Here is a 115041-nt window from a genome sequence, read left to right as displayed (position 1 = left end):
TTTATTCCCTGCCAGATCTGCCGGTGTCGTCAATGCGGATCGATCGACCAAATGATATATTGGACATAAAGGTGGTTGTCACTTATCATCCGGCCTATATTCTACGTCTTGCCGGTGACAGGCAAAAGTCTGTAAAGCTCGATGTCTGGAAAGATCTTCAGATGCTTCAACATGAATACAAACAGGGCTAGGCCCTGGCTTTACCGTATCTGGCCCTTGTATATTCAATTACCCCAGGCATGATGGAAAAAATGATGATAAAAAAGATAAAAGAGGTCAGGTTTTTTTTGACGAATGATATATTGCCGAAAAAGAAACCGCCCAACAGAAAGAGCGTCACCCACAAGGAGCCACCTATTATATTGTAGGCAACAAAGCGCCTATAAGTCATTCTGCCGATCCCTGCAACAAACGGCGCAAAAGTACGGATTATAGGAATGAAACGTGCGATTATTATAGTCTTACCGCCATATTTTTCATAGAATAAATGCGTTCTTTCCAGGTGTTTTTTATTTAGAAGACGTGAGCTTTCCATGCGAAACACCATAGGTCCGACGCAATAACCAGCCCAGTAATTTACCGTATCCCCAAGGACCGCTGAAATTATCAGCAAAACCATCAGAAGCCTAATGTCCATTGCGCCTGAAGCGGCCAATGTACCTGTTACAAAAAGGAGTGAATCGCCCGGGAGAAATGGGGCTATGACCAATCCCGTTTCTGCGAATACTATCAAAAACAATATCAGATAGATAAACGGACCGTAACCCCGGACAAACAAATCCAAGTAATTGTCAAGATGAAGCAAGAGTTGAATGGCTGAATCTAAAATTTCCATGCCCCCTTTTATTGCCATTAAAGCAACATTTCGAATGCCTTGTCTACGGCCTCTTTAGGGGAATCGACATAATAAACGCCTTTGAGATTTTCCCATGTCTTCAGGCCGATGACCGGTTTCCACATCTTTAAGGCGATGGATGCCTCTGCGAGCGTGCCGTACGAGCCAGCAATGGCTATAAGCACCTCACATGACCTGACAAGTATTACATTTCTTGCGTATCCCATGTCCGTCATTACAGGTATTTTTATGTAAGGATTAGCATCTGCCGCTTTCGGCCCAGGAAGTATGCCAACCGTAATGCCTCCTGCATTAAACGCCCCTTTTGCCGCGGCCTCCATCACTCCTCCTAGACCGCCGCAATATAAAATGGCGCCCCGTTCCGCTATCATGCGCCCTGCCTGTTCAGCCATTGCGGCAATCTCAGGATCGCACAGACCCGCGCCTATCACCCCAATCCTTCGCATCATATCTTTAATCAGACCCCTTAATTAAACCTACTCCTTCCATCCATGCTCACCGATCAACCTTACAAAACGCACCCCTGTTATGTTCTTCTGTTCCAACCTACCGTCGCTTTTTGTTATCTTCACCAATACTTGGGAATATTCATCACCGACAGGGATGATCAATACGCCAGGATCTCCAAGCTGGTCAACAAGCGGTTTGGGTACCATCGGGGATCCTGCGGTAACAATTATGGCGTCAAACGGTGCCTCGTCTCGCCATCCCCATGTCCCGTCATCAAGTTTCAGATAAACATTGGAATAACCTAGACTATCCAGGGTCTTTCTTGCCCTTATGAGCAGGGCTGGCACCCTCTCAACACTGAAGACCGACCTTGCAAGCTCACCAAGTATGGCGGCTTGATAACCTGAACCAGTGCCTACCTCAAGCACCTTCTCAATACCCTTCAGCCCGAGTTCCTGCGTCATCAAGGCCACGATATAGGGCTGAGAAATAGTCTGGGCATAGCCTATAGGCAAAGGAAAATCGCCATATGCCTGGTCCCACAAGGCCTCATCGACAAAAAGATGTCTTGGCACCTTGCGCATAGCCGCCAGCACCCTTTCGTCCGTTATCCCGTTGGACGCAAGTTGCAGCCCAACCATCCTCTCTCTAGCTATTTTGAATCGGTCGCTGCCGGATCTATCAGCTGCCGGGGACGACATAATACCGCACTTTTATGACCTTCCTCGACTCGAAAATGATCTGCAGGGCCTCAATCTTTTCTCCCCCCAGATATTTCCCAAGCAGAGGTATGCGCTGCCAAAAATGTTTGTTGACTTCATAATAATACCACTCTTCCTGGCCCTTGGCGTTAGTCTGGCTGGCATAGGGCGGTCCGAACAGTTTGAGCACATCTGTCTGGCTCTGACCCACCTTCAAGATAGATGCATCTGATACCAAATGGGTCTTCGGGGGGCCAGTGCAGGATGAAAGAAATACAGTTAAAAGACCCAACATAATAATAAGAGATGATTTTTGACTGCAAAAGGATGCCATAATATTTTCTTACCCTATTTTTTTTGAAAAATCTAATGGCTATATGATATATTTTAAATGAATTGTAAATGGTCGACGCCAAATTATCGTAATAAGGAGGCAAATAAAATGAGATGTCCAGGCTGTGGGACAATTAGTTTTGATCATCATGAGGTCTGCAAAAGATGCGGGACCGATCTCAGAGGTCTGAAGGGGTTGCTTTGGGAGGGGGTCTCGGCTGATGAATCTATAAATTGGTTTGAGTTGACCTACAGCGCCAAGCGTGCCATAATTGAAAATGGCGGTGCTAACCAGATAAAAGGACAGACCAGACTTGTGGATATCGATGTCTCTGACCTCGTAAGCGACGAATTTAAACCTAAAAAAGATGAAGCTGTAGGACTGGATCCTGATCTCCTTAAAAGGGCGGCTGCCAATGAGGAATTTCAGAGGAGATTGAATGATATTATAGAAGAAAATTAACGATGGAGGCATCAAAATGGACACAAGACGTGCTGTCGGATTTTTAGATTGTATATTGAAGGAAAGTCCACCTTTTGCGTGTAAGGTTCGTCTTTGGGATGGAACCGAACTCTCGTTTGGCGAGGGATCACATCAGTTTGTCCTACATATCAAACAGCCCGATATCATTGATTCCATTTTTACGGGTGATCCATCTCTGGCATTTGGTAATGCATATGTCAATGGCGATATAGATATAGAAGGGGATCTGGGCGCGCTGTTGAGCCTGGTATACAGGACCGGCATTCAATCTAAATTATCCTTCAGCCAAAAGGCGCGTATCTGTTGGGCAGGCATCAAAAACAAGGCAAGAGGCGGCATCAGGCAATCAAAAATAGACGTTCAGGCCCATTATGACAAGGGAAATGACTTCTACAAATTATGGCTTGACGACGGACTCAACTATTCATGCGCTATTTTCTCTTCCCCAGGCGATACCCTTGAAGAGGCTCAGCGCAGAAAGATCGCCTATACCCTGCACAAGTTGAGACTCAGCACTGGCCAACGTCTTCTTGATATCGGCTGCGGCTGGGGAAGTCTTGCGATCTATGCGGCGAAGATATACGGTTGTTCGGTAGTTGGCATCACCTTATCTGAACAGCAATATGCCCTTGCAAAAAAAAAGGTTGAGGAGCAAGGGCTTTCCGGGCAGGTGAATATCAGGCTTGAGGATTACAGGGAACTGGAGACGTCTCCTTTTGACCGTATCGTATCGGTTGGTATGTTCGAACATGTAGGAAAGGAAAATATCCATCTGTTTTTCAAAAAGGCCTCGAACCTCCTACGTCCTGGCGGCCTGATGTTGCTCCACACTATCTCAAGAACAAGCCCAAAGGAAATGGATTCATGGATAACCACATATATATTCCCAGGCGGTTATATACCGGCTGCCGGAGAGATATTGGAGGCGGCCGAGGCACATGGTTTTGACTTTATAGACATGGAGGACCTGCGCCCACACTACGATATGACCCTCGGACACTGGCTCAGACGTTTTGAGGCAAATGTTCAGACCGTAAAAGATATGATGGGCGAACAATTCGTAAGGATGTGGCGGCTGTACCTGACCGGCTCACAAACAGCATTTCGTTACGGGCCGATGCACGTCTTTCAGTTTCTTTATTCTCTGGGAAGGAGGGACGACCTACCGCTTACCAGGAGATGGTTTTATGAAATTGAGGTATAGCTAGGACCTAGCCTAGATAGATAGCGACCTTTCTCAAGACCTAACCCACATGTTCTTTACTGCTGGCAAAGGCCTGACCGGTCATGACGCCAAGACATGCGTCTTTTACAATCATGATCCTGTCTTGATAGCGACTGATTATCTCGTCGTTTTCTGTGCCTGGCTGGAGCCAAATAATTTTTGCTCCAGTCTTGATCGCATCTTCAAATATCGGCGCAGTGGCGTCAGGTCTTCTGAAGACGTCCACAATATCAATGGGTTCAGGGACATCTTTGAGAAAAGCGAGCACCTTCCTCCCTAATATTTCTGCCCCGGCATGGACTGGATTCACCAGATAGACCTTGAAGATGCCCTGTCCGATGACCCGCTGTGTTACCAGATAACTCGCCCTTTGGGTGTCAGGCGATATACCCACTACAGCAATAGTTCTTGCTGTTTTTATGAGTTGCAATATCTTGTCTCGGTCTTGGATTATTGTCATTTTATATCCTTTTTACAAAATTGTCTGCAGACGTCCCTATGGTTTGATCATGGACAACCACAAGATGTCCGGATATTTTGATTATGAATCAAATATCACAGTTGGTCAATCCGCACCCAGGACCGGCAGAAAAAAAGGATCGAAAAATGAACAAGCTCCAAAAAGAGAGCGAAGTCGTCGTACCTTTCTGTCATCACTTCTGTGATGAAGTTCAATTACAGGGGCTTTGAGATCAACCTCCTAGACACCCCGGGGCATCAGGATTTTCTGAAGACACATACCGTGTGCTGACTGCTGTTGATAGCACCCTCATAGTGATTGACAATGCCAAAGGCATAGGGTCTCAAACCGAAAAGCTTATGGAGGTCTGCCGGATGAGAAATATCCCGGTCATGACCTTTATCAATAAGCTGGACAGGGAAGGGATCGATCCGTTAAATATATAGCCGATATCGAGGATAAACTCCAGATCGAATGCGTGCCGCTTTCTTGGCCATAGATATGGGCAAGGGCTTCAAAGGCGTCTATAACCTATATCGAAGGGAGCTGCATCTATTAACCCCTGGTCTTGACACCAGATCTCGGGAAGGCATCGTGATAAACAGCCTTAAAGATCCGATGCTGGATCGTTTGCTTGGAAGTCAAGCGGAACAACTACGTAAGGACGTTGCCCTGTTGGACGGAGCGGTAGCGCCTTTAATTATATGGAATATCTAAAGGCAAACCAGATCCCTGTGTTTTTCGGCAGCGCAATCAACAATTTTGGGGTCAAGGAGTTACTTGATGCCTTTGTTGAGCTTGCACCTGCATCCGGCCCAAGGGCCACTGTCAGCCGAATGGTTTTGCCTGAGGAAGAGAACTTTTCAGGTTTTGTCTTTAAGATCCAGGCCAACATGAACCAGGTGCATCGCGACAGGATCGCATTTTTCCGTATCTGCTCAGGGAAATTCATCAAAGGCATGAAGTCATCCATCACAGACTCGGCAAGGAAATAACTTGGCCAATGCTATTGTCTTCATGGCCCAGGACAGAAAAAACTTGGCATCAATAATCATGGCACTATCAAGATAGGCGACACCTTTACAAACAAAGAAAAGCTCAAATTCACCGGCATCCCAAGTTTTGCACCCGAACATTTTCGCAAGGTACTGCTCAAAAATCCAGTCAAGATCAAACAACTTCACAAGGGATTGCTACAGTTGAGTGAGAAGGGCGCGGTACAGCTGTTTCAGCCCATCCTTGGCAGTAGTTACATCCTGGGCGCAGTAGGATTATTGCAGTTTGAAGTGACTATGGCGCAGCTCAAGGCGGAATACGGAGTGGATGCGATCTGCGAAGGGGTTGATTATACTGCTGCCAGATGGGTGAGTCGTAGCGACAGAAAAAACTTGATGAGTTCAAGAGAAAAAATCAGGTCAATCTGGCCGTGGATGCCGAGGGCCATCTCGTATTTTTGGCTGCCGGCGAGTGGAGGTTCTCGCATACAAAAGAGCTTTTCCCAGATATCTTGTTTCATAACACCAGGGAATTCGGCTTATTATTTTAAACCATTTGGATGCATTAAATTAAAAAGAAAAGACTTTTTTTCAAATACGTAAATGACCGGGTTTGATTCCCGCCAACTAAAAAAGCCTGCCTCTACGCAGGCTTATGAACTTTACAAGGATTTTTTGGATGTTAATGGATATTCATTTGGTGCCGAGGGACGGAATCGAACCGCCGACACGTGGATTTTCAGTCCACTGCTCTACCGACTGAGCTACCTCGGCAAAAAGTGCAATCATTATTATTGGCCATCCCTGATTTGTCAAGCGATTGTTGTCAGTATATAAAAACATATGAAAATAGAGATCAAATTGGGCATCTAAGGCTTATCCCACCAGAAGCAAGGGTGATCGAGCCCATGTCGGTATCTATGATAAGGTGTCCCGAACTGTCCAGCCCTGTCACAATCCCTGACATCTCTTCCTCCTGATACTCAAACAAAACGGCCTTGCCGATCATGCCTGACGATGTCTCCCATTCACGAAATATCGATTCAAGGCCATCCCGGGCCTCAATCAGTATCTTGTCTATCTCGTCAAGCAAGACATTAAGCATATGATCTCTTTTTACCTTGATGCCTACGCTAGCTTCAAGTGTGGTCGCCTTGTCACGCAATGACGGCCCGAATTGCTCAGGACCACCCTCAAGATTTATCCCTATTCCGGCCACCATGACCTTCATATCCCCTACAGATCTCACTTCACAAAGTATACCACAAAGTTTCCTGCCTGCGATAAGGATATCGTTGGGCCATTTGATCATGTGTCCTTTAACCCCGAGAAGGCTTAGGGCTCTAAATGTGGCAAGCCCTATTAAGATAGTAATAGATGGATGGATATAGCATAAAAATCCTCTGATATGTACGACAACAGAGCAAAAAAGATGCCTTTTATCAGCTGCACCGCCTGACCAACTCCGCTCCATCCTGCCGCGGCCACCAGTTTGTCTGTCGGCATAGACCGTCAATCCATCTTCACTCAACAAGGCCTCATTTTTTAGGAGAAAGGTATTTGTTGAATCTATCTCATCGAGATGCAGCAATATCCGGCCTATAATCTGCCTTGACGTCTTTGGTATGATGAATTTAGGCATAGCTGTCGATTTCGATAATTTTATATTATAATAATCAAAAAATATCTCATCCCTTTAAAATGATCCATGTTTTAATCACTGGCGCCAATGGTTTCATAGGCCAAAACCTCTGCAAGAGCCTGTCCGGCTTGAATATATTTGCGCGTGGAGCTGTAAGAAGGATCGGGCCGCATATAGAAGGAATAAATGAATTATTGGTCGTGGGCGAGATAGGTCCCGACACAGAGTGGTCTTGCGCCTTGGATGGAATAGATATAGTTATACACCTTGCTGGCAAGACGCATGTCATACAAGGCGGCAAGGATCAAAAAAAGGAATTTTATACAATCAATACATATGGAACTGAAAGGCTGTGCAAAATGGCTGCGCACGCCGGGGTCAAACAGTTTATATATCTCAGCACAGCCAAGGTGCACGGAGAGATCAGCCTGGATAGACCATTCAGCGAAAAAGATATTCCGGCCCCTTCAGATGACTATGCGATGTCCAAATGGCAGGCCGAACAGGTAGTGAATGCAACGGCTGCGGGCTCAAATATGAAGGCCGTCATCCTGAGACCTCCAATGGTCTATGGCCCTAAAATGAAAGGAAACCTGTTGCGCCTATTGCGGCTCATTGATGCAGGCATTCCATTGCCCTTTTCATCCATAAATAACAAGCGCAGTCTTTTGAACGTCGCAAACCTAATTGATATCTTGTTGTCTTTAATAAGATATCCCATTCAGGAATCCGCCACATTTTTGGTGAGCGACGGGATTGACCTCTCAGTAGGAGAAATAATTAGGCTCCTCGCTAAAGCGCTCGGCAAAAAACCTCGGCTGATCCCGTGCCCTGTAAACATAATCAAGGTCGTAGCCTGCCTCCTTGGGAAAAGAGATGATGCTGAACGTATCGTAAATCCCTTGATGATCGACAGCTCTTTGATACAAAAGCACTTGAAATGGATGCCGCCCCATTCAATTTGGTCAGGATTTAAAGATGTAGCGAATTGGTATAAAACTCAAAAAAATTTATGAAGGCCAACTTGTTGCTGTCAATCCCTGCGTCATTTTTAACTACATATTTGTTTATAAAATGGATGCTCCGGAGCGGGGCCGCGATGCTGGCCATAGATGCACCTAACGCCCGCTCGCTCCACAAAAGGCCCATACCCAGGACTGGCGGACTTGGAATTATAGCTGGGACGGTAGCAGGCCTTGCTATATTGGATGAAGGCTGGATATTTCCGCTCCTGATACTGTCATGCGCCATTGCAGCCGTCTCGTTTTTGGATGATGTAAAAGACATTCATGCAGGTTATCGTTTGTCCATTCACTTAGTTGCGGCATATGTGCTTGTAGGCGTCTTTCTCCGACTGCAAACAGGAATTATCGTTGCCGCGGTCTTGGCCCTCGCCTGGATGACAAATCTCTTTAATTTTATGGACGGCTCTGACGGACTCGCTGGGGGTATGGCTGCATTGGGTTTTGGATTCTATGGCCTAGCGAGTCTCTTAGCAGGAGATATCACCTTCTCCCTTGCCAACCTCGCGATTTCAGCGGCCGCATCGGCATTTTTAATATATAACTTTCACCCTGCACGCATATTTATGGGTGATGCAGGCTCCACATTTCTGGGGTTCTTGTCCGGGGCCATCGGACTGATCGGATGGCAAAAGGGATTGTGGTCGCTGTGGTCCCCCATGCTCATATTTTCACCATTCATAATAGATTCAACGCTGACTTTGTTAAAAAGATTGACAAGGAGGGAAAAGATCTGGCGCGCCCATTGTGAGCACTATTATCAACGCCTTATTAAAATGGGATACGGCCACAAGAATACCGCCCTTATAGAATATTGCTTTATGATCTCTTCCGGGGCGGCGGGTTGCTTTTTGCCTAACGGTGCGGCAAAATGGGCCGTAATTTTATTTGTAGCCTGCAGTTATCTGGCCTTTATTTTAATAATTGATATATCTTGGAAAAAATTTATAACTAAAAAATGTCCTGGTCAATAAAAAGAGGTCTTATTCATTCATGAGATATCTCCTTAAACGCCTCAATCTGTATCTGCTCAATCACCGTTGGGTATGGGTCCGCACCATTATATTTTTTTATGACATGTCCTCCGTCGCCATATCATGGCTGTTGTCTTTCGTGATCATCTCGAATTTCAACCCATCTTATGTGGTCATATTTAAGTCTTTGCCTGCCGCATTTATCATTCAGGTTATATCGATCATGTATTTTCGCTTAGATCGGATAGTGGCAAGGTTCATTTCACTCCCCGATCTTATACGTATATTAAAATCCGTATTCTTTGCATGTTTCATCACCGCAATATTTGAATTTCAAAACATCCAACAAAAAGCCGTATTTGTACTGGACCCATTAATACTTACCATCCTCTTGGCAGGAGGAAGGACTTTATATCGACTTTATATAGAAGGCACAATCTATGGCAAGACGGGTCTCAGGACATTGATCATTGGAGCTGGCAGGGCAGGGGAGGCGCTGGCAAGAGAACTGCTTCGGAAAGATCAAAAGATTTATCTTCCTGTAGGTTTTTTGGATGACGACCGCCTGAAGGCTGGGAAAGAAATACTCGGGGTCCGGGTCGTCGGGCGCACCAGAGATCTGGCCCAAATAGTCCGTAGGTTGGATATAGAAATGGCGCTGCTCGCCATACCATCTGCCGCCCCCAAGACAGTAAGACGCATTACAAAACTATGCCATGAAGCCAACATTCCATGCCGCACCCTACCATCCATACAAAAACTTTTAACAAGTAAAGCTGATATTAGTACATTACATGATATCACTACTGAAAATCTCCTAGGTAGAGCACCAGTCAGTCTGGACTGGGATGGCATAAGAAGCCAAATAGAAGATAAAACCATATTGGTAAGCGGCGCTGGTGGATCTATAGGGAGTGAACTATGTTGTCAAATAGCATCTCTTGACCCCAAAAAAATAATCCTTCTCGAAATCAGCGAATTCGGGCTCTATCAGATAGAGATGACACTCAAAGAGCAATATCCAAACAGGGAAATAAAGGCGATTTTGGCCGACATAAGAGACAGAGACAGTCTATTAAAGATCTTTAAAGAAGAAAGGCCGTCCCTGGTGTTTCATACGGCAGCGTACAAGCATGTCCCGATGGTCGAAAAAAATCCATTGGCTGGCATCAAGACAAATATATTCGGTACAAAGAATATAGCCGATGTCTCATCTGAGTCAGGCGTAGAGAAATTTATTTTAATCTCCACTGATAAGGCAGTAAATCCGACGAGTGTTATGGGTGCAACCAAGCGCATTGCTGAACTTTACTGTCAAAACATGACCTATGATTCCAATACGGCCTTTATAATAACTAGATTTGGAAATGTACTTGAATCCTCCGGTTCGGTAGTCCCGCTCTTTAAAAGGCAGATGGCAAATGGAGGGCCCCTTACCGTCACCCATCCGGAGATAAGGCGTTATTTCATGACCACTTCTGAGGCATGTCAACTTGTATTGCAGGCATCAGCACTGGGTTGCGGCGGCGAAATTTTTGTGCTCGATATGGGAGAACCTGTCAAGATCCTGGACATGGCTGAACAAATCATCCGCCTAGCAGGCTTTACCCCTTATACCGACATACCAATTGTCTTTACAGGTCTCAGACCGGGTGAAAAATTATATGAAGAGCTCTTTTATAGAGAAGAAAGGCTTACTCCCACTGCTCATCCCAAACTTTTGTTGGCAAAAGGCGCCGAAGTAGATTGGCAATGGTTGAAAGCAAAACTTAATGGTCTTAAGGTCATAAAAGACCCACTTGAAATAAAAATTTATCTAAAATCCATTATCAATGAATATCAATTCGCAGAGAATATCATTCCACCAAAATTAAATTATCTAACCGATAAAATCAAAGATCTAGCCAAATATAAAGAAAAGGCCAAACCAAGAAAAATTAATTGATTTTTACATCAAAAAGGGCCTTGGAAGGCCCTTTTTGATGTAAAATAAATTAGATGCTATTAATTACTTTGTCTCAGGCTGTGTCTCAGGCTGCGCGGCCGGGCTTTCTTCTGTCGCTTTTGCCTTCTTTGCCGCCTTAGCTTTTGCCTTCTTTGCCTTCTTTGCCTTCTTTACTTTCCTTGCCTTCTTTACAACCTCCTTTTTTGCAGGCGCTTTTTCAACTTGCTCTTGCGCGGCAGGCTGCTGATCTTGCGTCTGCATATCTTCTGCAAGGGCAGCAAAAGATAGGCCCATCACTGACAATGCAACGGCTAGTGTTAAAAACTTTTTCATTTAGAAAATACCTCCTCTACGAATTTAAATTAAATTAATTATAATTCTGAAAAATTACAAATTTATTACAAGAAAATTACATAAGTTAATAATACTCACTTTTCTTGATGCTGAATCCAGTACCTATATCTTTATTTATTTTTTATGTCGGCGGCTTCTGCCAAGGCCATATTAAAAATTATATCGTTATATTAACTCTATGTATAAATATTTTTATAATATCCAGAAGAAACTGGCATTCAATAGATAATAAGACTATAATAACTTTTTTTGAGGTTGAAACAATGCGCTTAAGGTGATAAAAATTAAAAAAATTATTTATTCAACGGCCTATTGTATGACGATTTTTTCAAAGCTGGGTAGCTCGATTATAGGCTTTCTTGATTATGCAGGCAGGATGGGAATTTTTCTCTTTTACTGCCTTATAAGCGTAATTGTGCCTCCATATAAAATACGCCCCATAATACAACAAATATATTTTATCGGAGCAAGCTCAGTATTCGTCATACTGTTCACAGGGGCGTTCACAGGCATGGTGCTTGGACTTCAAGGTTATTATAGCCTGCGTCAGTTTGGTTCAGAAGGCGCCCTCGGATCAGCCGTCGGATTGAGCTTGGTCAGGGAGCTTGGTCCTGTATTGACGGCCCTGATGGTTACAGGCAGGGCTGGTTCGGCGATTTGCGCCGAGATCGGAATCATGCGTAATTCCGAACAGATCGACGCCCTTGAATGCATGGCGATCGATCCGTATAAATTCATCATTGCCCCTAAGCTTGTTGCTGCAATTATCTGTATACCCCTTCTTACAAGTCTTTTTGATTGCATAGGCATAATAGGTGGTTTTGCGGTAGGGGTGGATCTCTTGGGGGTAAACGAGGGTGCTTATTTTTATGGTTTATACAAAAGCGTTGTATGGCAGGATGTACATATGGGCATTATAAAGTCCTTGGCCTTTGCCGTAATCATCATCTGGATATGCGCCGCAAAGGGTTTTTATCTCCATCTTGATCGCCTGGGCTTTGGCGCAGAAGGCGTAAGCCGAGCCACCACACAAGCCGTAGTACTTTCATCCGTAGCCATCCTTGTCTTTGACTATCTAATTACGGCTATTCTGCTTTAAACGATATGGCGAAAGAATCAAGACGGATTGTAATAGAACTTAGGGATGTCAGAAAGACATTCGGCAATCAGACGGTACTGAATGGAGTAAATCTTTCGATAGTTGAAGGAAAGACAACCGTTATCGTCGGTGCAAGTGGCCAAGGCAAGTCCGTGATAATTAAACATATGCTAGGGCTTTTGCGCGCCGATGTCGGTGAAGTTCTCATATATGGGAAAGATATTGGCAAAATGAAACAAAAAGAGCTAAAGGAGACGCGCGCAAATTTTGGTGTACTATTTCAAGGTGCCGCGCTCTTCGACTCCATGACCGTTTATGACAACGTCGCATTGCCGCTTCGCGAACGGACCAAGCTCTCTGAAAGACATATCAAAGACAAAGTGCATGAAAAATTGGCACTTATGGATCTCGAGGGGATGGACATGAAATTCCCGGCCCAGTTAAGCGGCGGGATGAAAAAGAGAGTAGGACTGGCGCGCGCCCTGATTCTCGATCCAAAAATTATGTTTCTTGATGAACCTACAACCGGTCTTGATGTCAAAAGGAGCAAAGAGATATACCGACTCATACAGAGCACGCAGGCAAGGCTTGGCTTCACCGCCATCATTGTAAGCCATGATGCACCCAAGATATTCAAGCTGGCAGACTATATCGCCTTGATTGCAGAGGGAAAGATACAGGGATGCTTGCCGCCTGAGGGCTTTCAGCTGTCTCGGAACAGTTATATAAAGGGTTTTGTAGAGGAGACGATGGGCAATATTTATTCTTCAGGGGATTCCTTTTATGAATCGGATCAAAATTGATACAATAGTCGGTTTGTTTTTGATCGGAGGTTTTATCTGTTTTGCATATCTTGCAATAAAACTTGGAGATGTCCCGCTTCTGGGCGAAAACTCCTATAATGTAACCGCCTACTTTACCTCTATTTCAGGCCTCAAAGAAGGAGCCGACGTGGATATAGGAGGAGTCAAGGTTGGTAAAGTAAAAAAAATAACACTTGATCAAAATACATATGAAGCAAAAGTAATCCTTGCTATTAAAAATGGCGTCAAGATACCAAGCGACACAATTGCAAGTATAAAAACTTCTGGCATAATAGGTGACAAATACATAAGTCTCAAGCCAGGAGCATCAGAAAAATATCTAAAAGATGGAAGTAAGATAACAGATACTGAAGCTGCTATAGATATAGAAGGACTTATTAGTAAATATATATTTGAAAAACAATAGGAAGGAAGAATAGATATGAAAACTATTTCACAATTAAAATTTATAGCTACTTTACTGTTAATAGCAATCTTTATCGCTTCTTCTTTCAGACCAGCTATAGCAAATAATAAACAAGATCCTATGGCCTTAATAAGTACTACTGTTAATTCAATAATCGATCTACTTAAAAATAAAAATTTAAACAAAGATGAGAAAACACAAAAAATCAGAGCATTAGTTTTTGAACGCTTTGATTTTAATGAAATGTCTAAAAGAGTCTTAGGCACTAATTGGAGAGGACTTACGCCTGAACAGCGGGAGACCTTTGCAGATTTGTTTTCAAAACTCCTTGAGGCGTCTTATATAGGAAAAATTGAAAGCTACTCAGATGAAAAAGTTATTTTCCAGAATGAAATTCTACAAGGTGATACTGCAAGAGTAAATACACTTGTCCGAACAAAAACAAATGATATACCACTTATTTATTATATGTTTTTTAATGGTAAAAGCTGGTATATATATGATGTTATAATTGAAAATGTAAGTCTTGTAAGTACATATAGAGGAACATATAATCAAATTATAAGACAAAAAGGTTTTGCTGATTTGATTCAAGAAATGAATAAAAAAATAGATGAATTAAATGCATCAAGAAATAATCACAATAAAGGCATATGATATTAAATGGATAAAAGAGATCCATGCTTAGATATAAAAATATCTCTTGCTGGGCTCAGCTGCCTGAAAGGTATAGCCATTGACAACCTTTCCTCTTTTTTTGCACTAAAAAAATCGCTGGCTGGCGAGATTCTTTTTAAAGAAGGAGACAGGGCTGATTGGATGGCCTTTATTGTCTCTGGAAAGCTTGAAATTAAAAAGCAGACTGAGTTCCATGACAAATATTTTGTATTGTCTATCTTGGGAAGTGGTTCATTTATCGGAGAAAGGGCCATACTAAATAAAGGCGAACTTCCACGATCAGCCACTGCAACGGCCCTTGAAGAGACATGTCTTGCCGTTATGAAATGGGATTCCTTTGAGGAACTCCTTGAGAAATTCCCTGATATTGCGGCGAAATTGCTAAGGGTATTATTAAATGAAGTATCTTTAAGATTGATTGGTGCCAACAATCGCATGGCATCGGTTTTTTAATTTACCGGAGGGACTATGAAACTGTCGCACGCTGCCGTTTTGCCAATAGTCGTATCTTTGCTGTGCATAAACCAGGCTCTGTTCGTTGTAAACGATGTATCCGCAAATGACGCACAAGGTGCAACTTCCATCGCCAAACCATTCGATTCTGAATCGAACAACCAAGATGAAGAATATGAGAAGGCCATCGCATCGATGCCAGACCCTATAGAGCCATTCAATCGCATCATGTTTCAGCTAAATGATAAACTTTATTTTTATTTTTTTAAACCTATAGCAAAGGGATATTCTTTTGTAATACCTGAGACGGCCAGGATATCGGTCTCTAACTTCTTTTCAAATCTTGCTACGCCTATAAGGCTTAGCAACTGTCTCCTCCAGGGAAGGATAAGCGATGCCTCCAATGAGTTTACCCGCTTCTGCATAAACAGTATCTATGGAGTAGGGGGTTTGTTTGATCCGGCAAGAAATTTTTGGGACATCCCAAAAAAACAGGAAGATTTCGGCCAAACGCTCGGACGCTATGGTGCAGGTCCAGGTTTTTATCTGGTGCTGCCGTTTTTTGGGCCGTCAAGCCTAAGGGATGGGATCGGGATTGTGGTGGATTTTTTGCCCGATCCGATGACATATCTCCTCACTACGGCTGAATATTGGGGGACGGAAGGGGTTGTCAGGGTTAATTACATATCTCTTCATATGGGAGAATATGAAAAGATCAAAAGAGAGGCCATTGATCCATATCTTTTTACAAGAGATGCATATGCACAATATAGGGCAGGTCTGATAAGGCAGTAATAAATAAAGAGGCCAGGCGATGAACATGCCCGACCTCTTGTGTCATGCGTCATGCAGGCACACGGCCTGAGCTCTTTTGTTAAGCTCAACCAAAACGCCTGCCGAAATGTCCGGCGCCTCCGCTGCAAGATGAACTTAAGCCGCTTTTTCCGCTGGACAGGCTGGTCGAGCTGTAGTTGAAACCCGACGGCATCTTTTTCGTTTCTCTTGCGCCGCAATAAGGGCAGTGGACATCGTTTGCATCTTTAAAGGAAGAGACAAAACGTTCAAATGTCTTTTTGCAGTTGTTGCAAAAGAAATCAAAAATCGGCATAATCTCTCCTTTTCCTGTATGATTTTGATAAGATTGTAAAATTTTATTACAATTATATAAATTAATCTTTTTAAATATATTGTCAATCGGAATAGGAGGAAACTTTGAAGACGGAAGATGAATTAAAAGAAGTGCTTTCACCTTCAACAATAGCAAAGCGGGTCTTTGAGCTCGGTGAAAAGATTACAAAAGATTATCAGAATAACCCATTGATATTGATCGGTATATTAAAAGGCGCTTTTATTTTTATGGCCGACTTGGTCCGCGCCATAAAATTGCCAATCAAATTGGATTTCGTAAGGCTTTCAAGCTATGCAGGGACTGAATCATCCGGCGGCATATCCTTCAGCAAGGATATAGAGTTGGATATCACAGGTCTTGACGTGCTTGTCGTAGAAGATATCATAGATACCGGCTATACCATCAAGTACCTCAAAGAGGTGCTAAAGCTACATGAACCCGCTTCTGTGCGTATCTGCTGCCTGATCGACAAAAAGGAAAGACGCAAGGTAGAGATAGAAGCCGATTATGTAGGTTTCGAAATCAGACATGGCTTTTTGGTTGGATATGGTCTTGACTATAACGAACAATACAGGTATCTGCCAGGTATATATAAATTGAACCCTGGTTATAAACCGATAGGTTTTGTGCCATCCGACAGATAGATAACGCATCCTTAGGGCTTTAAACCTGTATAAAGGGTCACAATACCAAAAGTGAGCGGCCTATAGTTAATATTTACAAAACCTGCCCCTCGCATCATGGATGCAAGGACATGGGGCTCATAAAATGCCTGAATTGAGTCTGCCAGATATCTGTAGGCCTCGCGGTCTTTTGAAATAAGACTTCCCAGTGCTGGAAGAAACCTATGGAGATAAACGTTATATATCTTAGAGAAGGCATGGTTCTTTGGACGCGAGAATTCAAGAATCACAAGCTTTCCGCCCGGTTTCAACACCCGCAACATCTCTCTGAGACCCTTTTCAAGACGGCTCAAATTCCTAACACCAAAGGCCACCGTTGCCCCAGAAAATCTTGAATTCGATATAGGCAATTCCTCGCCATCCCCGCATACAGGCACAATAAAACCCATCTTTTTATCGCCATTGAGCTTAAAAACACCACATTTGAGCATTTCATAGCAAAAATCCATCGCGACTATTGTGTTGTTTCTTCTCTTTGCAAGTTCGCGAGAGAGCGGCAAGGTTCCTGCGCACAGATCGAGAATCGGACCCTCTTCACATCCGTCCAGCTCACGGGCCGTTACTAAACGCCAATACGAATCTATTTTCAAGCTGAGGATCGAGTTCAAAAGGTCATAGCTGCCGGCGACAGATGCAAATTTCTTCCTTACGAAATGTTTTTTTTCATTTTCTGAGTACATCATGTCGCAAAGGCCTCAAAAAAAGATAATGAAGAGATCTTTGGGAAATCACCACGTCTGTTAAGTAGATCAAAAAAGTGCAAAAGCCCTTTTTGTTTTTCCTCTGTCAAATCAAGCTCAATACCCCTTAAATAATCAAGGCACTTGGTCTTGTCCATAGGTATTACGATTGCGGCAATGTCACTTATCCTTTCAAGCTCCTGTTGGCCTTGAAGTCGACAGTGATTCAGCTTTCTATAAAGTATCGTCAATGCGTCAGATGTATCTTTAATACACTCCTTCCTTATCGCCCACACTGCAAAGACAAAAGGGAGTCCTGTATTGTTGAGCCATATCTCGGCGAGATCAACGGAAAGGTCGATCTGATCAAAATCGATCCTCTCCCTCAGCCGTAATGCCTCGTCGCCTATGGCAAGGTAGGCAGATGCCCCCACGTCTTTTTTGTTCAAAAGGCTGAAGTCTCCGGTCATATAGATAGGTTTTACACCCAAAAAGTCTTCAAGCACAATCTTCACAAGATTTGCCGATGTAGCAGAATATTGGGTTACAATCACAATCCTGCCCTGAAGCCTTTTAAGGGGCACCTTGCTGAAGAGCGTTACGCTTCCGACCGTGCCGGTTGCGCTGATCGACAACCCAGGAAAGATGAGGTATTTTTTAAAATTAAGTCCGTAAAAATACGACGATACTATACCCACCTCAATTTTACCTGCATCAAGAAGCCTGTTCAATAAGACAGGTGGGCCTTCCACTATCTCCCAGCCCGGCGCCCCGCCAGATTCCTTCCATGGTATATATATTTGTGAGGTATTTATAAAATTTACAAACCCTACCCTTGGTTTGGGGCTCGATTTAGATAAGACGTCAGCCATTGATCAGATGACACCTCACTTCAGGACCTTCACAACCCATTGTCAGAAAATCATATATATCACTTTCTATTATATTTGGGGCATTGACGGCAAGAAATGCTGCAATCTTTCCCTCTGAAAGTGCACCCAGGTCCTCACCAATGCCAAGCGCCCTTGCGCCGCCATGGGTTGCGGCCTTAAAAATTATCTCGGTCGAAAGTCCTGGCGCAATGCGCGCAAGGCTTGCCATTTCTGAAAATATGGACAGCCTGTCATTACTTGCAAGGCTATCCGTTCCAAGGACGATCGGTACGCCGGCCTTTACCAGTTTTTCGGCAGGCGGAATGCCTACACCTAAAAAAAAATTGCTTCTAGGACACAGACAGGCAGTAGCACCACCCCTTGCCAATATGTCTATATCGTCATCACTCAAATGTACGCAGTGAACACATATCGTATCCTTGTCAAGCACATTTAGAGATGAAAGATATGATACAGGGCTAGCCTTGGGAATGTCATAAAAAGGCAGCCAGCACCCCCTTTCTTCAAGTAGCTCTCTCAATGGACCATTGCCGCCAGCCAAAAACTCTATCTCATCTGACGATTCTGCGACATGTATAGAAAAAGGCCTTTTTCTCAATCGACTTATCGACTTTATGACCTTTATCGCCTGCGGAGACACTGTATAAGGTGCATGCGCCGCAACTGTAAAATGAAAGCAGCCGGACGTCATAGCCGTAAAACTGATCCAGTCATTTACCAATGGTCTTGGATCGTTTTGCTGACATATTATCTCTTTAAAAAAGATACCCCTTATGCCTGGCCCCATGTTCTGCAGGACGATTTCAGGGATAAGCTCTGTATTGCCGATATCTCCAACCGCCACTATCCCGCCTGAGGTCATCTCATTTATGGCTGCCTCGACCGCTGGCCTAAACTCATCGGCATTGATATTGCTGCGCGCCTTGATAACAGCCCGTATCCAACCAGTGAAAGAACCACTGGGCTCAAGGCGATATTTCAAAGGAGCAAGCTCCATGTGCGAGTGCACATTTATGAGCCTAGGACAGAGTATCACATCCCCATGATCCAAGATCGTACCGTGAAAGCGAAGGGCTATTTTATTTATCTCGCCTACCTCGATTATCTTCCCGCCAAAGGTCACAACCGCGCCGTTTGAAATAGGCGGACACGATACCGGTACCACCCATCTGGCTCTATGGATGCGTAAGGTCTCTCTATTATCCAATCTCTTCATTCGGCTCATATCTTCATTTAAAGGATATCTATCTGGATTTTTCCGCAAATCTATAATCCATAAGACGCTGTTTGGGCAAAAACCCAGCTTCTACGATGAGTCTCCTTATCTCATCTTCAGACAGCTTATGAGTTACCCCTGTTGCGGCCACTACGTTTTCTTCTATCATCGTGCTACCAAAATCATTGGCACCGAAGGATAGGGCTATCTGTGCTACCTTTGGCCCCTGAGTCACCCAAGAGGCCTGAAGGTTTGCAAAATTGTCCAGGACTATCCGTGAGATGGCAAGGAGCTTTAAATATTCATGGGCTGTTGCGGCCTTAACACTGAGGGCGGTGTTTTTTGGCTGAAATGGCCATGGAATAAAGGCAGTAAATCCACCGGTGCGGTCCTGAAGTTCACGAAGACGCATAAGGTGGACAATCCGCTCCTCTATAGTCTCGATGTGACCGAACATCATAGTTGCGGTGGTTCTAATCCCGAGCCTATGAGCCGTCTCCATTACACCCAGCCACTCGTCTGTGCCAGCCTTTTTTGGAGATACAATATTCCTTACCCTGTCAGAAAGTATCTCTGCGCCTCCACCAGGTATGGAATCAAGACCTGCTGCTTTGAGTCTAAGAAGTACCTCGGCTACAGAAAGACCCGAAAGCCTGGCAAGATGGATGATCTCTGGCGGCGAAAATGCATGGCAGTGTATATCGAAACCTTTTATGAAAGAGAGCATGTCTTCATAGAAAGACAACGGCAAATCAGGGTGAAGTCCACCCTGAAGAAGTATCTGGGTGCCACCCAGGGCCTTAGTCTCTTCTATCTTTTGGCCCAGTTCTCTTTTTGAGAGCACATAGCCGGCACTATCCCCTGGCGCCCGAAAGTAAGCACAGAACTTGCAGCCCGATATGCAGACATTCGTATAGTTAATGTTTCTATCTATCACATATGTTACGACAGGTTCGGGGTGCAGAAAGTGCCTTATTTCGTCCGCAAACATACCTAGGGTCAGGAGATCGGCATTTTCATAAAGAAAAACGGCTTCGTCACCAGTTATCCTCTGCCGATCCCTAACTTTTCGAAAGATGTCTTGTATGGTCGCCTTCATACAGGTCGGTAGAGTGTATCCCTTTCGATAGGTATACGGCCTGCTTGTTTTATCAAGTCTTCAATCTCTTTTCTTGTCATGGCTTGAGAGGTCTCACCACCTGCCATATGGGCGATCTTCTCCTCCATCACCGTACCATCTAAGTCATCAGCCCCAAAGGAAAGGGCTATCTGCGCTATCTTCGGCCCTAACATCACCCAATAGGCCTTTATATGAGGAAAATTGTCAAGCATGAGCCTTGAAAGGGCTATCATCTTCAAATCCTCGACCCCGCCAGTTATGGAAACACCGTTGAGCTCAGTATTTTTTGGATGAAAGGCAAGGGGTATAAAGCACATGAATCCGCCTGTCTCGTCTTGGGCGTCTCTCAGCGCCATCAGGTGGTCTATACGCTCATCCAGGGTCTCAATGTGCCCGTAAAGCATGGTTGCATTAGTCTTCAGCCCGAGCCTATGCGCTGTCTTTGCAACCTCAAGCCAGCTCTCGCCGGAGAGCTTGTTTGGACAGAGACGCTCACGTATCCTGGGGCTAAATATCTCAGCCCCTCCGCCGGGCATAGAGCCAAGTCCTGCCGCAATAAGATCAGAGATGGCGTCTTCTATAGACTTTCCGCCCATCCTTGCAATATGGGCAATCTCTACGCAGGTGAATGCCTGTATATGTATATCTGGACGAACGGCCTTTATGGCCTTTAGCATATCAATATAATATTCATAAGGGAGATCAGGATGAACTCCGCCGACGATATGGACCTCTCTGACAGGTTCGCTCAACCGTTCCTCAATCTTGGATACTATCTCGCCAATGGTCATCTCATAGGCTGCGTGTGCCCCCTTTTTCTTGCCAAAGGCGCAGAATTTACACAGATTTATACAAATATTTGAGTAATTTATATGCTGATTATAGATATAATAGGTTTTATCGCCGTTCAGTCTCTCTCGGACGATATTTGCCAAATAACCAAGAAGCGGCAGATTATTGATCTCGTAAAGCCTTTTGGCATCATAGGCATCAAGACGTTGATTTGAAATAATTTTTTCATATATCGCACTAAGCCCTGCCTTCTTCAATGCCGTTTCCATTGGCGAATACCCCTTTATTGTTATTTTGCGGGTCAGGATAAAAGACATCCTTTACTTTAACCTCAAAATAGAGGGTTTTCCCAGCAAGTGGATGATTAAAATCCACAAGCACAGCCCCTTGCAAGACAGACCGCACCAATGCAGCCCTTCTAATACCGAACTCGTCAGGGACCTTTATAACCTTGCCTGTCTCAATCTCTTCAAAAATACGTTCGGTTGCGACTAGATATACCTTTTTTGGGTCATAATAACCATAGCCGAACAAAGGCGCCACAGCTATTACTTTATCCTCACCAGGTGCAAGGCCGATCAATCCTTCTTCCACAGGCCTTGGAAAATCACTCTGTCCACATAAAAACTTTACAGGTCCGCCTGATTTTTCAGAAGAATCGACTATCTGACCAGTGGCAAGCCTTACACGGTATTCAATTACGACTATGCTTCCATATTCTACTCGAGCCATCACAAAAACCTCGATACCACCTTGTTCGGCCGCATTTCTGACAATCACCCTTTGCGATATTATTACAATGTCTTACTAAAAAGAATAGGGGGAAGGTCGGTATCGCGACCCACTTTCCAATCCTGAAAAGATATTTTAGTTAAGGCCAATTATATAAATAACACCTTATATATACCCATGCAATCCAAAGAGACCGCCACGGCAAACAAGATAGACGCATTAATGGAACATATCGTTCTCATGATTAATTTATCTACCTTACAACTGGTATTTCTAAATATTTTTTATGCTATAGGATTGCCAAATGGGACGCCGCATTGATTTATTGGCCGTTAGGGTATAATTATATAAATGAAAGATCAATTATTATTTAAGGAATTTTATAAAAATGTCAAATAAGTTTTATTTATTTTGCTACATTTTATTTATTTTTTATGCAATATTTTTTAATTCCACTTTATCTTTTGCACAGGACCAAGCGAGACATGTCACCGAGCTGGCAAATATGCTCCAAAGACGTTATGAAAAAACAAATGACATCAAGGCTGATTTTGTGCAGGAAACCAAACCAGCCAGCGTAAATGAAAGTATAACAGCTACAGGCACGGTCTATTTCAAAAGACCGTACCTAATGCGCTGGGAATACAAACAACCTGAGCCTCAATTGATCGTAACCTCTGGCAGCGAGGTTTATGTATATGAACCGGAGGCAAAACAGGTAACAGTGTTGGCAAGGGAGCAGTTTTTATCTTCTGAGGTAAGCAGAGCCTTTTTCTTTGGCAAAGGAGATATCAATAAATATTTTCTGGTAGGTCCAGGGGGACAAAACGGCCTTGATCCAAACTGGTCTTTAAAGCTCATACCGCTTGATGACGCCGGGCAGGTCCAGACGATTTGGGTAGGCCTTGATCCTAAGACCCATCTAATAAAGGAGATGTGGCTTGAAGATCAAACTGGTGGAAAGATCCACTTGATGTTTAAAAACATTGAGGTGAATACGGCCATTAAAGACTCTCTCTTTAAATTCGTTCCACCAAAAGGAATTGATATATATAGAACGGACGATAACTAGCACAGCGATTAATTTAATAAGGATCAAGATATGACGCGCCAGGATGAATTGGCTCTAAAAATCAAAAGGCTTGCAACGGATAAAAATGCAATAATCCTTGCTCACAACTATCAGCCTCCTGAGATACAAGACCTAGCAGACATAACTGGAGATTCTCTGGCACTTAGTATCGAGGCCTCAAAGACGAATGCAGATATCATCTTGTTTTGTGGCGTACATTTTATGGCCGAGACAGCTGCCATCGTATGTCCTGACAAAAAGGTGCTGTTGCCTGTAATAGATGCAGGTTGTGCCATGGCTGACATGCTCACTGCCGCAGAGCTAAGGGACTTTAAAAAACAATATCCGGATGTACCGGTTGTGACATATGTAAATTCCACCGCAGAGGTCAAGGCCGAGAGTTACATCTGCTGCACCTCTGCAAATGCGGTCCAGGTAGTAAGGTCTTTAGGGACGCCGGAAGTTATTATGACGCCCGACATGAACCTGGCCCGATGGGTGCAAAGACATACCGATCAAAAAATTCATTACTGGCCTGGATATTGCCCTATTCACAACAACCTTAGTGTTTCAGCGGTCAAAAAGGCACGTTCCGAGCATCCTGACGCCGTACTTATAGCGCATCCTGAATGTCCACCAGAAGTCATTGACATGGCCGATGTGGTAAGAAGCACGACAGGCATGATCGACTATGCCAGAGAATCGAAGGAAAGGGAGTTTATTATAGCTACCGAGATAGGGCTCCTCTATACACTAAAGAAACAAAATCCACAAAAGGAATTTTATCCTGCATCACCTGATCTGATTTGCCAAGACATGAAAAAGATAAATCTGAAGGATATAATCAAGGCGCTTGAAGACGAAATACACCAGATAACAGTACCCGAAGAGATCAGGATCAAGGCGCTTCAAGCCGTCCACCGTATGATGGATGTCCCAAGGGATTAATGCCCTCAAGAACATCCTTACTTAAAAAACAAAGGGTCTTAAAAGCAATGGCACCTTGCCGACCCTTGTCAAAGGAAGCCCCTTATGTTAAAAAACAACCTGCTTTTGGGCGGCGTAGCCAAGTGGCTAAGGCGACGGTCTGCAAAACCGTTATTCCCCGGTTCAAGTCCGGGCGCCGCCTCCAACAATATTAAAATATAATATTTGGATTGCAGCGGCCGACTGCGATCCTTTTTTATTTGTTCATTATTTGGGGGTGGCATATGGCTATAATGGAGATAAGTGTAGTCCCTCTCGGGACAGGTTCCACAAGCTTTCACCGCTTTGTAGTCAAGATGCAGGAAGTCCTTGCAGGTCTCGGGCTTCCATATAAACTTACCGACATGGGGACACTTGTGGAAGGCGACATCGACACCCTTATGTCAACTGCAAAGATACTGCACAATGTACCGTTTTCCATGGGGGAAAAGCGGGTATATACCGCAATTAAAATAGACGACCGGCGCGATAAGGAAGTCCATCTTGGTCAAAAGACCAGCACCGTCAGGCAGTATCTTGCCGAAGAGGACAAGGGGGGACTAAAATATGATATTTAGATATACACCGTTAATCGCGCTTATAAGTTCGCTTGGCCTGATCGCCCTAGGTTTATGGTCCGGCGAGGCCCAGATTCTCTGGCAAAAGGCTGTGACCGTCTGTCTTAGCTGCATAGGCATTGGATAATGGAACGGCGAAGAAAGGTCTCGCAAATAATATCTACGTTAATAATCAATTCCAACTGGACCTTTTTGTGGAAAGGGCCCCCTATATTTCAAGGGTGGTCAAAAAGGATATGTTCACCAGGCCTTAACTGCTATTCATGCCCTGCAGCAATCACAGCTTGTCCGATCGGGGGGCTTCAGAATTTTCTTGCCAGCATACGTATAAACATAACCCCTGTAGGAATGCGTTTCGGCGCCTATGTATTAGGGACCCTTGCCCTAATAGGCAGCATAATGGGTAGATTACCATGTAGCTGGCTTTGCCCTTTCGGCCTTATTCAAGAACTCTTATATCGTATGCCTGTTCCAAAAATCTCTATGAAGAAATGGTTCAGGGCCGGACCATATATATTTTTAGGTCTCTTTGTAATCGTCCTTCCAATCCTTGTGGTCGATGCAACGGGTTATGGTTCAACATGGTTTTGTAAATATGTCTGTCCAGCAGGCACCCTTGAGGCCGGAATCCCGCTCCTGACCCTCAATTCAAATCTCAGGCGTGCCGCTGGCTGGCTTTTTGTAAACAAACTCGTTGTCCTTATTGCAATATCGGTTTGGTGTATGGTTACCATGCGGGCATTTTGTAGGGCGATATGCCCGCTCGGCGCTATCTATGGGCTTTTTAACAGGATCAGCTGGCTGCAACTCAATTTTGATCCTAGCCGATGCGTGGGCTGCAGGGCATGTAAAACTGCATGTCCTAGCGATATTTCGTTTTATAATGGCGAAGACAGTATAAATTCCACCGCATGTATAAGGTGTATGAGATGCCATTCTATCTGTCCTGTAAATGCAGTGTCGCTAAGTTTTGGCCCATGCCTCAAAACTCCGGACAAGGAGCAGGCTGGTATTGATATAAAGGCTCCATGAAAAAGCTTGTCATTGCATCTAGAAATAAAGGCAAGATCCGGGAAATCACGGCTATATTCTCTAGACCCGACATCAAGTTTCTTTGTCTTGATGATTTTCCCGACATCCCCGATATTGTGGAAAACGGATCAACCTTCGAAGAGAATGCCTTCATTAAGGCGCAAACCGTTGCGTTAGCCACCTGCCTCCCGGCGCTTGCCGACGACTCGGGCCTTGAAGTGGATTCGCTGGGAGGTGCTCCAGGGATATATTCCGCAAGGTTTGCAGGAGAAGGGGCTGGCGATGAAGAGAATAACAGAAGGCTCCTTGAGGAACTGAAGGCCATAGGAGACCACAAACGCACGGCGCGCTTCAGGTGTGTCGTGGTGTTGTACCATCCATCAGGCGCCTGGATGACAGGCGAAGGTGTATGTGAAGGCGTCATAGCTGAAACCCTAAGAGGGGCCAACGGATTCGGCTATGATCCGCTCTTTATCCCCTATGGCGGCGGCAACCGCACCATGGCGGAGATCGCAGACAAAGAAAAGAATGCCCTGAGTCACAGGGCAAAGGCCTTGCGGGACCTCATAAAGAAACTAAATGATGTTCCGCAATTTATCGGCACCACACCCCCATCATAGATGTGGGATGTCATCTTGCCGACGGCAAAGGACAATAAAGATGGGAAAGGATGGGAAGATAAAACTGAATACATATGACAAAGAAGAATGTCTCCGTCAGGCTGTTGAGATTACAAAGAATTATGCCCAATCGGGGGAAAATAAACATGGCCCGGTGGCCGAATTCTTGGAAAATGTATATAAAAAACTCTTGGAGCTTAAGGCAGACGTATTAAAAGATGAAATTCAATAAAAAAGAGGGGAGACCTGAATGATAGATACATCTAAATACATCCTATACAGCGGAGGGCTCAAAGGTGCTGAGACTGAATTTGGGATAAACGCCGAAAAATGGGGGCTCAGGGAGATCAATTTTTCATACAAAGGCCACCACATGGACAGGGTCAAAGACGTATGTATCCTTACGGACGAGGAGCTTAAACAGGGCGATATAAGCATGGCAATCGTATCCAGACATATGAACCGCACATATGCAGAGGCGGAAAAGATCCGTAAGGTCATCCAGTCGATCTTTCATATAGTAAATAAAGGACAACAGATATTCGCTGTAGGTTGGATACAACCAGACAATACAGTCAAGGGTGGGACAGGATGGGCAGTCGAGCTTGCAAAATTCTTCAATAAGCCAGTAAGTGTATTTGATCAGGACAAAAACAGCTGGTTTACCTGGAACGGCTCTGAATGGGTGCCTGACTTACCGATAATATCTTATAAAGAATTGGCTGGGACTGGCACAAGGTTTTTGACCGACAAAGGACGCGAGGCCATCCGGCAGCTCTTTGAACGCTCATTTGCCGGAAACCAAAAATAAGAAACAGTTTAGGTTTAATAAGGGTTTAAATTGACAAATGCTTTACGGACATGGAGGTGATATCTACGGGCTTGCAAGGTCACTTGGTGTATCACCAAAAGATATCAAGGACTTCAGCAGCAATGTGAGCCCATTACCCATACCGGCCGGCCTGAAGCAACGGCTGATTACAGGTCTTGAAGAGATAAGGGCGCTGCCGGAGGTTGATAGTTTTACTTTACGCGAGGCCCTTGCCAGACGCTATGGCCTCCCATCCCAAAATTTCCTCATCGGTAGCGGCACCACTGAGTGGATATACAGTCTTCCAAGGGTATCGGGGGCACGGCGGGCGCTAATCCCGCTCCCTACGTATTCAGACTACGCTGATGCGGCAAGAGCGGCGGGTTGTGAAGTAGAAACCCTTGGGCCATGGCCAGATGGCGACCAAAACGCAAACGTCGCTATACTGAACTCCATCACCAATAAGGCCAAATATGGCGACATCGTCTTTATCTGCAATCCCAACAACCCAACTGGACGTTTCATTCCTACAAATATTCTAATGGATGCAATAAAAATCGCCCAGGATACTTTATGGGTCATTGACGAATCATATGCACCATTTATAGGAAGGGATCAAGAAACATCACTTATTTCATTAAATCTACCATCTAACTTACTTATTCTCCGTTCTTTTTCAAAACTATATGGAATCCCTGGTTTGAGACTTGGATATGTGCTTGGGGCCTCAAATCTTATAAAAAAATTAGATTCCATGTCAAAACCATGGGCGGTAAACAGACTTGCTCAAATAGCAGGAGAATATCTGGTAAAGATGTCTTTTCATTATGAAGAGGATGTACGCGAATACTGTAAGGTTGAAAAACGCCGGTTTCTATCCAGAATAAAGGCGGAGATCCCGTTTTTAAAACCGCTGGAAGGTAGTACCCATTTTATTCTCTTTAAGATTACACCACCATGGATGGCCGCAACTATTACGGCGACATTAAAAAACAAACAAATTCTCGTAAGGGATTGCAGTAATTTTATGGGTCTCTCCGATGAATATCTAAGGATAAGCCTTAGATCAATGGAAGACAATGACTACCTGATAAACCAACTGAAAGAGCTCAACCCTTGATGCACGCCATCGGTTTCACCCGTGCAACTTTCCTTGCAAGCCCAGCCCTGTCTATGGCGTCTACAACCGCCGAAACGTCTTTATAGGCGTCAGGGGCCTCTTCCGCTGCACCTCTATAGCTTGCTGTACGGACTATTATGCCTTTGTCCGCAAGACGTTGAATCACATCTTTGCCTTTCCACCTTTTTAAGGCGGCATTTCTACTCATAGCACGGCCAGCGCCATGGCATGCCGAACCCCAAACAAGGGCCTCGCCTTTTTCTTGGCCAACCAATATATATGAATGTGTCCCCATCGTCCCGCCAATAAACACAGGCTGTCCGATCCCCCTAAATTTCTCGGGCAACTCCGTTCTCCCCGGTCCAAATGCCCTTGTCGCACCCTTTCTATGCACATATAGCCGCTTTATTTCCCCGTCCACATAATGATTTTCGATCTTGCAGGTGTTGTGGCTGACATCATAGAGAATCTTTACCTCAGGCCCTGAAAAGATATCATTAAAGACCTGGCGTACCAGATGGCCGATGACCTGGCGATTGGCAAGGGCGCAATTCACCCCGCAAGCCATTGCTTTGTAATATGCCTCGCCCTCAGAAGATCTTATGGGCGCGCATACAAGCTCCCTTTCTTTTATCGGTATATTATATTTTCTAGACGCCTGGCCGAGTATTTGGATGTAGTCAGTCCCGATTTGATGACCGAGCGCCCTGGAACCGCAGTGGATAGCCACCACAACATCGTTCTTTTTAAGACCCATAGCATCCGCTGAAGGTTGATGAAATATCTCCTCTATATATTGAATCTCAAGATAATGATTGCCGGAACCCAAGGTTCCAACCTGCCTGTATTGTCGTTTTTTTGCGGTTTCAGACACGCACGATGGATCGGCCCCTGTAATGCACCCATGCTCCTCGATATAATCGAGATCTTCGGGCACGCCATATCCCAGCTCTATCGCCCACCTTGCACCGCCGATAAGTACGTCATCCAATTTAGCAGGAGAAAGTCGTATCTTTCCCTCCGAACCAACCCCGGAAGGCACTGTTTCAAAGAGTTTATCTACCAAGGTCTTGATCTTAGGGGCAATCTCTTGCCGTGTAAGACCAGTGATCATAGTTCGCACACCGCAGGATATATCATAACCAACGCCACCTACCGAGATGATCCCATCTTGATCAGGATCAAATGCAGCCACACCGCCTATCGGGAAACCGTAACCCCAATGGGCATCAGGCATCGCTATCGCAGCCTTAACAATGCCAGGGAGACTGGCGACATTGGCGATTTGGTCATACACCTTCTCATCCATTTCTTCGATTAGGGCACGGTCAGCATAGATTATGGCCGGTACATGCATATCATCAAAGATAGGTATCTCCCACTGGCATTCATCCAACCGCTTCAGTCTATTGATATTCACGATAGGCCTCCAACAACTTTATACATCCACCACACACTGGGCTATCCAAAACCCGTCACGCTTATAAACTTTAAGTTCAGTAAAGGTTGCCCCCTTGACATCCACACCCCTTTCAAACCTATTAGTATCAAAAAATTCTCCAAAGGCGAGGGCAGACAGTCTGAAATTATCTAGGTCGAGATGGTTGATCTTAAAGTCCGAAAAGATACACCGATTTATGTCGGCCTCAGCTAAAAGTTGATTAATCCACGAGGTGAAAAGCGGCTCAAGATCAAAAGAAAAACATGAAATTTGATATATATTTACTGGTTTAATCGAACTAAAATTAATTACTATGATTGAAAAAAGGGCCTTTGCCCCATTTTCAAAAGCCTGTTCTAGCGTAGGCCCAATACCTCTTATTCCAATGTCGGCACCGTGCTCAAATGTCTCGAAGAGGGAGGTCCTTTCCATCAATTTCCCACTATATTCTATGCCACTTTTTATTTCCCCATTCTATCCAACCCCATGTTGAAAGAGCGGTAAATACAAGAAAGAGTACTGCCTGTGCATATATCCCATAATATAGATCAACAAATACCCATCCTATATTTGCGGCGGTATATACGGCGAAACCGGATCGCCTTTTTTTTATATTTAAAACTGCACCCAATATACTTAAACTAGCCAATCCCCAAGTGATAAAATTTTTCATTTTATTGAAATATTATTTTTAATAATTAATTGAATATATTATTTAATATTACCTAATCAGATCAACCATGTCCAGTAAGACACTCATAAGCTTTAGCTTTATAACAAATGAATAATATACTATGCTGATTTTATTATAAATTTTATTTAACATAATATATCTTATACGACATTAAATATATTAAGACTTTTTTCTACTATCCTGACAAGGGATCTATTGAGATCATACCCTACCAAATCAAAAAGATGTGATGGAGTTTTAAATCGCCCGCTGCGCCCTCTTGCCTTGCTTGATATCTCTTAGGTAGGTGAACTACGAGAAAGTCCGCCAATTAATAAACGAACAGACGTCGTCGCTAGTATTTTTTGTTTATATCGTTTGTATTGTTTATGGCATCATCCCAAGATCTTTTTCCTTTTTGGCGACCATGAGCCTGGTTTTTAAGGCAGTATCAGGAGTGAGGCTCATGGAATCTATGCCGCACTCCACAAGAAATTCTGCAAAATCAGGAAAGTCGCTTGGCGCCTGGCCGCAGATTCCAATCTTCCTCTTCGCCTTTTTAGCTGTTTGAATGACCTGTCTTACCAATCTCTTTACCGCCTCATTTCTTTCATCATATATATGCGAAACCAACTCTGAATCGCGGTCCAGTCCAAGGGTAAGCTGAGTCAAATCGTTTGAACCAATCGAGAATCCATCAAATACCTCGGCAAACTGGTCTGCAAGTATGACATTGCTGGGGATTTCGCACATAACATATACCTCAAGTCCATTTTCTCCCTGGCAAAGTCCATATTTTTTCATTACTTCTATGACCCTTTTACCTTCTTCGACAGTCCGACAGAATGGTATCATGACCTTTACGTTTGTAAGCCCCATTTCATCGCGGACCATCGCAAGGGCCTTGCATTCAAGGGCAAAGGCGGGCTCAAATGCCGGTGAATAGTAGCGCGATGCCCCTCTCCATCCTATCATCGGATTATGTTCGGTAGGCTCAAACAGAGAACCGCCAATCAGGTTTGCATATTCGTTGCTTTTGAAATCGGACAAGCGGACTATGACGTCGTTTGGCCAGAAACCAGCCGCAATCTTTGCGGTCCCCTGGGCAAGGGTATCTATAAAAAACCTGGTTTTATCTTCATATCCGATTGTCTTTGCATCAATAGACTTGATTATTTCCTTTATTTTTTCGTCTTTCCTGCTTTTCTTCTTTAATTCGTTATAGTTTAAAAGAGCGAGCGGATGTATCCCGATATGGGAATTGATAATGAATTCAAGCCGTGCGAGCCCTACACCGTCATTCGGCATCTGTCCCTGATCAAATGCCTGCTCAGGGATGCCGACATTCATCATGATCTTTGTCTTGGTCTTCGGGAGTTCCGTCAAATCAAACCGCTGGATCTCAAAATCAAGGATGCCTTCATATACCTTGCCTTGTTCGCCTTCTGCACATGAAACCGTCGCAAGTTTTACATCTTTCAATATCTCAGTCCCATTTTCTGTGCCAACTACACAGGGTATGCCGAGTTCACGTGAAATAATGGCGGCATGACATGTGCGCCCCCCTCTATTTGTGACAATTGCAGACGCTATCTTCATGATCGGCTCCCAGTCAGGGTCGGTCATATCCGTAACCAGTATCTGCCCGGCCTTGAATTTTGTAATATCATTTACGCTTTTAATGACGGTTATCTCACCCTTGCCTATCTTTGAACCTATAGCGTTTCCAGTCACAAGCAATTTCCCTTTTTCTTTAAGCACATAAGTCTCTATAAATTCGGTTTTTCTCTGAGAATGCACGGTCTCCGGTCTTGCCTGAACTATAAAGAGCTTTCCTGTGCCTACGGATGAACCGTCGCCGTCTTTTGCCCATTCTATATCCATAGCCTTACCATAGTGTTCTTCTATGGTGCATGCCCACCTGGCAAGCGTTAGGAGCTCGTCATCCGACAACACAAAACTATTCCTCTCACTTTTGGTTGTCGGTAGGTTACGAACAGGTGCTTTTGGATCATCCGTATAGACCATCTTTTTATGTTTGAGCCCAAGCTTTTTATGGATTATAGGCCGATAGCCTGCTTTAAGCGTAGGTTTGAAGACGTAAAATTCGTCAGGATTCACCGCCCCCTGAACGACATTTTCGCCAAGCCCAAAGGCGCCAGTTATATAAACAACCTTATCAAAACCACTTTCTGTATCCATAGTAAACATAACGCCTGAACTTGCGCTATCGCTTCTAATCATCTTTTGGACAGCTATAGAGAGATATACATCAAAATGTCCAAAACCTTTGTCGTGCCGATATGAAATAGCCCTATCAGTAAAAAGACTTGCAAAACATTTATGGCAGGCCTCGATCAAACGTTCAGGCCCTCTTATATTGAGATATGTCTCCTGCTGACCGGCAAAAGAGGCATCGGGAAGATCTTCGGCTGTAGCTGAAGACCGCACAGCGACATCCACGTTCGGTTGATTGTATGCCTTTTCAAGGGCACGATAGGCCTTTACGATCTCCGTCTCCAAGGCGGCAGGGAATTTAGCGCCCAGCACAATTTCTCTAACCGCCCTGCCTTTCTTTCTGAGATCAGCTATATTATGCGTATCCAGCCCATCCAAGGCATTGCGTATGGTCTGTTCGATGCCAGCGTCTTTAAGAAGATACTTATAGGCATCAGCGGTGATGGCAAAACCATTGGGGACATTTACACCTTTTGAACTAAGTCTCTGGTACATCTCGCCAAGAGATGCGTTCTTGCCGCCAACCAGGGGAACATCTTTTATCCCTATTTGATCAAACCACAATATCAAAGGCCCGTTACCCATAAAATGTACTCTCCTTTAAGCAAGTCTCTTTTATATCTAAAGTTGTCTTTATGATTATCCTGAATTTTAATTCATAAAAATTGTAGTCAATTAAAGATATTCTTGTCAACCATAAAACATGAATTCACTTTATAGAAAATAACATCATCTTATGCCTTGTTTTCTTTAAAAATGCAAGTCAAATTACAGAGTCTGGCATATGTGATGATCTCGGCCTTGAACTCCTTAACGTACGGGCAATCCCATATCGCAAGGAGCGCATCGCGCCTTAAATATCTCTCTGCAGCATCCTGGTGACGGCCCGAGAGCCTCTCTATTACGAACGGAAATATCTGCGGCTTTCTGCAGGCAACCGGTCTGCTAGAATATATATTGCAACTGCCTGAAGCATTGAGATGTGGACATGCCGCACCTCTTACCAATATTAAACTATACCCTGTGGCCCAATGATAGATGGCCGAAGGTCTTTTATAAAATGGGGCGCCATCTATTTCAAGTTCAGGCTCTGAATAAGCCGTTTTTGCACGCGACTTCATGGAATCAACAATCGGAAACCTGCTGAAGAGCGAAATCTCCTCGTCAAGAAGTGGTATCTCAAAAAATTCCTGTCTTGCCGATAAATCAGGCCCAGTACAGCACAAAACACAGCTACAGGGACCGCACAAGGCGGAATTTATGGCCTCGAGTTCATACTCAAGCACCCTCTGTTTTGTCAAAGAAATCATCGCATCGAACAAAGGAAGCTCTTTACCATCTTCATCTCTTATGTCAGGTAGGGTTATGTCTCGCCCCTTCTTGATCAAGGCCAGATTGTCAAAGACGCTGGCAATCGGTCTAATGAGCATAGATGGCTGTTTGTATATTATATCCAACAGTTTGAGATCGTCAGGAAGTTCTTGAATTAGATCTTCCAGCCCGCCATGAGGGCTAATCAGATATAATTGTGTTACAAACTCAAAAAGGGGCCAGAGGGGTTTTTTAAGGTCCATCAGCACCCCTGATGAGGGCCAAGGCCTCACCGGCTATTGTCTCCACATCGAGTCCAAGCACCTCTCTAAGTATCGCCTGTGTTCCATGCTCAATGAATCTATCAGGCAGGCCGAGCCTCACCACTTTTTTAGGCAAACAGCCAAGGTCGCTCAATCCTTCGAGAACGGCAGAACCGAACCCCCCCATAAGTGCATTCTCCTCAACCGTGATAAGTCTGCCATTTGTAAAGGATGAAACCCTGGCCAACAGTTCTTTGTCTAGAGGTTTTATGAAACGGGCGTTTACTATAGTTGCATTAAATCCATTCAATGCAAGCTTCTCCGCGGCAAGAAGGGCGGTTTTGACATGCTGTCCTACGGCAAGAATAGCGACGTCAGGGCCTTCTGAAAGCATTTCCCAACTGCCGATGGGTATTTCTTTTAACTCCCAATCCATGCTTACCCCAACGCCTTCCCCCCTCGGGTACCGAATAGCAGCAGGCCCATTGTGTTTGAATGCGGTAAACAACATGTGCTGAAGTTCGTTTTCATCCTTCGGTGACATGATGATGAGATTCGGAACCACCCTCAAAAAACTTATATCAAATGCACCATGGTGTGTTGGACCGTCGTCTCCTACGAGCCCACCTCTGTCTATTGCAAATACAACTGGCTGGGCGGTGAGGCACACATCATGAATGACCTGATCGTAGGCCCTTTGTAAAAAGGTCGAATAGATAGCGACAATCGGCCTTAATCCCTCAATAGCAAGGCCTGCTGCAAAGGTCACGGCATGTTGCTCTGCAATGCCAACGTCAAAAAAGCGCTCCGGGAACTCCCTTGCAAAGGCGCTGAGTCCGGTGCCTGACGGCATAGCTGCAGTTATGGCGACTATACGTTTATCATCTTTGGCCAACTTGATCAGTGTCTGGCCAAAGACAGAGGTATAGGTAGGAGGTACTGATTTTTTGGTCGTCTTTGGTTCACCCGTTGATATCTCAAACGGACCGACGCCATGAAAGTCCTCTGGGCGCCTTTCGGCCGGTGGATAACCCTTACCTTTCTTGGTAAGCACGTGCAGAAGGATTGGGCCGGGGATCTTACTTACATTCTGGAGCGTCTCTATCAATATTTCAAGGTTATGGCCGGGCAAAGGGCCGACATATTCAAACTGAAGGGCCTCAAAAAGCATACCTGGGGTAAAAAGACTCTTGAGGGAATCCTCGCTTTTTTTCAATAACGTCCATATCTGTTCACCAGTGCCGGAGCGTTTCAAAAAGGACTCTATCTCCATCTTGAGCCTAGATATCAGCTTGCCTGTGAGTTTTCTACTCAAAAAAGAGGAAAGCGCACCCACGTTCGGAGATATGGACATCTCATTGTCATTTAATATGACGATTATGTCCCTCCTCAGGTGACCTGCATTGTTCAAGGCCTCGAACGCAAGGCCGGCGGTCATTGAGCCATCTCCGATGACGGCTATCACCTTACCGGGCTCACCTTTGAGCCTTAGGGCGGTGGTCATTCCAAGTCCTGCCGAGATGGATGTGCTGCTGTGTCCTGTATCAAGGGAGTCATAAGGGCTCTCACTGCGTTTTGGAAAACCACTTATGCCTTTGAACTGTCGAAGTGTATGAAATTTACAAACCCTCCCGGTCAGAAGCTTGTGGGCATAGGCCTGATGTCCGACATCCCATATAACTCTGTCTTCGGGTGCGTTAAAAACATAGTGTATAGCTATAGCGAGCTCTACAACGCCAAGGCTTGGCGCCAAGTGCCCGCCTGTATTAGAGACAGTCTCTACGATCTTCTTGCGGATCTCGAGGGCAAGTTCATTCAATTCTTTTGGTTTGAGCCCTTTTATATCTTTTGGTGAATGGATGGTGTCAAGAAACCCGGGCATATCATCTATCCCTCTCGACCACATAGCGGGCTAAGGCCCGAAGCGGTTCGGCCTTTTCATCAAAATGGGCGATGGCTGACAACGCCTCGTCGAGCAGGATGGCAGCCTTTCTCTTTGCCTCGGCCATTCCAAATACGGCAGGATATGTGATCTTTTTCTTTTTTGCATCGGAACCTACAGGCTTTCCTATAATAGCCCTCTCGCCTTCAATATCAAGGATATCGTCTACAATTTGAAAGGCAAGGCCCAAGGCCGCCCCATATCTACTTAGCCACTCCACCTCCTCCCGGGTCCCTTCACCCAAGATCCCGCCAGCCTCAACAGACGCCTGGATCATGGCCCCTGTCTTATGGCTATGAATAAAGGACAACATACCTGGATCAGCGTCCCTGCCCTCAAGGAGTATATCGGCCGTCTGCCCGCCTACCATGCCGAATGGCCCAGCAGCCTTGGCAATGATAAAGATGGCCCTATTTGCACGCTCTGGCGGTATATGACCTATCAAATCTTTATTGCTCATGAGTTCAAAGGCAAAGGTCAATAAACCGTCTCCGGCAAGTATAGCCACCGCCTCTCCGAATACCTTATGACAGGTAGGTCGGCCCCTTCTGAGATCGTCATCATCCATAGAGGGAAGATCATCATGAATGAGCGAATATGTATGAATGCATTCAATTGCGCAGGCAAAAGGGATGAAATCCGCTGCATTGCCTCCGACCGCTTCAGCACCTGCGAGGAGCAGAATCGGGCGCAGCCTCTTTCCACCTGCCATCAAACTATAGCGCATAGCCTCGAAGACCGGTCCGGACAGGCCAGTCTCTATGGGCAGCAATCTCTCCAAAGCGGAATCTATCTTTGAGATTTGTTTCTTTAAATAAGTTTCAAGGCTGGCGTTCAAGACTTGTCCACCTCTTTATCTATATCTGAGGGCCTTATAACAATCCCGTCATCCCCTTTTGCAAGTTCATCTATCCTTCTTTCTATCGAATCGAGATATGTCGCACAGTACCTAGCAAGTTTTATCCCTTCTTCGTAGAGCTTCAAGGCGTCTTCAAGAGAAAGCCTTTCTGATTCAAGCTCACCGACAATCCCTTCGAGCCTTGACATGGCTGCCTCAAAACGCATTTTTTTACTAGACATAGCAGACCTCAGACTTGAAGCATTTGGTACTTTATGTTACCTCATGCCCTATGGAAGTGCGAGAGGTTTCAGATGAATTTCACAAAACAGCTGGAACGAGACCGACCACCTGGATTGAAAGACCCCTTCTTACTGTAGCCGAGATATGGCTTTCGTCGTGCAGGGTTATTACAGCCGGAAACGCGGAGGCAAGATCTATCCTCGGATCGGAGATACCTGTTATAATCGCACTGTGGCATTTCAGCCTTATATACATCTTGTTTCATTTCAGACACCGCAAAGCGGTCATCATGGTTAGCGGCAGCTCAGATGGCGATTGGGTGGCACGCTGCATCAAAAGATGGGGACAGATACCTGTAAGGGGTTCAAGGCTCAAGGGAGGTATAAAGGCCTTAAGAGATATGGCCGGGGCCATGAGGCGTTACAATATTGGAGCCGGTATAGTGGCGGATGGCTCCCGGGGCCCTGCTCGCATTGCGCAAAAGGGTGCCCTGATTCTTTCCAGGGATACCGGAGCACCGGTCATACCTATTGGATTTACAGCAAAACCAGCAATCATGTTCAACAGTTGGGACAAAACGATCCTTCCTTGGCCATTCTCAAAAATTGTACTGACATATGGAAAACCTTTTTACGTACCCAATGATGCAAGGGGACCGGCCCTTGAATCGTATCGAAAACTCCTAGAAGATGAATTAAATCAGGCTACAACGATGGCCGAAAACGTATTGACAGCAGGGCAAAACAACCGATGAATATCTAGAAAATCCCCCTCTTCCCAAGGAAGAGGATGGATTGGGAGGAGATATGTGGTTTAATACAGCCAACATACATTTTAATATACTTGACTTTATAATAACAATCATCATCGCCATTACCGTGCTGAGAGGATTTTTTGTGGGCTTCAGCCGCTCGGCAGCCTCACTCCTTGGAATATTGCTGGGTTTTTGGGTAGGCATGACCCATTTCTCAATCCTTTCTGACAGGCTTACACCTTTTATCAAAGAAGAAATATTCAGATCTTTGATCGCATTCTTTCTATTGTTTATCTTGGTCTACATGGCCTTTATAATAATTGGGATCATTATAAAGGGTTTGTTAAAGACCCTCCATCTCACTTTGGTGGACAGGATAATGGGGGGGCTTATAGGCCTTGCAAAGGGTTTGATACTGACAGGCGTGATAATATTTCTGCTTACGGTCTTTTTGCCTGCAAGGAGCCCTCTTCTTGCTGATTCTCTGCTTTATCCAAGGTTAAGTCAGATATCGCAGGCGCTCTGCGCCCTTGTTCCTGATCACATAAAAGGCCGCTTTATGTGGAAATGGAAACAAATCCATCACGATGCTACGGAAGCAGGTATAGAGGTATAGGGACAAAAGATGGATAAAAAAGAAATTGTTATAGCATTGGCCGGAAATCCAAATGCCGGCAAGACTACGCTGTTTAATCAGCTCACTGGGGCCCATCAAAAGGTTGGAAACTGGGCAGGCGTCACGGTTGAAAAAAAAGAAGGGGTGCTTTTACACAGAGGCTCAAAAATACGCATAGTTGATCTGCCTGGTATCTATTCACTCACCGCCTATTCTGTAGAGGAAGTCGTTTCAAGGAATTTCATCCTGGATGAACAGCCCGACGTGGTCGTTGATGTGCTTGACGCATCCAATCTTGAAAGAAACCTGTACCTCGCAACTCAACTCATAGAACTCAATATCCGCCTCGTCTTTGCCATGAATATGGTGGATGTGGCCCATGCGAGAGGGATAATCACCGACTATGACAATTTAGCAAGACTTTTAGGGGTACCTATCGTAAAGACCATTGGAACAAGGGGTGAAGGGATAAAAGAACTCCTTGATACCGTCCTTGAGGTTTCAGCTGACAGAGATCCTATCTCTAGGCATGTCCATATCCATTACGGCCAGGAGATAGAAGAGGAAATTGAAAAGATCAGACAAAGGCTGAAGGGGGTCCCTGATATAGCCAACCGCTATTACCCGCGTTGGACCGCGGTCAAACTCATCGAGAATGACCCGCTTGTAAAAAAGGCTGTTGCCGCCTCCCCAGAGGGAGAAGCTGTTATTAAACAGACTGACATCAGCAGAGACCATCTGCAAGGCATATTTGAAGACGACCCCGAGACCCTCATTGCCGAAGCAAGATATGGTTTTATCTCAGGGGCGCTCAAAGAAACCATGCGCCTGTCCGCTGTAGCAAAAAAGACCATGAGCGATCATATAGACCAAGTACTTACCAACAGGGTATTCGGCTTTCCTGTCTTCATTCTGTTCATGTATCTCCTTTTCCAGGGCACATTCACCATCGGATCATATCCAGTTTCATGGATACAATCAGCTGTTGACATTGCAGCGCATGTATCTGAAAGACTCCTCCCCGACGGCATGATCAAGGAATTGATAGTAAATGGCATCATTGGAGGCGTAGGTGGCGTCCTTGTATTCCTACCCAATATAGTCTTATTGTTTCTGGGGATAAGCCTCTTTGAAGATACAGGATATATGGCAAGAGCAGCCTTCATAATGGACAGGGTGATGCACACCCTAGGGCTACACGGTAAGTCGTTCATTCCCCTCCTTATGGGTTTCGGATGCAATGTCCCGGCCATCATGGCCACCCGCACACTTGAAACCAGGCGTGACCGCATCCTCACTATCCTCATAAACCCGCTTATGAGTTGCTCTGCCAGGCTTCCTGTGTATGTGCTGCTTGCCAGCGTCTTCTTCCCCGGCAGGGAAGGCAATATAATCTTCTTCGTTTATATCCTCGGGATAGTCCTTGCTATCCTAATGGGACAGTTATTTAAACGCCTCCTTTTCAAAGGCGAAGCCGCACCTTTTGTACTGGAGCTCCCTCCATACAGGCTCCCGACCATCAAGAGCCTCATTATACACATGTGGGATAAGGCAAAAGTATATCTTCAAAAGATGGGTGGGGTAGTCCTAGCCTTTTCCATAGTGATCTGGTTTCTCGGGGCATTCCCAAGAAATGTGCCATATAGTCAAGACTATCCGACCCAGAAATCATCTATCGAAAAGGATATAGCGGCTGCTTCACAGAGCAACGATCCATCTAAACAAATGCAGCTAACGGGTCAACTAAAAGAAAGACTACGCACTATAGAAAGGAAAATGGCCAAGGAACGCATGGCGCACAGCTACATAGGTCGCATAGGAAAGGCTATCGAACCGGTGCTCAGGCCGCTTGGTTTTGACTGGCGCCTAGGGGTGAGCCTTCTTACAGGATTTGTGGCGAAAGAGGTGGTGGTGAGCACCATGGGCGTGCTGTTTCAGGCCGATGACCAGGGGGAAGATACCCATGACCTTAAAGATGTCCTTCGAAAAAGCGGTCTTACTCCAGCCACCGCCCTTGCCTTTATGGTCTTCGTGCTCATTTATACGCCTTGCATAGTGACGATTATAACCATCTGGAGGGAGACGGGCTCTGTTGGCTGGACTGTATTTACTGTAAGTTATCTACTTATACTTGCATGGATTGCGGCTTTTTTGATAAAATGGAGCTGCCTTGCTATGAGATGTCTCGCATCAGGAAATTTCTAAAAACCAACGGAAGAAAGACTACCCTTTCTTTAATGGAGGGAGGAGGGCCTGCGGCAAAAAGAAAGGGTAGTCGAAATGAATTTTTACAAATCTAAAATATGTTCAAAAGATTCAGCGCCAGGAGCAAAAGCCCTACAACCGCAATCCTTTTTACCATTAAAGGGCTCACCCTTTTGGCTATCTGTGGACCTATATAACCCCCAAGTAATGCCGCAGGGAACATCGATAAAAAGAGTATGAGATCAAAATTTCCGAACTGATAGTGCCTTATAGTACCCATAAGTGTGTTAAAAAAGATGGCAAGGAGCGAACTCCCGACAACAATGTACATCGGAAGTCCCATGCCGACAGTCATAAGTGGCACTATGAAAGGCCCGCCGCCGAAACCAAACATGGAAGACATAATGGCAATCAAAAAGCCGCCGATACAACCGATAAAGAGATTGGCCTCAAATTCCTGTCCCCAAAATTCTACTTTCATATCTGATTCTCCTTTTTAAGTTACTTTCCGGCCTTTGCAGCTGCCTCTGCCGCTTTTTTCTTAAATTCCTGGAGGATGGCCTTTTCCTTCTTGTTCTTTTCTATGTAACCAGGTGTAGTTTGCCAGAACATGAGAGCAGCAAGAACTATGAGTATCCACCCAAAGAAGAACTTAAACTGAGAGAGTGTAATGAGTTCAGTAAGTTTCGGACCGATAAATCCACCAGCCATCATGGCTATCCCGATGGAAATACCAAGCTTCCAGTTTATGAATTTAATCTTTGAATAGTTATATATGCCGCTTCCCTGCGAGAAAAGGACGGTAGGCATGACTGTACCTGCTACGATTGTATGAGGCAGCGGAAAGAGAGAGACAAGGATAGGATTCAGAATGAATCCGCCACCGGCCCCCATAAGGACGCCAAAGATCGAGATGATCAGACAGAGTAGAAATGGCCATAAAAGATTGAGACTTGTACCGGCATTTGCAAGATAAACCATTGGGAAACTGATATGATTTTCAAACGTGGCCGGTTCGCTTTTAACTTTATCGGCCACCGCTACTATATTGTATTTACCTGGGGGAGAACCAGACGGGATATTGACCTCTGCCTTGAATTTACCGTCAGGCGCCGTATCAACTGTTGCATCAAATAGTTTTCCGGGGGACTTGAATCGGCTTTTTACTAGCTGCATAGAGTGCCTTCTATTTTCCTTTGCATCCATAGGCGGGAGCAACTGACCCCTTGAACCGATAATGCTTGCAAGAATGCTCGCCTGATAACGTTCTATATTTATAGTGGCAGGGGCGATATAAGCATCTTCTGCGCCAAGTTTCTTTAATGCATCGGAATATTTCCATTTAGCCCCTTCCTTTTTTATCTCTGTAAGTATATCAGACTTGTCTTTCGGCAGGATTATCTTGTAATAAGCGGGCATTTCATATGTCATATAAAAAATGTAAGGGATCTTGCCGGTCTCTTTATTAGGCTTGTTGTCAAAAAAGTTTGCACGCGCCCGTTTTTCATCAGAATATACCTCAAGATATACAGGTTTTCCTGGCGGCGCGGTGCCAGTTACTGTAATGACACCGCCATTATCAAGCGCAGTCTTATCTATGTTGATTGTGACAGATGATATATTGGCGCCTACTTGACCACCAGCTGTATTGGCTTGGCCAGCTGAAGCGGGACCCATGCCTTGTTGAGGAGACTGGATCCCACCTGTTTGAGAATGGGCCGTAGAGATTATGGAGAACATAACCATCATAAATGCAGACAATACAAATAAAGCTGTTTCCTTTCTCATAGCTCCTTCCTTTCAATGGATTTTATTTTCCTTGGATAATACCTGCCGCTGCCCTCCCCTTTCACCTCCTTTATTTATATTTTTAGATCAAGGCTCAACAAAAAGTCAAAGAAAATTTGAAGATAAAATCAAAATAAAGATAAAATTTGCATTAAATGAGCCAAGATGGGGTCATATGTTCAGTAAATATATCAAATCCCTTTTTATGTTCATCAAATGTAGCTCTCGACATCTTATCGTTTACCGTTTCATGGCGACGCGATATTGCATAAGTCATAGTATCGAGCAATAAAGTAAAATCTATATTTCTTACATATACATTTTTAGGTACTTCAAGATGGGCAGAAGAGAAATTCAATATGCCTTTTATTCCTGAATTGACAAAAAGATCTGCAATTTCTTGCGCCCTTTCATTAGGTACAGCTATAACACCAAAATCGATATCTTCTTTTTTTACAATCTCCTCTAGGGTAGTTATAGATTTTATAGCCAAATTGCCGATCATTTTTCCAATATTGGCCTCATCCAAATCAAAGGCTGCCACAAAAAAATAACCTCTCTTTTCAAATTGACCATACTGTAATAAGGCTTTACCTATATGTCCGATGCCGACCAACGCCATGCGCCATCTTTTTTCCAGACCTAGGATGCTTTGTATCTTCAAAACTAGCTGCTCTACCTGATAACCGACGCCGCGGACGCCAAATTTGCCGAAATACGAAAGATCTTTGCGCAATTGAGCAGGATTTACATTGGTGAAATGGGCCAGATCGGCCGATGAAATCACATGTTTGCCATCCCTGAGCAGGCCTTGCAGATAACGGTGATACATCGACAGTCTCAATACAGTTGCCTTGGGGATCTTTTTGTTATTCAATGGCGCCTCCTTTCATTAAGGACAGATGCCATATGAATATGCAAATTAGATACCAAGTTGTGAAAAATTAAATCTTATATAAATTCAATTAGTTATAATTATAAAAATATTTTTGGATGATGAATGTTTTGATTTATAGCAACAGTTTAGTTGCTTTAATTCTTAAAATTATATTAAAAAAGCCAAGTTCTTTTAATCACTAATTAAAATTTTAAAAAATTTGCAACAACTTTGTTGCATTTGAAATTTTTTTCATTTTTGCATCATTGTCATTTCTTTCCATATAAGTGCTGTCAATCTGGCATCGTCCAATGCTCGATGAAGCCTTATCCCTTCCGGTAGATCTCCTAATAAATGCCTTGCGACTGTCTCCAACCGATGATTGGATAAATGGGGCAAGAGCCGTCGGCTCAACTCCAAGGTACAAATACCCTCATTGAAGAGATCGAAACCGATATATCTAAGCTCATGCCGCAAAAAGCTAAAATCAAAATGTGCATTGTGGGCTATTAATGGTATCTTGCCTATAAAGTTCATGAAGGCAGGAAAGACATCCTCGGGCATAGGTTGACCATCAAGCATATCATTTGTAATGCCGTGGATACGTGTAACCTGCAGTGGAATCTTCTGAGAGGTATAAATAAGACTTGAGAATTCGGCTGTGATGACGCCATATTTTATTATTACCGCACCTATTTCAATTATTCTTGCACCAGATCTAGGGGAAAGACCTGTTGTCTCAAGGTCAAAGGCAGCAATTGGAGACGACATGTCTTTTTCAGCGCTCGAGCCAATAGTTGGGTGACTCCTTTGTAATGATGACGTCATGCACATGACTTTCTTTCAGACCAGCCTGAGTGATCCGTACGAAACGGGCCTTTTGCCTCAATTCCTCTATGGTACTGCAACCAAGGTAACCCATACCTGAACGGAGACCGCCTGTAAGCTGAAAGATTGTAGCTGCTATAGGCCCTCTATAGGGCACCCTACCCTCTATGCCTTCAGGGACAAGCTTTGCCGGAGACTCGACCTCATTTTGAAAATATCGATCCTTACTGCCCTCCTTCATCGCCCCTATTGACCCCATCCCTCTATATACCTTATAGCTCCTGCCCTGCAGCAGCTCCAATTCACCTGGGCTCTCATCGGTACCAGCAAGGAGACTGCCTATCATTACACAGTGTGCCCCCGCGCCTATAGCCTTGGTGAGGTCACCTGAAAACTTGATACCTCCATCTGCAATTATGTATTTTCCATATTTGTTTGCTACTACGGCGCAATCATGGATTGCGGTCATCTGTGGGACACCTACACCCGCTATGATACGCGTTGTACAGATGGAACCCGGCCCCACCCCGACCTTTATGGCATCCGCTCCTGCCTTGATAAGGGCTTCAGCGCCCTCAGCAGTTGCTACATTCCCAGCTATCACCTGCGCAGTGGGGAAGGTCTTCTTTATATCCATTACCGCATCTATCACATTCTGCGAATGTCCATGCGCTGAATCTACAACGACGACATCGGCCCCGGCCCTCAAGACCGCTTCTACATGCTCCAGACGATTACGTCCCACCCCGACTGCAGCTCCAACCCTCAATCGCCCAAGGCTGTCTTTGCAGGCAAGGGGATATTTCTTAATTTTTTCGATATCTTTTATGGTAATAAGACCCTTCAAGTTACCCCTGTCATCTACAACCAACAATTTTTCTATCCGGTGCTTATGGAGAAGCGCCTTGGATTCTTCAAGTGTTATACCTACCGGTGCTGTAATAAGATTTTCCTTTGTCATCACCTCCCTGACCTCAAGATCCCAGTTAGTCTCGAAACGGAGGTCCCTGTTTGTCACTATACCGACCAATTTTTCCCCTTCAACGACAGGAACGCCGGATATTCTATATTCGCGCATTATCTGCTGTACTTCCCAGATACGCTGTCTTGGAGTTACTGTCACTGGCGCCACGATCATACCGCTCTCTGACTTCTTCACCTTCTCTATCTCCTTTACCTGGGCTGTTACGGGCATATTTTTGTGAATTATCCCTATTCCACCCTCTCTCGCCAAGCTTATAGCAGTATCAGCCTCGGTAACCGTATCCATTGCAGCACTCAGGATAGGGATGTTGAGCCTGATTTCACTGGTAAGCTGGGTGGAAATGTCCACCTCTGACGGCAACACGCTCGAATGGGCCGGTACAAGCAAAAGATCATCAAATGTATAGGCCTGAGGTATAGGATGGTTCAACATGAATGCCAAGCTCCTTTTGAACAAGATTTATAAGAAGGCCCAATAAAAGGCCACCGTCTGTTATGATCATATCTTTGAGATTAAAAGTTGATAATACACTTAAAAAAATCGCGATACCAGCAGGAAGTATGTCAGCCCTTTCAGGCTCGAGACCGAGGATCGTATTTTTCTCCAAGGGTGTTTTTGCCTTGATAAGGCAGGACAGAAGGTCGCTAAGCCCATCGGCGCTCAATACAAGCCCCCTTATGCGGCTCGGCTCATATCTGGCCATCTTGATAAACATAGCCCCGGCTGCGGTCGCGCTCCCACCCGTCCCTATCAATATCTCAGGGACAGTATGCCCAATATCTCTTTTTGCATCATGGATAGGCCTTGCAACAAAGCGCCCCAATCTTTCAAATTCCTCACCCGACAAGACGCCCGTTCCAAAAAATTTTTCAGAGAGCCCTACAGCCCCTATGTCAAGACTACGACTGAAAAGTATCTCGCCGCCTCTTGCGAGGATAAGCTCTGTACTGCCACCGCCGACATCCGCGATCAGCGACATTCTATTACTGATACCTTTTAGGCTGTAATACACCCCCATGGCGCTGAGGCGCGCCTCTTCATTTCCGGCAAGTATCTCTATATCAAATCCGGCATTTTTGGCCATATCTATAAAGACAGAGGCATTTTCCGCCTTCCTAAGGGCAGCCGTGCCGTAGGCAACCACCCTGTCGATATCATATCCCGTGAGTAGGTTCCTAAATCTTTTTAAAGCAGCGACGCCGTTTTTGATCCCACTAACCGAAAGCCTTGGTGCGGCTGAAAGCCCTTGGCCGAGACGTACATTCACACGTTCGGAACAGCGAATCTTAATTCCGCCAGCCTCCACATCTACAATGGCCATTCTAAAGGTTTGGGAACCTATATCAAGTACTGCAATAGTCTTTTTCATTTTTATTAGATTTCACACGGCCAAACTGCGGCTATAGCAAGACAGGCTAAAAATAGCCTATAATATCAGAAAGGCAAAACCCTATAAAGTCAACAAGGAAACGGATCGGATCAAACGGCATGAAAAAGAATATACTTATAGTCGAAGACAATAAAAGACTTGCCGAGTTATTTGCACAAGCCCTCTCTGAAAGATTCAATACCAAAACGGTCTGTACGTTCAAAGAGGCGGAAAAGACCGCCTTCAATGAAATCCACGGCGCATTGTTGGACATACAGCTCCCGGATGGAGATGGTTTGGGATTGATAAGACCGATAAAGGCTGGAAATCCATCTTGCATAGTTATTGTCGTCACCGCCTATGGGACCATACAAAAAGCCGTCGAGGCAATACGGCTTGGCGCAACGGACTTTCTTGAAAAACCAGTGGATATAGAAGCCATGTGCAGGTTATTTGCCGAACATATCCCGCTTGAAGATCAACTAAACATCATTGCAGCATCCCATCAAATGAAAGAGGTCTTAAAGACCGCCGAACTCGCGGCGCCAACCATGCTACCGGTGCTTATCACAGGCGAAACCGGTACAGGGAAAGACATGCTCGCCCGTTTTATACACAGAGAGAGCGGGCGGGCGGGCTTCATAGCGATAAATTGCGCCAACCTTACCCCCGAACTCGCCGATTCCTTGCTATTTGGTCACATAAAAGGGAGCTTTACGGGCGCCAACGAGACCCGACAAGGTCTGATCGCGAATGCAAACAATGGAACGCTCTTTCTTGACGAGATAGGCGACCTGCCTCCTGCCGTCCAGCCTAAATTTTTAAGATTCCTTGACTCCGGTCTTTATATGCCGATCGGGGCCTCGATTGAACATAGGAGCAATACAAGGGTTATTGCAGCCACAAATCGTGAGCTTAACAGAGAAAGTGGCTTCAGAGAAGACCTGTTTTATCGCCTTTCGAGCCTTCCTATACACGTACCACCCCTAAGAGAAAGACCCGATGATATTATCCCTTTGGCCTGTTTGCGCATACAGGAGATCGAAAGGATGTCCGGCGGCAGGATAACCATCGAGAGGGATGCAGAGGCGTTGCTGTTACAATACGACTACCCTGGAAATGTCAGGGAGCTCTTCAATATCATTGATAGGGCTTCGGTCTTCACTAAAGGGAATATCACAGCCGAATCATTGAAACTATTGCTAATGCGCCGAGACGATCAACAAGAAAAACGAAGTGAAGGCAAGGATGGGCTCTGGTCCGAAACAAAAAAGGAAACGCTCAAAAAGGAAAAAAGACTTATCCAAACCGCACTCGAAGCTACGGGAGGAAATAAGGCGGCGGCTGCCAGGATGTTAAAGATCAGCTACAAAACCCTCTTGAATAGATTAAAACAGTTTGGTTTATAATAAATAAAAAATCGATCCCCCTTCCTAATATTGGTAGGGGGATCGAACAGGCTCTCCTTAAAATGCATATTGCAGTGACAATACGTACCCACCGCTAAAAGCCGTTTCAGAGACGGAATTCTTGTCGCCTGTATTCGCATATGAGGCTACAAGCATCAGATGATCATCATAGTTGTAGGCTATATGTCCTTCCCATAAAGAATGGGTTGAATAATGCGTAGGATCATTTTTAAAGACTTTGCCCACATCGGCATCCTGTTCGTATTCAAGACCAACTATAAACTTCTTGAGGACGACTGTCTCGACATTGCCGAAAAACACTGTGTCTCTATGGTCGCCAAAGCCAAGCACCCCTCTTACATAACCAGTGGTGGACAAAAGGCCGGCATTTAATATTATAGGCATAGGGAGGTTTCCGAACATCTTTGTAGCAACTAAATAATAATCGGCATCCGAGCTCTTCCTTAGCTTTGCGTCGAACCCAGTATTTTTCCAAATCAATCCGGCCGATATCGCTGGCATGAGCCCTATGCCAAAGTCGCCTTCCTTGATCATATTGACCTTCATGGACAGATTGTCCTTGTCGATGTTCTGAAGTTTTTTTACATCAATAAATTCATGGCCGTAGCCTATCTCAACCCGGTTAAGTAATGTCTCATTAATACCCACGCTCCACCAGTTGATATGGCTCTCGGTAAGCCCTACGTTCCAGATGCCGATCTGCGGCCTTGAAATCATACCATTCCCAAGCAGTCCTTTGTCACCACCTTTAAGTGGATTAGCCACATAGGCGAACGGATTAAGGGCACACCCCCCAACCCCTTCAATGTTAGTAAGAGGCGCACCTGCCATGGCTACACCGGAAGTAATAAACAACGCCAATACCCCTAAAACAAATCCTGCAGTTTTCATCTTCATACAACGACATCTCCCCCTTTAATAATTTATTATTTTTTTACCTTTTATCTAATTTTATCTAATCCTCTCCTCATAGGCTGAATACACCGAGAAAAGGCCAAAAAAATCTCTTGCTGATGATTTTCGTTCTTCAGCCATAAAAAAACCTGATTCTCCGACTGATTATCGCTTCAAATCAGGAAAATTACATTCGATATATTGCAGGTCTGATTTTAAAATGGGGGGGCAGATTGCCCCCCGAATTCATTTGTCTTTAGCGGCCCATACTAGATAAAAGTTGGGAGCCCTTTGATTGCTGCAAGGAGCATCTCCCTTCTGCCAGGAGGCAGCGAGCTTACCTTCTCCCATTTTCTTTCATGCGGCGCGCATTTTGTAAATAGGAGGGATATATCCTTCTTTTTGCCTAGATAATAGATATTAGGACCAATACTGACCTCTTTTGAACTCAGGCGCTTGGCACCCTTTTCGTGCACGAGTTTATAAACCTCTGACTTCTTGTCAGAAAGATCTCCGAATATACGGGCGTCGACGATGCATGTCTTTACACATGCAGGGATCTCACCATGGGCAATGCGCTCGATGCAGAACGTGCATTTGTCAGCCTTTGGCTCATCAAGCTGCTCGTTTAGATATCTTGCTCCATATGGACAGGCAGCCACACAATTGCCGCAGCCTATACAGCGATCTTTTTCTATGAGAACGACGCCCGTAAATGGATCTTTATATGTGGCCGCAATCTGCATCTTTTTTACTTCACCGGTCTTTGGATTCTTAAATTCCCTTACAACCTTGTCTGCCGGACACACCCCGACGCAGACCGGATGATCACAGTGATTGCACAACCCAGGCCAGAATGTGTATGAAAGCCCCTCAGGCGTCTTGTCAGGACCAAGGCGCTTCACCCAATTCCTATGGTAGGGCACCGGAACCTGCCACTCCGCCCTGCATGCAAGGGCACACGCATGGCACCCCACACAACGATTCAGATCTATAACCATGGCATATTGGCTCATTTTTTATTTTCCCTCCTTAAGCGGTCTTTTTTATTTCAAAACGCGGTATCTCAGGTGGAAGCGGCCTTATCTCAGGTATATCCAGGGTCTTGCCATCCTTGATAAGCCTTATAAAACTGGTTCGGTGAGAAGATGATCCGACATAGGGATCATTCTCATAACGCGTAATCATGAATTGGTCACTTGCGCCTTTGTTGTAGGCCTTGGTAAGGAGTGGGGATTTACTTCCAAATCCATGCGGAAGGAAGGCTGCATCCGGTCTCATTCCAGCAGTCACCTTCACCTTGACAGGATTTGATTTCTTCCCGTCCTGATTTTCCATTACCACAATATCGCCGTCTTTTATCCCTATCTTGGCAGCCACCTCGTCGTTCAGCCACAGTTCATTTTCCGGCATTTCGTTGTGAAGCCAGAGATTGTTCATGGTGCGACTGAATGTATGCATGGGCACGCGGCCATAAACAAGACGCATATAGCCCTTCGGCGGTGCTGTAACAGTTATAAACTTTGGCAATGGGTCGAGCTTGTTCTTGGCAAAATCCTCCACATAAAGCTCATACTTCCCAGAATCGGTGGGGAGCTTCAATTCCTTTCTGCTTCTATAAGGCTTGGAGGGGAAGGTTAAGATGCCACCTTGGGCATTAAGCTTTTCAATGGAAAGACCAAGCGGCTGTAGCTGCAGATTCAGATAATCCTGCTCCTTTTCATATGGAAAGACATTGATATTCATCTTTCTTGCCAGTTGATGTGCAACCCAATATGGGGACCTGGTCTCAAACATGGCGTCGACCACTGGCTGGCGGATGGTCAGATAGGGCGTGAGGCCGTCATAGGTATGAATCGCATCATAACGCTCAAGATACGTGGCGTCAGGCAAGATGATGTCTGACCATATCGCCGTCTCGCCTGCGAGCATCTCAGAGCAGAAGATGAAGTCAAGCTTCTTTATGGCCTCCATTGTGTCATAGGGATTTGGGATGGTCTGGAGGATGTTTACACCGTTTATACCCCAAAGCTTTATGGGATACGGTTTGCCTGTGAGGGTAGCCTTTATTATATTCGCCGTAGGCGTACCAAGAGCCTCTGCATAGGGATATTCAGTCTTCAAGGAAATTGCAGGCGTGTTTTCCTCCACCTCAACCTCCATACCTTTTGCCTTACCAGGCTTTACTGGCGTCTGAAAATATATACCGCCGGGCACCGCAACGGCGCCCATAAGGCCATTGAGGATTGCCAGGGCCTGATGTCTGCCGACATCTTCCTTGCCGTACCAAGTTGAATGTCTGCCCGGATGAATGGCCACATTGGGTCTGTGCTTAGCCAGAAGCTCTATGGCCTTCCTCATCTCATTTGGATTAAGATCGCATATCTTGGCCGCCCATTCGATGGTATAGGGTTTTACTGACTCACGCAGCTTTTCAAAGCCGTTGCAGTGGTCCCTCACAAACTCCTTATCATACAAATTTTTCTGTATGACATAGTTGATCCACGAGAGAAGAAGCGCGGTATCTGTGCCAGGACGTATGGGCAGATATATATCCGCCTTGTTAGCAGGAGCAGAGAACCTCGGATCAACAACTATGAGTTTCGCCCCTTTATTGAGACCCGCCACAAACTCACGGACATGAGAAACATGGACGTTTTCACCTATATGGCTCCCCACAAGAAGAATTACCTTGGCATTGCCCATGTCTATATACTGTCTAGTCCCTGATACGAGGTATCCAGCCGTATTCAAATAGGCCACGGCAACAGGGCCTACACACTGAAAGAACGCCGGCTCGTTTGTATAATTTTCAGTACCCGTAGCCTTGAATATCTCACGCATGAACTCGGCTGACGCCCCATGATCAAAATACGCAATCGCATTCGGGCCGTATTCCTTCTTGACCTTTTGCATATTGTGCACGATCTCATCCAGGGCCTCATCCCAAGAAATCTTGGCCCACTTGCCCTCTCCACGGGCCCCAATTCTCTTCATAGGATATTTCATCCTGTCAGGGTCATAAACGAGCTGAACCCCTGAATTACCTCTCGCACAGACCCTTGGCCCATTGGATGGGCTCTTGGGATTGCCCTCAATCTTTACCAATTTACCGTCTTTTACCTTGCCTACTATCGGACAACGCCAAAAACACATCTCGCAGACGCTCGGCACCTCTTTGGCCCCAAGACTTCCAGGCAGATACTGTGGTGTTGCGCCGGCTGTAGCGCCCTGGGATACGGCGGGTCTAAAAAGCCCCCTCCCTTGAAGCTCCATAAGGCCCAAAGCCGCACATCCTGCCGCGGAAAGTTTAATAAACTCCCTTCGTTTCATAAAGAACCTCCATTCTTAAGATTTGATTCACCTTCATGACAAAACTCCTTTTCGAGGCTTGTTAGACTGGACATTGTAATCCTGGCGATTGTCTCATAATAAGGATTAGGATCGGCCTGTAAGATACAACCAAAGAATTCGGGATACCATTTCAACAAGTGTCCCTTAAGAAATCTACACAGCAGTTCCGCCTGCCCTGAATCAATCAGGAGGCCTACAAATTCGAGTTCATAAAATATGTGGTCAGCTGGCTCAGGACCATCCAGAGGCTCAACGCCTGCCTCTAGATAGAAACGGATAGTATCGTCATACCCCTCCTGCATCAGACGCCTGTTGTTTGAAAGATAAACAGAGGCATAAGGAGGGGCTGGTGTCTTGCGCGGGGCGTTAATGAAAAGACGTGTATATTCAGCCTGAAGCTCAAGCAAATTTTCAGCCGAGATAGAATTTGCTAGTGCATTTGCATCTGAATTGCCCGACTCGATAACTGTCGGGAATCCAGCAATTAGGTCAACAATCCCTTCATTTGCACTCGGCGGCATATCAGGAAACGAAAATGCCTCTGACAGGAGATGAAAGACAGAAGCCGCATCCATTGGTGGTCAATAATGCTCCCTGGTCAATTTTATATTTGCCACTGCACCGCCTCACAATGAATGGTTATTCAGCTTTTTTAACGAACAAACAATAATAGCCCTACATAATTAATTGTGCAAGATATTTCAATACAAAATGATTTGATTTTGAATTAAAAAAAGGAGAAATAGCTATGTACTACCATCTTAACAATTGAAAATGACTTATAGTCAGGCAGGGCATAAATAATCATTTGTGCAAATTTTTGTTCAGGACCCCTTGTTACTCCACCACCCATACGGTACATTTTTTGGCATAATGAACTACCCTATTCGACACGCTGCCGAACAGAAATTCCTCTTCCTTCGAAACCCCCCTCCTTCCGACTACGACCGTGCCAAAACCACACGCTTCCTGTTCGGCCAAAATTTGATGAGATATACTTGGGCCCGTAGATTCGACATAACGCTCGGAAATCGACTCATTGGCCACGCCCATTGATTCAAGGATATGCCTCGCCTCCTTAAAAAAATCCATTATTTTTGCCATCATCTCAAGACGCTTGGCCTCCCAGACCTGCTCATCAGGAAAGGTGTCACGCTCCGGCGGCCTTGCTATATGAAGCAACATTATCTCAAAGCCCTTTGCATTTCCTACGATCTCGCCTGTATATTCGACCGCCCGCCGTGCATTTTCTGAGGCATCGACGGCTATCAATATCTTTTTAAAATCCATTATTATCCCCCATCTTCAATAAAATTATACCTTTTTCGTAAATACCCTTTTGCAGATATCGAGTTCTCTGAGAAACTCATCGACACTCTCATAAAAGACCTCAACATCGCTTGAAAAGTGCATACAGACCCTATTCAATTCATCTGGTATATAAGGAAACACCTTTTTAAGATTTACAAGCCTGTTCGGATAAAGTAATGAAAAGTCCCCGGGGACAAGTCTGGCCTCAATCCGTCCGAGACCCTCTATCGCCTGCAGATTATATATGCCCTTGCCAGCCAAAAAAATGAAAATACTCCCAAGCCCGAAGATATCAAGACCAAATGGGTTCTCGTGAAAATCATATGTGTAGTCAAAGTCTATCCAACGATAATGCCCTGTGCCGCTCTCAATCCACAGATGGTCTCTTCTTATGTCGCCGTGTTTTTCGCCTTTTGAGTGTAAAAACTCTATCGCCTCGCATGCCCCCATGAACTTCTCGAGGATTTCGGGAAAGAACTCAAAGAAATATGTCCTATGGTCAGCCTCGATATCCGCTACCGTCTCATCAAGCCTCTTGCCTCTGATTATGTCGATTATCCTGACCGGATTACCTCTTTCATCTTTTATAGTAATCCCCTGCATGAAACGCCTGTCTCCACGGACGAGTGCAAGGATTCGCGCCTCTTTTTCAGGGCTGCGATAGCACTTGACAACGAGTTTGCCGAGCTGAAGCGGAAAGCTCTCATGAAATACGAGTTTTAAAATACGACGGTCGCCTGTCTCAAGCACTGTGCAACGCTTGACCCAGTATTTCGGGTCTTCTATACCGAAGCTTCTCTCGGCCTCATCTCTCAGTACAAGATAATGGAGCCCGCCCAAGGCGATTACATCACCATATGAAATCTCCATATACTCGGTTGTGTCGGTGAAGATCCTGCCGAATCTACCGATAGAGAGGTTGGGCCTGAGGTCTTTGATGAGCTGCCGGACGTCTTCCGACATACATATTCCATTACTATCCTTTTCTCTATTTGACCCCCTTGCCGGTCAAAAACGGCCCATATTTCTTGTCGGTTACGCCAATATGGTCCACAAGCCAATTTTTAAGGAAATTCAAGAGTTCGAAATCCAACATCGCAGCGCCCCTGTCAAACTTATCTTTGAAATCCAGGACCTTTTTTACCAAACTTGCATGTATCGCCATGTGTTCTTTGGTCTCTGGATAGCTGTATTTCTGAAAATAGTCTTCTTCCGTCTTGAAATGATATGCAGTATATTCCACGAGTTCATTCAATATCTTTCCGGTGACCTCCTTGCCCTTGCCACTTTTGACCACATCGTGAATGGCATTTACCATCCTTACCAGCTTTTTGTGCTGCTCATCGATCGATTTTATTCCGACACTCAGATTGGGCCCCCATGAAAAAAATTCATTAGACTTCCCGCTGCCCTTTTCCCCTGTCGCCGCCCTCTTTGTAATATGTTCGCTCGAATATGAAGAAGATGTCTTTTTTGACATCATATTCCAGTGCATATCTTCCTTGACTGATTTATGAACCAACCCATGTCCGATATCATCAACCCTTGAATCACGGCCCTCACCCTCCAGGATCCCCATCCACCTATACAGATACTCCATCGTCTGTTTAAAAAGCGGGTCAGCCTCAGTTTCAAAATACTCCATCAGCGAGTCGATTTGCCCTGAGGCGATGCGTTTTTGTACCTCTATCGCTGACCTGTGAAGCCTTTCATGTACCGGTATAAGCCTTGAAATCAGCTCCTTTATGGCCGGGGAATCTGGCTGATAGACCTCTAAAAACCTTCCAAGGCCGCAGCGGTGCGGGTCTGTCTCGACCTCAGGCGGGACGGCCTCTATGATGCCGCCTATCACCTTTTCCTTCCACTGCATATGTTGGTATATGATGTTCTTGACCCTGGAGACGTCGGGCGTATATTCGAGCAGGCGGTCCATGATCTCTGTATTGACCGAGACCTGGGCCATGAGGATGGTGATATCCGATACCACTGCGGCCATGGCGTCCTCGCCGAGCCCCAATGTCCTGCGGATGGATGCGAAGTTCGATATGTGATCGAGCAGGTTGTCGGCATGGTTCTTCACACGCCTTGCGCCCTCGGCGGCTTGGTCTATATTGCGCGTGATCTCGGAGACGGTCGCTGTCTGCTCCTCAGTGGCGCTTGCAATGGTGTTTGCAAGGTCATTTACCTCTGATACGGCCTGAGTGATCTCCTCCACCGCCTTTACGGCCTCTGTGGTGTCTGATTGAATGGCATGGATCATATGGGTGATCTCTTCAGTGGCGCCTGCTGTCTGTTTGGCAAGCTCCTTGACCTCGTTGGCTACTACGGCAAAGCCCTTGCCCGCCTCGCCGGCACGGGCTGCCTCTATGGTGGCGTTGAGTGCAAGAAGGTTGGTCTGGGATGCGATGTTGTTTATCACCTGTATGATGGCGCCTATCTTTTCTGAACTCTCTGAGAGCCTTCCTATAGATTTTGCCGCCGCAGCAGTCTGCGACTGGGCGTCGTTGGTTTTTTGAGCCGTGACAGCGACGCTGCGGGCGATCTCGTTTGTGGCGGTGGACATGTCCTTTGTGGCCGTGGCCACTGTGTCGAGGTTCTCCATGGATTGGGTGGCGGCTGAGGCCACATCCTCGGCTATTGCCTCTATCTCATCGCCGTATTTCAAGATGTTGTTGTTTGATGCCTTTATGGACCCCTTGACCTTCTCTATGACGGAGTTCTGTGCATTCAACGTGGAAAACTGCCCTATCATGCCTGAAGAAAGGGAGTCGAAGGCCGTACACAGTTCCCTTACCTCACGTGGCCCGACCGGAGGAAGCACCCTTTCAAATCTCCCATATCCAGCCTCTCTGATGGCGCCCAGGGCCCTCTCAAGCGGGGTTATGATGAGTCTCTTTGTAAAGAAGCTGACGATGATTATGAAACAGACACCGCCTGCCAGCGTGATGTATTGGAATATCTTGGCGTAGGTATCTTTGAGGTGAGAGAGGTCTTCGAGGGCCTTTACCACCAGATATGACTGCTCCAGGAGTTCGACATTGTGTTCATCTATGTACCGCAGGGCCGCACCCATCTCCGGTGAGCCTTTCTGCGACTCCATGATGACCTTCACGTTTGAATAAAAAGGCCTCCAGATGTCTTCGAGCTTGTTCAGTTCAGAGATGAGTTTTTCATCGGTGGCAGGGGAAAGACCCAGGTCATTGTCGCCATCTTTTAATGCCTTGAGATAGCCATCAAAGGACGAGGAGGCATCTTTCAGGTCATCAAGGGCATCCTGATTCCCTTTCAGCATAAAGAGATAGACGTCTTTGGTCATCCTTTGGCTCAGCACCCTCTCCCTCTCGCCCAGAGTTATGGCGGCAGCGTCATGTTTATGCACAGACATTAGGAAGAGATTGACAGATATGGTGACAATGGTTGCAATGAACATTATTGCAACCAGGGCCGGGATAAGGAAGCGGATGGAATAGACGGAACGGATGTGTTGTTTCATGAGTCCTCTCCTATTATTTTATTGCCTTTTTATTGTCTTTATTTGATAATAAGGTATAATAAATAATTTATGAATTTACTGTCAACAGAAACAATTCCCTGGCAATATGCCTAATCATCTGGCCATTGCAGTGCAGAGATGACAAATTTTTATTTAGAATCCACCAAAGGGAATCTTAATTGTTGCTTCTCATCCTGGTTTGTATCTCCAGGGATTTCTGCAACTATTCCATATCGTTCCAGATTTGTCCCTGTTGCGCTGTAGAGGGAGGCAAGACCTTTGTTGAAATCAGCAATTGCAGTGATCTTTTTGATCTTTGCAGCTATGACGTCATTTTGATACTTAAGTATATGAAATGTATCGGAAAGACCCTCTTTTAGGCGCTCCATCTCCTGAGAAAGTGTAATCTGTGCCAGATTTTCAAAATGCTCTGCCACTTTTATACGTTCAAGCGCCCTTTTTGATGCAATAAAGGCATTTTTTACCTCTGTTTCAGATGTATCTTCAAGGCGCTTCAGGCGATATATCGCCTGCATCTTTTCCAGGTCCGCCTGTCTATACCTGGCCTCCGGGCCCCTATTGCCGATCGGATATGAAAGACGTATACCTACATACCACTGCCTGTCCTGTGTCATGTCTTTTACAGAATCCCAGTAATCACCAACAAGCGGACTGGCATAGTCGTTCCCAACAAAATGAACGGGTCTGTCCCCGCCTGAAAGGCCGTTTATGCCAAGGGTTGCCTCCAAATCCAGCCTTGGCAACCTCTGATTCCTGTAATATTTAAGTTTGATATCACTGCTCTCAACAGCCAGCCTCTGGGCCTCAAGGTCAGGACGACGTCTCAGTGCTAGGGTCAGGGAATCATCAAGCCGCGGCAGATCCTTGTCCTGCACTGAAAGCGCCTGCACCTTAATCGTCTTTTTACATATCGGGTCATCTGAATATGAATGACAGCCAAGAAGATCCAGCAGGTTATTGACAGCTGTTTCCGTCTGAGCCCTCGCCTGAATCACCTCCTCATCTCTTGAAGCAACTGCCGTCTCCGCCTCCTCGATCTCTGTAATCGGCACAAGCCCGGCCTTGAACTTCTCTTTGTTTGCGTCGAGAAGCTCTTGCGCCAAGCGCCTTGACTCCAACTTGCAGGCAAGTATCTCCTCAGCCAAGGCCAGGTTGTAATAGGCATTCTCTATCTGCCCGCTTATACGTACTGCCTTGTCCAAATAGATATCAGCCGCCTGCAGGAGCTGTTTTTCACTTATCCTGATATGTGCCGAATTGACACCAACCCCGAAATCCTTCAAAAGTGGCTGGGTCAGATCAAGGACAACTACGTTGTAATACTGTGGCCTGAGGGCGTCTATAGATGAATTATTCATGGATTTTAACGAAGAGACGGAAAGGCTTGATTCAAGACCTGTCAAAAAACGCTTTTGAAGTCCTACCGTAGCCTTTACATCGCGATAGATACTAAAGTCTTCAGGCGTCATTATGGTTGAAGCCGGCGCCTTCTGGTCTTTGGAGCTTATTGATGCGCTAAAGAGTGGGTCAAATGCCGATTTATTTATAACGACACCCTTTTTGCCTATCGGTATGTTCATCTCTTCCGCCTTGATATCCAGATTATGTTGGATGCCGTATTTAATGGCATCTCTTAAGCTCAAAATCTGAACTGGATCCCTATCAATTGCGGCACCGATGACTGGCGAACACAGAAACCATAAACATATTACCACAACTGCAATACCCAACGAACCAATATAATAAGTGATTCTCATAGGTCTCATAGGCTATCCCTTGTGCCGGCATTACAAATACCGTATTTTAAAAGATCCATGACCAACGGCTGGGCATCTACAGTCTCAAACGGCAAAAAGAGTCTCTGGCGCCCGATGCCATTTAATATGCCGAGCAAGACAAAGGCCATATCTTTAGTCGGCATCGGGCGTATTAAACCATCTTTCTGGCCGCGATCAAGACAATCTTTAAAGAACTCGTTTAATTTCTGAAAACTTTTAGAAATTTCGGCACGAAAGGCAGAATCTGTATCCATCAAGTGATATGGACAATCCCTCGCTATGATCTTGAACTCACGAGAATGTCCATCTAAGAACCTGAAATGAAAGGCAATTGTACGACTTAAGGCATCAAACCCTGTTGCTGCCCCTTTGGCCGATGCATTCATCCCGGTTATGTAGGCGTCAAGCACATTTTTAAATATCTGGACGATAATGCCTTTCTTGTTGATGAAGTGATGAAAAATAGTACCTTCAGCCACACCTGCCGCCTTTGCTATCTCGGAAGTGGTGGCGGCGTAGCCCTTTTGGGCAAAAAGGGTTATTGCGGCTGCAATGATCGCCTCCTTGCGCGTCAAAGTATCCCCTTTTTTTATATCGCTATCCATAATTTAATAATATTGAGTAACTACTCAAAAGACAAGGACTTTTAAAATCTTCAACGTATGGGGTCAAAAATCCCTTTAACTCAAATAAAAATATTGCGCTTGGTCCGCTCTGATCAGATGTTTTTTGAGAGTTTGACACAAAGAGGTAAGGGTGGATAGGCTTGCATGGAGACTAGAATTTAATGACATTGTCCAGATGCGGCCCAGACGAAATATCCAAGGACAAAAAGACACCCAACGACCTTCAAATGAGGAGTATGCACTATTCTCGAGATGACAAGATCTTCAAAAGACTGCCATCTTAAAAACTGTTTTCCTCAAGAGGAAAACGTCCCTCTCTGACCTCCTCAACATAATTTTTTAATGCCTGCCTGATCTGCGGGGCAAGGTTCGCATACTGTTTTACAAAACGTGGGATGAAACGATCAAAAAGCCCCAGAATATCATTTATTACAAGCACCTGCCCGCTGCATAACGGACCTGCACCTATGCCTATCGTAGGGATCGAGAGCTTCTCCGTAATAAGACCTGCAAGTCCTGTCGGGATGCACTCAAGCACTATCGCAAAGGCACCGGCCTCTTCTACGGCCAACGCGTCTTCAATGAGCCTCTTGGCTGATTCGACGTCTTTTCCCTGGACCTTGTAACCGCCAAGTGCAGTAACGGTCTGTGGGGTCAGACCTATATGCCCCATAACCGGGATGCCGGCCTTTACCACACGCCTTATAACACCGGCCATATCAAGACCACCTTCAATCTTTACACCATGACATCCAGCTTCTTTTAAAAACCTACCGGCATTCTTTATAGCCTCCTCTTCAGAGATCTGATAGGAAAGGAAGGGCATGTCTGCAACAAGAAGCGCCCTCTTGACCCCCCTTCTTACCGCCTTGGCATGGTGAAGCATCTCATCCATCGTAACCGGCACAGTGGAATCGTAACCAAGGACCACCATCCCAAGGGAATCACCCACAAGGACTATATCGGCACCGGCTTCATCTACAAATCCGGCAAAGGGGCAATCATAGGCCGTAAGCATGGCGATCTTTTCCCCCGAAGCGGCCTTTTTTTTGAGATCAGGTATAGTCAATGGCCTAAGGATGTTATTGCCCGACACTTCAGCAGCTTTAAGGGAGGATGATGTCATTTGGCGCTCCTTTGACAGGCTTGAAGACAAACTTGAAAAAACATCGATGGAGATGTTCATAAGCCGGGTTCTGTAACCCCATTAAGTACGGGGCGACGATCATTCATCTGGGACGCCGGTCGCCCGACGCCTCAAGCAACCTACCCGGAGGCATCGGACGGGCCACCCTCGAACGCCTCCCTATTTGGTCTTGCTCCGGGTGGGGCTTGCCATGCCTGAAGCGTCGCCGCTTCAGCGGTGAGCTCTTACCTCGCCTTTTCACCCTTACCACGCCAAACGGCATGGCGGTATATTTTCTGTGGCGCTTTCCCTGGGGTCACCCCCGGTTCGTGTTACGAACCACCCTGCCCTTTGGAGCCCGGACTTTCCTCTGACGTATCACGCCAGCGATCGCCGTTCATCTCCATCGAATCAATATTATAATTCGATAAGCAGTTTATTCAAGCCCGATCCCAGCATAAGTCCAAAAGTTATATATAAGGCCCCTTTTTTGAAAAAGGTAAAGTATTGTCAGAATGGATCCTAGTCGCCATTTTTATCATTAGTTTTTGCATATATCAAACGCTGGCAAGTGGGGCAATAATGGATCTTTTCATCCCTTAGAAGCTCGTTGAAGAGCTGAGGGGGTAGGTTCATATGACAACCGTTGCATACGGCGCCTGTAACAGACACAATGACAACGCCGCCTCTTTTATCTCTTAAAAAATTATATCTGGAAAGGAGGTCCTGCCTGGCATCTTTTGCTATAGCGTCTCTTTGCTCCATCATGGTGTATAATTGTCCATTGATTTCGTTCTCAACCTGGTTTAGGTGGAGATTTTCCACCTCCACCTCTTTTTGCATGGCATTGATTTCTGCCTCCTTTTCCTTTATGCTGATATTGATCTTCTCAAGCTCTTCCATGGTGGCTACTATCTCGTCTTCCCTTGTCTTGTTAGCCTTCTTGATCTCTTCGATCTCCTTGAGAAGCGCCTGATATTCACGGTTGGTCTTGATAGAGCTCAATTTTTGCTGAGACTTATTAAGACGTCCCGTCTCAATCTCCAATTCATCTTCTATGTCGATCTTCCGCTTCTTTATCTCGGAAAGCTCCGCTGTAAGCTGTGCCAGCTCAGCCTCCCTTGCAGCCAGATTGCATCTCAAGGCCTCAAGCCTTTTCGGTGCCTCAGCCTTTTTGGCTTCCAAGTCCTTTATTTTCAGATCAATTTCTTGAAGTTTTAAAAGTGGTTCAAGTTCGGCTCTCAATGCATGCTCCTTTTAAGTCTTAATTTATATTAAATTTAGAGATATACTCGATACCTACGGCTGATAATAAACAAAAGGCGACCTCTCGCCCTCAAAAACAAATAATTCGATATCCCATTTCATTTGGTCGGCTTTTCGCTTCAAAAAACGCACTATTTCAAATACAATAGGGTGTTCGGTGTAAAAATGTCCGGCATCTATTATTGCAATGCCTCGCTCCTCTGCATCTCTCGCAATATGGTGCTTGATCTCGGCGCTTATGAATAGCTCGGCCCCTGAATCAATAACAAATGGCCAAAGATCTGAACCTGAACCGCAACATATGGCCGTTTTTTCTATAACCCGCCTTGGATCGCCGACTATAAAGCAACCTGGCGCCGATGTAAATCTTAAAACATCGGAGGCAACCTCAGACAATGACCTTGCCTTTTCTAGTCTCCCTATCCTTCCAAGGCCCGTAACATTGTCGTCATATACATGACGGCATGCAATCGGCCTCGCCCCAACCAATCCCAAAAAATCGGCTACAAGATCGCTTACCCCGCCTATCGCCGCATCCAAATTTGTATGGGCGGTACACAAAACTATGCCTGAACGCAAATACCCCGCCAAAAGGCGGGGTATTTGCTGTGAAAGGTCTAAGGATCGAAGCGGGCCAAAGATCAAGGGGTGATGCGTTATGACCATTTGGGCCCCCCTGCATCTCGCCTCTTCAAGAAGGGCGAAGGTCGGATCCAGGGCCACAACAATGCGTTTGACCCTTGCCTCAGGATCGCCGCTCTGTATTCCGATGTTATCCCAGGATTCAGAAAGCTCTGAAGGCGCCCAATCTAAAAGGGCTTGCCATATTTCACGGGCAGAAGGTGATAAGTCCACTCTATATTTATTTTTTGATTGGGCCCACCAGGATTCGAACCTGGGACCAACCGGTTATGAGCCGGTGGCTCTACCAAACTGAGCTATAGGCCCATTTGATAAAATAGCAATAAATCTCGAATCGAGATAATCTAACTTGAGATCGTATTTTGTCAAGACGGTGCATCAGATAAAGCAGGTAACGCTATGCCCTCTATCTTATCCCATATCTTTTCCGCTACAGCCTCCTTGTCAAGAAGGGGGATATCCTCGACCTTCAGATCCCTTGAAACAATCAAGACCTTGTTTGTCGCGGCGTCAAAACCCGAATCTTTTCTCGATACGTCATTTGCAACAAGGAGGTCAGGCTGTTTGCGAAGCATCTTCTGGACAGCTTCTTTCTCAAGGTCATGCGTCTCGGCGCAAAAACCTACAACAATCTGATTATGCCTCTTGTTTTTTATCAATTCCATGAGGATATCCGTTGTCTTTTTCAGGTTGATATTTATGTTTTCAGCAACCTTTTTGAGCTTCCGATCGGCCTTTTCAATAGGCGTATAGTCGGCCACGGCGGCAGCCATGACTACAATATCGACGTTACCCGAAAAATTTACGACTGCAACCGACATCTCCTGCGCGGTCTCTACAGGATAAGACTCGATCCCGTACGGTGCAGATATGCAAACAGGCCCGTGTATCAAGACAACCCGTGCCCCGCGTCTGTATGCCACCCTTGCCATATCAAAACCCATGCGGCCTGAAGACCTGTTTGAAATATAGCGTACAGGATCTATCGGCTCCCTTGTAGGGCCTGCCGTGACAAGGACGGTCCGCCCCTTGAGGCTTTGCGGCGTCAACGCCTTCATGACAACCTCTTTTACAACAGACCAACCCGGAAGCCTCCCCCTTCCCTCCTCACCACATGCCGTCTTACCGACTTCAGGTTCGACAACGATATGTCCAGCTGCGCGAAGAGACTCCAGGTTGCGTTTAGTTATTGGATTTTCATACATTGCAGGGTTCATGGACGGGAAGAAGAGCACAGGTCCTTTGAAGGAAAGGATAAGGGTTGAAAGGAGGTCATCAGCCAGCCCTGACGAGGCCTTTGCAAGGATGTCTGCAGTCGCTGGCAGCACCATAAAGACATCCGCCTCTCGCGCAAGACTGATATGCCTGATTGGACCGGACCGTTCGAGGTCAAACAAGTCCGAATGGACCATTTCGCCGGTAAGGGCGGAGATGGTAAGTGGGGTTATAAACCTAGCGGCATTCGCCGTCATGACCGGCAGGATCCTCGCCCCGAGCTCCATCAGACGCCTTGCATAATCCCCTGCCTTGTATGCCGCAATCCCGCCAGTTATGCCCAGGAGGATATTTTTGCCCTCAAGGGGTCTGTATGAAGGCACGTATGATATTTCAAGTCGATCGGTCAATGCAATAATTTTTGAATCATGCTGGATCAGCGGTCGAATACTATTACCTGGTCTATCCCCATTCTTTCGGAACTCTGGTTGCGTCTCAAAGGGTACCCGACGGCCACAACGGCCATAAGCTCGAGGTTGCCAGGAAGCTCGAGAAGCGCCCTTGCCTTGTTGGCGTTTTTAAGGATTTCGCCGAGCCATACGGCGCCGAGTCCCAGACTGTGGGCGGCGAGCAACATATTTTGAAGACAGGCACCTATTGCCTGGTAATCTTTTACATCGCTATACATAGCGGCCTTGTCAACAAAAACAGCGATGAGCACCTTTGCAGATGCTATAACCTTTGCATAACGCGTAAGCCCTTCGAATTTTGACTTAAGGCTGCGATCCGTTACAATGGCGAATCTCCATGGCTGATTATTAAGCCCAGAGGGCGCCCATGTGCCAGCCCTTATTATTTCCAATATCGCCTCACGATCGACCGGCTCATCTGTAAATTGTCTGATGCTCCGCCTCGAATAAATGGCATCCAGCACAGGGTTCGACATCGCCCTATCCATCAGACAGAATATTGTTAAAGCAATCTGTATGGATAAGCCCGTTTCGTCCATTCGCTTCCAGGAAAACGGACGTTCAACATCTCGTAAGCCTCCTTCAACGGCCTCGGATTATGAGTACCCTTAAAACGGGCAACCCCTGCCATATAAACAGCCTCAGGCACTGAAGGTGAATTGGGATGTTCGGTTATCACCTTTTCAAAACTTGCTATTGCCTTGTCAAATCTGTCCGTCTCTAGATATGTCTTGCCTATCCCGAGGAGCATCGATGGAATGAATTCATCCGGTCCGACAAATCCGACTATCCTGTGGTGTTCTTTCCCGGCGGCATCAAGGGTTATTAAGGTGGGAGTCCATTTGATATTAAAGTCCATAGACAAAGGTACTGTATCAAAAAGAATCCTCAACGGAATCATATTTTCCATTAAAAATCCACTGACCTTTGCATCAGGATACGTAACCGCATCCATCTGTTGACAGCCAATTCAGCCTGGATTAAAAAAATCCAACAGAATCGGCCTATCGTGCATCTTTGCAAGCTTCAGCGCCTCTTCCATCGTGGTTTCCCACTTCAACGTCGTAGACATGCCGGTCGGACCTCCTTATTTTTTAAACAAGTATATGGATCAGGTGCTCCAATGTCAAGGCGAGACAAGGGTTTGAGGGCAGGCCCTCAACGCCCCAGCAGCCCTCCGAGCTGCATAAGCCCGGCCCCTGAACAATAATCCCAACCGGCAGGGGCTATGTCATAGGCCGTTGCCTTGAGCATGGACTTGATCTGATCGGGCCCCCATTCAGGATGGGCCTGCTTCAGGAGCGCAACAGCACCCGCGGCATAAGGGGCTGCGGCGGATGTCCCGCAAAAATTTCCGCCGAACCAGGTGGTGACACAATCCGGTGCGACTATATCCGGCTTGGCCCCACCAGAAAGTGTGGGTCCGCATGAGCTGAATTCCTCTGTTTGATACGGATTGTTATAAGGGACTGCGCCCACGGTCAAGACGGCCGGGTCGTCTGCAGGATAATCGATCGAATAGGTGCGGGTGTAAACACCACCAAACGATGGATCAAACGATGGCTGCAGGTCATCCAGTGAATCCAGGATCAGACCTACCCAATCCTGGCTTGAGCTTCCCCAACCGCCTTTTATCGCTGCGGCATATATATCATATCTGTTCCCCTGGAACTGACACAGTTTTAATCCTGTGCCGACAGAAACGGAATGCGCCACTATATCCCAATTTTGTCCATTCCATCTGTAGATATTCAGGTCATAGTTGGCGCTGGGATTAAACCATATAAGCCGCACAAGGGCCTGGCCGCTGGATGGGCTTGAATCACTATGTTTAGATAAGATAAACGGGTTTACTTCCCAGCCGCTTGTAAAGTTTACATAGTTGTATTGATCAAGATTTGCCTGCCCCAGCCATACCTGTTGGGCCTCGTTGCCAGCAGCATTAACCCATGTAATACCATCGTTATGCGCCTGCTCAACGATAGAATGTAATTGATCCACGGTCTGTTGATCTATCTGTCCGGAAAGCAGCCACCACCAATCAATTCCCATGGAAAAGCTTATCACCTCCACGCCCTGGGATTTCAGCCAGCTATAGGCGTTATACAGGTCTGTGTCTACGTTTCCTATGTTGGCCAGGTACAGCATGGCGCCAGGTGCGACATCATGGACCAAGGCCGCGCATTCGGCGCCATGAGTGTCGGAGTTCTCATCCCCGCCAAATACCTTTAATGGATAATACCGGGTAAGACCGGCGCTTTCCCAGCCTTTGAAGCCCGCATCAATAATCCCCACCTTGACCCCTTGTCCCAGAAGGCCGCTGTTTTGCCAGCGATCGGCCCCTATCACGCCCACCCCCTCTGACATGCTGCTTACATGGGGCCTTGTGGGCAGTTTTATGACCTTTATCTCAGGCCATTTTGCGATCTCTGAGATCTTGTCAACAGGTACTGTTGCCTTGATATTATTGAATGCATAGTTACTGACGCTGCCCCCGAGCCCTTCTATCCGATCTTTCATTTCCCTTACAAGGTCTTCGGGCATCTGGGCCAAAGGGTCCCTGTCCAGTACCAGTATGACCTCAATGGACTCTGATGCGGTCCTGTTGTTCAGCTCATTCTGCAGGAAGGGGTCGATCTTCGGGCTGACACCGTCATTTGCAAGGGCAGTCCCTGTGCAGAAAAAGATCAGGAGAAGAGATAAAAATAAACGAATTTGATAATAATTCACGACGGAATACCTCTTTGCTCTCCGGTATATTTATAAAGGATTATATTTACCTCATCCAAATGAGGTTGTATATTTGGTTTTATAACCTTTACGCCTTGCGCGTCAATATTTGAATAAATTTTGAATCCTGTCGGCAGGACTTTTGAGAAAGATATGAGGCTCTCTTCTGACGATTTATCGGAAAGGGTCAAGGAGCTGAAGTCCTTACTTGAATCCTGCACCCTCTGTCCCAGACAGTGCAGAGTAAACCGCCTGAAGGGTGAAACAGGGTTTTGCAAGACAGGCAACAAGGCCGTCGTTGCCGGCTATGGGCCGCATTTCGGTGAAGAGCGTTGCCTTGTTGGAAAAGGTGGTTCTGGTACCATATTTTTTTCCTGGTGCAATCTCCGATGTATTTACTGCCAAAACTACGAGATCAGCTGGTTGGGCCAGGGAGATCCTGTTAATCCAGACGATATCGCCTTGATCATCATGACCCTCAAAGCCTCTGGATGCGAAAACATAAACCTCGTCACCCCAACCCACGTACTGCCCTTTTGGGTCGAGGCATTGCAGATGATTTCAAAGGAAACTGACCTTGATCTGCCGATTATCTATAATACGAGCGGCTATGAAAATGTAAATGTACTGAGGCTTTTAGACGGTATAGTGGATATTTATATGCCTGACTTCAAGTATTGGAATAGATTAGCCGCAAATCGATTCAGCCAGTGCAAGGACTATCCGAAGATAACCAAGGAGGCCATCAAAGAGATGCATAGGCAGGTGGGTGACCTGGTGTTTGATAAAAATGGCACTGCAAAAAAGGGGCTTTTAGTACGGCACCTCGTCCTTCCAGGCGGTCTTTCCGACACAATGGAGATTGTAGAGTTTATCGCGCAAGAAATTTCTTCAAATACATACATGAACATCATGGACCAGTACAGGCCATGCGGCCCAGGCCACCTGCCTCCGCCCATGAACAGACGCATAACAGACCATGAGTACAACCAGGCCCTCAGGGCCGCCGGATCCGCCGGTCTCCAGCGCCTGGAGGGCCGCCTCATCTGAATCCGCACCAGATCGAGGTATGTCTCAAAATTATCTATTTTAACATACCACTCTCCGACATCTCAGGAGGGTATTGGCAGGTTTGCTGGCATCAGCCGATCTCTGTATGACTCGCAGCGATGACCGCATTTATGAAACGCGCCGTTCAAATCGACCGTCCTGCCGCTCAGTTCCATTTGGTCGAGATATGATTTTTTGATAAGAATCGATAAAATATGGTGGAGATGAGGGGATTCGAACCCCTGACTTCCACGTTGCGAACGTGGCGCTCTCCCAACTGAGCTACATCCCCATCCGGACAGGTCTTAAAATCAGGTTAAAAATTTAACAGAAAAAAAATCAAATTACCAGTACCTGACATTTCCGACATCTACATGGACAAAATTGGATTCGGGATAGTAACCCACCCCTCCACGCCTTAATGCTACGGCGACCTTGTGTAAAGTCTCGAGTGCGATCGAGGGGAGTCTTATATCAATGGCCTTTCCGAACATATGCATACTCTTGCACGCTACGCCGCTACTATGTTCTCTAAGATAGCGATTTGTAGCAGGGGAACGGTAGCCCGAGATGACCAGAAACGGGTCTTTTGTGCCGAGCCTGCACTTTATGTCATAAAGCAGATCCAAAAGCTTTACATCAATAGGACGCACATCCCCGGCGCGGAAATCGCGCAATATATAATTGATGTCCGAAAGGACCTTTGGGATATATCTGCCCTTTGAAAAATATGTCTTATGCAGGCTTTCTTCTGTATGGAGGTTATAAAAAGACAAGGTCTTTTCAGTCCCCTTGAAAGGGCCGATCCTTGCCATAACCCTTGTGGGAGACAAAAGCGCCATGGCTACAAATGCGCCCACCTTTAAAAACCTCCTTCTGCTGAGCTGCATCGCAAGGTCCGCATTTTTCATCCTTCTTGGAGACGATCTCCATACATCTCTTATCCCCTGCTCCATGACACCTCCTTAAGCAATTTATTGGTGAGATCCAAACCATTTTCATTTTCTAGAAACACTGTCAGACATTGCATCACGCCCATAGATATCTCGTCTGAAATTTAGAACTCCATCGTCAGCAACCCATGCCGTAAAATACTCTATATGAACAGGGATCGGCTTCTTGAGCCTTATAGTTATTGTTTTGCCGGCCTTTATGAGGTCAAGCAGCTTTTCGCGCGTCCAGGCAGTATGATCACTTAATAAATATAAGGCAAGTTCCAGCGGCCGCTCAAGACGGATACAGCCTGAACTGAAATCCCTCCTCGTCCTTTTAAAAAGACCCTGTGCAGGCGTATCGTGCAGATATATATCGTATCGATTGGATATATTAAATTTCAACCTGCCGAGGGCGTTGTCGGCGCCAGGATCCTGCCTCAGCTTATAACTAAAATTCCTCTCGGAGACCTTTTTCCAATCTATCTTATCGGCAAAAACATCTACTATACTATCATCAGACGTATTTATGACTTTTATATGCTTCTTGTCAAGATAATCTGGATGCTTTTGGATCTTGGGCAGGATATCCTTTACGGCTATGGAATAAGGCACACGCCAATACGGATTTACGACAATAGACGTGATTTCAGAGCTGAAAACCGGCGTCTGCCGATCGCTCCTCCCCACTATTATCTTCATCCTCATGACGGTCTTGCCGCCTTCGATCAATCTCAATTCAAAATCTGGTATATTGATAACGATATAACGGTCTTCAATTAAACCAAGAAATAAACGAAATCTCTCAAGATTCACCCTTATCTGCCGTATCCTATCTTCCACTGCGACATTCAATTCATCCAGCGTGTTACGGCCCACCACCCCATCAGGTTCAAGACCATGTCTCATCTGGAACCTTACAACGGCCTCACGAAGACCCTTGTCGAACAATTCACTGTCGCCGGCTTCTTTATAATGTCGCCCATCTTGGACAAGATCTCCCGATATGGCAAGTCTTGCCCTCAAAATTGATATACGCTTGTCCCTGTCTCCAGGCCTAAGAGCAGGCCCGGACGGGATAAAAGGCCAGCCTCCTGCAGCGGCAATGTCCCTGTAGTGGTAGAATTCATGAAGAAGTTTCTGATATGGCACGTTTTCAAGGATAGTGAATCCCTTATTGCTGTCTGGGCCCCAATATAATCCGAAGGAAACGGCATAAACAGGCGCACCAAGCATAATAAGTATGCCGACGAAAAAAGGTGTAATAATATTGATCATATTCACAACCAGCCGGATGAACAGCTTATAGCAAATAGCGTTTATAGCAAACAGCGACAAAATTAAAAGACCACCTATTATGCCCCTGAATTATATAGAGGCCGGTGGTTTTTGAGGTCAAGATTTCCAAAAAAATTTTTATCGCTGTTTTTATTTTAAGTTTCTTGACTCAAGCACACTAACAAAATAGAATTCAGGATCTGAAAAAACAGTGATCAACGATAATAAATTTGAGGTGATCCAGATGTCTTTTTCAAAGGAAGACATTCTCCTTTTAAGACCTTTGCGCAACCATTCATCATTCATGACCAGCAAGGGTTTTCTTTTAAGACTGTGTCTTTATTGCTTTGCTGCGGCAATTGTACTCTCACAGCCTCGTCTCTCTGCCGCACAGGAACAGGCTGCGGAAAAGCTTACCCTTTCAAAGGCGGTCGAGTTGGCCATGTCCAACAACCCACTTCTAAAAGGCGCTAGTGCCTCCCTGGAGGCGTCGCAGGCGAATAGATCGGCAAGTCTGAGCGCCTTCTTTCCAACCTTAAATTTCTATGAAGACCTTGAAAGGACCAACAATCCGCCGATGGTCTTTACCTATAAACTTGCGCAGGAACGCTTTACATCCCGGGATTTTGATATAGACAGGCTTAACAATCCTACGCCGATAACTAATTGGCAAGGCCGCTTCGTATTGACACAGCCGATATTCAACCAAGGTAGGGAGATCATCGGATATCGCTTGTCCAAGGTCCAGGAACAGATAGCAGCCCTAGAAAAGACCAAGATAAGGCAAGAGGTCTCTTTTCAGGTGGAAAAGGCCTATTATCAGGCCATCCTTGCCGAGAAGACCCTGGATGTCATGACAGCATCGGTCGAGACCGCCAAGGCCATGGAAGGACTTGCGGCAAAAAGAGAAAAGGCCGGCCTTGCCCTGAAATCAGATCTACTGTCCGCAAGGGTGCATCTCGTCTCTGCCGAACGCGAGAGACTAAGGGCGGAGGGAGATGTCAAGATTGCGATGGCCGCGTTGGATAAGGCCATGGGGATATCGCAAGACCGCGAATGGGAACTTGAACCTCCTCAGACAAATACAGACCTGGCATCCAGGGGTTTGGAGGCCTGGCTTGAGATCGCCCGCAGGAAACGGCCTGAATCGCTCCTTTCAAAAAAAATGGTCCAGGCGGCAGGCCTCAAGACCAAAGAGGCTGAGTTTCAGTTTTTGCCGTCATTAAATCTCCAAGGATCATATGAAACAAATAGCAGGGATCTCCTTGGAACAGATGGAGATTCGTGGAGTATAATGGCTGTGATGTCCTTCAATATATTTAATGGTCTGGGAGACAGGGCAAGGCTTGCAGCCGCCAGTGCCGAGGAACGGCGCACCAGATATAAAGATCAAGACATAAACGCCCAGATCGGCCTTGAGGTAAGGCAGGCGTATTTCAATCTTATAACCGCCAAAAAACAGCTTGATGTAACGGAAAAAGCAGTCGCACAGGCTGAAGAAACCTTAAGAATACTTAAAAAACGCTATGAAAACGGATTGGCCTTGATGGTGGAGGTGTTGAGCGCCGAGACAGCCCTTAAACAGACCAGACTTCAAGCTGCTCAGGCGCGATATGATTACATGACAGCCATGTCGGATCTCAAGCTTAAGACAGGGGTATTGGGTAATGACGACGAGAGTTAGACCTATAGGTAATTATGTGGGCAGATTTTTTCTTTTTGGCGCGGCATCTATCTTTTTATTGCTTTCTCTGACCGGTTGCGCCGATCAAGATCAAAAATCGAGAAGAAAACCTGTCTCTGCGGTCAGCGCTCAGACCTATGAGGTCACAGAGGCCTCCATGCCTGATATGGAGGTCTTTTCAGGCAGAACGAAGGCCAAAATACAGGCCGTATTGGCATCAAATACCTCAGGATTTGTCCGCGAGGTCAGGGTGCGCGAGGGCGATGTGGTCAAGAAGGGTGATCTGCTCTTGACTATAGATGATACAAGGGCAAGGTCGGAGATAGAATCCGCAATGGCTGAAAAGGCGGCGATGGTCAGTCAAAAGGCAGCGGTCATGGCGGATCTCGCATATGCAAAGGCCAATTTTGAGCGCCTTGAACGACTCAAAAAAGAGGATGCCGCAACCCAGGAGGAATTTGACCGGGCCCTCGCCCGATTCAAGGCCCTGGAGAACCAAGCCTCCGCCCTTGATGCAAACATAAGACGCATTGAAGCCAACTTGAATGAAGCAAGAAACCAGCTCTCATACGTCTCCCTCGTCTCGCCTGTAAACGGCCTGATAGTGGAAAAGACGGTCGATCCAGGAAGCTATGTAAATCCGGGCACACCCCTTTTAAAAATTGACGCCGTAGACAGCGGATACTGGTTTGATGCCGACATAGACGAGGCCCTTCTTGCAAGGACCAAGCCCGGCGACAATGTATATCTGTCCATCCCATCAGCGCACATCAGCGAAGCCGCAAAAATAACCCGAGTCGTGCCTTATGTAAATCCACTAACCCATACGTTTAATATAAAGATAGACCTCAAAAAACAGCCAGACCATGACCTGATAAAAAGCGGCCTCTATGGAAAAGTCATTCTGTTGAAAGGCCACATAAAATGTCTTGTAGTCCCTGAAAAGGCCCTGGTCACAAGGGGTGGAATGACGGCCGTATATACTGTAGGCAGAGACCGAATAGTCCACTGGAGGGTAGTAAAGACCGGTAGAAAGTGGATATATGAAGATGGCACGTGGATGCCGTATCCTGGGTCCGGCCAAGGTCGGCATGGGGATGTCTTTGTCGAGATACTGAGCGGGGTAAACCCGAAGGATACGGTGGTGGTTTCAAACCTAGACATGGTACAGGAGGGTGTACGCCTTGAATAGTCTTAAACCCCACGTCATGGAGGCGCATAATACCTTCCTGGCAAGGCTTACAGAGACATTCATCGATTCTAAGATTACCCCGCTTGCCATCATTGCAAGCCTCCTTCTCGGGGCGTTTGCAATTTTTTTCACGCCGAGCGAAGAAGAACCCCAAATTGTAGTACCCATGATAGACGTGATGGTCTCTATGCCAGGTTCGACCCCAAAAGAGATCGAAAATAGGGTCATAGGCCCTATGGAAAAACTCATCTGGGAAATCCCTGGCGTCGAGTATGTCTATTCCACCGCTATGCCCGACCAGGCCATGACTGTGGTCAGGTTCAAGGTCGGGGAGGATATGGAAAAGAGCCTGGTCAGGGTCTATGACAAGCTCTATGCCCACCTTGACTGGATCCCGCCAGGCTGTAGCAAGCCCATCCTGAAACCTCATTCTATAGACGACGTCCCGATACTTGCCATCACCCTGTGGGGAGATGGCTATGACGGCTCCACCTTAAGGCGCATAGCGACTCAGCTTAATGACGAGATACGCGCGGTCAATGGGGTAAGCGAGACGAAGATCATAGGGGGTCTCAAAAGACAGGCCAGGGTGATCCTTAAGCCCAATGCCCTTGCCGGCCTTTCAATTGATGCGGCAGACGTAGTAGCCGCCCTTTCGTCCCAGAATCAGGCCTCCTGGATATCCGACATCTCTAACAACAACCAGAGCTTTTCCCTCAGGCTCAATAATTTCTTTACTGATATAAACGACCTTGAAAAGACGGTCATCAAGGTCGTGGACGGTAAACCGATTTATCTCGGCCAAGTGGCCCAGATAATAGATGGCCCTGAAGAACCCACATCCTATGTAATGATAGGCGCCGGCCTTGGGGCTGAAAAAAAGGGTGTAAAGATCGCCCCTGGTGCATTAAAAGAGGCGGTGACAATAGCCATATCCAAACGTAAAGGTGAGAACGCCACATCCATCGCTAACACCGTACTCAATAAGGTAGAGGGGCTAAAGGGTTTCATCCTCCCTTCAGACGTCCACGTGGTAGTGACACGGGATTACGGCGAAACCGCCAAGGAAAAGTCCAACGAGCTCCTTGAACATCTGGCGCTTGCCACTATATCTGTAGCCATCCTTATGGCCCTACTCCTTGGCGTTCAGGCAAGCCTCGTGGTACTCGTGGCCATCCCCGTGACCCTGGCCCTGACCCTTTTTGTCTATTACATCTATGGCTATACATTAAACAGAGTTACGCTCTTCGCCCTTATATTCTGCATCGGTATCCTAGTTGACGACCCTATAGTAGGCGTCGAGAATATCATCCGACATCTCCGTCTCCCCTTCAACAAAGGAAGGCCTATAAAGGATGTTATAGTCAATGCGGTCGTAGAGGTTGGAAGCCCCCTGATACTTGCCACCTTTACGGTAATAGTGGCCATCCTGCCCCTTGCCTTTGTAAGGGGATTAATGGGGCCTTACATGAGACCCATGCCGATCGGCGCCTCGGTCGCCATGTTTCTCTCAATGATCATCTCGTTTGCGATCACGCCTTGGACTGCTTACCACATCCTCAAGGTCAAAGGAGAGCACAAAGAAGAAACAGAGGGACGGATCACCCACATCTATCGCTGGGCCATGGGGCACCTTATCAAAAACGTCAAATGGCGCTGGGGCTTCCTCTCGGTGATGGCCGTTGCGTTTGTCCTATCGTGCGCCCTTATATATCTCAAGGTGGTAAAGGTAAAGATGCTCCCGTTCGATAACAAGAACGAATTTCAGGTCATAATCGACATGCCCAACGGCACCCCATTAGAACAGACTACGGCTGTCGCCGAGGAACTTGGGTCTTATATTGCAACCCAAAGCTATGTCACAGACTATGAGATATATTCAGGGACCGCCGCACCCTTTAATTTCAACGGCCTTGTAAGGCATTACTATCTAAGAAAGTATGCAAACGAGGCCGATATACAGGTAAACCTCCTTCCAAAACAAATGAGGAAGGAGGAGAGCCATTTGATAGTCAAAAAAATGAGGCCAAGACTAACCGAGATCGCACAAAGGTACGGGGCGCGCATAAAAGTGGTTGAGATTCCTCCTGGCCCGCCTGTACTCCAGACCCTGGTGGCCGAAATCTATGGCCCGAATTACGAGGGGCAGATAGAGATCGCAAAAAAGGTCAAAGAGATATTCAAAAAAACGGATGGCGTGGTGGATGTGGATTGGTACATGACCGATCCACAGAAGGAATTGGTGCTTACTGTACAAAAAGACAAGGCAATGGCCGCCGGAATATCGCCCGAAAGGGTCGCCGAGGTCCTCAAGGCCTCGGTCAAGGGTGTCCAAGTCGGGCTTCTTCATGACGGCAACAGCAAAGAAGACATACCACTGATCGTGAGGCTTCCGCTTTCCGACAGATCTTCGCTGCAAGGCATCAAGGATATCAGGCTGAGGGCTGCAAACGGTGAAATGGTCGGACTTGGGGAGCTGGTCACCATAAAAGATTCTATAATAAACCACCCAATCTACCACAAAAACCTCAAACCAGTAGTTTATGTGACGGGCGATGTCTCAGGCTCGGAAGAGAGTCCTATTTATGCCATACTTAAGATGAACAAGGCCCTTTCCAAGCTCAAGACCCCCGATGGCGAAAGGTTTGAAATTTACTATACCAAACAGCCGTTTTCCACACAGCACTGGTCCATGAAGTGGGACGGCGAGTGGCATATAACATATGAGGTATTCAGGGATATGGGCGCGGCGTTCGCAGTGGTGATCGTGCTCATCTTCATCCTTGTGGTGGGTTGGTTCCATTCCTATTCCGTGCCCCTGGTCATTCTTTCTCCGATACCGCTCTCCCTCATAGGCATCCTTCCGGCACACGCCCTCATGGGGGCCTTTTTCACCGCCACATCCATGATAGGTTTTATCGCAGGCGCAGGTATTGTCGTGCGGAACTCCATTATTCTAGTTGACTTTATAGAATTAAGGCTCAAGGAGGGGATGCCCCTCGCCGAGGCGGTCATAGATGCAGGCGCCGTGAGATTCAGACCGATGCTCCTGACATCTTCAGCGGTTGTAGTAGGTTCCTTTGTCATACTCTTTGATCCAATCTTCCAAGGGCTTGCCATATCGCTCATGTCAGGCGAGATAGCGGCCACGATCTTTTCTCGTATGGTAGTCCCAGTGCTTTACTACCTTGACCACAGGATGAAGCAGGAAGGAAGACTGGTCCTTTAGCCTTAAAAGTGATGGACAAAAAAAGTATAACATTCCCATTCGGTCTGAACGTCTTGGCGTTTCTTGGGAGTCTTGTGGTGCTCGCCCAGATAGGCGCAATCCTGATAAGAGGTGAAGCCGTATGTCTGAACGAGGGCTGTAAGATCGCAGAAAATTTCGTATCTATAAATCAGATATATGTAAATCTGGTAGGACTTGGCTATTTCCAGACCATCTTCTGGACAGGACTTTTGAGCCGAAGAAAGGCCTGGGCGATGGCTGTGCTGCCTGGATTCTTGCTGGCAGGGCTTGGGGTCGAAGGGGTCTTGATCGGCTTACAAACCTTTGTTGTCCATTCATTCTGCTCCTATTGCCTCCTAATATTTTTATTTATAGTCCTTATGAATGTCTGCGTCGATCTAAGACATCTCTTTGTCGGCGGGTTGATTTTTGTCACTGAATTTTTTATATTCTCTGCTCTCAAGCTTGATGAAGATGCATTCCAAAAAAGATTCGACCTTGATAGCGGTACTTATGCAGTAAGACAATGTAACGACCCCAGAAAACGCCTCTATCTTATCTTTTCAGAGGATTGTCCGCACTGCAAAGCAGTCCTTGATGTCTTAAAAACCTGTTCGGCATGTGAGGTGCATTTCAATCCAGTTACAAGACCCAGGGCCGAAATATTGCCTGGCCTTGAACCCTTGCCTAGGTATGAACCTAAGGCCAACAAGGTTATTTTAAGAATCCTTGGCATATACACCGTCCCTGTTCTGATAGTGGAAAACAGGGATGGGTTGAGCTTTATAAAAGGTCAAGATAGCATCATAAGGTATGTAAAAGACCAATGTGCATCTACCAACAGTGCAAATCTTGGACTTGCACCAACCAATCCTTTTGATCAACAAGGTGTGTGCTCCTTTGAAGAACCTTGCAAGTAAAAAAGTAAATGAGGCTTATACAAGACCTAAATGAAATGACCCAAGCCGCCACAGAGGCGAGATCAAACGGCCTGAAACTCTGTCTCGTCCCTACGATGGGCTATTTCCATGAAGGACACCTATCTCTTATGAGATTTGCAAGAAAGATCGCAGACAGGGTGGTGGTGAGCCTCTTTGTCAACCCTACACAGTTTGGACCTGGCGAGGACCTCGCGAGGTATCCGAGGGATTTCGAGCGCGACGCCTCCCTTGCTGACGCAGAGGGTGTGGATATACTCTTTTGTCCGGATCCAGCCGATATGTATCCTGAGGGCTTTAAGACCTGGGTAGATGTTGAGGGACTGAGCGGAATCATGTGCGGCGTATCAAGGCCCAGTCACTTCAGGGGGGTAGCTACTGTTGTCTGTAAGCTTTTCAACATCGTCCGTCCTGACAGGGCCGTATTCGGCGAAAAGGATTTTCAGCAGCTCGTCATCATAAGGCGGATGGTGAAAGACCTGAATATGCCCGTAGAGATCGTAGGACACCCCATTGTCAGGGAAAAAGATGGGCTGGCCATGAGCTCAAGGAATGTCTATCTTAATATTGAAGAGCGCGGGGCTGCGGTTTGTCTCTTTGAGGCCTTGAAACTGGCTGAGGACCTGGTGAAAAAAGGGGGATGCCTTACGGAAAGAATCGGTGATGAGGTAAAAAGACACATTCTTTCAAGGTGCAACACAAAGATAGACTATATCTTTTTTGGTGATCCGGAGACCCTGGAGCCGGTTGAGATGGTCAAGGAGAGGCCTGTACTTCTCGCCTTGGCCGTGTGGATTGGTGGCACAAGGCTTATTGATAATATTATCTTGAATGGACCGATCAGATAGAATTTATGCAGAGGATATTTCTGAAATCCAAGATACATCGGGCTGTTGTGACCGAGGCGGACTTAACTTACGAAGGTAGTCTCTCTCTTGACAGGGATTTAATGATTGCAGCAGATCTCATGCCCTTTGAGCAGGTAAAGGTCTATAATGTGTCAAACGGCGAGCGCTTTGACACCTATATCATAGAAGCCCCTGCAGGCTCCGGCACCGTGTGCCTTAACGGTGCAGCGGCAAGAAAAGGGGCTGTAGGTGATGTCATAATAATCGCCTGCTACGCCCTGTTTTCAGAAAAAGACATCGAAAACGGGAAGACCATAGCAGTCTCTGTCGATGCAAAAAATCGCATTTTAAGCCGTGCAGAGGTGAAGTGGCAGGATTCCAAATAAATGAAGATATATGCAGTAAGCCTCGGCTGCCCAAAAAACAGTGTTGATACCGAATGTGTCTTGAAAGAGATAACAACCACCTGTCCCGATCCGGAATTTATAAACGATCCACAGAAGGCCGACCTTCTGTTTGTCAATACCTGCGGCTTTATCGAGGCCGCAGTAATGGAGTCCATAGATGCCATCTTGGATCTTGGGAGCCGAAAACGTCCTGACCAAATCCTGATGGTAATGGGTTGCATGGTGGCCAGATACGGAAAGGCGCTTGAGGACGAGCTGCCTGAAGTAGATGTATTTTTGGGGACACATGAAGAAGACGGATTTAAAAAGGAACTCAAGGCGGCGCTTGCAGGGTTCGTCGGCCAGGGCAAGACAAGGCGGCTTTTTAGTATTGGAGCCCTTGCAACAAATAATGCTCAAACGGTGCAGGGCGCTGAACCCCTTACCACCCCACCCTGGCGGGCGTATGTCAAGATATCCGAAGGCTGCTCGAACCGCTGTACCTATTGCCTGATCCCGAGACTCCGTGGCGGGCAGAGATCAGTCCCAGCGGAAAGCATAATCTCTGAGATAAGATCGTTGGCCGGCAGAGGCGTAAAAGAGATTACGCTTGTAGGTCAGGACCTTACCGCCTACAGAGACGGTGTGGTGGGGCTTGCTGAACTTCTTGAGGAGATAGTGTTTAAGATCGATCTCCCCAGTAGTCTATGGATACGTCTTCTCTATCTGCATCCGACAAGACTGACGCCGAGGCTCCTTGACGTCATAGCCTCATGTCCTTCGATATGCCGATATCTCGATATCCCGATTCAACACGCAAGCGACAAGGTTTTGAGGACCATGGGCAGGGGCTATGGGCAGGGGCTTCTGGAAGACCTCTTTAAAGAGATAAGGACGAAAATCCCCGATGCCTCATTAAGGACCACTGTGATGACAGGGTTCCCGGGCGAAAGCGAGGAGGACTTTGAAATCCTCATGGATTTTATAAAACGTTGGCAATTTGATCAGCTTGGCGCCTTTGTATATTCTGACGAGGAAGAAAGTGCCTCTTACAGGCTGACAGACAAGGTTTCCCCCAAAGTGGCAAGAGAACGCAGAAAAAAGATCATGTCCGCCCAGGCCCGGATATCAAAGGCAAAAAACGCCGCAAGGGTGGGCGATATCGAAGAGGTGCTGGTTGAAGGCATATCAAGCGAGACCGATCTCCTGCTTGTGGGTAGGACTAGATTTCAGGCCCCAGATGTTGATGGTATAGTCTATATAAACGATGGCCGGGCTTCACCAGGAGATATGGTCAAGATACAGATCACCGACTCCCATGTCTATGACCTGGTTGGGCGGATATTATTATGAACGAAACTGAAGATACATACAATTGTCCCATTTGCGGACGACCCGTCCGGTATGAAGACAACCCCTTCAGGCCGTTTTGCAGCAGGCGCTGCAAGATGATCGATCTCGGGGCATGGCTGAAGGGAGATTATTACATACCTGGTGCAGATGGAGAAGGCGATACAGACCAATATGAAGACCGGGATACAGACGACTCGGTAAAGCGGAGGCCGTTATGATGATACTCAAATCCCATACAGTCGGGCCTTTACAGGTCAAGGCATACATAATCGGTTGCAGCGAGACTAAAGACGCCGTGATTATAGACCCTGCGGGAAGTGAAGACATGCTTGTAAAGGAGATAAGGGACATGGGGCTTAATCTCAGATATATCATAAACACCCATGGCCACCCTGATCACACCGTTGGGAACGCCAGGGTCAAGGCCTTGACAGGGGCCAAGGTCCTCATGCACCAGGAGGACGACACGCTCTTTAGGGGTAAAGAGGCCATCGCGCTCTTTAAATCGTGGGGCTTTGAACCCGCGCCGCCTGCCGATGCCTACATAAAAGGCGGAGACGAGTTGAAGATCGGACGGCTGAGCTTTAAGGTCCTCCATACGCCAGGCCATTCACCCGGCTCTGTCTGCCTCTATGGACACGGTTACATCATCACGGGTGATACCTTGTTTGTCGGGGCCGCTGGCCGCACTGACCTCATAGGCGGTTCATTTGACACCCTTGTCAGGTCACTGAAAGAGAATATCGCAGTCCTTCCCGATGAGACCATAGTCCTTCCTGGCCATGACTATGGAGATACCCCTACGTCCACCATCGGGAGAGAGAAACGGGAAAACCCGTATCTGAAGGAATGCTGCGCGGACTGAGGCAGCGTCAGCCATGAAATAAGATATCGCTTAATCTCTATCTTGCGAATATTTTGTATTTTTTTATCATCCTGACGGGGTTATATGATCTCTTGGCCCTTCGCAGACCAGGAATGCCAAGGTCCTGCTCCCTGTTTACAAATTTTAGGTCCCATGCCTCATGCCTTAAAAACTCCCAGTTGATGGCCTGATAAAGCCCCTGAATACCCGCCTTTGCCTTTTCGATATGTATTACCAATGTGTCAGGGTTCAGTCTCTCACCCATGGTCAGGGCGCATATCCTGCCTTCCATCTCGATTGCGCCGCCTTTTACACCAAGCTCATCAAAATATCTGAGCATCCGATAGGTCGCGCACTCCTCCTTTATAAGTCCATCGTCCTTTTCACACTCCCTGTCGTTACACCATTCATGGGCAAACTCCATACATTGAATGATCAGGCTACTGGTTATAGGTATGTAATTGTATCGAAATCTCTTGATAAAATTGTTGAGGTGATTCCGCTTGTCGTGAAATTTATTGCCCTTAAGCGCAATCAGTTCCTGTATATCATAGACATAGTCGAAATTATCCCTGTCCTCCCGGATATCGAGGCCGGCCCTGTCGGAAAGGGCATGTTCAATAAAATCCTCCCCTACCCGTTCAATGACCGGCCTCTTGACCCTGATCTTTAAAAAATCAAGACACGCAAGTACTGCCTCTCTTGCCTGTCTGTGGACAAGGGGTTGCAGAAATGATTGTTCTTTATCAGTATTACGAAGGATCAGAAAGCCATCGCCGAATCCGGATATCTGAAAGCCATAGGAAGGCGCCCAGGCGAAGAGATTGGTAAAGGTGAATTCCGAACATAACGGCGGATGCAGCCTCAGATATGCATCAATTGCCTCCTTGTCTTCAAGAGCGACAGGTTTAAAATTAGGGAATGGTGGGATCATATCCTGCGGTTCCTTTTGTTTAATAAAACTTTGAAAATCATGTTTCTCATCCCTCTATTTCCTCTATTTCCCCTCATTGATGGGGATCAAATTGAAGCCTTCCCTTTTATCAGGGGGACATATGAAGATAGATTCCAACCTTCGCGGGAATGACAGATTAGATGTTCCTTTTATTTAAAAAATATAATGACAATTAAATCATGCCAATTTAGATTTTTAAATTAATTATTGGCAGGTTTTCGGGTTTTGATAAAAACCAGACAATAATTGACATAAACTAATATCTGGAGAATCCTGATGAAAATAGCCATAAGCGGCAAGGGCGGGGTAGGAAAGACCACAGTAAGCGCCTTTATTATAAAGGCCCTTGCAGAAATGGGAAGAGAGGTGCTGGCGATAGACGCCGATCCAAGCCCGCACCTTGCAAGGGTGCTTGGATTTAAGGGCGCGAATGCAGTCACGCCAATTGCCGAAATGCGCGAGCTGTTGCAAGAACGCTCGGAGAGAGACGGTCCTTTTTACCGGCTTAACCCCAAAGTAAACGATCTTCCCGAACGCTTCATGCTCAAAGAAGGAAACATAAAACTCATGGTACTCGGTGCCATCAGGGAGGGCGGCGGCGGGTGCGCCTGCTCGGACAATGCTGTATTAAGGGCGCTTTTAAACATGCTCCTTCTAGGCCCTGATGAAGACATAGTCCTGGACATGGAGGCAGGGGTCGAACACCTGGGCCGCGGCACCATAAAGGCTGTGGATCACCTCCTGGTCGTTGTACAACCCTACCTTGGAAGCCTTGAGACCGCAATAAAGATAAAGGCCTTGGCGCATGATATCAACATCAGACACCTTGCTGTAATAGCCAATAACATAAAAAACCAGGCTGACCTTTCATATATCAAAGAACACCTTGGCATGGACCCGATAGGGATCTTTCACGCCTCTGAAGAAGTGGCCGCCGCAGAGCGCGCATCCATACCCATCTATGAGGCAAAGCAAGGACTTAAGGCCTCTGCAACTGAGATAATCAAGAGACTCTCAGGAGGATATACATGAAAAACCATCCATGTCCGCGCCTTGTCGACGTCCAGGGCATGTCTGATGACAGGAATATCCCACTCCAACGGGTTGGAATCAAAAACATACGCTACCCAATCATTGTCCTTGACAAGGCCAACGGTGTACAACATACGGTCGCCAGTATAAACATGTATGTGGACTTGCCCCACCAGTTCAAAGGGACCCATATGAGCCGCTTTGTCGAGATATTGAATAAATACCGCCGCGAGATAAATATCCGCACATTTGAAGACATACTCCTGGAGATGAAGAAACGGCTTGAGGCCAGAGAGGCACACCTTGAGGTGGATTTTCCGTATTTTATCGAAAAGACCGCACCTGTTACAAAAACCAGAGGGCTCATGGAATATGGCTGCGGTATGCACGGCACTATGACGGACAGGCTTGACATGGTCCTTGCCGTCCGCGTGCCGGTGACTACGGTATGTCCGTGCTCAAAGGAGATATCGGACTACGGTGCGCACAATCAGAGGGGTGAGGTACGGGTCCGAGTAAGGTTTGACAGATTTTTATGGCTTGAAGACATAATCTCGGTGGTTGAAATGTCCGCCTCGTCTGACATCTATTCGGTACTGAAGAGACCGGATGAAAAATTTGTTACAGAAAGGGCCTTTGATCGACCCATGTTCGTTGAAGATGTAGTGAGGTGCGCTTGCGAGGGCATCAAGGCCCTGCCAGGAGTCACATGGTTTTCTGTAGAGGCCGAAAACTTCGAATCCATCCACAACCACTCGGCCTATGCAAGCACCACGTCGGGACCGATCGAAAATCTATAGCGGTCCTCTAGACAGGCGCATCGTTTCCGATTGACACCTTGGCATCTGAAAAGGTGGCCATCTCAAGGTAAATCTTAAGCCCGGCCTCAATAAGGCCCATAGCAAGGGCTGCACCTGTCCCCTCGCCAAGCCTCAAATCAAGATCTAGCACTGGCCTAAGCCCTATACATTCAAGCTGGACACTGTGCCCTTTCTCAACAGACTGATGCGAGGCAAAAAGATAGTCCCTGACCAACGGCTGCATGGCATATGCCGCTAAGGCCCCTGCTGTTGATATAAAGCCGTCTGTCACAACCGGCACACCTACGGATGCCGCACCAAGGACAAAACCGCATATGCCTGCTATCTCAAGACCACCTACCTTGGCCAGGACCCCTATCGGGTCAGACGGATCAGGTCTGTGAAGGTAAAGCGCCCGTTCAATCACTGAGATCTTGTGCCTCAAGGCGTCATCTCCGATCCCAGTCCCTCGGCCTGTCACGTCCTTTGGGTGCATGTCACAAAAAACCGCTGTGACGGCGCTTGCAGGGGTGGTATTGCCTATTCCCATCTCACCGGTGGCAAGGAGCGTGACCCCAGCGGCTGCGGCCTCTCTGGCAAGATCCGCCCCAACCATTACGGCCTCTATAGCCGCGGTCCTCTCCATGGCAGATATCCTGGCCATGTTTCTACTTCCATGCATGACCTTTCTTCGTATCAGGCCGTCAACCCCGGCAAAGTCGTAGTCCACGCCTATGTCAACCACCCTTACCGATGCCCCTACATGTCTTGCGAGGACATTTATCCCCGCCCCGCCAGATAAGAAATTGTAGACCATCTGGAATGTGACCTCTTTTGGAAAGGCGCTTACGCCTTCTTCCGTAACCCCATGATCGGCAGCGAACACGAATATCTCTTTTTTCGGCAGCGTTGGTTTCAGCTCACGGCGGATAAGACAGTACGTCTTTGCAAGCTCCTCAAGACGCCCGAGACTCCCCTTGGGTTTTGTAAGGTCATCAAGATGGGCTTGAATCCTGGGCTCAATATTGTAATCAACAGGCACTATGGAATCAACAAGCTCTCTAAATCTATCTTCCATTTTCATCACCCTTCTATTCATTTTAATTTAAGCGGGAGACCGGCTACCAGGAAAAAGACATTGGTGCATACCTTCAAAAGCGCTTGATGAAGCCCCCCGGCCTCATCTCTAAAACGCCTTGCCAAAGCCGACTCCGGCGCAAGGCCAAGCCCCAGCTCGTTAGATACCATGACCACAGGGGTCTTGACGAGCATAAGGGCATCAACAAGGTCATCTACCCTTTGTTTTACGTTTGCAATAGATAACCCCATGAGATTAGAGAGCCAAAGGGTCAGACAATCAACCACAATGACAGGGTATGTCTCTTGAGCATCAATTATTGCAGCGGAGATATTTATGGGCTCTTCTAGCGTCTCCCACTCAGATCCGCGTGTGGCCTTGTGGGCCTTGATCTTTGCAGCCATTTCGTCGTCGAGGGCCTGGGCCGTGGCAATAAATAGACCCTTTGCCCCTGGCATGGCGCTTTTTTTTATATAATCCTCTCCGAGCGCAAGGGCATAGGCGCTTTTGCCGCTCTTTGCCCCGCCAAGAACCAGTGTATGTGGAGATTTATCCATCACGGCATTTTACACAGCAACTCAGAGATAAGACAAGATCATATTTAGCCATGGACATCAATATCTCTCTTTGTTAAAATTGAAATTATCAGGAGAGTCAGTTTGTTTATTCATTTTTTTGCAAAAAGGAGATGTTATGCCGACACCAGTTGTTGATTATGCCCTTTGTATAGGATGCGGTTCTTGCGTTGAGGTATGTCCCGAGGTCTTTGAATTAAGAGACGAAAAGTCGTGGGTGATCGGGCCTGACAAGTGTGACACCTGCAACTGCGAAGAAGCGGCCAACATATGCCCTGTAGCGGCCATAACCCTTGAATAGCGCTATCAATCAAAAGGCCCCTGCAAGACCCTTATTATTCGTCCTTACCCTTCTTTCCATGGTGCTTCTTGCCTCCTGCGCCGTCATCAGGCCATCTGCTCCGGAGATAAATCTGGCGAGCATCAAGGTTACAGACCTTACCCTCACAAATGCAGAACTTATTGCAGGCCTCAAGGTCTACAATCCAAATGATGCCACTATAACGATAAAAGAAGTGGATTATGAACTTGCAATAGGCGGCATCAGGGTTTCAAGGGGAGAATCAATCAAAAGGATAAGGATTGGCGCATTTGAAACTGGCCAAGTGGATATGCGTCTTTCAAGCAACTATCTGGACATCATAAGGGTGCTGAACAAGGTCCAAAACGGTAGCGATATGGATTTTGTCATTGAGGGCAAGGTAAAATACGAGGTCTTCGGTTTTTCAAATCTAACCTACAGATTCAAAAAGAAAGGCACACTCCCCGTCTCCTCCCCTATTCAGAATTGAACTGATCTTTCAGGCCTGCCCATCCATACGAAAATCTCGGAGCAGGACATCTCTCTGCAAACCTCAGATCAGACGAAATTAGTCAGCGGGGTGTTATCCGTACACAGCTAGCGCCGATTGACCCCCCTGCATCCGACGCCGCCATCTGTGCCGCCTCCACGCCTGCCATGAGGCCTTGCGCCGCGACGACATGGGCCCATAAGCCTCAAACGCACCCCCGTAGAATCCTGGCCTAACTGAGTTGCGCCCGGATCAGATACTGTGATTTTATTTACAATAAATATAATATCTTCTTCTTTTTTATTTCCCCTTATCCAGACCTTGGCCGATACACCAGACGCGAACCCTTCGGGCAATCCGCAGCCACCCGCTAGGAATACAAGCCGTCCGCCCAGACACTCTCCCCTCATGCGCCCCTGTGTTACATCCATTACAAACCTACCTGTGCTGTCATCTACCGACACTACTCGGCCCTCTGCCCACCCGGCCAAGGAAGAAAAAGGATATATAAGCAAAAAAGACATACAACCCAGCAGATATATGCCTGTCTTTTTAAGAGTCATTGCCTGAAACATTTCGAGATTTCATCAGCAGAAAACCTTGTTTATTTTTTATAAATTACATCGGCCTGGACGGACGGCAAGGCCCGGGTGACACCGGCCATTGTTTGGTGTATTTTCATTTCTGCTTTAATATCATTCAAGTGAAGGTGCGCCATTAATCAAAGACTCGAAGGATCTGACAAATACGTCTCTACATCCGTCTGGCGAAAACTACGGCATTTGATAAAACCATATGCGCCAAGGGTGATCGCCGCCATCATATTCGGCTTGTTGGTCTCTGCGTTCGACGGCGCCATAGCCTGGCTCGTGAAACCAGTTATGGACCGCATATTTGTAGAGCATCAGTATAAATATATATTCTATCTGCCGGTGGGCATCGTAATTCTATATGCATTGAGAGGGGCGGCTGACTTCGCCCAGTCATACCTCATGCGCACAGCCGGCTTCCGCATGGTCAGAGACCTCAGAGACCGCTTTTTTCAAAACCTGATCAGCCTGCCGCTGTCTGTTGTCACCAAATCTTCCTCAGGTGATATGGTTTCAAGGCAGATGAACGACGTAAGCCTCATGAGCGGTATCTTGTCCGAGAGCTTCCGCACGTTTCTAGTGGAGGTCCCGAAGGTGATAGTCCTTGCGGGCATCGCAATCTACAGGCAATGGGATCTTGCGCTTTTAAGCTTTGCGCTGTTCCCCTTTATAGCATATGGGACAAAGACACTGAGCTGGTTCGTGAGGAAGAAACGGAAAATCGTTCAACAGTATATGGCCATACTCACGCACAGAATGAATGAGATGGTGATGGGCATCAAGGTGATAAAGATATTCGGCATGGAAAAGATGAAAATAGCCCAGTTTAAAAGGGAAAACCAGATATCATATCGCCAGAACGCAAAGGTCATCATGCTCAAAGAAGCCACCCAGTACCTGATCGGGGTGCTCTCAGGGGTATCAATAGCCATAATACTCGGTTATGGAGGCCTGCTGGTCGCTAAAGGCAAGATGACATCAGGCGACTTTTTCTCCATCCTTGCCGCCATAACCATTGCATTGAACCCCCTTAAAAAAATAGGTGGGGCATACAACATCTTTCAGGAGACCATCGGGGTAATGGAAAGGGTTGACCAGTTCATGGACTTTTCGCCCGAACCGGTTGAAGGGCTGCCGGTATGCGGGCTCCATAAGGGGATAGAATTCAAATCCGTCTGTTTTACATATCCAGGAAGCGACTTAAAGATACTCCATGACATAAACCTTGAGATACCAAAGGGTAAGGTGATAGCGATAGTAGGGCCAAGCGGGGCCGGCAAGAGCACAATAATCGACCTCATACCAAGATTCATCACGCCCACCAAAGGGGTGATCCTTTGGGATGGGGTAGATCTGGAGCGTTTGAATCTAATCGAACTCAGAAGAAACATTGCCATAGTAAGCCAGGACATCATACTCTTCAGCGACACGATCAGGGAAAACATAGCGGCCGGAAGACCTGATGCAACCGAAGAAGATATAGAACAGGCGGCAAGACTCGCCAATGCACATGATTTTATCATGACCTTGCCCCAAGGATATAACGCCGTTCTCGACGAAAGGGGTCTCAATCTTTCCGGGGGTCAAAGACAGCGGATAGCGCTCGCAAGGGCTATCCTGAAAAATCCGCCTCTCCTTATCCTGGACGAGGCCACCAGCGCCCTCGATACGGCATCCGAACAGGCCATCCAAAAGGCCCTAGCGATTGTTATGAAAGGACGCACAACCATTGTCGTCGCACACCGCCTGAGTACCATCCAGAATGCCGACGAAATCATAGTGCTTGATAAGGGAAGGATCGCAGCTAGAGGGACACACAGTGAACTCTTGGAGCGATCACCCCTATATAACGGGCTTTATCTCAATCTCACTTCAAGACAGACGCCAAACAACGACGAAGCCCACCTATCTGAAGTTGATCAGACATAAAGATTCTGTGGATATGATGCGGTCGAAGGTATCATCTTTCTTTTAAGAAGTCCCTTAAGGCGTTTATCTACCTCCATTTCAAAGTTAGGATCAACAGGCCACAGCTCATGATATCCATGCCTGAACGCCCTTAAAAGGCTGGTTTCGACCCGCTCCTTTATACCATCGCACAGGAATCTGGCCACATCCCTGGCCATCGCCTCCGTGTCGCTACATTTAAACCAAAACGCACCATCAAGATCGACCAGATGAAAATATGGTGCACCCTCCGGGATATCTGGGCCATTCACCATAATATTCGACCACTTAAGATCACCGTGAACCACCCCTGATCTATGAAGACGTCCGACAAGCCTGCCGAGGGAAGCAAAGTGTACCTCGCCGGCCCTTTTCGCCGCAACAAAGGCATGGAGGGTAACGGCATCCATGATGTATTCGAGAACAATAACAGTTACACCAATTGAAGGACGGACAAGGGCGATATGGGCTGGGACTGGGATACCAGCTTCTTCAAGCATCGTTCCTATGGGCCAGACCCTCCTTGGACGCCCATGAAGCCAGGGCCACCAGATCGGAAACGGCAGGGTCTTGTAGTATTTGAGAACAAACGAACGTCCGCTGCCTTGCCAAATGTAAACAGAGGTGCCCCTGCTCTTTTTTACGACCTTGATGGCCCCATCCTTTATAAAGGCATTCCACGAAGGATATCCATCTAGCATATCCATTCCGGAAGGCCCCTTCCCAATGATAATCCGTGCACCTTTCCAATTCATGAACTTCATCTGCAGCAATATAATATCAAAGCCTAGGTAGATGAAAGGGCTGATATCATATCATAATGGTGCAAAATAACCCTTTTGCAATTATATTCCGTTTGGATCCAACAAAAATCGATTCTGCCGATGGAAATAAGGGGGCAAAACAATCAATCATGACTCATCTATGGACCAGATTCAGCCCTTACCGCACATTGCTTGAACAATCTCTAGTTATAATTCTCTATTTATCTTCCTTTTTGGTCCTATTAGGCTTTATTTTTGACATTCGAGGTGAAAGTTTCATTTTTTTAGTATTGATTCCTATCTCATATATACTCCTGTGCATAATCAGAGGCAGACCACCCACACTTTTAAAAAAAGAACCTGTATTCGGATGGCTGCCGCTTATCATAACCCCTTCGTTTATAACGATAGGCCCTGATCTAACATGGCGTTACGGCAAGTCTTTTGTATGCGGGATCATCCTTTGTCTTATCGTATATGAATTAACATCTAAAAAGGACTTTTTTTACAGATATCTCGTCTTCCTTGCCGCCATAGGGGCCTTTCTGGGGCTGGACTCGATTGTCCAAGGGATATCAGGCATGGACTTTCTGGGGGTAAGACCTTTTTGGGACGGCAGGATCACTGCTATTTTTGACAACCCTATACACCTCGCCTTTTTGCTGTCAGGTATGGCCCCTGCAAGCCTTTTTCTTATGGATCGCAGAGACATTAAAGACTGTCTTGAGTTTACGCAAGCACATTCACTCATCATATCCGGCTTCGGCACGCTCTCTTTTCTATTGTGCATTACAGGGATCATCCTTTCAGGCACACGCTCTGCATGGATAGCTGCCACTGTCATGCTCCTGCCCCTTTTCAGTTCTATTTCACGCGACCTCGGCCAACGTTCGCTTCTGATCATCGGCGCTTCACTCATGGCCGGGCTCATCTTGACTGGGCATCTCATATCAGAGAGGGTGATAGAGGCCTTTGGCAACAATCCAAGATTTTATTATTGGCGACACTCAATCCCGATTATGATGAACTCCCTTTTTTTAGGCCATGGCCTTCGTTCGTCCAGGGTCTTTCCTGCAAATCCTGGACTATCAGACGGCATGTTTACCATACCGCATAATTTCTTTTTAGAAATAACCATTGAGTGCGGGATATTTGCCGTTATGATTTTTGGCTATTTTCTCTATCGCATACTTAAAGGCTATATTTTCCCTTGTCTGAAAAAGAGGCAGGGCGCCTTTTTGATCGGCATGGCATTGGGGCCAATGCTCACGGCCTTTATCTCACTTTCGTTTTTTTCAATACGTTACAATATATTTGTCTGGCCGTGTCTTGGACTCGCTCTAGGCTTTATGAGAAACAATGAGACAGGCGATGGCGGGTACTGATATCCCCTTGGAATCTTTATCTGCATGTTACCTCTGCGGGAGCGAGGGGTCTGTTCTGCACCATCGCTTAAAAGATTTACTCTATGGCGCGAATGGCGAATGGGATCTGAAGATATGCAAAAATCCTGATTGCGGCCTTGTATGGCTTGACCCAAGGCCAACAGAAAAGGTGATAGGAAAGGTCTATGCAAAATACTATACACATGATCTCAAAGGGGATAAAGACAGCAGGGAAGGCGTATCCCAATATCTTGTCAGGAAATGCATCAAGTTTTTTTATTCAATCATAAAACAGGCTGCATTGATTAAGAAAGGGCGCAAAAGGATAGATGTAATGTATCTTGACGATATAAAGCCTGGGAGATTGCTTGAGATCGGGTGTGGAAATGGTGACAGACTGATCAAGATAAGGCGGCTGGGCTGGGGTGTCGAGGGCCAGGAGATCGACCCAGTGGCTGTCAGTACGTGCCTGAGAAAACACCCTGGGCTTGAGGTTAGTCTGGGCGGACTTCGCGATCTTTCCTATCCTGATGGCGCATTTGATGCAATCATAATGAACCATGTCATCGAACACCTGCATGACCCAATGTCCCTTTTAAAAGAATGTCTCAGGATATTAAAAAAAGGCGGTGCTCTCGTACTTGCTACACCGAATATCAACAGCTTTGGGCACAGATATTTCAAATCCGCATGGCGAGGCCTTGAGCCGCCAAGACATTTATACATCTTTTCGACAAATACGCTGAAGAAATTGGCTGAAAATGCGGGCTTCGACAGATTTAAAACCTGGACAACGCCTGACAGGGCTGAATCTTTTGCACTGGGAAGTCTGGATATCCAGCAACACAAAACAGGACCAATGACGAAACTGAAGAGATATATCATGGCGATAATCTTTCAGATAAAGGCAAAATTCTTTCATGTCTCTGATCCAGGCTCAGGTGAAGAATGCGTATTAATAGCGTTTAAATAGGGCATAAATATGAATATCCTCTTTCTTATACAAGATCATGCGATGCCAAGCAGCAGAGTAAGGGTTTTAAACCTGCTTCCAGAGCTTAAAAAGCATGGCGTAACAGGGGATGTTATCAGATATCCTAAAGGGCTTTTGGAAAAGCTGAGGCTCTTTAAGATGTGCAAAGGCTACGACACGGTCTTTTTACAGAAAAAGCTTCCATCCCCTGCTGAATCATATCTCCTTAAGAGGTGTTCCAGACGGCTTGTTTTTGACTTTGATGACGCTATTTACCTGCGCCATGACAAAAACGAGACCCTAGACAGCGTATCGCGTCAAATCAAGTTCAAATATGCCGTTAAAAATGCAGACATAGTTATTGCAGGAAACAGGATACTTGCCGATGCAGCGAGAGAATTCAATCCATGTGTCAAAATCATCCCTTCAGCCGTCGAAACGAGGGGCATCCCACAAAAAGACTACAACGGCCGCAATGACAAGGTCGTTATAGGATGGGTTGGAGGAGAAATAAACCTTACCCATCTGAAGCTGCTCTCTGAAACATTTCAAAGACTTTCGAGGGAGATTAGAATGGAGATCAGGATATTGTGCAGTAAAGGCCTGGAGATCCCAGGGGTTGACGTCCGTTTCATCCCATGGCGGCTGGAGACGCAGGACATGGAGATATCCTACTTTGACATCGGCGTCATGCCCCTTCCAAAGACAAGGCATTCCGAAGGCAAATGCGGCTACAAGGCCCTGCAGTACATGGCGGCCTCTGTCCCGCCGGTCGTCTCTGACGTCGGGGTCAACGGCGAGATAGTCGAAAACGGCAAAGAAGGCCTAGTCGTCTCGGAGATCAATGGATTTTATGACGCCCTTAAGTCGCTCGCCATGAATGATAAATTGAGAAAGGAATTGGGACTCAATGCCAGAAAAAAGGTTGAAAGATATTATTCAATCCCTGTTGTTGCAAAGGCCCTGGCTGATGCTGCTTGGTTTTGAATTCCAGTCCTATTTTCAACCCAAACCCACTCATACCTCGGCCCAATTTTTGCCGGCTCCCATGCTGACCTTGAGCGGCACGCTGAGATCAATGACGCCTTCCATTATTTCCTTCACAGACCTCGATATCTCTTCAATCTCATCCTCAGGGACCTCCAGCACCAGCTCATCATGGACCTGCAGGAGCATCTTCGCCCTAGATCCGTTCGCCCCAAGCATTTCATGGACCTTAAGCATGGCAAGCTTGATGATGTCCGCGGCCGTGCCCTGGATAGGGGTGTTGATCGCGATCCTTTCAGCAGCCTCTCTTGTCGCGCGGTTTGAATTGTTGATGTCATATATATATCTCCTCCTGCCAAGAAGGGTAGTTACATATCCCTTTTCTCTCGCCTCCTTTACAATATCTTCCATATATCTCTTGACGCCTGGATAGCGCTTGAAATATCTGTCTATGAATTCCTGGGCCTGTCTCCTCTCAATGCCAAGACCCCTGGCAAGACCATAAGCACTCATCCCATAGATGATCCCGAAATTTACGGTCTTTGCCACGCGCCTCATCTCAGGCGTTACAAATTCAGGCATGATGTCATAGACCTCCGCGGCCGTGCGGGTATGGATGTCCTCATCCTTTTTAAAGGCATGGATCAGCGCGTCGTCACGGCAATAATGGGCAAGGACCCTCAGATCAATCTGGGAATAGTCCGCGGACAAGAGCAGATGGCCTGGCTTTGCAATAAAGACCGCCCTTATCCTTCTGCCTTCTTCCGTCCGCACAGGGATGTTCTGGAGGTTCGGGTCGCTTGAAGAGAGCCGCCCGGTGGCGGTCACTGTCTGATTGAAGGATGTATGCACCCTCCCGGTCTTAGGATTTATCACCTTTTTAAGCCCATCCACATATGTTGATTTAAGTTTTACGAGATTGCGGTAGATGAGTATCTTCTGAGGCAGCTCATGATGGTTTGCAAGCTCGGTCAAGACCTCGACATCCGTTGAATAGCCCGTCTTTTTTCGTGTCTTTTTGAGCTGAGGGAGGTCCAGCCGCTCGAACAAGAGTTCAGAGAGCTGTTTCGTAGAATTTATATTAAATGGACCCCCAGCAAGGGCATATATCTCCTGTTCAACAATCTCTATCCTTTGTTCAAACTCAAAAGAGAGCCTGTCAAGTCCATCCTTATCCACGAGTACCCCTGACCGTTCCATATCGGCAAGCACCCTTATTAGCGGAACCTCAAGGGTCGTAAAAAGGCCCCATAGATCGGCCTCCTTGAGCCTTTTCCACAGTATCTCACTGGCAAGGGCGGTTACATGTGCGTCTTCACATGAATAATCCCTGGCAATCTCGACGGGCACCAAGGCAAAATTCTTGGTCTTTTTTTGAGATGCAGTCACCTCTTTAAATGAAGTCATCTTATGGCCAAGAAGCTCAAGGGATATCTCGCCCAGATTGTGCCGACGCATGGAAGGGTCGATGAGGTATGAGGCAAGCATAGTGTCGCCTTCTATGCCGGCGAGCCTCAGACCCTGGTTTTCGAGGACTATTAGGTCATATTTGATGTTCTGGCCGACCTTCTTTATATTAGCGTCTGAGATTACAGACCCTAAAACCTCGGCCACGGACTTCAGGTCGGCCTGAGGCTCGCCTGTCTTGTGGCCTATGGGTATATATGCCGCCTTCGGTGGGTCGACGCATATGGATATACCTACAAGCTCCGCCAACATTGGGGACTCATGGGTGGTCTCCGTGTCGATTGTGAAACGCCCCACCCTCTTTATCATATCCACCCACCTATAAAGCGACTCTTTAGATCGAACGAGTTCATATACACCAAAAACGGGCTCTTTAGATTCATCCTGGATATGAGATGAGACATACAATCTCTTGCCGCCAGGGGCTGATTCCTTTAAAAAGCTCGTAAATTCAAGCTGTTGAAATAGCTCCCTCAATTTTTCTTGATCAGGCGGCATCCTTCGGTACACTTCAACAGCCAATGGCACGTTCACATCATCATAAAGACTTACCAATTTCAGCCATAGAGGTATATTGTCTTTGTTGGCCAAGAGGTTCTCCCTGAGTCTGCCGTTTGGAAGCCCTTCAAGGTGCGTCAGAAGCCCATCTAACGAGCCGTAGCTCTGGATCAGTTTCAGGGCCGTCTTCGGCCCTATGCCAGGTACCCCTGGGATATTATCGGAGGCGTCGCCTGAAAGCGCCATGACATCAAGGAGCCTGCGCGGTTCGATACCAAATTTTTCCCTTACCGCATCTAGGTCCATGACCTCATCCTTCATCGGGTTCCACATAGTTACATGTCCGTTTATAAGCTGAAGCAGGTCTTTATCGCCGGAGACTATCAACACCGGCCTATCTTTGACACCCCTTGCTATAGTTGCGATGATATCATCCGCCTCGTAACCGGCCATCTCTACCTGCTTCAATCCCAAGGCCTCAACAATATTCCTCACATAGGGCACCTGAAGGGCAAGGTCATCCGGCATAGTAGGGCGATTTGCCTTATAACCCTTGTAGAGGTTATGCCTAAAGGTCGGTCCTTTCGCATCCCAGATCACGGCTATAAACTCCGGATCCTTTTCACGGAGCACCTTCCATATCATACTCGTCACCCCGTATGCAGCCTTTGTAGGAAGACCTTTGCTTGTGACAAAAGGCCTCGATATGGCAAAGTAAGCCCTATAAAGATACGAACTTGCATCGACCAGAAAAAGCGGGCTGTTGTATTCTGTATTTGAAGTATTTGAATTTGACTTTTCCATATAGTTTAAGTATCCTGACAAGCCTGAAAAGTAAAGCGGAGGGGTGTCAAATGTCATCAGTTGTAGTTGTCGGGACCCAATGGGGTGACGAAGGTAAAGGCAAGATCGTAGATATACTTACCGGCCACGCGGATGTAATAGTAAGGTTTCAAGGCGGTAACAATGCAGGGCATACACTGGTGGTCGGCGGAGAAAAGTTTATATTTCATCTGATCCCATCAGGTATACTCTATGAAGACAAGCTTTGCCTCATTGGAAATGGTGTGGTCTTGGACCCGGCTGTCCTTATTGAAGAACTCGAAAGGCTGAAGGACAAGGGCATGGATATATCGACCAAAAGGCTCAGAATTAGCCAAAATGCCCATATTATTATGCCTTACCATAGGGCGCTCGACTATGCAAAAGAGGCTTCAAAATCTCACGGCAAGAAAATAGGTACCACAGGAAGGGGAATTGGCCCGTGCTACGAAGACAAGGCATCACGCTGCGGTATAAGAATGGCCGATCTTGTAGACAGCAATGTCTTCAGAGAAAAACTCGAAGAAAACATAAGGGAGAAAAACTTTATCCTAACAGAATTCCTGAAAGCAAGTCCGCTTGATGCAGGAGCTATTTACAACGAATATATGGGATATGCCGAGAGGCTCGTCAGTTTTATGGATAATATATCTATTGTTGTCGACGAGGCAAGGAAGGCGGGGAAAAACATCCTTTTCGAAGGCGCACAGGGTGCACAGCTCGACATAGACCATGGTACGTATCCGTTTGTCACATCCTCAAACACGATCGCCGGCAGCGCCTGCACAGGAACAGGCATAGGACCGAGCAAGATTGACGCTGTGGTGGGTGTCTGCAAGGCCTATACCACAAGGGTGGGCGCAGGACCATTTCCTACCGAGCTTAACGACGACATAGGGGCAAGGCTGCAGAAAAAAGGTGTGGAGTTCGGTGCCACCACAGGCAGAAGACGGCGCTGCGGTTGGCTGGACGGCGTAGTCCTGCAGGATGCCGTACGACTGAACGGACTGGATTATTTGGCGATTACAAAACTCGATGTCTTGAGCGGTATAGACCCGATCAAGATATGTACCTCATATGAAGTCAATGGGCATAGGCGCCTTGCCATGCCTGTGAACATAAACGAGATAGAGGCGGCTACGCCGGTCTATCAAGGCTGCAAGGGTTGGCATGAAGAACTAAAAGGCGCAAGATCCCTTGATGACATGCCGAAGGCCGCGCTTGACTACATAAAAACCATCGAAGAGATAGCAGGCATACCTACAATGTTGGTATCTGTCGGCCCATCAAGGGAAGAGACCATACTCGTCAAAAATCCGTTTGAAAGATCCTAACGCCTCATCGATCTGATGGATGACACCTATAGAATCACGGCGTACGGCCGCCGGATCAAAGACATGTGGCCAGACGCAACCGAGAAGGATTGGTTTGATTGGCGGTGGCAGATTGCAAATCGTATAAGGGATCTTGACAGATTAACGACACTCCTTGGTCTCAGGGCTGATGATCTCCCTCTTTACGGTAATCTCATCTCCACCTACAGATACGCTGTAACGCCGTATTACCTTTCACTGATCGATTTTTCCGATCCTGCGGATCCAATAAAAAAACAGTGTCTGCCGGATCCAAAAGAGATAACGTTCAGGCTCCCAGGCTCTAACGAAGATCCGCTCGCAGAGCAACGCTACATGCCTGTCTCTGGTCTCATACACAGATATCCTGACAGGGCACTCATCCTCCTTACGAACATGTGCGCCATGTACTGCCGACACTGCAACAGAAAGCGCCTGTGGGCAGGACATGGCGAAAGGATCATCGGGGAAAAGGCCCTTTGCCGCATCCTTTCCTACATCAAAACGGATTCCAGGATAAGGGAGGTTATCATCTCGGGAGGCGATCCTCTCCTGGTAAGCACGGATTTCCTTGATGAACTCCTTGGAAAGATAAGGAAATTTACTCACGTCGAGGTCATAAGGATAGGTACCCGCATACCAGCCGTGCTTCCAATGCGAATCACCAACAGGCTCATCGATGTCATTTCAAGACACAGGCCTGTTTGGATCAATACCCACTTCAATCACCCGCGCGAACTGACCGAAGAGGCTGTTTCAGCCTGTGAGAGGATCCTTACGGCCGGCATCCCGGTCTCAAATCATACGGTGCTCCTTAGGGGAATAAACGACTCCGCCCAGACTATTAAGACCCTCTGCAGTGCCCTTCAGAGGCATATGATAAGGCCATATTATCTCTTTCACTGCGACGCCGTATCAGGCACCGACCATTTCAGAACAGATATTCGAAGAGGTATAGAGATAATGGACGATCTATATGGCAAACTTGGCGGACTAGCCATGCCTGATTATGTAGTCGACCTGCCAGACGGAGGAGGAAAGGCCAGGATTATGCCCTCGCATATTGTCTCGATTGATGATAATATGGCCGTGTTCAAGACCTTTGAAGGGAGGCTCATACATTATCTCTCCCCGAAAGGGGCGGATGATGGGACAGATTAACAAAATCTATATTCAAAGATAGTAGGAAGATGAAAAAGTCAGTCTTGTTTGATATGGACGGCGTAATACTTGACAGTATGTCATTTCATGTAAGGGCTTGGCAAGACGCCTTGGCCGAGTGCGGCGTTTCCGTACCTGAAGAAGTCATATATCTCCATGAGGGTGCCATAGAACCTAAAACGGCCATAGATATATTTGAAAAAAATGGACTCCGCATGGATGAAGAGGGTTTCAAGGGGCTTTTCAGGCGCCAAATGGAGATATTCAATACACATTACAGACATATGGTGCGTCCATATCCGGAGGCACCAGGCTTGGTTAAGACGCTTTCATCTAAGGGTATTCGAATAGCGCTTGTTACGAGCTCCCACAAAGAGATTGTCGAAAACATCCTGCCGAAGGAAATCCTGGGACGTATTGACCATATCGTAACTGGCGACAGCATCAATAGGCGCAAACCCTTTCCTGACCCATATCTTGCAGCCGTGTCAGGCCTCGGCATCCATAAACAGGCCTGCCTTGTGGTGGAAAACGCACCGGCAGGGATTGCGGCGGCAAAGGCTGCATCCCTCCACTGTGTAGCCATCACAACCACACTTTCAATGGAGTACCTCTCACAAGCCGATAAGGTCCTTTCGTCGCACGTAGAGCTTGAAGAATACATATCCGAATGGACGGCGACGAATTGAAAAACTAAGACCATGGACTTAGGGCCTATCTTGGCCTGATTATCCCGTGTTTCTGGATCTTATATCTGATCACCCTCTCGCTGATCCCGAGTTGTGCAGCCGCTTTGGTCTGGTTCCAACCGTTCTGTTCAAGCGCAGAGATGATCATGCGTCGCTCAACGGCATCAAGCCTTGCGTTTAATATGCCTATATCCTCGCCCTGATATGCCCTTATCTCATCAGGCAGATCAGATGGCCTTATCACCTTGCCCCTTAGAAGGGTAACCGTCCTTTGGATGATGTGCTCAAGCTCCCGAACATTGCCTGGATATGGATATTTCATCAACACATCAAGGGCGTCTGGAGAGAAATCAATGGGTCTCTGCGCATATCTCCTGACAAAAAAATCGATGAGCAACGGGATGTCTTCTTTTCTCTGACGAAGAGGCGGCATCTCTATCTCAAAGACATTAAGTCTATAGTAAAGGTCTTCCCTGAATTGGCCAATCTTTGACATTCCCTTCAAGTCCCGGTTGGTTGCAGCTAGGACACGCACGTCTATTACAGCGTCTTTTTCAGAACCTACACGTGTTATACGTCCCTCCTGCAGGACCCTCAAAAGTTTTGGTTGAAGGGCAAGTGGCATCTCGCCTATCTCATCAAGAAAGAGCGTCCCGCCTCTCGCAAGCTCAAATTTACCCCGCTTTAATGAAACAGCGCCGGTAAATGCCCCTCTTTCATGTCCGAACAGCTCGCTTTCAAAGAGATTTTCAGGTATCGCCGCACAATTTATCTCTATAAAAGGCCTGCCCTTTCTGTCACTCAAGCCGTGTATGAGTCTGGCCATAACCTCCTTGCCGGTACCAGTCTCACCGCTTATGAGAACCGCCCAAGGGGTTCGCGCTATCTTATAGGCGATGGAGACGACCTCTTTCATCGTAAGGGAGTTCGCAATTATCCCATCTGGAAGGTAGCCATCATCCATAAAATCTCTGACCGTCTTGATATCTTCCTCCACAGACACCCTTTCATCAATCTCCTGTATCTTTTGAATGAGATCTGTCAGGTCCACTGGCTTTTCCAGAAAATCATCGGCCCCCAGCTTCATCGCCCTGACCGCTGTGTCGACAGCGCCATATGCGGTTATAATAATGGCATGAACCAATGGGTTTATCACCTTGAGCCTTTTAAGGACCTCATCACCCGTCATTCCAGGCATCCTGTGGTCAAGGAACACCAGCTGCACGGGTGTCTTTTTAAAAACCACCAGGGCCTCTTCGCCGTTTTGAGCGGTGATGACATCATGGCCTTGGTTTTTGAGAAAACCAGACAGCAGCTCAATCTGCTCCGGTTCGTCATCTACAATCATTATTTTCATAACGCTGTTACGTCCTTTCCGCTACAAGCTGGCAGATATACGATCAATTCGATCACGCCCTCTTGCCTGATATCGGCATACATCTTACCGCCATGGGCTGCTACTATACGATTTGATATGGCGAGACCAAGCCCCGTCCCCCTGGTCTTAGTTGTAAAATACGGCTCGAATATACGCACAAGGTCATCCCGGTCCGGTATATCCCCTGCATTTCTTATCCGGAGCACGATGGATACGCCTTCTGAATCTATAGAGATATCGATAAATCCGCCTTGTTTCTGGGCCTCGATCGCATTTTTAATCAGGTTTTCCAATACTTGCCAAAGGAGTTCGGGATCTGCATCGATTTCGCCTGGTATATTGTAGTATGTATTCACCTTGATGTCCGATTCATCGATACGGTCTCTGTACAAAGCAAGCACATCGTCGACAACTATCGAAAGCCTCACCCGTCTTAATCTCGGTACAGGCGGCTTCGAGTACCTAAGCAGCCCGGTAACTATCCCGTTCATGCGCTTGAGCGCATTCAAAACCATATCCAAAAGCCTTTTATGCTCTTCAGTCAGACATCCTGTCTCGATTTTCAACCTCTGAAGCCCTATGCCCATGGCGTTTAACGGGTTTCTGATCTCATGGGCGATGGATGCAGCAGCCCTGCCGAGGGCCGCCTCCTCTCTCTGGATGGACAGATTTTTTTCATAATCCTTGACCTTTGAGATATATTTCATCTGCCATTTGTAGAGCAGCCATGAGAGAAATCCGCAGGTCAGGGCGAGCGTCACGGAAAAAACGGCAAAATCCCGCCAGAGCCTGCGCTTTAAATCATTGAGGGGTGAAGCATCCACGCCTACAACGAGCACGGCCGCCTTGCCGAGCCCCATCTTCACCTCTGCAACCGGCCCATCCTTCATATTTACAATAGATACGCTCGGCGGTGCCGAAATCGCGCCCTCATCTGATATGGCGTCGATCGACCCCACCCCCTTGATCTTCACATAGCGTATACCCTGGAGACCTTCTATGTCTTTCAACACACTTGAGAGGCCTATCTCTTCCATAAGTCTTTTTATACGCTCTGTTTTCACGCCAGTTATTACGCAACGTCTTGATTCTCCAATCCGTGCGGCATAAAAAAGGAGATGAAGGATCTGGTCATAGGCCAGAACGGGTGTTTCCCCGCAGCCGATGGCCCTTGTCTTTGTCCACCCTGGGGGCCCTTCAGTCATCGAACCGTCCTGACGTATGATCTTTATGCCGGCAAGACCTGATTCTCTAGCAAAGGCGGAGAGCTCTTCCGATGAAAAAGGCTTAACTACATCCAGATATTCAATAAACCTGTCTGCATTGCCAAGGAATATCTTCAATATCTCATCTGTTACACCCTTTGCAAGTATAGCACCTTTTGCATGGAGCCTGACCACATCGGCAACCAATCTCGCATGACTCTTTGCATCGTCCAGAAAGGTCTTCTGCGCCCCGGCAGCTTGGGAAAAGAAGTATGTAACGACCATGAGAAACATACTCAAAAAGATTACGATGTTTCCCTGCCAGAGCGGCATATCAGAGGCCGCCACGGATTTACATTTGCAATATAGTTTGTTAGGATTGAAAAATGTCATAATTTTTAAGGATAACATAACGTTAATGCAGGTAAAAGCCATAAAAACCGCTCCGTTTAAAGACCAGAAACCAGGAACATCCGGGCTGCGGAAAAAGACCAGCGTATTCAAGACGCCAGGCTATCTTGAAAACTTCATCCAGTCCATCTTTGACTGCATGAAAGAAAAGCGGGCGATAGTGCTAGGCGGCGACGGGCGTTATTACAACAACGAGGCCATCCAGACAATTTTAAAAATGGCGGCGGCAAACGGCATAGGAAAGGTGCTCGTGGGCAAGGGCGGCATCCTTTCGACTCCTGCAGCCTCATGCGTGATAAGAAAATACGGGCTTTCAGGCGGAATCATCCTCTCGGCAAGCCACAACCCTGGCGGACCGGAAGGTGACTTCGGGGTCAAGTTCAACATACAAAACGGCGGCCCTGCCCCTGAAGCCGTGACAGAAGCGATCTTCAGGCGAAGCCTTGAGATTACGGAATACAAAATCATCGAAGGTTGCGGCGAGATAGACATAGGGAAAGTCGGCAAGTCCCGCCTTCATCAGACCGAGATCGAGATATTTGACCCTGTCAGCGATTACGCCGCCTTAATGGAGGGACTCTTTGACTTTGAGCGCATAAATGGACTTTTGAGATCTGGCTTCTCGATGCGTTTCGACGCCATGAACGCCGTAACTGGCCCCTATGCAGAAGAGATATTCGAGAGACGTCTCGGCGCACCTTCTGGCACAGTTATAAACGGGACGCCGCTCCCAGATTTTGGAGGCAGACACCCTGATCCGAACCTCACATATGCCAAGGGGCTTGTGGATCTCATGTTTTCCCCTGGGGCACCTGACCTCGGCGCCGCATCAGATGGTGACGGCGACAGAAATATGATCCTTGGTAAAGGCATCTTTGTGACCCCCAGTGACAGCCTTGCCGTCCTTGCCGCAAACGCAGACACCGTACCTGGCTATAAAGACGGCCTTAAGGGGGTGGCCAGGTCCATGCCTACAAGCGCGGCGGTTGACAGGGTGGCCGAGACCCTACACATCCCATGCTATGAGACACCCACAGGCTGGAAGTACTTCGGCAATCTTTTAGACGCCGATCTCGTCACGCTCTGCGGGGAAGAGAGCTTCGGTACCGGATCAATCCACATCAGGGAAAAAGACGGACTCTGGGCGGTCCTCTTTTGGCTCAATATCCTTGCAACAAGAAATAAAGGTGTGGCAGAGGTCGTACAAGGGCACTGGAGGCGGTTCGGCAGAAATTTCTATCAGAGGCACGATTATGAAGACCTCGACCAGGATACCGCTAGGCTTCTAATCGAACGACTCAGAAACGCCCTTCCAGGGCTTAAGAACAAGGTCTTCAACGGCTATGAGATAGAGGCGGCGGATGAGTTCAGCTACGAAGACCCGGTAGAAGGCGGCCTGATTACAGGCCAGGGCATAAGAATCATGCTCAAGGGTGGGGCAAGGATCGTCTTCAGACTCTCTGGCACAGGAACCAGCGGAGCCACGCTCAGGATATATCTTGAGAGATACGAGAAAGTGCCTGACCTGCACATCCAAGAACCGAAAGACGCCCTTCGAGGTCTTGTCTCCGCAGCGGACGGGATCGCCAGGATAAAGGAGACCTTAAAAAGGGACGAGCCGACCGTTATCACCTGATTTTTTAACCCTGTTTTAATTTCACTTTAATTCAGCAGTAATTTTACGCCGATATAATTTTACCCTTGATATTTCGAAAAATATCGAAAGGGCGTGGGTTATATGGACAATCACCTCAGAGAAGGTGACAAAAAGGCATTTTATGTATTTTTACTGGCCATTTCTGTAGCGATGGCTGTAAATGTCGCATATCCATATCTCTGGGGGCCTGATGAGCCAAGAGAGGCCGAGTCGGCAAGGGAGGCCCTTGAGACCGGAAACTTCGTCATCCCGCACTTGTGTGGCTTGCCCTTTCTAGAAAAGCCACCTCTTTATTACGACATGATCGCCGCAGCCTACAAGCTGACAGGCCGCATCACGCCGCCGGTTGCAAGGGCTGTATCCGCCGGCCTCGGCGCCCTGATGCTGGCGTCGGTCTTCTTCTTCGGCCTCAAATGGGGAGGGATGCGAAGGGGTGTACTTGCAGCCCTGATACTTGCATCCATGCCGCAGTTTTACAGATACAGCCACTGGATACTCCTCGACATTGGAGTAGGGGCCTTCAGTGTGATGGCCCTCTCGGCCTTTTTTTACTGGCTGAGCTGGGCAGATGACGAAAAAAAGAAAAATCTGGCGCTTTTTATATTTTATCTGGGGAGCCTGTGCGCCTTTCTCACAAAAGGCATAGTTGGCGTCTTTCACACAGCTGTCGTAACAGCGGCTTTTCTGTTTGCAACAAGACGCACATCTACCATGAAACAGCTATTGTCCTCCCCTTTCATCTTTGTCTTTCTCGCACCCATGGCCGTCTGGATCTATCTCTATTATAGAGAAGGTGGGATCTGCTATTTACACGAACACTTTGTAAACAATATCATCGGGAGATTCATACACAGGCATTTTGAACTGGCTGGATGTCATTTTTATTGGACGGACCTCGGAAACCAGGCGCCGTGGTATTTCTATATCCAAAGGCTTCCTGACATGTTCGGCCTGGCACTTGTCGTCCTGCCCTTTGCATTGTGGAGCGACGTACAAAGGTTACGCAAGGGCGAACTTGCGAAAAATAACCATGAACCCGTCATCTTCCTTATCATCTGGATGATCCTCCCCATAGCCCTCCTCTCGTTCCCGGTAATAAAGGAAGTGAGCTATGTCCTTCCTTCTTATGGAGCCGCCGCCATCCTGATCGCAGGTTGGCTTGACGAAAGACTTGAGGGGGTCAATAGACTCAGATGGGAGGGCGTGTCTTGGCTCTTCATGATCATCCTGCTCGCTGCATCAAGGCCGATCTTTCTTGGGTGGCTACACGTAAATGTAAAGACCTATCTAGTAATCTCGGCCGTCTTTTTCCTTGCCGTTATACCGTTTATGATCAAAGCTGTGTCAAAGAAGCACTTTACAAGGCTTACATTCCTGACGATCTCAATGGCCATTGGCGCCCTGGTGATAGCCAACACCCCCAAAGTCATTCTCCATACAAGACCGCACCTCAAAAACAAATGCTACATGTGCCTTGCCAATATGATCAAGCCATTTCTAGAAGACAAAACGATCTATCTATATAAGCCTGGCGACACATTAAGGGGCGCCATACCTTTTTATATGAACAAAACTACATACGAGATAGACAGACCATGGGAGCTCTGCTCTGCCCTTCTATCAAACAATGGTGTTGTCATAATGGACAAAGACAGCATAAATGATTTAACTATCGAACCTCCCTGCCTATTGATAGCCTTGCTTGGAAATTACCGCATCGTCATACTTCCTAAAATGGGCCTTGACGCCCAATATGCCCTTCTGATCCAGGATGGAGGTGCAGGGGTGTGGACGATTTCAAAATAAAGGCACTTACAGCCTTTCCGACCAACATCCCTACAACCATCCCCACCAACACATCGGATGGGAAATGTGCTGTATCTTCAATCCTCTCAAAACCTATAAGAACAGCAAAGCCATAAAATAGACTCCTATATCGAGGATAATATCTCGAGAGTATATAGGCAAAACAAAACGCCAGGGTAGTATGACCTGATGGAAATGAATCGTATCCGCTTTTAATTGAGGGACCTATTAACACAAGATTATCAGTCAATCTTGGTCTCGCCCTCCCTATAATGTGCTTGATGATTTGAACGACTATACCGGCAGATATCAAACTTATAAACAAGACCTTTCCGCATTCATACAGCTTCTTATCGATAAATTTTCCGACGATATAAAGCAGCAATCCACTAAGTATCAACGTTAAACCATAACCAATAAAATTTACTACAGGATCGATTAACTCAAGCAATCGTGAAATAACTAAATCATTCTCATGTAAATTTCTTACTGATTCAATTGTCAATTTATCAAAATGAAATAAAAACAGCGGCAAAATCAATAGCAATAGAATGAATAAAATTTTATTTTCTTTCAAGAATTGCATAATCGCCCTCATTTTTCAATACGTTCAGACCAAGCTGCGTAAGATTTGATATATTTTTTGCCTTTGCGATTACAACTGCATGCGCATTCTTTTCAAGAGCACGTATCATATCTTCTTTATTTCTTATGCTTAATATTTTATGATCGGAATAAAAAATAATACTGGGTTTATTCAAATCATATACAATTATTTTTTCATTAGCAGGCAGATTTTTTTTAATATATAAACTATATCTATAGAGCGTACCCTGAAGATATTCATTTATAATAGGCAATGCATTGATAGAGAAAACAATTAAAAAGATAGTCATCAATGTACATAAATAGAAAAAGACTGTTTTTTTTAAAAACAGCCTATATAAACTTACGATTATCATTCCAAACATTAGAAAACTAATTCCTAATGTCCATGTAGTATCATCATAAACGCCTATCTTAAAAAGATACTTCTTACTGAAGAAGAAGATAATCATACCAACAATAAATGAAAAAACGCCTAAGACTACGTAACTGTACTCCTCCCATTTATCATGTTCTGACAAACCTATTGAAATGAGTATCGCCACTGCCGGTATAGACGGGAGGATATAATTCGGAAGTTTCGTCGTAGAAAATGAAAAAAACAAAAATATAACAGCAAACCATATGAAGGCAAGTAGACCAATTGACGCTCTATGGTCGACGGGCTTTCTTTTTTTATCATTAAAAATATTTCTTATTAGAAGAGTTAGATTACTGTCTTTGATCACTGCCCTGATGCCCGACGGGAAGAAGACAATCCATGGGAAAAACCCAAGTAACAACACAGGAATAAAATAATAAAAAGGTCCCCTATGACCCGATATAACATCCAGATATCTGGCGAAGTGATGTTTTATAAAAAACTGATCTACAAATTCCATGCCGTTGATGGCCAATTGGGCGCCATACCATGGCCCTGAAACAATTAGGAATAGAACAATACCTTTAATATTGAACACCCTTTTGATTTCCTTTGGGCCTTTTGTAATTGCCAGATAGATAATGGCAATACCAAAAGGGAAAACTATCCCTATCAATCCTTTGGTAAGGAATGCAAGGGCTGAAAATAAATAAAATCCATAACTGAACATAGCTCTCACATAAGGAGAGATATGAGAACCATCGCTGAAATCATCGGCATTGAAGATATAAAAAGAAAATATGGAAACTGTTATAAATAGTGTAAGCAACATATCTGTAACTGCTGCATGAGAATAAACAAAAAAATAAATAGATAAAACAAAAGATATGGTTGAGTAAACGGCATATTTTTCGCCAATAAAACGTCTGACGAAGAAAAAAATAGATAATACCAACAGCGTACCTGCTAAGGCAGATGGAAATCGAGCAGCAAATTCGTTTATACCAAATGTCTTATAAGACGCTGCCATCATCCAATAGAAAAGAATCGGTTTATCGTATCGATTCACTCCATTATAGGTAGGAGTTATGAAGTCACCGGTCTTGATCATCTCCTTTGTGGCCTCTGCAAAGACCGCTTCATCTACATCAAAAAGCGTTGTTGCGCCAAGCCTGAAAAAGGAAACGAACAGGGTGATTGCAACGATAAGAGGTAATAAAAATTTTATTGATCGCAAATTGCTCATTAGAAATTATATCTATAAAATTTGTAACTACCTTAAATTAGAAGATGCCAGGTTTTTAGTTGAAATTATTCGGGTGTCTCTAAATGATTTTCTCCTCAACGCCGTGCGATCCTTGAAAAAAGTGATAATCTCATCTGCCACTACGTCCCGTTGGTTATCAATGGGCAACATATGATAGCAGTCATCGAGAAGGACCATGCGGACATCACGGGCGCCGATATTCTTCTGCACATACAGCGCGTTCTTTTTACTGGCCAGGTCATCCTCCTGAGAGTGAAGGATAAGGGTGGGTGTCTTTACTTGAGGGATAAGTTTTTTTGTCGTGTTGATCAGCTTGAACAATTCACGCATACTCACGCCCGGAACGCTTGAATGGGCTATCGAGCTGTCTTTCATGAGTTCCACTATCCGGACACGAAGGGCCTTGTTCTTGATCCCGTATGGTTCGCGTTCCTCAAATGAATAAATATATCCGGCTGGAGTATAATAGGCCAAGGGCAGAAGAAATTTGTACCATGGCAGCCCCCAGCCGTCATAGAACAACGTCGTCGAGAGGAGGGCGATTGCTGCTACCTCCCTTTTAAACTCCGCTGACAGGAACAACGCCAACAGCGCCCCCATGCACAGCCCTGCCACGGAAACCGTTGCATACTGTTCTTTTAATTCACGGAATTCGTCAGCGACAGTTCGGTACCAGTCCTGCCACCGGCTTTTTTTCAGATCTGAAAGCGTCTTCCCATGGCCTGCCAGACATGGTCCCTTAACTGTGAAGCCTGCCCTGTTAAGCCTGCGGGCCAGGTATTTCATCTCAAAAGGGCTGCCGGTCAATCCGTGAATCAAAAGAACGGCGTCGTCTCCGCCCTTCATATCTATTTCTATTTTATGGTCACTCATATTTCCTCACGATAAGCACCGCGTTCGTGCCGCCGAAGGAAAAGGAGTTGGACATCACTGTCCTTATATTCTGTCCTGTCCTGCCCTTCCCAGGCACATAGTCAAGGTCGCATTCTGGGTCCGGCGCCATGAGGGTTGCTGTGGGCGGGACTGCCTGGTACGTCATGGCGAGGACGGAAGCAACAAGCTCCACAGCGCCGGTTGCGCCGAGGAGGTGCCCGTGCATTGATTTGGTGGAACTGATTGGAATTTCATAGGCGCGTTGACCGAACACCTTTTTGATCGCCTGGGTCTCGACAATATCGTTGAGCACCGTGGCCGTTCCATGGGCATTGATATAGTCGATGTCGCCCGGGCCCAGCCGCGCCTCTGCAAGAGCGAGAGAGATGGCCCGGGCCTGACCTTCGAGGGAGGGTCTTGCGATATGGGTCGCATCCGCCGTAGATCCATAGCCCACGAGTTCACCGTAGATGCGGGCGCCTCGCGCCTTTGCCCTGTCCATCTTCTCCAGTACGAAAATGGCCGCACCTTCGCCAAGGACAAATCCCGTCCTGTCCAGGGAAAAAGGCCGGCACGATGTCGAGGGGTCATCCGCCTCGCGCGCCAGGGTGCCGATCGACTGCCAACTCATGATGATGACTAACCCGAGAAGAGATTCCGCACCGCCGGCGAGCATGACATCGGCGTACCCATCCTTGATCTGCCGAAAGGCCTCGCCGATAGCAACCGCCGATGAAGAGCAGGCGGTAGAGAATGTAAGGCAGGGGCCCCTGAATCCATACTGTATGGACAAGTGAGAGGCCGGTGCATTGTTCATTATCATGACTACCGTAAGAGGGCTCACCCTCTTTACCTGGTTTTTATAAACCTGCATATACGTATCTTCGATGGTGCGGGCGCCCCCCATCCCCGTCCCGATATATACGCCGGCGCGTTTTTTTTCTTCCTCGTCAAGCTCAAGCCCTGCGTCTTCCCAGGCCTGCGACGCGGCGACAAGCGCAAACTGGCTTACTCTGTCCAGTGTCCTGGCGTCTTTTTTAGTGAAATACTCCCCAGGACTGAAATCGACTTCAGCGGCGATTTTCGTGGTGAGGAGGTCGGCGAAAGGCGCGGACAGTCTTTTGATACCTGATTTTCCTTCAAGAAGGTTGTTAAAGAACTCTTCTTTAGTATTCCCCACAGGAGAGATGACCCCCATTCCGGTGATTGCGACCCGTCTCATTGTTGCAGCCATGTCAATGCGTCTCGCTGTGCTGTTCTTTAACAAGTCTTTCCACTGTATCAACTACGTCTTGGATGGAATTGAGCTTGACCTGCCCGTCAGGGATGTCGATGTCAAATTCATTCTCAAGGGCGAAGAGGAAATCAACCTTGTCGAGGGAGTCAAGCCCCAAGCTGTCGATGGTCATCTCTGGTCTTAACGCATCTTCCTTAAAATCAAAGTTTTCGAGAAATACCTTTTTAATCCTTTCTAATGTCTGCATCTCGTTTGAATTCTTTCCTTAAGTAAATTCCTGTTGAGAATAACAGGTATGGCCCTTATGCGCCGCATCGCTTAAGCAGACACCCAAAGAGCTCAATAAAGAGGTCCATCTCTTCATAGCTGATGGTAAGGGCCGGTGCAAGAGTAAAGGTGTTTTTGTAATATCCACCCACATCAAGTACAAGGCCGTATCTCTTTCCATTAAGTACTATGTCACCCTTCATGCCCTCCTGGAATATAGCGTCGGTAAGGACCCTGTTTGGCGTAATGCCGTCTGTTTCGGTAAGCTCAACCCTGATAGCAAGACCCAGTCCGTCGACATCTCCGATTACGGCGTGCTTTTTTTGGAGATCTTTAAGCCTGGATAAAAGATATGCGCCTTTTTCGGCGACAAGCCCCTCCATATTGTTGCGGCTTATATAGTCCATAACAGCGAGACCAGCAGCGGCGCCAAGGGGATTGCTTGAAAAGGTCGAGTGTGTTGAACCTGGGGGAAATATCTCAGGATTGATAAGTTCTTCCCTTGCCCACAGGCCTGAGAGCGGATTGAGGCCGTTTGTAAGGCTCTTGGCGAATGTTACCACATCGGGTCTGGTGTTAAAGTGCTCTATGGCCCAGAGTTTTCCTGTGCGGTAAAACCCCATCTGGATCTCGTCATCCACAAGGAGTATCCCGTACCTCTTCAATATCTCGCTGAGTCTCTGGAAATATTCAGGCGGCGGGACTATATATCCGCCAGTCGCCTGAATGGGCTCTATGTAAAACGCCGCATACTCGACTTCGTTGTCTTTTTTGTCTATCACGCCGTAGTATTCACTCTCAAAGAGACGTTCGAACTCCTTTATGCAGTAATAGTCACAGGTTCCACGCTCCATTTTGTAGAAGCAGCGGTAACAGTAAGGAAATGGGATAAACGCCGCCCTGTTTGCAAAGTGTCCGTATCTCCTTCTGTATCTGAAACTGCTCGTTATCTCAGTCGCGCCAAGGGTGCGGCCATGATAGCCGCCCATGAATGCGAACATAAGGGATTTGCCGTCTTTGAAATTTCTAATGAGCTTCAAGCTGTCTTCAATGGCCTGGGCCCCACCTACATTGAAATGCACCCTACCCTTCTTTCCGAATCTCTTCTCGGTCTCCATGGCGATCCTGGCTGCAAGCATGATCTTTTCTTTGTGCAGGTACTGAGACGCCACCTGAGGGAGGGTCGCCATCTGGCGGTTATGGGCCTCTTCTATCTCCTTGTTTCTGTAACCAAAATTCACGGCCGAATACCACATCTGCATGTCGAGATAAGGCCTGTCTTCAATGTCAAAGAGCCACGATCCCTCGCATCTCTTGAAAATGATCGGTTCTTTTGAATAGTGTACGGTATCTCCATAAGAGCAATAGCGGCTCTCGAGCTCTAGGAGCTCCTTTTTCGTTATATTATATTGCATCCAGGCTGTATCCCTTCTTTATCTGTAGTTCTTCCTGAGACAGGAACAAATTTCAAGAATGCCTTGAAATCCCTCTCGATCTCGGCAAAATCTGCAAATTCTGAATATGCTATCCCTATCGTCCGGCAATAATCAGTAAGTTTACCCTTAGAAAAGACATAAGACGCCTTACCTGCCAGACAAAAATCGCTGCGGCCGTCGCCGATATGTATAATCGGCCGCCCACAGGCAAGCATGTCTGCAGTTCTGCATTTGCATGTGCCATTCCTGCAACCTTCACTTGAATTAAAGATCGTCTTCAATCCATGGCCACAGGTCGACAAATCGTTAGCATATATGGGGACGCCATCAATACCCGCCTTCTTGAATATGCTGTCGATAATACATCTAAACCCATCGCTTATAACCGCAAACCGTATGTCCATCCTCTTCAAAAAACCGACAAAATCAGCAAAGTAACGGTCTATCTGAAGGCTGCAGGCATATTTAATAATCCTTTCAAGCGGCTGGTCTATCAACGACATCTGAAGGGAAAGACACTCTCGTGATCCGATTTGCCCGGCCTCCCAGAGCCTTTCAGCCTCCTCCCAGCCAGGTCTGGCAAATTCCTTTATAACCGCATCGGTTATATCAGAGGCGGTTATGGTACCGTCGAAATCAATAGTTACAAATATGTCAGCCCCCTGTAAAAACGTCACTATATCATTTGGTTTCTTCATTTCTGGTTTCTTCATTTCTCGACACATCTTCCTTTTTTGGCTCAAGCATGGATCTATCCTTATTATTATCTCCATCCTCTATAGCCTTTTTAAACTCGCGGATGCTCTTTCCAAGCCCCTCACCAAGTTGGGGCAGCTTGCCGGGCCCAAAAATAAGCAAGGCGATCGCCAAGATTATCAAGAGATGCATGGGTTGAAACAGTCCTTCAAACATACCGCCTCCTTTGCCCTTTTGTTTATAAAAAAGGATGGGGAAAATTATATTTTTAAATAAATAAACGCTAAAGATTAACGGAATATTTCATAGGGATTACATGGATGTAAATTGCCACCTTTTCTTGGCATTAGTAAAGCAAAAATCTCGACCTCAGCCTCAAGAATTCTTCCATATCCCTATGCCATAGGGATTCGATTCCCTCAAGTCCATCTCCTACCTCGACCGCCTTTCTTACGGTCTCGCTTCCGATGATCAAATCAATGGGTAGCCGCTCAAAATCATATTCATAAGGCGGTTCCCTCCACTGAAAGTCAATGGGATGGAGTTTCTTTGCAAGTGAAACGATAGACAGCGTAGTTAAATACGGACGGTAACGGCGCTTGTCAATCACATGTATTTGAAAACCTCGGCACCTTTTTCCTGCCCACTTGTGGAAGGTTGGCTCAAAATATTGCTCTCTCAGAACAAAACCAGGAAGTGCCAGCCTCTCGACAGCGGACTTGAACCGTACGATATCCAAATATGGGGCACCGAAGACCTCGAAAGGCCTGGTGGTCCCCCGGCCCTCCGACAGATTCGTCCCTTCAAGCACCACCTGGCCTGGATATACCAGGGCGGTATCAACAGTCGGGATATTCGGAGACGGCCAGATCCACGGAAGACCTGTATCCTGGAAATCCATGTCCCTGCGCCACCCATCCATTCTGACTACATGGAGCTCAAGATCAAGGTCTTCGAGCCAGACAAAAAATCTTGCAAGCTCACCCACTGTCATGCCATGCCGCATCGGTATGGGGGCAAGACCTACAAATGACTTAAGCCCTTCATCCAGGAGGTTTCCTTCTACGAGACAACCGCCTATTGGATTAGGGCGATCAAGGACGACCATACCTATGCCAGCCTTGGCGCAGGCCTTCATGGCAAGATACATGGTCCAGATGAAGGTATAGACCCTGCAACCGATATCCTGAATATCTACAAGAAAGAGTTCTATATCATAAAGCTGCCACGGCTCAGGCACCCTTGACCCACTATATAGGCTATAGACAGGTATGTTTAATCCTGTGTCCCTCTCATGGGGGGATTCCACCATGTTGTCCTGTTTTTCAGCGAAAAGACCATGTTGAGGCGTAAAGATTGCCCTCAGTTGCCCTGGAAAACGGGTATTTATGAGGTCTTTTGCATGTCTCAACGAGGCGTCAACCGAGGCCTGATTGCATAGAAGCCCTAAGCGCCGACCCATTATCCAACCAGGCGGATCCGACAAAAGGCGTTCGAGTCCGACGCTGATGCAAGTCACGGTCTCATCACCATACCATACGCACCTTTACGCCCCGTTCGTTCAAGTATTCCTTGATCTGGCGTACGGTATACGTGCCATAATGGGTCATCGAGGCAATAAGGGCGGCATCCGCCCTTGCTTCGGCAAGGACCTGATAAAGATGTTCAGGGTGGCCTGCACCGCCTGAGGCAATGACGGGTATGCCTACCGACTCTGAAATCATCCGGGTGAGGTTCAATTCATAGCCCTCCTGCGTCCCATCCGCGTCTATGGAGTTTAGACAGATCTCGCCAGCACCGAGCCTTTCGGCCTCTTTAGCCCACCAAAGTGCATCGATCCCCGTATAAATACGCCCTCCATTGATGACTATCTCATAGCCAGACGGGATCTTTGCAGATGTCTCTACACGCTTTACATCCATCCCAAGGACTATGCATTGATTCCCGAAGGCCTTTGCGCCTTCGCTTATAAGTCCAGGATTTTTTACCGCAGCGGAGTTGACGCTTACCTTCTCGGCCCCGGCCAGAAGCACCTCGCGCATATCCTCTACGGTTCTAATCCCTCCCCCTACAGAGAATGGAATGAATATCTCCCCGGCTACCTGGCGTACCACATCAATCATGATGGGGCGATGATCGCTTGAGGCGGTTATGTCATAAAAAACAAGCTCATCCGCCCCTTCTTCGTAATAAAACCTGGCCATAGCAATCGGGTCACCGATGTCAACATTACCTTTAAACCTTATGCCCTTAGTGGTCTTTCCATCCCTTACATCCAGACATGGTATGATCCGTCTGCTCAGCATCATGGCCTCCACTTGCAGAAGTTTTCCAATATCTTCAGTCCAGGCCGACCACTCTTTTCAGGATGAAATTGTACGGCCACAAGGCTCCCCTTGGCCAGTGCAGAGGAAAACTTTACGCCATATTCAGTTAACCCCATAATCAAACGCTGTTCAGCAGGATCAGGATAATAGGAATGTACGAAATAGTATTCTGAATCCTCATGACAACCCGTAAATACAGGATGCATCCCTATCCATTCGACCCTGTTCCACCCCATGTGCGGTATCTTAAGACGCGCATTACCATCAAAAAGGGGATCAGGGAATCGTCTGACCCTTCCCGAAATTAGACCAAGACAAGAGGCTCCATCTTCTTCGCTGTATTCAAAGATTATCTGGGTGCCGAGGCATATGCCTAGGATAGGCCTTGAGGCTGCAAAGGCCTCTTTCAAAGCATCATCAAGACCGAGAACCTTAAGCTCCATCATGGCCCGGCCGGCCGCACCAACCCCAGGGAATATGATATGATCAGCCGTCATGATCTTTTTACGATCATCGGTTATTTCACATGTAAAACCGAGATATGTCAGCGCCCTTGCCACGCTGGCAAGATTCCCTGCCCTATAGTCAATAATCGCTATCATGGCGATTAACTTAAACACATAAGGCCCTTTGATTCAAGCTTTTTGGAGGGTTGCCACCTGTTTATCGGTTTATTATTGACAGACCTGCTAAGCATACCTACATTGGAGATTGTTTTGAATCTGCTTAATCGCCTCTAAATATGCCGAAAGGAGATAAAAAATGGATAAATTGACTGCAGGCTTAAAATCGACAAAAAGACATATACCATCTTGCGTATT

At 46.5% G+C, this 115041-nt stretch carries 115 protein-coding genes, 4 tRNA genes, 1 other RNA gene and 1 pseudogene (2 of these 121 only partly in view); 52 read left to right on the top strand and 69 right to left on the bottom strand.

Annotated elements, in window-relative coordinates; genetic code table 11:
- On the top strand, positions 1-191 hold the final stretch of the coding sequence (locus LGS26_RS06920; protein WP_237888162.1) for a uracil-DNA glycosylase. It extends 625 nt beyond the left edge of the window; 191 of the gene's 816 nt are visible here — the last part of the coding sequence; its start codon lies beyond the left edge, outside the window; it ends in the stop codon at positions 189-191.
- On the opposite strand, the gene LGS26_RS06915 is transcribed toward LGS26_RS06920, so the two are convergent.
- Genes LGS26_RS06915 through LGS26_RS06900 form a run of 4 tightly spaced genes read right to left on the bottom strand, consistent with a single transcriptional unit; the run spans position 188 to position 2224 of the window.
- Entirely contained in the window at positions 188-835 is a 648-nt protein-coding gene (locus tag LGS26_RS06915) for a DedA family protein (RefSeq protein ID WP_237888161.1), read from the bottom strand. The genes LGS26_RS06920 and LGS26_RS06915 overlap by 4 nt on opposite strands.
- Positions 836-852: 17 nt before the next feature.
- Positions 853-1305, bottom strand: a complete 453-nt coding sequence (locus tag LGS26_RS06910; protein WP_237888160.1) for a TIGR00725 family protein — start codon at positions 1303-1305, stop codon at positions 853-855.
- 27 nt (positions 1306-1332) lie between these two features.
- Entirely contained in the window at positions 1333-2007 is a 675-nt protein-coding gene (locus LGS26_RS06905; protein ID WP_237888159.1) for a protein-L-isoaspartate(D-aspartate) O-methyltransferase, read from the bottom strand.
- The gene (locus LGS26_RS06900) at positions 1988-2224 is read right to left on the bottom strand and encodes a hypothetical protein (RefSeq protein WP_237888158.1); all 237 of its coding nucleotides are present in this window, start codon (positions 2222-2224) and stop codon (positions 1988-1990) included. Before LGS26_RS06900 ends, LGS26_RS06905 begins: the two co-directional genes overlap by 20 nt.
- A 225-nt stretch (positions 2225-2449) precedes the next feature.
- Here LGS26_RS06900 and LGS26_RS06895 point away from each other — a divergent pair, with 225 nt between their 5' ends.
- Positions 2450-2803 (top strand): hypothetical protein, encoded by a 354-nt coding sequence (locus tag LGS26_RS06895; RefSeq protein WP_237888157.1) that lies wholly within the window; start codon positions 2450-2452, stop codon positions 2801-2803.
- A 16-nt stretch (positions 2804-2819) separates the two neighbouring features.
- Positions 2820-4028 (top strand): SAM-dependent methyltransferase, encoded by a 1209-nt coding sequence (locus LGS26_RS06890; RefSeq protein WP_237888156.1) that lies wholly within the window; start codon positions 2820-2822, stop codon positions 4026-4028.
- Positions 4029-4068: 40 nt separating this feature from the next.
- Here the strand turns inward: LGS26_RS06890 and LGS26_RS06885 are convergent, their stop codons facing one another.
- On the bottom strand, positions 4069-4509 hold the full coding sequence (locus tag LGS26_RS06885; protein WP_237888155.1) for a CoA-binding protein: 441 nt from the start codon (positions 4507-4509) through the stop codon (positions 4069-4071).
- A gap of 183 nt (positions 4510-4692) precedes the next feature.
- Here LGS26_RS06885 and LGS26_RS06880 point away from each other — a divergent pair.
- Positions 4693-6055, top strand: a pseudogene (locus LGS26_RS06880) (peptide chain release factor 3); the annotation flags it as partial.
- 147 nt (positions 6056-6202) lie between these two features.
- Here the strand turns inward: LGS26_RS06880 and LGS26_RS06875 are convergent.
- A tRNA-Phe gene (locus LGS26_RS06875) sits at positions 6203-6278 on the bottom strand.
- Positions 6279-6360: 82 nt separating this feature from the next.
- Complete coding sequence (locus LGS26_RS06870) at positions 6361-7146, bottom strand: biotin--[acetyl-CoA-carboxylase] ligase (protein WP_237888154.1); 786 nt, start codon at positions 7144-7146, stop codon at positions 6361-6363.
- A 59-nt stretch (positions 7147-7205) separates the two neighbouring features.
- Here LGS26_RS06870 and LGS26_RS06865 point away from each other — a divergent pair, with 59 nt between their 5' ends.
- The 3 genes from LGS26_RS06865 to LGS26_RS06855 all read left to right on the top strand — a co-directional run bounded on the left by LGS26_RS06865 (position 7206) and on the right by LGS26_RS06855 (position 11087).
- A complete protein-coding gene (locus tag LGS26_RS06865) occupies positions 7206-8162 on the top strand; it encodes an NAD-dependent epimerase/dehydratase family protein (RefSeq protein ID WP_237888153.1) in 957 nt (318 codons plus the stop codon).
- A gap of 83 nt (positions 8163-8245) precedes the next feature.
- Positions 8246-9142 carry an MraY family glycosyltransferase gene (locus LGS26_RS06860; protein ID WP_237888152.1) on the top strand — a complete coding sequence of 299 codons (897 nt, stop codon included), beginning with the start codon at positions 8246-8248 and terminating at the stop codon, positions 9140-9142.
- A 19-nt stretch (positions 9143-9161) separates the two neighbouring features.
- Positions 9162-11087 carry a polysaccharide biosynthesis protein gene (locus LGS26_RS06855; protein ID WP_237888151.1) on the top strand — a complete coding sequence of 642 codons (1926 nt, stop codon included), beginning with the start codon at positions 9162-9164 and terminating at the stop codon, positions 11085-11087.
- Positions 11088-11150: 63 nt separating this feature from the next.
- On the opposite strand, the gene LGS26_RS06850 is transcribed toward LGS26_RS06855, so the two are convergent.
- On the bottom strand, positions 11151-11420 hold the full coding sequence (locus tag LGS26_RS06850) for a hypothetical protein (protein WP_237888150.1): 270 nt from the start codon (positions 11418-11420) through the stop codon (positions 11151-11153).
- Between the two features lie 337 nt (positions 11421-11757).
- Here LGS26_RS06850 and LGS26_RS06845 point away from each other — a divergent pair, with 337 nt between their 5' ends.
- Genes LGS26_RS06845 through LGS26_RS06820 form a run of 6 tightly spaced genes read left to right on the top strand, consistent with a single transcriptional unit; the run spans position 11758 to position 15696 of the window.
- Positions 11758-12540 carry an MlaE family ABC transporter permease gene (locus LGS26_RS06845; RefSeq protein WP_237888149.1) on the top strand — a complete coding sequence of 261 codons (783 nt, stop codon included), beginning with the start codon at positions 11758-11760 and terminating at the stop codon, positions 12538-12540.
- Between the two features lie 5 nt (positions 12541-12545).
- A complete protein-coding gene (locus tag LGS26_RS06840; protein WP_237888148.1) occupies positions 12546-13343 on the top strand; it encodes an ABC transporter ATP-binding protein in 798 nt (265 codons plus the stop codon).
- On the top strand, positions 13324-13770 hold the full coding sequence (gene mlaD / locus LGS26_RS06835) for an outer membrane lipid asymmetry maintenance protein MlaD (protein ID WP_237888147.1): 447 nt from the start codon (positions 13324-13326) through the stop codon (positions 13768-13770). Before LGS26_RS06840 ends, mlaD begins: the two co-directional genes overlap by 20 nt.
- 15 nt (positions 13771-13785) lie before the next feature.
- Positions 13786-14427, top strand: coding sequence for an MlaC/ttg2D family ABC transporter substrate-binding protein (locus LGS26_RS06830; RefSeq protein WP_237888146.1), 642 nt, complete (start codon positions 13786-13788; stop codon positions 14425-14427).
- A 6-nt stretch (positions 14428-14433) separates the two neighbouring features.
- Complete coding sequence (locus LGS26_RS06825) at positions 14434-14901, top strand: Crp/Fnr family transcriptional regulator (protein ID WP_237888145.1); 468 nt, start codon at positions 14434-14436, stop codon at positions 14899-14901.
- A 15-nt stretch (positions 14902-14916) separates the two neighbouring features.
- Positions 14917-15696: an MlaA family lipoprotein gene (locus tag LGS26_RS06820; protein ID WP_237888144.1), complete on the top strand. Its 780-nt coding sequence runs from the start codon at positions 14917-14919 to the stop codon at positions 15694-15696.
- An 85-nt stretch (positions 15697-15781) separates the two neighbouring features.
- On the opposite strand, the gene LGS26_RS06815 is transcribed toward LGS26_RS06820, so the two are convergent.
- On the bottom strand, positions 15782-16009 hold the full coding sequence (locus LGS26_RS06815; protein ID WP_237888143.1) for an FmdB family zinc ribbon protein: 228 nt from the start codon (positions 16007-16009) through the stop codon (positions 15782-15784).
- A gap of 104 nt (positions 16010-16113) precedes the next feature.
- On the opposite strand from LGS26_RS06815, the gene hpt reads away from it, so the two are divergent.
- A complete protein-coding gene (hpt, locus tag LGS26_RS06810; RefSeq protein ID WP_237888142.1) occupies positions 16114-16674 on the top strand; it encodes a hypoxanthine phosphoribosyltransferase in 561 nt (186 codons plus the stop codon).
- A gap of 11 nt (positions 16675-16685) precedes the next feature.
- On the opposite strand, the gene LGS26_RS06805 is transcribed toward hpt, so the two are convergent.
- From LGS26_RS06805 to LGS26_RS06780, 6 genes are read right to left on the bottom strand one after another with little or no spacing between them, the layout of a single operon-like run.
- A complete protein-coding gene (locus tag LGS26_RS06805) occupies positions 16686-17396 on the bottom strand; it encodes a ubiquinone/menaquinone biosynthesis methyltransferase (RefSeq protein WP_237888141.1) in 711 nt (236 codons plus the stop codon).
- Positions 17393-18265 carry a menaquinone biosynthetic enzyme MqnA/MqnD family protein gene (locus LGS26_RS06800; protein WP_237888140.1) on the bottom strand — a complete coding sequence of 291 codons (873 nt, stop codon included), beginning with the start codon at positions 18263-18265 and terminating at the stop codon, positions 17393-17395. The genes LGS26_RS06805 and LGS26_RS06800 overlap by 4 nt, the downstream gene beginning before the upstream one ends.
- Positions 18258-19502, bottom strand: a complete 1245-nt coding sequence (locus LGS26_RS06795; protein WP_237888139.1) for an amidohydrolase family protein — start codon at positions 19500-19502, stop codon at positions 18258-18260. Before LGS26_RS06795 ends, LGS26_RS06800 begins: the two co-directional genes overlap by 8 nt.
- A 28-nt stretch (positions 19503-19530) precedes the next feature.
- Entirely contained in the window at positions 19531-20601 is a 1071-nt protein-coding gene (mqnC, locus tag LGS26_RS06790; protein WP_237888138.1) for a cyclic dehypoxanthinyl futalosine synthase, read from the bottom strand.
- Complete coding sequence (mqnE, locus tag LGS26_RS06785) at positions 20598-21683, bottom strand: aminofutalosine synthase MqnE (protein WP_237888137.1); 1086 nt, start codon at positions 21681-21683, stop codon at positions 20598-20600. The genes mqnC and mqnE overlap by 4 nt, the downstream gene beginning before the upstream one ends.
- The gene (locus LGS26_RS06780; RefSeq protein ID WP_237888136.1) at positions 21652-22146 is read right to left on the bottom strand and encodes an FKBP-type peptidyl-prolyl cis-trans isomerase; all 495 of its coding nucleotides are present in this window, start codon (positions 22144-22146) and stop codon (positions 21652-21654) included. The genes mqnE and LGS26_RS06780 overlap by 32 nt, the downstream gene beginning before the upstream one ends.
- 505 nt (positions 22147-22651) lie before the next feature.
- On the opposite strand from LGS26_RS06780, the gene LGS26_RS06775 reads away from it, so the two are divergent.
- The 10 genes from LGS26_RS06775 to LGS26_RS06735 all read left to right on the top strand — a co-directional run bounded on the left by LGS26_RS06775 (position 22652) and on the right by LGS26_RS06735 (position 28345).
- Entirely contained in the window at positions 22652-23218 is a 567-nt protein-coding gene (locus LGS26_RS06775; protein ID WP_237888135.1) for a LolA family protein, read from the top strand.
- Positions 23219-23248: 30 nt separating this feature from the next.
- Positions 23249-24166 carry a quinolinate synthase NadA gene (gene nadA / locus LGS26_RS06770; protein ID WP_237888134.1) on the top strand — a complete coding sequence of 306 codons (918 nt, stop codon included), beginning with the start codon at positions 23249-23251 and terminating at the stop codon, positions 24164-24166.
- Positions 24167-24274: 108 nt separating this feature from the next.
- Positions 24275-24350, top strand: a tRNA-Cys gene (locus LGS26_RS06765).
- A gap of 79 nt (positions 24351-24429) precedes the next feature.
- Entirely contained in the window at positions 24430-24762 is a 333-nt protein-coding gene (locus tag LGS26_RS06760; protein WP_237888133.1) for an MTH1187 family thiamine-binding protein, read from the top strand.
- Entirely contained in the window at positions 24752-24889 is a 138-nt protein-coding gene (locus LGS26_RS09795; RefSeq protein ID WP_407932008.1) for a CD1871A family CXXC motif-containing protein, read from the top strand. The genes LGS26_RS06760 and LGS26_RS09795 overlap by 11 nt, the downstream gene beginning before the upstream one ends.
- 272 nt (positions 24890-25161) lie before the next feature.
- The gene (locus tag LGS26_RS06755; protein ID WP_237888132.1) at positions 25162-25794 is read left to right on the top strand and encodes a 4Fe-4S binding protein; all 633 of its coding nucleotides are present in this window, start codon (positions 25162-25164) and stop codon (positions 25792-25794) included.
- Positions 25791-26414: an XTP/dITP diphosphatase gene (locus tag LGS26_RS06750; RefSeq protein ID WP_237888131.1), complete on the top strand. Its 624-nt coding sequence runs from the start codon at positions 25791-25793 to the stop codon at positions 26412-26414. Before LGS26_RS06755 ends, LGS26_RS06750 begins: the two co-directional genes overlap by 4 nt.
- Before the next feature lie 40 nt (positions 26415-26454).
- A complete protein-coding gene (locus LGS26_RS06745) occupies positions 26455-26646 on the top strand; it encodes a hypothetical protein (protein WP_237888130.1) in 192 nt (63 codons plus the stop codon).
- 18 nt (positions 26647-26664) lie between these two features.
- Positions 26665-27225, top strand: coding sequence for a hypothetical protein (locus tag LGS26_RS06740; protein WP_237888129.1), 561 nt, complete (start codon positions 26665-26667; stop codon positions 27223-27225).
- 37 nt (positions 27226-27262) lie between these two features.
- The gene (locus LGS26_RS06735; protein WP_237888128.1) at positions 27263-28345 is read left to right on the top strand and encodes a pyridoxal phosphate-dependent aminotransferase; all 1083 of its coding nucleotides are present in this window, start codon (positions 27263-27265) and stop codon (positions 28343-28345) included.
- Here the strand turns inward: LGS26_RS06735 and LGS26_RS06730 are convergent.
- The 8 genes from LGS26_RS06730 to xseB form a co-directional block, all read right to left on the bottom strand.
- Positions 28335-29765 carry an RtcB family protein gene (locus LGS26_RS06730; protein ID WP_237888127.1) on the bottom strand — a complete coding sequence of 477 codons (1431 nt, stop codon included), beginning with the start codon at positions 29763-29765 and terminating at the stop codon, positions 28335-28337. The two genes, LGS26_RS06735 and LGS26_RS06730, sit on opposite strands and share 11 nt — an antisense overlap.
- Positions 29766-29783: 18 nt before the next feature.
- Complete coding sequence (locus tag LGS26_RS06725) at positions 29784-30218, bottom strand: archease (RefSeq protein ID WP_237888126.1); 435 nt, start codon at positions 30216-30218, stop codon at positions 29784-29786.
- 10 nt (positions 30219-30228) lie between these two features.
- Entirely contained in the window at positions 30229-30459 is a 231-nt protein-coding gene (locus tag LGS26_RS09790; RefSeq protein ID WP_407932007.1) for a nicotinamide mononucleotide transporter, read from the bottom strand.
- Between the two features lie 387 nt (positions 30460-30846).
- Positions 30847-33282 carry a phosphoenolpyruvate synthase gene (gene ppsA / locus LGS26_RS06720; RefSeq protein ID WP_237888125.1) on the bottom strand — a complete coding sequence of 812 codons (2436 nt, stop codon included), beginning with the start codon at positions 33280-33282 and terminating at the stop codon, positions 30847-30849.
- Positions 33283-33431: 149 nt separating this feature from the next.
- The gene (locus LGS26_RS06715; RefSeq protein ID WP_237888124.1) at positions 33432-34271 is read right to left on the bottom strand and encodes a YkgJ family cysteine cluster protein; all 840 of its coding nucleotides are present in this window, start codon (positions 34269-34271) and stop codon (positions 33432-33434) included.
- On the bottom strand, positions 34261-36153 hold the full coding sequence (gene dxs / locus LGS26_RS06710; protein WP_237888123.1) for a 1-deoxy-D-xylulose-5-phosphate synthase: 1893 nt from the start codon (positions 36151-36153) through the stop codon (positions 34261-34263). Before dxs ends, LGS26_RS06715 begins: the two co-directional genes overlap by 11 nt.
- Position 36154: 1 nt before the next feature.
- A complete protein-coding gene (locus LGS26_RS06705; protein WP_330873275.1) occupies positions 36155-37051 on the bottom strand; it encodes a polyprenyl synthetase family protein in 897 nt (298 codons plus the stop codon).
- The gene (gene xseB / locus LGS26_RS06700; protein WP_237888121.1) at positions 37048-37293 is read right to left on the bottom strand and encodes an exodeoxyribonuclease VII small subunit; all 246 of its coding nucleotides are present in this window, start codon (positions 37291-37293) and stop codon (positions 37048-37050) included. Before xseB ends, LGS26_RS06705 begins: the two co-directional genes overlap by 4 nt.
- Positions 37294-37307: 14 nt before the next feature.
- Here xseB and LGS26_RS06695 point away from each other — a divergent pair, with 14 nt between their 5' ends.
- Genes LGS26_RS06695 through feoB form a run of 3 tightly spaced genes read left to right on the top strand, consistent with a single transcriptional unit; the run spans position 37308 to position 40869 of the window.
- Positions 37308-38048 carry a lysophospholipid acyltransferase family protein gene (locus LGS26_RS06695; RefSeq protein ID WP_237888120.1) on the top strand — a complete coding sequence of 247 codons (741 nt, stop codon included), beginning with the start codon at positions 37308-37310 and terminating at the stop codon, positions 38046-38048.
- A 52-nt stretch (positions 38049-38100) separates the two neighbouring features.
- On the top strand, positions 38101-38664 hold the full coding sequence (locus tag LGS26_RS06690; RefSeq protein WP_237888119.1) for a CvpA family protein: 564 nt from the start codon (positions 38101-38103) through the stop codon (positions 38662-38664).
- Between the two features lie 9 nt (positions 38665-38673).
- Positions 38674-40869: a ferrous iron transport protein B gene (feoB, locus tag LGS26_RS06685; protein WP_237888118.1), complete on the top strand. Its 2196-nt coding sequence runs from the start codon at positions 38674-38676 to the stop codon at positions 40867-40869.
- 91 nt (positions 40870-40960) lie between these two features.
- Here feoB and LGS26_RS09680 read toward each other — a convergent pair whose 3' ends face one another.
- The 6 genes from LGS26_RS09680 to LGS26_RS06660 all read right to left on the bottom strand — a co-directional run bounded on the left by LGS26_RS09680 (position 40961) and on the right by LGS26_RS06660 (position 46716).
- Positions 40961-41350: a sulfite exporter TauE/SafE family protein gene (locus tag LGS26_RS09680; RefSeq protein ID WP_269137048.1), complete on the bottom strand. Its 390-nt coding sequence runs from the start codon at positions 41348-41350 to the stop codon at positions 40961-40963.
- A 20-nt stretch (positions 41351-41370) separates the two neighbouring features.
- Entirely contained in the window at positions 41371-42657 is a 1287-nt protein-coding gene (locus LGS26_RS09675; protein ID WP_269137047.1) for a sulfite exporter TauE/SafE family protein, read from the bottom strand.
- 151 nt (positions 42658-42808) lie between these two features.
- Positions 42809-43534, bottom strand: a complete 726-nt coding sequence (locus LGS26_RS06675; RefSeq protein ID WP_237888117.1) for a redox-sensing transcriptional repressor Rex — start codon at positions 43532-43534, stop codon at positions 42809-42811.
- Between the two features lie 252 nt (positions 43535-43786).
- The gene (locus LGS26_RS06670; RefSeq protein ID WP_237888116.1) at positions 43787-44305 is read right to left on the bottom strand and encodes a 3'-5' exonuclease; all 519 of its coding nucleotides are present in this window, start codon (positions 44303-44305) and stop codon (positions 43787-43789) included.
- A gap of 7 nt (positions 44306-44312) precedes the next feature.
- Positions 44313-45779 carry an IMP dehydrogenase gene (gene guaB, locus LGS26_RS06665; RefSeq protein ID WP_237888115.1) on the bottom strand — a complete coding sequence of 489 codons (1467 nt, stop codon included), beginning with the start codon at positions 45777-45779 and terminating at the stop codon, positions 44313-44315.
- On the bottom strand, positions 45742-46716 hold the full coding sequence (locus LGS26_RS06660) for a Ppx/GppA phosphatase family protein (RefSeq protein WP_237888114.1): 975 nt from the start codon (positions 46714-46716) through the stop codon (positions 45742-45744). Before LGS26_RS06660 ends, guaB begins: the two co-directional genes overlap by 38 nt.
- Before the next feature lie 119 nt (positions 46717-46835).
- Here LGS26_RS06660 and LGS26_RS06655 point away from each other — a divergent pair, with 119 nt between their 5' ends.
- Positions 46836-48125 (top strand): sigma-54-dependent transcriptional regulator, encoded by a 1290-nt coding sequence (locus tag LGS26_RS06655; RefSeq protein ID WP_237888113.1) that lies wholly within the window; start codon positions 46836-46838, stop codon positions 48123-48125.
- A gap of 57 nt (positions 48126-48182) precedes the next feature.
- On the opposite strand, the gene LGS26_RS06650 is transcribed toward LGS26_RS06655, so the two are convergent.
- The 18 genes from LGS26_RS06650 to LGS26_RS06565 all read right to left on the bottom strand — a co-directional run bounded on the left by LGS26_RS06650 (position 48183) and on the right by LGS26_RS06565 (position 67072).
- Positions 48183-49043, bottom strand: a complete 861-nt coding sequence (locus LGS26_RS06650) for a DUF3034 family protein (RefSeq protein ID WP_237888112.1) — start codon at positions 49041-49043, stop codon at positions 48183-48185.
- Between the two features lie 266 nt (positions 49044-49309).
- A complete protein-coding gene (locus LGS26_RS06645) occupies positions 49310-50056 on the bottom strand; it encodes a 4Fe-4S dicluster domain-containing protein (protein ID WP_237888111.1) in 747 nt (248 codons plus the stop codon).
- Between the two features lie 16 nt (positions 50057-50072).
- Positions 50073-52373, bottom strand: coding sequence for a molybdopterin-containing oxidoreductase family protein (locus tag LGS26_RS06640; protein ID WP_237888110.1), 2301 nt, complete (start codon positions 52371-52373; stop codon positions 50073-50075).
- Entirely contained in the window at positions 52370-52969 is a 600-nt protein-coding gene (locus tag LGS26_RS06635; protein ID WP_237888109.1) for a TorD/DmsD family molecular chaperone, read from the bottom strand. The genes LGS26_RS06640 and LGS26_RS06635 overlap by 4 nt, the downstream gene beginning before the upstream one ends.
- Before the next feature lie 262 nt (positions 52970-53231).
- Positions 53232-53684 carry a universal stress protein gene (locus LGS26_RS06630; protein ID WP_237888108.1) on the bottom strand — a complete coding sequence of 151 codons (453 nt, stop codon included), beginning with the start codon at positions 53682-53684 and terminating at the stop codon, positions 53232-53234.
- 24 nt (positions 53685-53708) lie between these two features.
- Complete coding sequence (locus LGS26_RS06625) at positions 53709-54668, bottom strand: serine/threonine protein kinase (protein ID WP_237888107.1); 960 nt, start codon at positions 54666-54668, stop codon at positions 53709-53711.
- A 25-nt stretch (positions 54669-54693) separates the two neighbouring features.
- On the bottom strand, positions 54694-57198 hold the full coding sequence (locus LGS26_RS06620) for a bacteriohemerythrin (RefSeq protein ID WP_237888106.1): 2505 nt from the start codon (positions 57196-57198) through the stop codon (positions 54694-54696).
- A gap of 149 nt (positions 57199-57347) precedes the next feature.
- Positions 57348-58985, bottom strand: a complete 1638-nt coding sequence (locus LGS26_RS06615; RefSeq protein ID WP_237888105.1) for a TolC family protein — start codon at positions 58983-58985, stop codon at positions 57348-57350.
- Positions 58982-59572 (bottom strand): TetR/AcrR family transcriptional regulator, encoded by a 591-nt coding sequence (locus LGS26_RS06610; RefSeq protein WP_237888104.1) that lies wholly within the window; start codon positions 59570-59572, stop codon positions 58982-58984. Before LGS26_RS06610 ends, LGS26_RS06615 begins: the two co-directional genes overlap by 4 nt.
- A 331-nt stretch (positions 59573-59903) precedes the next feature.
- Positions 59904-60749 carry a 3-methyl-2-oxobutanoate hydroxymethyltransferase gene (gene panB, locus LGS26_RS06605; RefSeq protein ID WP_237888103.1) on the bottom strand — a complete coding sequence of 282 codons (846 nt, stop codon included), beginning with the start codon at positions 60747-60749 and terminating at the stop codon, positions 59904-59906.
- A gap of 43 nt (positions 60750-60792) precedes the next feature.
- An RNA gene (rnpB, locus tag LGS26_RS06600) (RNase P RNA component class A) lies at positions 60793-61155 on the bottom strand.
- Positions 61156-61271: 116 nt separating this feature from the next.
- Positions 61272-61994 carry a zinc ribbon domain-containing protein gene (locus LGS26_RS06595; RefSeq protein WP_237888102.1) on the bottom strand — a complete coding sequence of 241 codons (723 nt, stop codon included), beginning with the start codon at positions 61992-61994 and terminating at the stop codon, positions 61272-61274.
- Between the two features lie 54 nt (positions 61995-62048).
- Positions 62049-62870 carry a Nif3-like dinuclear metal center hexameric protein gene (locus tag LGS26_RS06590; protein ID WP_237888101.1) on the bottom strand — a complete coding sequence of 274 codons (822 nt, stop codon included), beginning with the start codon at positions 62868-62870 and terminating at the stop codon, positions 62049-62051.
- 19 nt (positions 62871-62889) lie between these two features.
- Positions 62890-62963, bottom strand: a tRNA-Ile gene (locus LGS26_RS06585).
- Positions 62964-63022: 59 nt separating this feature from the next.
- Complete coding sequence (gene coaBC / locus LGS26_RS06580; protein WP_237888100.1) at positions 63023-64255, bottom strand: bifunctional phosphopantothenoylcysteine decarboxylase/phosphopantothenate--cysteine ligase CoaBC; 1233 nt, start codon at positions 64253-64255, stop codon at positions 63023-63025.
- A 53-nt stretch (positions 64256-64308) separates the two neighbouring features.
- Entirely contained in the window at positions 64309-64830 is a 522-nt protein-coding gene (locus LGS26_RS06575; RefSeq protein ID WP_237888099.1) for a nitroreductase family protein, read from the bottom strand.
- 14 nt (positions 64831-64844) lie between these two features.
- The gene (locus LGS26_RS06570) at positions 64845-65297 is read right to left on the bottom strand and encodes a tetratricopeptide repeat protein (RefSeq protein ID WP_237888098.1); all 453 of its coding nucleotides are present in this window, start codon (positions 65295-65297) and stop codon (positions 64845-64847) included.
- A gap of 203 nt (positions 65298-65500) precedes the next feature.
- Positions 65501-67072, bottom strand: a complete 1572-nt coding sequence (locus tag LGS26_RS06565; protein ID WP_237888097.1) for a S8 family serine peptidase — start codon at positions 67070-67072, stop codon at positions 65501-65503.
- Between the two features lie 153 nt (positions 67073-67225).
- On the opposite strand from LGS26_RS06565, the gene LGS26_RS06560 reads away from it, so the two are divergent.
- Positions 67226-68122, top strand: a complete 897-nt coding sequence (locus LGS26_RS06560) for a radical SAM protein (protein ID WP_237888096.1) — start codon at positions 67226-67228, stop codon at positions 68120-68122.
- Between the two features lie 216 nt (positions 68123-68338).
- Here LGS26_RS06560 and LGS26_RS06555 read toward each other — a convergent pair.
- From LGS26_RS06555 to LGS26_RS06545, 3 genes are all read right to left on the bottom strand, one after another.
- A tRNA-Ala gene (locus tag LGS26_RS06555) sits at positions 68339-68414 on the bottom strand.
- Positions 68415-68466: 52 nt separating this feature from the next.
- Positions 68467-69078 carry a YcbK family protein gene (locus tag LGS26_RS06550; RefSeq protein ID WP_237888095.1) on the bottom strand — a complete coding sequence of 204 codons (612 nt, stop codon included), beginning with the start codon at positions 69076-69078 and terminating at the stop codon, positions 68467-68469.
- Positions 69079-69120: 42 nt separating this feature from the next.
- Entirely contained in the window at positions 69121-70332 is a 1212-nt protein-coding gene (locus LGS26_RS06545; protein ID WP_237888094.1) for a L,D-transpeptidase family protein, read from the bottom strand.
- A 244-nt stretch (positions 70333-70576) separates the two neighbouring features.
- On the opposite strand from LGS26_RS06545, the gene LGS26_RS06540 reads away from it, so the two are divergent.
- From LGS26_RS06540 to LGS26_RS06500, 9 genes are read left to right on the top strand one after another with little or no spacing between them, the layout of a single operon-like run.
- Entirely contained in the window at positions 70577-72016 is a 1440-nt protein-coding gene (locus LGS26_RS06540) for a TolC family protein (protein ID WP_237888093.1), read from the top strand.
- The gene (locus tag LGS26_RS06535) at positions 72000-73208 is read left to right on the top strand and encodes an efflux RND transporter periplasmic adaptor subunit (protein ID WP_237888092.1); all 1209 of its coding nucleotides are present in this window, start codon (positions 72000-72002) and stop codon (positions 73206-73208) included. The genes LGS26_RS06540 and LGS26_RS06535 overlap by 17 nt, the downstream gene beginning before the upstream one ends.
- Positions 73201-76437: an efflux RND transporter permease subunit gene (locus LGS26_RS06530; RefSeq protein ID WP_330873273.1), complete on the top strand. Its 3237-nt coding sequence runs from the start codon at positions 73201-73203 to the stop codon at positions 76435-76437. The genes LGS26_RS06535 and LGS26_RS06530 overlap by 8 nt, the downstream gene beginning before the upstream one ends.
- An 11-nt stretch (positions 76438-76448) precedes the next feature.
- Positions 76449-77357, top strand: coding sequence for a vitamin K epoxide reductase family protein (locus LGS26_RS06525; RefSeq protein ID WP_237888091.1), 909 nt, complete (start codon positions 76449-76451; stop codon positions 77355-77357).
- A gap of 8 nt (positions 77358-77365) precedes the next feature.
- Positions 77366-78223, top strand: coding sequence for a pantoate--beta-alanine ligase (gene panC, locus LGS26_RS06520; protein WP_237888090.1), 858 nt, complete (start codon positions 77366-77368; stop codon positions 78221-78223).
- A 5-nt stretch (positions 78224-78228) separates the two neighbouring features.
- Positions 78229-78609, top strand: coding sequence for an aspartate 1-decarboxylase (gene panD / locus LGS26_RS06515; RefSeq protein ID WP_237888089.1), 381 nt, complete (start codon positions 78229-78231; stop codon positions 78607-78609).
- Positions 78610-79962: a 30S ribosomal protein S12 methylthiotransferase RimO gene (gene rimO, locus LGS26_RS06510; RefSeq protein WP_237888088.1), complete on the top strand. Its 1353-nt coding sequence runs from the start codon at positions 78610-78612 to the stop codon at positions 79960-79962. It begins immediately after the preceding gene.
- The gene (locus LGS26_RS06505) at positions 79959-80180 is read left to right on the top strand and encodes a DNA gyrase inhibitor YacG (protein WP_237888087.1); all 222 of its coding nucleotides are present in this window, start codon (positions 79959-79961) and stop codon (positions 80178-80180) included. Before rimO ends, LGS26_RS06505 begins: the two co-directional genes overlap by 4 nt.
- Positions 80177-80827, top strand: coding sequence for an MBL fold metallo-hydrolase (locus tag LGS26_RS06500; protein ID WP_237888086.1), 651 nt, complete (start codon positions 80177-80179; stop codon positions 80825-80827). Before LGS26_RS06505 ends, LGS26_RS06500 begins: the two co-directional genes overlap by 4 nt.
- 37 nt (positions 80828-80864) lie before the next feature.
- On the opposite strand, the gene LGS26_RS06495 is transcribed toward LGS26_RS06500, so the two are convergent.
- Entirely contained in the window at positions 80865-81761 is an 897-nt protein-coding gene (locus LGS26_RS06495; protein ID WP_237888085.1) for a DUF2156 domain-containing protein, read from the bottom strand.
- 297 nt (positions 81762-82058) lie between these two features.
- Between LGS26_RS06495 and LGS26_RS06490 the strand changes: the two genes are divergently transcribed.
- Complete coding sequence (locus LGS26_RS06490) at positions 82059-82814, top strand: ATP-binding protein (protein WP_237888084.1); 756 nt, start codon at positions 82059-82061, stop codon at positions 82812-82814.
- Entirely contained in the window at positions 82811-83614 is an 804-nt protein-coding gene (gene folE2 / locus LGS26_RS06485) for a GTP cyclohydrolase FolE2 (protein WP_237888083.1), read from the top strand. The genes LGS26_RS06490 and folE2 overlap by 4 nt, the downstream gene beginning before the upstream one ends.
- 7 nt (positions 83615-83621) lie before the next feature.
- Here the strand turns inward: folE2 and cobT are convergent, their stop codons facing one another.
- Both cobT and cobU read right to left on the bottom strand, forming a co-directional pair.
- Positions 83622-84692, bottom strand: a complete 1071-nt coding sequence (cobT, locus tag LGS26_RS06480) for a nicotinate-nucleotide--dimethylbenzimidazole phosphoribosyltransferase (protein ID WP_237888081.1) — start codon at positions 84690-84692, stop codon at positions 83622-83624.
- Positions 84693-84709: 17 nt separating this feature from the next.
- Positions 84710-85249 (bottom strand): bifunctional adenosylcobinamide kinase/adenosylcobinamide-phosphate guanylyltransferase, encoded by a 540-nt coding sequence (cobU, locus tag LGS26_RS06475; RefSeq protein WP_237888079.1) that lies wholly within the window; start codon positions 85247-85249, stop codon positions 84710-84712.
- A 136-nt stretch (positions 85250-85385) separates the two neighbouring features.
- Between cobU and LGS26_RS06470 the strand changes: the two genes are divergently transcribed.
- Both LGS26_RS06470 and LGS26_RS06465 read left to right on the top strand, forming a co-directional pair.
- The gene (locus tag LGS26_RS06470; protein ID WP_237888077.1) at positions 85386-85568 is read left to right on the top strand and encodes a ferredoxin; all 183 of its coding nucleotides are present in this window, start codon (positions 85386-85388) and stop codon (positions 85566-85568) included.
- Positions 85561-86058, top strand: coding sequence for an LEA type 2 family protein (locus LGS26_RS06465; RefSeq protein ID WP_237888075.1), 498 nt, complete (start codon positions 85561-85563; stop codon positions 86056-86058). The genes LGS26_RS06470 and LGS26_RS06465 overlap by 8 nt, the downstream gene beginning before the upstream one ends.
- Before the next feature lie 107 nt (positions 86059-86165).
- Here LGS26_RS06465 and LGS26_RS06460 read toward each other — a convergent pair whose 3' ends face one another.
- Positions 86166-86522 (bottom strand): hypothetical protein, encoded by a 357-nt coding sequence (locus LGS26_RS06460; RefSeq protein WP_237888073.1) that lies wholly within the window; start codon positions 86520-86522, stop codon positions 86166-86168.
- A gap of 318 nt (positions 86523-86840) precedes the next feature.
- Between LGS26_RS06460 and LGS26_RS06455 the strand changes: the two genes are divergently transcribed.
- Positions 86841-88577 carry an ABC transporter ATP-binding protein gene (locus tag LGS26_RS06455; RefSeq protein ID WP_237888071.1) on the top strand — a complete coding sequence of 579 codons (1737 nt, stop codon included), beginning with the start codon at positions 86841-86843 and terminating at the stop codon, positions 88575-88577.
- Here the strand turns inward: LGS26_RS06455 and LGS26_RS06450 are convergent.
- The gene (locus LGS26_RS06450; protein ID WP_237888069.1) at positions 88568-89302 is read right to left on the bottom strand and encodes a lipopolysaccharide kinase InaA family protein; all 735 of its coding nucleotides are present in this window, start codon (positions 89300-89302) and stop codon (positions 88568-88570) included. The two genes, LGS26_RS06455 and LGS26_RS06450, sit on opposite strands and share 10 nt — an antisense overlap.
- Before the next feature lie 206 nt (positions 89303-89508).
- On the opposite strand from LGS26_RS06450, the gene LGS26_RS06445 reads away from it, so the two are divergent.
- From LGS26_RS06445 to LGS26_RS06435, 3 genes are read left to right on the top strand one after another with little or no spacing between them, the layout of a single operon-like run.
- Complete coding sequence (locus LGS26_RS06445) at positions 89509-90744, top strand: O-antigen ligase family protein (RefSeq protein ID WP_237888067.1); 1236 nt, start codon at positions 89509-89511, stop codon at positions 90742-90744.
- Complete coding sequence (locus LGS26_RS06440) at positions 90731-91717, top strand: class I SAM-dependent methyltransferase (RefSeq protein WP_237888065.1); 987 nt, start codon at positions 90731-90733, stop codon at positions 91715-91717. The genes LGS26_RS06445 and LGS26_RS06440 overlap by 14 nt, the downstream gene beginning before the upstream one ends.
- 42 nt (positions 91718-91759) lie before the next feature.
- Positions 91760-92704, top strand: a complete 945-nt coding sequence (locus tag LGS26_RS06435; RefSeq protein WP_237888063.1) for a glycosyltransferase family 4 protein — start codon at positions 91760-91762, stop codon at positions 92702-92704.
- Positions 92705-92734: 30 nt separating this feature from the next.
- Here the strand turns inward: LGS26_RS06435 and polA are convergent, their stop codons facing one another.
- A complete protein-coding gene (polA, locus tag LGS26_RS06430; protein WP_237888061.1) occupies positions 92735-95473 on the bottom strand; it encodes a DNA polymerase I in 2739 nt (912 codons plus the stop codon).
- Between the two features lie 50 nt (positions 95474-95523).
- Between polA and LGS26_RS06425 the strand changes: the two genes are divergently transcribed.
- Genes LGS26_RS06425 through LGS26_RS06415 form a run of 3 tightly spaced genes read left to right on the top strand, consistent with a single transcriptional unit; the run spans position 95524 to position 98693 of the window.
- Complete coding sequence (locus LGS26_RS06425) at positions 95524-96825, top strand: adenylosuccinate synthase (RefSeq protein WP_237888060.1); 1302 nt, start codon at positions 95524-95526, stop codon at positions 96823-96825.
- Between the two features lie 15 nt (positions 96826-96840).
- Positions 96841-98004, top strand: coding sequence for a KamA family radical SAM protein (locus LGS26_RS06420; protein WP_237888058.1), 1164 nt, complete (start codon positions 96841-96843; stop codon positions 98002-98004).
- A gap of 29 nt (positions 98005-98033) precedes the next feature.
- Complete coding sequence (locus LGS26_RS06415; RefSeq protein ID WP_237888056.1) at positions 98034-98693, top strand: HAD family hydrolase; 660 nt, start codon at positions 98034-98036, stop codon at positions 98691-98693.
- 25 nt (positions 98694-98718) lie between these two features.
- Here LGS26_RS06415 and LGS26_RS06410 read toward each other — a convergent pair whose 3' ends face one another.
- Positions 98719-100050, bottom strand: a complete 1332-nt coding sequence (locus LGS26_RS06410; RefSeq protein WP_237888054.1) for a sigma-54-dependent transcriptional regulator — start codon at positions 100048-100050, stop codon at positions 98719-98721.
- Complete coding sequence (locus LGS26_RS06405) at positions 100047-101609, bottom strand: sensor histidine kinase (RefSeq protein WP_237888052.1); 1563 nt, start codon at positions 101607-101609, stop codon at positions 100047-100049. The genes LGS26_RS06410 and LGS26_RS06405 overlap by 4 nt, the downstream gene beginning before the upstream one ends.
- Before the next feature lie 85 nt (positions 101610-101694).
- On the opposite strand from LGS26_RS06405, the gene LGS26_RS06400 reads away from it, so the two are divergent.
- Together LGS26_RS06400 and LGS26_RS06395 are read left to right on the top strand one after the other, a co-directional pair.
- Positions 101695-103323, top strand: coding sequence for an alpha-D-glucose phosphate-specific phosphoglucomutase (locus LGS26_RS06400; protein WP_237888050.1), 1629 nt, complete (start codon positions 101695-101697; stop codon positions 103321-103323).
- Between the two features lie 102 nt (positions 103324-103425).
- Positions 103426-105150 carry an ArnT family glycosyltransferase gene (locus LGS26_RS06395; RefSeq protein ID WP_237888048.1) on the top strand — a complete coding sequence of 575 codons (1725 nt, stop codon included), beginning with the start codon at positions 103426-103428 and terminating at the stop codon, positions 105148-105150.
- Here the strand turns inward: LGS26_RS06395 and LGS26_RS06390 are convergent.
- The 11 genes from LGS26_RS06390 to hisH form a co-directional block, all read right to left on the bottom strand.
- Positions 105074-105736, bottom strand: coding sequence for a phosphatase PAP2 family protein (locus LGS26_RS06390; protein ID WP_237888046.1), 663 nt, complete (start codon positions 105734-105736; stop codon positions 105074-105076). The two genes, LGS26_RS06395 and LGS26_RS06390, sit on opposite strands and share 77 nt — an antisense overlap.
- Complete coding sequence (locus LGS26_RS06385; RefSeq protein ID WP_237888044.1) at positions 105714-107363, bottom strand: ArnT family glycosyltransferase; 1650 nt, start codon at positions 107361-107363, stop codon at positions 105714-105716. The genes LGS26_RS06390 and LGS26_RS06385 overlap by 23 nt, the downstream gene beginning before the upstream one ends.
- Before the next feature lie 27 nt (positions 107364-107390).
- The gene (locus tag LGS26_RS06380; RefSeq protein WP_237888042.1) at positions 107391-108257 is read right to left on the bottom strand and encodes an alpha/beta hydrolase; all 867 of its coding nucleotides are present in this window, start codon (positions 108255-108257) and stop codon (positions 107391-107393) included.
- On the bottom strand, positions 108250-109479 hold the full coding sequence (gene fabF / locus LGS26_RS06375; protein WP_237888040.1) for a beta-ketoacyl-ACP synthase II: 1230 nt from the start codon (positions 109477-109479) through the stop codon (positions 108250-108252). Before fabF ends, LGS26_RS06380 begins: the two co-directional genes overlap by 8 nt.
- Positions 109480-109492: 13 nt before the next feature.
- Complete coding sequence (locus LGS26_RS06370) at positions 109493-109741, bottom strand: phosphopantetheine-binding protein (protein WP_237888038.1); 249 nt, start codon at positions 109739-109741, stop codon at positions 109493-109495.
- A gap of 55 nt (positions 109742-109796) precedes the next feature.
- Entirely contained in the window at positions 109797-111176 is a 1380-nt protein-coding gene (locus LGS26_RS06365) for an aspartate aminotransferase family protein (protein ID WP_237888036.1), read from the bottom strand.
- Positions 111161-111910 (bottom strand): MtnX-like HAD-IB family phosphatase, encoded by a 750-nt coding sequence (locus tag LGS26_RS06360; RefSeq protein WP_237888034.1) that lies wholly within the window; start codon positions 111908-111910, stop codon positions 111161-111163. Before LGS26_RS06360 ends, LGS26_RS06365 begins: the two co-directional genes overlap by 16 nt.
- Positions 111879-112109, bottom strand: a complete 231-nt coding sequence (gene tatA / locus LGS26_RS06355) for a twin-arginine translocase TatA/TatE family subunit (protein WP_237888032.1) — start codon at positions 112107-112109, stop codon at positions 111879-111881. Before tatA ends, LGS26_RS06360 begins: the two co-directional genes overlap by 32 nt.
- A gap of 130 nt (positions 112110-112239) precedes the next feature.
- Entirely contained in the window at positions 112240-113412 is a 1173-nt protein-coding gene (locus tag LGS26_RS06350) for an exo-beta-N-acetylmuramidase NamZ family protein (RefSeq protein ID WP_237888030.1), read from the bottom strand.
- A 7-nt stretch (positions 113413-113419) separates the two neighbouring features.
- Positions 113420-114199, bottom strand: a complete 780-nt coding sequence (hisF, locus tag LGS26_RS06345; protein ID WP_237889892.1) for an imidazole glycerol phosphate synthase subunit HisF — start codon at positions 114197-114199, stop codon at positions 113420-113422.
- Positions 114199-114840, bottom strand: a complete 642-nt coding sequence (gene hisH / locus LGS26_RS06340; protein WP_330873272.1) for an imidazole glycerol phosphate synthase subunit HisH — start codon at positions 114838-114840, stop codon at positions 114199-114201. The genes hisF and hisH overlap by 1 nt, the downstream gene beginning before the upstream one ends.
- Positions 114841-114982: 142 nt before the next feature.
- Between hisH and LGS26_RS06335 the strand changes: the two genes are divergently transcribed.
- Positions 114983-115041, top strand: the 5' end (the start) of a protein-coding gene (locus LGS26_RS06335; protein ID WP_237888028.1) for a LemA family protein. Its footprint extends 601 nt past the window's final position; the window shows 59 of its 660 coding nt (coding positions 1-59); its start codon is at positions 114983-114985; the stop codon falls past the right edge of the window.

Source organism: Dissulfurimicrobium hydrothermale (assembly GCF_022026155.1).
Lineage (GTDB): Bacteria > Desulfobacterota > Dissulfuribacteria > Dissulfuribacterales > Sh68 > Dissulfurimicrobium > Dissulfurimicrobium hydrothermale.
Note: the sequence above shows the minus strand (reverse complement) of the source record. Positions and strands in the feature narration are given on the sequence as shown.

Excerpts from the sequence above, each read along its gene's own strand:
- panD (WP_237888089.1), top strand. The coding sequence starts at position 78,229 with ATGCAGAGGATATTTCTGAAATCCAAGATACATCGGGCTGTTGTGACC.
- LGS26_RS06755 (WP_237888132.1), top strand. The coding sequence starts at position 25,162 with ATGGGTAGATTACCATGTAGCTGGCTTTGCCCTTTCGGCCTTATTCAA.
- LGS26_RS06450 (WP_237888069.1), bottom strand. The coding sequence starts at position 89,302 with ATGGATATGCTAGATGGATATCCTTCGTGGAATGCCTTTATAAAGGAT.
- LGS26_RS06750 (WP_237888131.1), top strand. The coding sequence starts at position 25,791 with ATGAAAAAGCTTGTCATTGCATCTAGAAATAAAGGCAAGATCCGGGAA.
- LGS26_RS06535 (WP_237888092.1), top strand. The coding sequence starts at position 72,000 with ATGACGACGAGAGTTAGACCTATAGGTAATTATGTGGGCAGATTTTTT.
- LGS26_RS06885 (WP_237888155.1), bottom strand. The coding sequence starts at position 4,509 with ATGACAATAATCCAAGACCGAGACAAGATATTGCAACTCATAAAAACA.
- LGS26_RS06840 (WP_237888148.1), top strand. The coding sequence starts at position 12,546 with ATGGCGAAAGAATCAAGACGGATTGTAATAGAACTTAGGGATGTCAGA.
- LGS26_RS06775 (WP_237888135.1), top strand. The coding sequence starts at position 22,652 with ATGCTCCAAAGACGTTATGAAAAAACAAATGACATCAAGGCTGATTTT.
- LGS26_RS06865 (WP_237888153.1), top strand. The coding sequence starts at position 7,206 with ATGATCCATGTTTTAATCACTGGCGCCAATGGTTTCATAGGCCAAAAC.
- LGS26_RS09675 (WP_269137047.1), bottom strand. The coding sequence starts at position 42,657 with ATGAGAAAGGAAACAGCTTTATTTGTATTGTCTGCATTTATGATGGTT.
- fabF (WP_237888040.1), bottom strand. The coding sequence starts at position 109,479 with ATGAGACGGGTCGCAATCACCGGAATGGGGGTCATCTCTCCTGTGGGG.
- LGS26_RS06860 (WP_237888152.1), top strand. The coding sequence starts at position 8,246 with ATGCTGGCCATAGATGCACCTAACGCCCGCTCGCTCCACAAAAGGCCC.
- LGS26_RS06545 (WP_237888094.1), bottom strand. The coding sequence starts at position 70,332 with ATGATCAATATTATTACACCTTTTTTCGTCGGCATACTTATTATGCTT.
- LGS26_RS09795 (WP_407932008.1), top strand. The coding sequence starts at position 24,752 with ATGATATTTAGATATACACCGTTAATCGCGCTTATAAGTTCGCTTGGC.
- tatA (WP_237888032.1), bottom strand. The coding sequence starts at position 112,109 with ATGTTTGAAGGACTGTTTCAACCCATGCATCTCTTGATAATCTTGGCG.
- LGS26_RS06640 (WP_237888110.1), bottom strand. The coding sequence starts at position 52,373 with ATGAAACGAAGGGAGTTTATTAAACTTTCCGCGGCAGGATGTGCGGCT.
- polA (WP_237888061.1), bottom strand. The coding sequence starts at position 95,473 with ATGGAAAAGTCAAATTCAAATACTTCAAATACAGAATACAACAGCCCG.
- LGS26_RS06615 (WP_237888105.1), bottom strand. The coding sequence starts at position 58,985 with ATGAGACCTATGAGAATCACTTATTATATTGGTTCGTTGGGTATTGCA.
- LGS26_RS06420 (WP_237888058.1), top strand. The coding sequence starts at position 96,841 with ATGGATGACACCTATAGAATCACGGCGTACGGCCGCCGGATCAAAGAC.
- LGS26_RS06505 (WP_237888087.1), top strand. The coding sequence starts at position 79,959 with ATGAACGAAACTGAAGATACATACAATTGTCCCATTTGCGGACGACCC.
- LGS26_RS06445 (WP_237888067.1), top strand. The coding sequence starts at position 89,509 with ATGACTCATCTATGGACCAGATTCAGCCCTTACCGCACATTGCTTGAA.
- LGS26_RS06540 (WP_237888093.1), top strand. The coding sequence starts at position 70,577 with ATGTCTTTTTCAAAGGAAGACATTCTCCTTTTAAGACCTTTGCGCAAC.
- LGS26_RS06780 (WP_237888136.1), bottom strand. The coding sequence starts at position 22,146 with ATGGCTCGAGTAGAATATGGAAGCATAGTCGTAATTGAATACCGTGTA.
- LGS26_RS06405 (WP_237888052.1), bottom strand. The coding sequence starts at position 101,609 with ATGCCGCTCTGGCAGGGAAACATCGTAATCTTTTTGAGTATGTTTCTC.
- LGS26_RS09790 (WP_407932007.1), bottom strand. The coding sequence starts at position 30,459 with ATGAAAAATTTTATCACTTGGGGATTGGCTAGTTTAAGTATATTGGGT.
- cobU (WP_237888079.1), bottom strand. The coding sequence starts at position 85,249 with ATGGATAAATCTCCACATACACTGGTTCTTGGCGGGGCAAAGAGCGGC.
- LGS26_RS06645 (WP_237888111.1), bottom strand. The coding sequence starts at position 50,056 with ATGAGCCAATATGCCATGGTTATAGATCTGAATCGTTGTGTGGGGTGC.
- LGS26_RS06805 (WP_237888141.1), bottom strand. The coding sequence starts at position 17,396 with ATGATGTACTCAGAAAATGAAAAAAAACATTTCGTAAGGAAGAAATTT.
- LGS26_RS06425 (WP_237888060.1), top strand. The coding sequence starts at position 95,524 with ATGTCATCAGTTGTAGTTGTCGGGACCCAATGGGGTGACGAAGGTAAA.
- LGS26_RS06850 (WP_237888150.1), bottom strand. The coding sequence starts at position 11,420 with ATGAAAAAGTTTTTAACACTAGCCGTTGCATTGTCAGTGATGGGCCTA.
- hisF (WP_237889892.1), bottom strand. The coding sequence starts at position 114,199 with ATGCTGAGCAGACGGATCATACCATGTCTGGATGTAAGGGATGGAAAG.
- LGS26_RS06820 (WP_237888144.1), top strand. The coding sequence starts at position 14,917 with ATGAAACTGTCGCACGCTGCCGTTTTGCCAATAGTCGTATCTTTGCTG.
- LGS26_RS06365 (WP_237888036.1), bottom strand. The coding sequence starts at position 111,176 with ATGCAATATAATATAACGAAAAAGGAGCTCCTAGAGCTCGAGAGCCGC.
- LGS26_RS06760 (WP_237888133.1), top strand. The coding sequence starts at position 24,430 with ATGGCTATAATGGAGATAAGTGTAGTCCCTCTCGGGACAGGTTCCACA.
- LGS26_RS06500 (WP_237888086.1), top strand. The coding sequence starts at position 80,177 with ATGATGATACTCAAATCCCATACAGTCGGGCCTTTACAGGTCAAGGCA.
- nadA (WP_237888134.1), top strand. The coding sequence starts at position 23,249 with ATGACGCGCCAGGATGAATTGGCTCTAAAAATCAAAAGGCTTGCAACG.
- LGS26_RS06870 (WP_237888154.1), bottom strand. The coding sequence starts at position 7,146 with ATGCCTAAATTCATCATACCAAAGACGTCAAGGCAGATTATAGGCCGG.
- ppsA (WP_237888125.1), bottom strand. The coding sequence starts at position 33,282 with ATGGGTAACGGGCCTTTGATATTGTGGTTTGATCAAATAGGGATAAAA.
- LGS26_RS06845 (WP_237888149.1), top strand. The coding sequence starts at position 11,758 with ATGACGATTTTTTCAAAGCTGGGTAGCTCGATTATAGGCTTTCTTGAT.
- LGS26_RS06395 (WP_237888048.1), top strand. The coding sequence starts at position 103,426 with ATGGACAATCACCTCAGAGAAGGTGACAAAAAGGCATTTTATGTATTT.
- LGS26_RS06410 (WP_237888054.1), bottom strand. The coding sequence starts at position 100,050 with ATGAAAATAATGATTGTAGATGACGAACCGGAGCAGATTGAGCTGCTG.
- LGS26_RS06655 (WP_237888113.1), top strand. The coding sequence starts at position 46,836 with ATGAAAAAGAATATACTTATAGTCGAAGACAATAAAAGACTTGCCGAG.
- LGS26_RS06415 (WP_237888056.1), top strand. The coding sequence starts at position 98,034 with ATGAAAAAGTCAGTCTTGTTTGATATGGACGGCGTAATACTTGACAGT.
- LGS26_RS06400 (WP_237888050.1), top strand. The coding sequence starts at position 101,695 with ATGCAGGTAAAAGCCATAAAAACCGCTCCGTTTAAAGACCAGAAACCA.
- LGS26_RS06890 (WP_237888156.1), top strand. The coding sequence starts at position 2,820 with ATGGACACAAGACGTGCTGTCGGATTTTTAGATTGTATATTGAAGGAA.
- LGS26_RS06370 (WP_237888038.1), bottom strand. The coding sequence starts at position 109,741 with ATGCAGACATTAGAAAGGATTAAAAAGGTATTTCTCGAAAACTTTGAT.
- LGS26_RS06650 (WP_237888112.1), bottom strand. The coding sequence starts at position 49,043 with ATGAAGATGAAAACTGCAGGATTTGTTTTAGGGGTATTGGCGTTGTTT.
- LGS26_RS06735 (WP_237888128.1), top strand. The coding sequence starts at position 27,263 with ATGCTTTACGGACATGGAGGTGATATCTACGGGCTTGCAAGGTCACTT.
- LGS26_RS06525 (WP_237888091.1), top strand. The coding sequence starts at position 76,449 with ATGGACAAAAAAAGTATAACATTCCCATTCGGTCTGAACGTCTTGGCG.
- LGS26_RS06795 (WP_237888139.1), bottom strand. The coding sequence starts at position 19,502 with ATGAAGAGATTGGATAATAGAGAGACCTTACGCATCCATAGAGCCAGA.
- LGS26_RS06570 (WP_237888098.1), bottom strand. The coding sequence starts at position 65,297 with ATGGATGCGGTTACGTATCCTGATGCAAAGGTCAGTGGATTTTTAATG.
- LGS26_RS06745 (WP_237888130.1), top strand. The coding sequence starts at position 26,455 with ATGGGAAAGGATGGGAAGATAAAACTGAATACATATGACAAAGAAGAA.
- LGS26_RS06800 (WP_237888140.1), bottom strand. The coding sequence starts at position 18,265 with ATGGCTGACGTCTTATCTAAATCGAGCCCCAAACCAAGGGTAGGGTTT.
- LGS26_RS06725 (WP_237888126.1), bottom strand. The coding sequence starts at position 30,218 with ATGGAAAGGACCTCCCTCTTCGAGACATTTGAGCACGGTGCCGACATT.
- LGS26_RS06670 (WP_237888116.1), bottom strand. The coding sequence starts at position 44,305 with ATGTCGTCTCCAATTGCTGCCTTTGACCTTGAGACAACAGGTCTTTCC.
- xseB (WP_237888121.1), bottom strand. The coding sequence starts at position 37,293 with ATGTCTAGTAAAAAAATGCGTTTTGAGGCAGCCATGTCAAGGCTCGAA.
- LGS26_RS06625 (WP_237888107.1), bottom strand. The coding sequence starts at position 54,668 with ATGTCGGAAGACGTCCGGCAGCTCATCAAAGACCTCAGGCCCAACCTC.
- LGS26_RS06440 (WP_237888065.1), top strand. The coding sequence starts at position 90,731 with ATGGCGGGTACTGATATCCCCTTGGAATCTTTATCTGCATGTTACCTC.
- LGS26_RS06815 (WP_237888143.1), bottom strand. The coding sequence starts at position 16,009 with ATGCCGATTTTTGATTTCTTTTGCAACAACTGCAAAAAGACATTTGAA.
- LGS26_RS06360 (WP_237888034.1), bottom strand. The coding sequence starts at position 111,910 with ATGAAGAAACCAGAAATGAAGAAACCAAATGATATAGTGACGTTTTTA.
- guaB (WP_237888115.1), bottom strand. The coding sequence starts at position 45,779 with ATGTTGAACCATCCTATACCTCAGGCCTATACATTTGATGATCTTTTG.
- LGS26_RS06915 (WP_237888161.1), bottom strand. The coding sequence starts at position 835 with ATGGAAATTTTAGATTCAGCCATTCAACTCTTGCTTCATCTTGACAAT.
- LGS26_RS06635 (WP_237888109.1), bottom strand. The coding sequence starts at position 52,969 with ATGGATGCGGCTTCTGTCTTTCATCTCCTGTCAGAGGCATTTTCGTTT.
- LGS26_RS06855 (WP_237888151.1), top strand. The coding sequence starts at position 9,162 with ATGAGATATCTCCTTAAACGCCTCAATCTGTATCTGCTCAATCACCGT.
- LGS26_RS06620 (WP_237888106.1), bottom strand. The coding sequence starts at position 57,198 with ATGAAACAACACATCCGTTCCGTCTATTCCATCCGCTTCCTTATCCCG.
- LGS26_RS06910 (WP_237888160.1), bottom strand. The coding sequence starts at position 1,305 with ATGATGCGAAGGATTGGGGTGATAGGCGCGGGTCTGTGCGATCCTGAG.
- LGS26_RS06660 (WP_237888114.1), bottom strand. The coding sequence starts at position 46,716 with ATGAAAAAGACTATTGCAGTACTTGATATAGGTTCCCAAACCTTTAGA.
- LGS26_RS06690 (WP_237888119.1), top strand. The coding sequence starts at position 38,101 with ATGTGGTTTAATACAGCCAACATACATTTTAATATACTTGACTTTATA.
- LGS26_RS06490 (WP_237888084.1), top strand. The coding sequence starts at position 82,059 with ATGAAAATAGCCATAAGCGGCAAGGGCGGGGTAGGAAAGACCACAGTA.
- LGS26_RS06560 (WP_237888096.1), top strand. The coding sequence starts at position 67,226 with ATGAGGCTCTCTTCTGACGATTTATCGGAAAGGGTCAAGGAGCTGAAG.
- LGS26_RS06895 (WP_237888157.1), top strand. The coding sequence starts at position 2,450 with ATGAGATGTCCAGGCTGTGGGACAATTAGTTTTGATCATCATGAGGTC.
- dxs (WP_237888123.1), bottom strand. The coding sequence starts at position 36,153 with ATGCCCGGGTTTCTTGACACCATCCATTCACCAAAAGATATAAAAGGG.
- LGS26_RS06380 (WP_237888042.1), bottom strand. The coding sequence starts at position 108,257 with ATGAGTGACCATAAAATAGAAATAGATATGAAGGGCGGAGACGACGCC.
- LGS26_RS06740 (WP_237888129.1), top strand. The coding sequence starts at position 26,665 with ATGATAGATACATCTAAATACATCCTATACAGCGGAGGGCTCAAAGGT.
- LGS26_RS06550 (WP_237888095.1), bottom strand. The coding sequence starts at position 69,078 with ATGGAGCAGGGGATAAGAGATGTATGGAGATCGTCTCCAAGAAGGATG.
- mlaD (WP_237888147.1), top strand. The coding sequence starts at position 13,324 with ATGAATCGGATCAAAATTGATACAATAGTCGGTTTGTTTTTGATCGGA.
- cobT (WP_237888081.1), bottom strand. The coding sequence starts at position 84,692 with ATGGAAGATAGATTTAGAGAGCTTGTTGATTCCATAGTGCCTGTTGAT.
- rimO (WP_237888088.1), top strand. The coding sequence starts at position 78,610 with ATGAAGATATATGCAGTAAGCCTCGGCTGCCCAAAAAACAGTGTTGAT.
- LGS26_RS06435 (WP_237888063.1), top strand. The coding sequence starts at position 91,760 with ATGCCAAGCAGCAGAGTAAGGGTTTTAAACCTGCTTCCAGAGCTTAAA.
- LGS26_RS09680 (WP_269137048.1), bottom strand. The coding sequence starts at position 41,350 with ATGAAAGTAGAATTTTGGGGACAGGAATTTGAGGCCAATCTCTTTATC.
- LGS26_RS06575 (WP_237888099.1), bottom strand. The coding sequence starts at position 64,830 with ATGGATAGGGCGATGTCGAACCCTGTGCTGGATGCCATTTATTCGAGG.
- LGS26_RS06470 (WP_237888077.1), top strand. The coding sequence starts at position 85,386 with ATGCCGACACCAGTTGTTGATTATGCCCTTTGTATAGGATGCGGTTCT.
- LGS26_RS06825 (WP_237888145.1), top strand. The coding sequence starts at position 14,434 with ATGGATAAAAGAGATCCATGCTTAGATATAAAAATATCTCTTGCTGGG.
- panB (WP_237888103.1), bottom strand. The coding sequence starts at position 60,749 with ATGACATCATCCTCCCTTAAAGCTGCTGAAGTGTCGGGCAATAACATC.
- panC (WP_237888090.1), top strand. The coding sequence starts at position 77,366 with ATGAGGCTTATACAAGACCTAAATGAAATGACCCAAGCCGCCACAGAG.
- LGS26_RS06390 (WP_237888046.1), bottom strand. The coding sequence starts at position 105,736 with ATGCAATTCTTGAAAGAAAATAAAATTTTATTCATTCTATTGCTATTG.
- folE2 (WP_237888083.1), top strand. The coding sequence starts at position 82,811 with ATGAAAAACCATCCATGTCCGCGCCTTGTCGACGTCCAGGGCATGTCT.
- feoB (WP_237888118.1), top strand. The coding sequence starts at position 38,674 with ATGGATAAAAAAGAAATTGTTATAGCATTGGCCGGAAATCCAAATGCC.
- LGS26_RS06830 (WP_237888146.1), top strand. The coding sequence starts at position 13,786 with ATGAAAACTATTTCACAATTAAAATTTATAGCTACTTTACTGTTAATA.
- LGS26_RS06495 (WP_237888085.1), bottom strand. The coding sequence starts at position 81,761 with ATGATCCCACCATTCCCTAATTTTAAACCTGTCGCTCTTGAAGACAAG.
- LGS26_RS06385 (WP_237888044.1), bottom strand. The coding sequence starts at position 107,363 with ATGAGCAATTTGCGATCAATAAAATTTTTATTACCTCTTATCGTTGCA.
- LGS26_RS06630 (WP_237888108.1), bottom strand. The coding sequence starts at position 53,684 with ATGGATTTTAAAAAGATATTGATAGCCGTCGATGCCTCAGAAAATGCA.
- mqnE (WP_237888137.1), bottom strand. The coding sequence starts at position 21,683 with ATGGAAACGGCATTGAAGAAGGCAGGGCTTAGTGCGATATATGAAAAA.
- LGS26_RS06715 (WP_237888124.1), bottom strand. The coding sequence starts at position 34,271 with ATGGACCTTAAAAAACCCCTCTGGCCCCTTTTTGAGTTTGTAACACAA.
- mqnC (WP_237888138.1), bottom strand. The coding sequence starts at position 20,601 with ATGAAGGCGACCATACAAGACATCTTTCGAAAAGTTAGGGATCGGCAG.
- LGS26_RS06905 (WP_237888159.1), bottom strand. The coding sequence starts at position 2,007 with ATGTCGTCCCCGGCAGCTGATAGATCCGGCAGCGACCGATTCAAAATA.